This is a genomic window from Pedobacter sp. ASV28 (assembly GCF_016428855.1).
In the GTDB taxonomy this organism is placed as follows: domain Bacteria; phylum Bacteroidota; class Bacteroidia; order Sphingobacteriales; family Sphingobacteriaceae; genus Pedobacter.
In genome coordinates this window covers 1-103,816 of record NZ_JAELTN010000013.1, presented here as the reverse complement: position 1 = coordinate 103,816, position 103,816 = coordinate 1, and the positions used below count along the sequence as shown (strand labels likewise).

The window sequence follows — 103,816 nt, the reverse complement described above, 5'->3', positions numbered from 1 at the left end:
GTATTGATGTTTATACCATTTGAATTGATGATCTTACTCTCTGCAATAACACTGTCCTTATACAGATATTCCAGATCAACCTCGGAAGTTCCGGAAATATTTAATTTAACAAGTTTGAGTGGTTCTGGTGAAAGAAGTTTTGCTTTGCTGCATGATAAACTTAGCCCTATAACAGCAAGCATCACGAAATGGATATATTTTTTAAGTTTCATATTCATTAAAAGTTATAAGTAATAGATGTACTGTAGGTGCGACCAAATTTTTGCGAGAACAGCACCTGATCTCCTTCTTCGTAATTATTGGTAAAGCCAGGTTTCAAGCGGAATTTGTTACTGTAATCAGAACCTATGGTATATTCCGGGTTAGGCTCATAGCTACCCGTATTTCTAAAGATAACGGACGCTCTATTGAGTAGGTTACCCGCGTTTACCCTTACTTCCAATCTCTTTTTGTAAAATCTGTAACTAACCTGGGCATCGATCTGATCCCTTGGCTTCTCATATTCAATATTATTAAGTTCGGGTCCAACGAGCGTTGTTTTAAGTCCCGATTTATTATATGCCAGGTTAAAGCCCAATTGCTCACCTGTATATTGTAAACCGGCATTAATGAGATATGGAGATTGCCCGTACATGTTTCTTTTTGCTTTTGCGGCCACAACTATATCCTTTCCATCTACAGCGGTTTTATAGTTCCCTGCCACATCGGCTTTTTGTAAAGTAAGGTTGCCATAAACCGTGAAGCGTGTTAAAAAGTTGCTAGCGGCAATAAAACCGAAATTTTTTCTCATCTCTAATTCTAAACCGTAAACCTTAGCTTGATCTGAGTTTTTGATATAATAAAAACCGCCACCATTGGACGTGCTAAAAGTGATCTCAACAGGTTGATCAAACTGTTTGTAAAATGCACTTGCCGAGATGATCTCACCAAGGCCAGGGAACCACTCTATTTTAAAATCGTAGTTTTTAATCTGCGTACTGGCCAAACCTTCGTTGCCAAATTGTGCATCGAACATCGGGTCGTACCTAAAAAACTGACTGTTGTCCATCAGCTCCGGCCTTACTACTGCGTTTGAGAAGGCGGCCCTGATATTAATTTCTTTGGTTGGACTATAGGTAAGATTGGCCGATGGCAAAAATCTCCACTTCTTTTCTGGAGGAAGTGCGAAAGAACTCGTTCCCCTTACGTTAATGTCGTTCCGTATTTCGGTATATCTGTAATACTCTGCCCTTGCACCCCAAACCAGGCGTAATTTTTCGCCAAGCCGGCTATCCAACATCACATAGCCTGCCTGGGTAATACTTTTTCCTTTGTAGCCATTTAAAAAGTATGAATTGATATAATAGTTGTAACCGTTATTGCCAATTTTGGCGGGGTTTATCATTTCGCCAATCGGGATATACCGTAAACTATCAGCTATTAACGGATTATGCACCAGGGAGGCAATTTGCCAGTTGAGTGATCCTTCTTTTTGAATCCCAAAATAACCGGTTTTTATATTATTATTTAACAGCCCTGTTTTAAAAGGCATGCTCGCATCGGCACTCCATGAAAAATGATGCTCATTGTTGCTATAGTTATGGCGGGAGGTGGGTTTTATATATCCTTCTGTTTGTGAGCTTGATACATAAATGTATTCGTAGCCGTTACTGGTTTTTAGCAAACCTTGGGAAGCAATGCTTAGATCTTTCTCTTTACGGTCTATTGATGTCCTGGATAAATTCCATTCTAACTTTATCTTGTTAAACTGATGCTGACCATTTAATTTATTCTGTAAAAGATCTGTATAGGTGGGGTCGTCAGTCTCTATAATGCGGTTGGGTTTTACACCAGCAGCAAATAGAGTTGTCCCCTCATCTGAATCGTAACCAACGGCCCTAAAAAGGTCATTATTGTAAATATGGGTATAGGTGTTTCGGAAGCTGAACCTATTTTTCTCTAACTGCAAGCCTACGTTTAACATCGCAGCCAAAGTAGTATTGAACATGTATTTAGCACCAGAATTAGTGGTATTTGTGTTCCAGTCACTTCTGGTCTGTTGGTCAACTATATTAATATTTTGGTTGTTCCGGTAATTTAAAGCTGCAGTAAAGCCCAGTTTTTTATCGTTTGTCGGATCAATAGTGATTATTCTGCCCAATGTAAACTGATAGTTCTGCGATGGAGCAGTTTTATATTTGTACATCGTAAAATTATCATTGGTAAATTTTTGGCTTTGTGCAATGATCACTTGTTTATACTGTTCGTCTGTAAGGGTATTATTGGGTACAGTGGTACGGTCTGTATGCTGTAAACCAGTTGGGAATTTCCTTCGTCCATCGTCAAAACCTAAGTAATCATATTTACCACGTTTATGGCTCAAAAAATCCTTGCCAGTACTTTGGTCGTTAAAGGAAGTTCCAACGGTGAAGCCCATAAAATTTTCTGTAGGGATATCCTTAGTATTAATTTGTATCAATCCACCACCAAAGCTACTGTTCATGTCAGGGGTAACCGTTTTGCTGACCACAACGTTATCAACCAAGCTTGAAGGGATCAGATCGAAAGAGAAGTTACGGGTTTGGGCTTCAGTACTGGGCAGATTTATTCCGTCCAGTTGTGCGGTATTGTAACGTTCGCCTATACCACGTACCAAAACCATTTTATTGTCTATGGAGCTCACCCCGCTGATGCGCTTTAAGCTCTCGCCGATATTCTTGTCGGGCGTACTGGCAATCTGCTCGGCACTGATACCGTTACTGATCTCTGAAGCGTTCTTTTGTCTAGCCAGTAAGCCTTCGGTTGATGCCTTACGGTAACTGGCGGTTACCGTTACTTCTTTTAATGCAGCATTGGCTGGCTTTAAGGAAATATTAAGCGGGGTATTTTTATCTTCTGCCACTATAACACCCGTAATACGCTGGGTTTGATAGGACATATAACTGACTTCTATGGTATAGGTACCGGGTATTGCCGATAATACATAACTGCCATCCACTGTGGACTGAGTCCCGGCCCCGTTTTCTAATATCTTTATATTTGCACCCGGCAGGGATTCGCCTTTCTCGTCCACCACCTTACCGCTAATGCGGCCCGGTTTAGCGATCGGGGAGCGGGTAACAATAACTGTATTATCCGCTATAGAATATACCAAAGATTGTCCGGCAAAAACTTGCTGCAGCACTTCTTTAAATTCCATATCCTTGACATGGATGGTTACCATCTTTGTATCTGTCAGTGTTTTCCGGGTAAAAATAATATCGTAGCCACTTTGTGTGCTGATGGATTCGAGCACTTTTTCCATAGGCTGACCACGAAACGATAAGGTTACCTTTTGCGCTAAAGTATTGGCGCTTACCTGCATGATGCTCACGATCAGTAAAAAAGTTGTCAACTTCATGGTCAACAGTATCTTAGGGGTATGGTGTTTCCACCACACCAAATTTTGGTGTAAAAAATTGTACATTTGATTTGCTTGGAATATGCGTTTGCCGTAATGGGTCTCAAGCACTGCCGGGAACGCTATTGTAAATGAAAAATTAAATTATTTCGGCCAGGCATCCTGATCCCGGTTAGCGCCGGGATCTGTTTTAGGCCAAGTTATGTTCTATCTTACTTCGATACAGTAACCCTCCTTCCTTCTATTTTAAAATGCACATCCTGGGTTTTCTCCAATACATCAAGTACCTGGCTAATATTTTTATTTCGCGAGATGCGCCCATTAAACTCGGCTTCGGGTAAAACACCATCATATAAAACTTCAATATTGTACCAACGACCAAGTTTCCGCATGATGCTTTCTATCTTTTCGTTCCGAAAATTAAAACGTCCGGATCTCCAGTCTGCTTCTGCAAAAGCGTCTGTTTCGCTAACAGTAAGTCTGCCATTATGATTGATGGTCTGCTGCCCCGGAGCAAGTACTACTGCAGAATTATGATCATTGCTCACCCTCACCATGCCTTCCAGTAAGGTAGTGCGGATAAACTGCTCATCGGCATAACTGCTGATATTGAAATGAGTGCCCAGTACCCTTACCTTCTGTTCGCGGGTCTCAACAATAAAAGGTCTGGTTTTATCTTTCGCTACCTCAAAGTAGGCTTCCCCCTCAAGCTTTACATGCCTTTCTTTTTGTTGTGCAAAATTTGCCAGGTAGGTTACTGACGAATAGGCATTAAGCCAGATACTTGATCCATCGGGTAAATTCACCTGATAGGTTTCTCCTTTGGCAGTGCTCAGTGTGTTCAAGCCTGTATTTGCCCGGCTTTGCGTAGCGGTGTACACCAATTGGCCGGAAGCTGTTTTGGAAATGGTAACGCCGGCTTCTTTGGCAAAGGTGCCAGTGTTGGTTTCATTCAGGTTGATGCTGCGCCCATTGGCCAACCTAAGCGTAGCACCGTGTTTACCTGGTGCAATATCATGGTCTACATATGAAATTTGTTCTAGTGGTTCAGCAGGTTGGCGTTGCCTATAAAAAAGTGAACCCACCGTGCAAATTAAAATGACAGCAGCAGCTATAGCGGTATACCGAAACCATAAGAGACGCTGTGCTGCCGATCTACCTGTTTGCTTTTTAACTCGATGCAGCGCGCTATCAACATCATATGATCTTTGATTTTGCAAAGCGGATTCACAAAAGGCCGGATCTGCTATTTGATCTAATAGTAGTTTATTGTCTGCTGACGCATCAACCCATTTTTCCAATTCTGCCTTTTCATCTTGGGTGAGATGGCCCGCCATATAGGCTTGCAAAAGATATAGAAGTCGGGTTTCACTAAATGTATTGTCTTGTTGCATGCTGTTACTTTATACACCTAATACACCACGGTTAGGGAAAAGTACTCTGGAAAATGAAATTATTTTTATATCCCGGCAAGCACGATCGCCGAAACGGCAAGCCAGGCTTCTGAAGATATTTTGGTCTTCAAAATAGATAAGCCTTTGTGCTTATAGTTTTTAACCGTTTGTATAGTAAGATCCAGTTGGGCGGCTATTTCATCATTCTTGAAACCGTCGCGGTAACTCATGCTGATTACCTTGCCATAATGCGAAGGTAGCAGCTCTATCTCACGGTAAATGCTACCTATCAATTCGGAGCGCAACATATTATTGAGGTAACTTTCTTCGAAGTTATCCGACTGAAGTGAGTATGTACGCTCACGCTCCGCCCGGCGTACTGCCGACCGTATCCTGTTCATACTACTGTTAAAAGCTGACCGGTACAAATAGGCACGAAGGTGTTCCGCACTATTAAATACTTCTGCTTTATTCCAAAGTGTTACAAACAAGTTGGCCACTACTTCTTCGGCATCTTCTTTATATTTCAGGTAGCGCTCTGAAAAATCACACAATTGCGGATAATAAAACCTGAATATTTGATCAAACTCCATCGTATTCCCAAGGTTTACCGGAAAGTTCAAAAAATCTGTTGATGTGTATTCAGATGTAGGAGACATAATGCAATTGCAAATGTCCCTGATTCTTTGTTAACTTAATATTAAGTTACCACCGATGTTGTGTTAGTAACCACAGGTGTGTATTCTGGTAAATGTAGCCGCCCCATTCCGTTCCAAACTGACTATGTTCTCCGAGTCTGTTAAGGTCATTTTCGGTCTGAAAAAAGATGATTTAGGCAAATTTCCCAACTTAAGGGCCTTAATTTTCCGTTTCGAGAAATTGATGCAGAAATAGCTCACAATTCATCAATAAATTAGTTTTATTGGCTTTTGAAGCCCATTTCCCTGATAGTTGAAACTATAACAGATTAATAATCAATATTTTCAGAAGGTTCTATTCTGCTTGCCCCACCTCGAATATCGAACCATTTTCTTTAAAAAAACATTTTATAAAGAATAATACATTTAAAAGGATTATGAAACAAAAAGGCAGAAAATCATATGATTTTCTGCCTTTTGAAGTAGTCCATAGGGGAATCGAACCCCTGTTTCCAGAATGAAAATCTGGCGTCCTCACCCCTAGACGAATGGACCAAAATGTCATCAATCAAACGGCCTTTGTTAGAAAACTTAGGCATAAAAAAACACCAACCTGTAATGATTGATGTTTCAGTAGCCCGAACAGTACTAAAATCGAACCAAATCTTTGAGGATTTAGTGAGATTGGCATCCATAAATCAGGATCCATTGCTGAAAAATATACAAAGAGAATTAACGCCCCAAAACAATATTTCATTTAGGACAAAGAGTAAATCAAAGGGATTTAGGCTGTAGCCTTCGATTAAGCCATGTATCAAATTTGTTAAAGGCGAATCTCAGGATATTCATAGGATGCTTGATCAAAGAAATTAAATAATTGATTCCCAGTCCGAAAAGCACAACATTTTTTTTAATCAACTTGACGACAATCTTACGATTAGAATAAGTTTGTTCAATGGCGGTTTCGCATTTATATTCTGGATAGATAATCTTAAACTGCTAAAAAAGAATAACTACAACCGAATTTTGATGATTACAGAAACAGGGTGAATATTTTCGAGGGTACCAATCATTTTTTTGCCTCATTTCCTAGTGCGTAAAGTAAAAGTGAAAATCAATATCTTGTATATCTTATCGAAGAACAGAGACAGTTTGGTCAAACATTTATTGAAGAAAGTTTAGCTCCATCCATAAATTAAAATTGTTCGCCTGGACGAGAAGACTACTATTTTCAAACCTAAAGTTTTCCGTCATGTTCTTAAACACCTTTTCTGCAAACCCAGATAATATTTGTTTGTTTTCCCCGATTTCATATTCAGTTGAAAAGAAGGATTTAATTGTCGGATCTTCGGCTATAAAAACAAGTGAACAAAATCCTATGATTTTTCCATCATACTCTGCAACAGCCAGGGGTATCCCGAACCCCAGCCCTGCGCTCATGTTATCCCCATTATTAGAAGCCTGGTATATTTGGGCTATGCGACGCAAATCGTCAACATAAACATTCCTTTTAATAAATTTATTTATCTCCATTTCATTCACTTCATTTGCTCTGTTGTTCGCTTCCTCATTTCCCTGCGAATGCCGATGGTGTGAAGTATTATGGCGACAGTACAGCCGATAAAAATCGGCGGCTGTTCCAATAGCATGCCATAATACACATAGAAAGCATTTGCAACCAGAGCACACGTCCTCAAGTAGAGAATGCTCTTCATGGACATAGAGGCGAGATTCAGTATCAAAGCAGTATAGCCTATAAATTGTATCATATTATTCTTTTGCCAAACTGATCATCGTCGCGGTCATTTTTGCAATCAGTTTTTCTTCCGTGTAGTCGTATACATAGCCTTCACAGACTGTCAATTTTTTTCCGGCTTGTAGTACCTTGCCGATAGCAATCAGTTTTTCTGTATTTGCAGGTTTCATAAAATTAACCTTGAATTCGACGGTCAATACTTCTGTGTTCTCCGCCATCATTGTTAAGGCTGCATATCCACAGGCACTATCTACGATGCTGGTTGCAACGCCGGCATGAAAAAAGCCATGTTGCTGGGTTAAGCCCTCAGAAAATCCTACACAAATTTTGACGATGCCCATTTCCACTTCCAGAAGTGTAGCATTAAGGGTTTTCATCAATCCCTGCTTTTCAAAACTTCGTTTAATCCTATCGTACATGTACTTAGTTTTTTTATTTATAAATAATCTTGTCTGATCGGACTGAAGAAATCAACAACCTCACCAGCTTCTATAATCTCGATAGAATGTTCCACATCAGCGGAAATGGAATAGGTATCACCTGCCGAAAGCTCATATTCGTTTCCTTCGAATTTCAAAATGTACCTTCCGGAAATTACATATCCACTCTGTTCGTTAGAGTGCTGATGAAAAGGGACGTTATCGGTAATCTTATAAAGCATTTTTGTTACCATAGTATCTTTTCCAATAGAAAGTACCACGAAATCTACACCTAAGAACTGTCTTCCAACAGCATCCTCTTTTTTAACTATGTTTCTCATCTTTAAGCTTGTTTAGTAAGAGATAATTCCATTTGAATATTGGCTCGTTTATATGGAGTTGGACGCCCAGATAACTTCTTAAAGCCCATCTTGTAGTATAAGTTAATCGCTGGTTTGAGCAAAGTGTTACTTTCCAGATAGAGTTTCGAACCACCCAGTTCCCTTGCTGCCCTTATGATTTCCTGACCCAGCAAGAAACCTATGTTTTTCCCTTGGGCCTTTGGGGATACAGCCATCTTTGCCATTTCGTAATCATACTCTGGGTCGTCCATTTTGATTAGGGCACAGACTCCCACAGGTTGGTTTTTATAAATGGCTACAAATATTTTGCCTCCCTTATCTAATATGTACTCTTCCGGGTTTTCCAATGTTTTTCTGTCCGTATCCTCGATTTCAAAGTAGGTAGAGATCCACTCTTCATTCAACTCCTTAAAAGCAGCTTTATATTCTGGTTGATATTCTAATATTTCAACATCTTTGCTTTCACGGAGCTTCTTTTGCTCCTGTACACGTTTAAGTAGTGATTTTTGTTCTAAAAGGAATTCCCATTCGGCGATAGCTTCCCACAGATCATGCGTTGCTTCATCCATGATGCTATCTACTGCAGCCGCTACGTCAGCGTTCTGAACCTTCATCTTTTCTGCAAGTGTTTTTCCCTTTTCGCTAAGCCCCGCAACATTCCTTCGCTTGTCTTCAGATTTAAGATTATCCTGAACCAGCCCTGCTTTAGCCATCTCTTTGATAATCTTTGTAACTGAAGGTTGCGAGTGCCCGATCAGTTCCGCTATTTCGGTAATGGTTTTGTTTTCATCCCCAGCAAGGACGAAGAATACCGGAAACCATTTGGGTGAGAAGTCAGCATTGTATAGTTTATAGATTGCTGCCGCATCGTCTGTAACCTTTGCTGTTAAGAGACGCAATCTGCTACCTATAGCCATTTTACCTGTTCTATTAAATATTTCCATTTCTATTAAAATAATTAACTATATACCTAATTACATAATTGGTTATGCAAATGTAGGGATTATATTTTTACCTCCAAATTTTTACTAGATAAAAGAATATCGCCGAAAAAGGCTGCGGAAATTTTGTCGCAAAATAATGTACAGGTTAGTGAGGAGGAAGCTGCTGAAATATTGGATTTTCTGTATGTTATTGCCAAAACCTACAATAGGCAGGAGGGAAGTCAAAAGCGGTGTGATCGTTAAGAAGAAATTGAACTGAGTAAAAACGGCTCCTAAAGATATTTAGAGCATACTTTTAATCAAACGAACAGAATTACAATAGTTTTTTATTGGAGAAAATCGAACTAAAACAAAGCTGTGTTTAACTGTTTGTGCCGTAGATATTTATGGGTATAAAAAAAGGAAACAACTGTTATGTTGTTTCCTTAAGTAGCGTGTACGGGAGTTCATTTGAACACTTGATACAGTTTTTGAAGGTTTTAAAAGGGATTATTGATGATAATTATTCTTTAAAAACCATTCCTAATTCTGATAAAAACATTAAAAGGAATAGGTTAAAACTATAAGAACATATCAATCTGCTCAGATTATTGGCTGCCTGCGGACTTGAGAACTATTCTAAAAGCATACAAATGGCAGTTTTCTTATAGCCACTTTAGTCTCTCTATGCTTTATTCCATACCTATCTTTTTGAGATTCTAATACCATTTTGCTTTCTATCTCAAATCCGGAAGTGTTTGAAATAATCGCCTGGCCTCTCGCCAGCCCGCTTCCACGAACACCGCCAGGCAGTCGATGAGCTGATTCCTTTTTACCTGATCGGCGAAGATGTATCGGTAATCAGCCAAGTACAGTCCCACCAATTTGACAAAAAGCTCCGCACCCATACGCTCGTACTCGTATTTTGCCACACCGGATTTTCTAAGCATCGCCTCGCTGATCAACTCAAAGCAATAAACAGGATCAGCTTCTATAAACTTTTCCAATACCTGCAAACAGTCATGCACCGTTTTGGGTGAACCGAGAGTAGTCAGCTTAGAGATGATGGGGCCATACTCGGCAAGGAATACACGCTGTTCTTCCAGCGATAGCGATATGCCTTCTTTATATGCCGATGCAAAATATAGCTGTTTTCCGATTTGTGTAAAAAGCTTAAGTGCCGCTAGTTCTTCATCCGTTGGTTCTCGGTCATTTGGCCAGTTAGATATAAACGGCTCAAGCACACCAATCAGTTCCCAAAGGAATGACATCACGTTCTTCCGACCAAAAGACTCTTGCTCCCTTCCTCCAGCATACCCTGCTACAAAATATTCCCTAAGGCTAAACAATGTCTTCTGAATTTCGCTTTCATGGTCCTTAAAATTGGCAATCCATTGCTGAAAAATTTCCTTAGACGCTGAAAGTCCTTTTACTACTGCAAAATAAGCAATAGTAGCGGGAACTACATTATCCATACCGGCAGTAGATATCTTCTTACCCGTTAGTTTTACAAAAACTGGTTCGACTTTCTCTACGTCCACAGATTTCAGCCTTGCAAGCTCTCCAGCTGCATAGGCAAGTACGGCGCTGTTCTGTTCGGATCCTGCGACCTTATCTGCGATTTCCCAAATAGCGTCACGATCTACCTCCCACAGTCCCAACAAGCGGATAATAGCATTCATGCGCACCGCGGGATGAGGGTCGCTATGCAATAATTCTTGATATCGTTTGCCAATCTTTGGCCATAGGTGCGGAACTTCTATTAACTTCCCTATGGCCTCGGAAGCATCGACCCTTGCCGAGTTACCGGACCATACAGCGGCTCGTGCAAAATCAACTTCTGTCTTATCATCTGTGCGTGGAGTATTGTGCCTGCTTATCTCAAGAAGCTTAGCCACCGCACCATCAACTTCACTAACTGGAACCAATCCGGATTTGAGCGCCAGTCCAAGAGCCTTGGCAAGTGTTCCAGCAACTGCTGCATCATTCTCACCGCCACCTGCCGCCTGTTCGGCATCAATCAGGCCTAAGAGTTTGGTAACTTCAGGCCAAAGCTTTACTTTTAATGATTCATCTGATTTATCATTCATGATCGATCGGACAGACCTGCTGAGGCTGGCAACCGAGTCTTGCTCGATGGGAGTCGCTACGACCTTGGATTCCTCATCGCTAACAGAAGTAACCAATTGACCACTATCGGCCGGCTCAATCAGACTGGTTGCTGCCTCTTCTTCTCTGGCAGCTTTCAGAAAGTACCTAGCCTGTTCACTGGCAAGGTTGGACTCACCGATAGCATCAAAGACCGATCTGATTGTTAGTTTTGCATAATATTCAGGATTCCTGGTGTGCGAAAAATCATAGGCGAGTATCTGTTTTTCAGCGTTTTTCCGTTGCTCTTCGCTTGCAAGTGGATAAGTGGCTGCAATAAGTGCGATTGCGGCCTGCCTAGTATTTATAGAGCTGAGCACGACCGGATCGATTGCCGAATTCCATAGGATACTTCCAAGCACATCTGGGCGTTTTGCACCTGCTTCAAATATAGCTTTCCAGGCCAAGACCTTGCCCCCTTCAGATAAGATGATATCGGGTATTTCCTTCAAATCCTCTTCGCCGGCACCTACAGTCCAATCCTGAAAGATTCGATAGATATTTTCCTCACCGTCCCCTCCAAACTCACCGTCCCAGGCAGAAAATGCAAAACGGTCTTCTTTGAAAGGCATTTGACCATCCTTATAAGCCACCTGATGCTCGACGTCTGGCTCCGATTGCCATCGCCGCTCTTTGGCGTCAATAGCTGCACCAAGCGCCCTGGCTCCCGCTTTTGGAGAGTTGTTGATCAGCTCCAGGAAACTGGTGCTTAGTACATATTCGGACATGTGAAAATCCTGTGCAGCGTTTGACCTCAAGCTCATGATCCAACTCTGTGGCCCGAAACCGGTGGCATGTTCATTGCTGAATTCTCCGCCCGCGAACACCCTACGGAAAAGATCTGCCACTAATCCATCATCCTGAGCGCCTAGCGCGACCGCTTCATCGGCAAGTGCGGGTACTTCGAAATATCCAAATTTTTTGAAACGTTCGTCGGCAATTATTTGCTCAATGCGTTTTTTTGATTCCTCGGGATTTGAACCATAGGTTTTAGCCACAAACGGTATTATGTTTGAAGACAACCAATGGATCAGCCTATCGTCCTTGGATATTTCGTCGAACAGCATTCTGGAAACTTTGCCTACAGCTTCCATTGCTGTAGAAGATAAAGTGGTCTCCAGAAGCATATAGATGATAACCTTCAGGCTCTGAAACTGGTATGGCTCAGAGATACCGGTTATCCCGGAGATCATTTGGCTCCAAGCCTCTGAAGTTTCCGGGGAAATATCGTAAGTACTGAGGCTACCTGCAATCTGTAAAATGGCTTTATTATATTGGGGATCCGGTGAGGATAACACCTTTGCTAGGTCTGAGAGGTCTTCTCCTTCTGCAATGCTCTGTACAACAATCCTTGCCACCTCTACCCTGATTACCGGGTCAGTGTTTTCAGAGGATATCAATGCCGCTGTAAGCTTCCAGTATTCTAGGGCTGAAGAATTGAGTTTTAGATGCTCAAGCCAATATTCTAATGAAGGTGCAATCAATAGCCCAGCTCCCTCTGCCTTTGAAAGACGTGAAACTGCCTGCGCCGGATTTGGCTGTAGAATGAGTTTGGACACCGCAAAATCAAATAAGATATGATGTCGAAATGCTATCCTTCCAGTTTGTTCGGTCACCAATACGCCCCTGGCCTCTATCTTCTCAATGATGGTAGAGGCATCCTGTGGAATCTCAGTCTCCGGAATATCTACCGAACGTTCAGATAGTGTTAGTTCCACGAACTTCTTCATCGCAACAGTGCCAGACAGCCCAATGTCACCAAGCCGTTCGTTCCAATACCTCGAGAGAAGCTCCGAACGGCTACCGACCTGTACAAGTGATGCAGGATCTAGGCCACCGCTAATAAGCTCGCCAATAAGTGAAAGATTGAAAGGGTTTTTGGCAAGGGTAGCTATCTTGCTACCACCAGCAGCAAGGGCTATTTTTAAAGATGGTGATTTATCTTCTATTTCTTTGATCTCAACTTCGCCAAGTAGCGGAACGTGGACATGCCTCACGGTAGGGAACTGGCTGTCAGAAAAGGAAGAATCAGGTGCAGTTCCCCTGAACAGCTTTTTCCATTCTAATCCGAGTTTCAGATCAAAGCTCCGGACAGAAGCTACAACCTGCCAGTTGGGAATAGCAAAAACTTCCTGTATCAATTTTCTGTAGACCAGTTCTGACGGCCCTCCCCTGGTAGCATCCAGAGCGTCCAGAACCAAGTATCCCTTGGTTTCAATTGGTATATTTTTTAAGACTTCCAGTATGGGGTGCTCAAGTCCAATTTCTTTTTGTAGTGTGTCTAAGGTGGTTATGTTGCTCTCTACAGTCAAGGTAACAACAAAGGCTTCCTTTGATAGTTCTTCGGACAACTCGTGTATCACTCCTGATTTTCCTGTGCCTGGATCCCCTGTAATGGCAAGTGAACCGCCTTTTGCTCCTGCAAGTACCACAGTGCTAACCGGACGGGAAAACCTGATCTCCCCAGCATCTGTATTAATCTTTGTAAAACGTTCCAGTCTGGAAAGCACACTTTGGCTGTAAACTTTAAGCCTGTCCACATCCTTCTGGTAGCTCGGCGGCTCTTTCATAGAAATCTGGCCATGCAGGTAGCGCATGATCGCACCTTTATCACCACCTGTTCCGTTTTGAGAAGCTTCTACTCCCCATTTTGTCAACAAATTGAAAAGGTTCGACTCACTGCCCGGCACTTTCACCACTTCTTTAAGTGCGTCTGTTGCCATCACCTTGAGACTTGAATCAAGAACTGCAACTGAACATAGCTTTAGGATTTCCTGGGATTTCGCAGGCGTAATTGGACTACCCTCTTCGCATAGCCAGACATCAGCAATTAGCTTTTCGGACGCATTTAAAGCATTCTTCAATTTAGCGGGCAATGCTGTCGCTGCATCTGTTCTGTTTCTAGTCAGGGCCTCTCGCAAGTCGTTGCGAATGGTTGCTGGCGCATTTTCTCCAACGACAAGCACCAACCTATCCCTAGCGACATCCATTTCCCTGGTCTTGGCACCTTCTGGGACGCCTGAACGATATTGCCTGACAAATTGATCAAATACCGAACCAAGCTCACTGTCTGGATTATCAGATAGCGATAGACTGGTCTTAGCCTGGAGATTAATAAGTCCTATGTCGGTGACGACGTTGACATCATCAACCGCTGATGGGGATTCCATAAATATCTTCAGGGGTTTTCCCGGAAGGTTATCGCCGAAGCGACTTAAAGGGCGTTCTGTTAGTAGGAGAGCGGCTACAAAAGCACCGACTTCTGACTGGAAAAGAACGCCCGCTGATGTTGCTCTTCCACTCATATCACTAAGATACTCGAAACTACCCAATCTGGCAAGGTAAGCTGAAATCGACTTTTAAATTATGGCAGAATGTTACAAACTCGCCTAGCGTGCAATTGTTGTCCGATATAGCACAACGCCGGCTGGGCCATTTGGGATATTATTGAATGGAAGGTTTCTAGGAGATGCTCGGCACTACCTCTTAGGAAATCCTTATTTCGAAACCTTAATTCACATGTTTGTATATTGATAAAATAAATATACAAATATATGGAAACAGCTTATTTATATGTTCGGGTGAGCACGGACGAACAAAAAAGAAAGGGTTACTCCCTCGCCGAACAGGAAGAGCGCCTACTTCGACATTGTGAATTTAACAATATCAAGATCAAGGACATCGTTCGGGAGGACTATTCAGCAAAGGATTTCAACCGTCCGGAATGGAAAAGTCTAATCAATAAGATCAAAAGGAACAGGCACCGGCAGCCTGAGAATATACTGTTCCTCAAATGGGACCGCTTCAGCCGTAGTGTCCAATATGCGTACCAGATGTTGGGGATATTGAGAGGCCTTAACGTAGCGGCGATGGCCATAGACCAGCCAATTGATTTTGACGTACCGGAAAGTATTGTAATGCTCGCCGTCTATCTGTCCATCCCAGAGGCGGAGAACCACCGCCGGGGACTGAACACTTCCGATGGCATGATGAGGGCAAAGAAAATGGGGAGATGGCCCGGAAAGGCACCGATAGGATATGTCAACCTCACAGCTCTGGACGGCAAAAAGTTCATCGCACCCAAACAACCGGAAGCCAATCATATAAAATGGTCCTTCCAACAGCTGGCGAAGGGAAGGCTGACAATCAACCAGGTCTGGAAAATGGCCTGCGCCAATGGTTTCCGGTGTAGCAAAAGCAACTTTTGGAAACTGGTACGTAATCCTGTGTACTGTGGCATGGTTACCATTCCTGCATGTAAGGATGAAGGGCCGCGGTTCATCAAGGGCATCCATCAGCCCCTGATCACGGAAAGCCTCTTCCATGAAGTTCAGGAACTATTGAATAGTAGACGTAAGATAGTTTGCAAAAAAGAGGACCTGATCACCTCATTTCCGCTGAGGGGATTTTTAACCTGTCCCTTATGCCAGGGCAGAATTACAGGAAGTTTTTCCCAGGGCAAACGTTCAAAATTTGGCTACTACCATTGCACCAGGCCAAGGTGCCGAGGCAGGTTTAGGGTAGAGGCCCTGAACGAATCATATGAAAAGGAGCTAAAAAAGATGCGATTGATTCCCCAGGTATATGAACTATTCGGCCTCGTCCTTGAAGATGAAAATATCTATACTAACCGCAGGATACAGATAGATGATAGAAAGGCCGTTCTTGACCGGATTACAAAACAACAGGCCTTAATGTCAAGGGCGCGGAACTTCTATCTTAATGAGAAAATAGACTTCGAAGATTTTGGAAGACTAAAGGAGGAGCACAATGAGATATCCGGCTACCTGGACAGCCAGCTGAGGACAATTACTACGAAACTGTTGCGCGGCTACATGAATACCAATGCTTGGCCAGGGGGAAATCTAAACATCTTACAGGCTTATAAAAATATGGACATCGAAGAAAAGCGTAGGATCATAAGTCTGTTCAGCCCTTCGGGAATAGATCCTCATACCAAAACGCTTGCGCCCCTGAACTTCAGCAAGGCTCTATCGCTTATTGTCGACTATTGCGATGCGGAAGGCGGGTAGACGCCCCACCCCATCTCTTGGGCTCAACCAACCAACTAGAAGTTAAAGTTAAAACAAAGAAAAATGCAGCCATCCATATTCAGGAGGTCCAAGGACTTTTCGCACAAAAAGGTTTCAGTCGGTCAGGCGATCAAGGTATTGAAACGTAATGGCATTGAGACTAACGAAGATCAAGCGGCAATAATCCTTGATCTCCTTTACCTGCTTGCAAAGACTTTCAAGCATGCCAACAATCCAGATGAAACAGGTCCATGACCTAAAGGATAAATCGAACACATGTATCGCTGATTAAGATCGTTGGGATAACTGTTTTTTAGAAGGTCAGGACTTCGCTAAAATCCTGGACAAAATATCGAACACCTTTTTAAGATTTGATTCTGTATGTTAAAGGTTTTGTAGTCAGTATGTTGATTGCATAAAAAAAGGAAATGATCGATTAGGATCATTTCCTTAAGTAGCCCGTAGGGGAATCGAACCCCTGTTTCCAGAATGAAAATCTGGCGTCCTCACCCCTAGACGAACGGGCCAAAAAATAAGAAGTGTCGTTCCAACTTCTTTGGTAGCGGGGACCAGACTCGAACTGATGACCTTCGGGTTATGAGCCCGACGAGCTACCAACTGCTCCACCCCGCACTATATCTCAACTCTTTTATTTCGTTAAATCCTTAACTCTTCTTCCGAATTGGAATGCAAAGATATAATTCGTTTCTTTGTAGTGCAAATTTTTTTTAAAAAATATTTTTATGTCGCATAAAGCAGGCTTTGTAAGCATTATAGGCAAGCCCAACGTAGGGAAGTCTACCCTGATGAACGCCCTTATTGGTGAAAAACTTTCCATTATTACCCCAAAGGCCCAGACCACACGCCACCGTATATTGGGGATTGTGAACGAAGAAGATTTCCAGATTGTGTTTTCCGATACACCGGGAATCATCAAGCCTAAATATGGTCTGCAGGAATCGATGATGACCGCCGTGGGCGGTGCCCTGCAAGATGCCGATCTGATCTTGTTCGTTACCGACATTAACGAGCAGTTTGATGAAAATGACGTGCTCCAGAAAATTGCACATAACCAGATCCCCTTGGTGGTACTGATCAATAAGATTGATCATGCTACACAGGAGCAGGTGGCCGAGAAAACAGCCTACTGGCAGGAGAAGCTTAATCCTAAACATATATTTGCCATATCGGCATTGCACCAATACAACCTTGAAGGCCTGCTGCCCCTCATTTTGGATAGCCTGCCCGAGCATCCGGCCTATTATGATAAAGAAGACTTGACCGACCGTACCCAGCGTTTCTTTGTATCGGAGATCATCCGCGAAAAGATCTTCAACAACTATCAGAAAGAAATTCCCTACAGCACCGAGGTAATTGTTACTGCATTTAAAGAAGAGGAAAAGATAATCCGAATTAGCGCCGAAATTATCGTGGAAAGAGATTCGCAAAAGAACATCCTGATAGGAAAGGGCGGGGCAAGCTTAAAGAAGGTGGGTATGGAAGCCCGCAAGGACATAGAGAAATTCTTGGACAGCAAGGTGTTTCTGGAAACCTTCGTGAAGGTTATTCCCGATTGGCGAAGCAAAAAGAATTACCTAAAGAATTTTGGCTACGAAAGCTAATTTTTTATTCCCCCTGGTTTTAAAGATGAAATAAGTAAAAGAAAGGATTGAATTTTGTTCTTTCTTTCTGCTGTCATGTGCTTTCCACTTGGCTTCTTATTACATTTTTTTTATCATTGCATCTAAATGCTTTTTGGGCGATGGGGGCTTAGGTATTTTTGTGTTACGTAAGCACATCATTAAAGCACCATCATTAAGCGGCATACAAACGTAATCTTATAGTTAAATGGCGAGCAACTGTCAGAACTGTCAGCAAGTGATCACTGAAAATTTTTGTGGCAACTGTGGACAGAAAAAATACAAAAGAATTGATCGGAAGTACATTTGGGATGAAGTACAGTACTCGCTGCTCCATACCAATAAGGGATTTTTGTATTCGGTAAAGAACATTCTCAAAAATCCGGGGAAAACAGCAAGAGACTTTATTGATGGCAATAGGGTAAATCACTACAAGCCTATGTTGTTGGCCTTTGTATTGAGTGGGATCTCGGCCTTCATTTCCTTTAAGTTGATCGGAATGAACAACATCATGCGCCAAATCTACGCCAAGGAAAAATATTCGGGGCTCATGAACGATATGTTTTCTTATGTGGCGAGCTACAGTTCGTTTATTATGTTGCTGCTTATACCACTATTTGCCATATTTACTTTCCTGGTTTTTAGAAAATGGGGACAGAACTATTATGAGCATGTGGTCATGAATGCTTTTGGTCTTTCTTTTTATACCTTGACCAATATTATCATTTTTTATCCTATCATGTACTTGTTAAGGGATCGCATTGAGGTGTTTGCCTGGCTGACAATGGTGTCCATGGCATTTATACCTTTTATCTTAGCTTGGTTCTATCGTGGATTTTATTCGGAAAAAAAATTGGGTAGTATTATATTGAAGGTATTGCTCATTCTATTTTTGATCATGGTGGCCTATTTCCTATTGATCATGGTATTGGTTATTGCGTATTTGGTTTTCATGGGGCCAGGGGCAATCAAGCAATTTCAGCCCAAATAATTTTCTTTTGGACATTACGCTGTGTAGGGTACCATGACCTTAATGTAGTTTTCGCCCTTAATATTGGGAGGCGAGGGGTCTTATGGCAAGGCATGCCCAACATATTATACGCGAATGTTCAAAAAATAAGCGTACTTTTGCAAGTCAAAACCCAAGCCCCTAGGGGAAGGGGCTAATCAATCGGTGGATGATTGTGTTGTTACTTTAAACAGCTCAACCTCAAATCGTAAATCTAATCGTCAGTAAAAAATGAGTAATATAATCGCAATTGTTGGAAGACCAAACGTAGGCAAGTCTACCCTTTTTAACCGCTTAACCGAAAGTCGCAAAGCCATTGTAGACGATTTTAGTGGGGTAACCCGCGACAGGCACTATGGTGCTGCCGAGTGGACCGACAAGCAGTTTACGGTAATTGATACCGGAGGCTATGTGGCCAATTCGGAAGATGTGTTCGAGGCCGCCATTCGCGAGCAGGTGGTGATTGCCATTGAGGAAGCTACCGTACTGTTGTTCATGGTTGATGTAACTACGGGTATTACCGATTTGGATGATGAGATTGCCAGCCTTTTGCGCAGGAGCAAGAAGCCTGTTTACATTGTAGTGAACAAGGTAGATAATACAGCCCTGGAAAACGAAGCCTCTATTTTTTATAGTTTTGGTTTGGGCGAAATCTATACCATTTCTTCGATGACCGGCTCTGGAACGGGAGACCTCTTGGATGAGGTGATTACCCATTTTGAAGATTTGCCAGAAGAAGAGAACAGGCTACCCAAAATTACGGTGGTGGGCAGGCCAAATGTGGGCAAATCGTCGCTGATCAATGCCCTGATGGGTAAGGATAGGAATATTGTAACCCCAATTGCAGGGACGACCCGCGATTCGATACACATACACTACAACCAATATGGACATGAATTCATGTTCATTGATACCGCTGGTCTGCGCAAGAAGACCAAGGTAAAGGAAAACATAGAGTTCTATTCTGTGATGCGTACCATCAAGGCTTTGGAAGAGGCAGATGTGGTGATGCTGATGCTCGATGCACAGGAAGGTATAGAGGCACAGGATATTAATATTTTCCACTTGGCGGAAAAGAACAAAAAGGGAATTGTGATCTTGGTGAACAAATGGGACATGATCGATAAAAACGAAAAGACCATGAAGGCCTTTGAGGAGCAGATTAAACAAAAACTACAACCATTTACCGATGTGCCCGTGTTGTTCATTTCCGTATTGAACAAACAGCGTATATTCAAGGCCATAGAGACCGCATTGGAAGTCTATCAGAACCGCGGCAAGAAAGTGCCAACGTCGAAGCTGAACGATGTGATGCTGCCCATTATTGAGAACTATCCGCCACCAGCTAACAAAGGCAAGTTCATTAAGATCAAGTACATTACACAGATCAATGGTACTTCGCCCATGTTTGCCTTTTTCTGTAACCTGCCGCAATACATCAAAGACCCATATAAACGTTTTATAGAAAATAAGCTTCGCGAAAACTTTGATTTTTCGGGGGTGCCTATCCAAATTTATTTCAGACAGAAATAGGATTTCGCAGGTTTGGCCTTTAAAAGCTCAACGAAAATCGATATTATCAATAGCTTAATTGTAATCGTATGGAGAAAAATATTCGGGTGATCCATAGCATTTCTGCAGATATCGATACCATTTTTAAGTTTTATGACCTGGCTGTGGCGCACCAAAAAAAGGTGTTCAACAAACATTGGCAGGGCTTTAGCCGAGAACTGGTGCAACAGGAAATAGCAGCGGCCAGACAGTACCAGATTCTGGTAGGGGGGGAGGTGGCTGCCATATTTGCCATTACTTTTAACGATCCGCAGATCTGGGGAGAAAAAGACCATGAACCTGCCATTTATATCCATCGCATTGTGACGCATCCCGCCTTTAGGGGCTATGGTATGGTGAATATCATCATAGATTGGGCCAGAGCCTATGCCGCCAAAAATAAACAGATCCAGTATATCCGCATGGACACTTGGGCCGATAATGAAAAACTGCTAAAGTATTATACCAGCTGTGGATTTGAGCATGTGGGGGCTATTGAAGTTGCCAAGGATAGCGGGCTGCCCAAGCATTATGAGGGGATTGCGCTCAACCTCTTCGAGATCAAGGTTTGAAGCCTGTGCTCTGCCTGTAATTGATGATTTTCCTGCTTAGGGGTTTAGATAGGCCATGGCCTGTTTCACCATGTTGTCGCTCAAGTTATGGGCTTTGTAATAGCCCAGATCGCCTAGGTAATACTTGTAGAGCATTAGTTTTAGGTTTTTATAGATCAAAGGTTTAGAGGCGATCAACTGTTTGGTGTCGATAGGTATTTTCTTGCTTTCCACATATTTGAGAAAGTCTACATAATCATAGTCTGAAATATTGAATACCGTCAAGGCCTTGTTCAGGTAATCTGCCGTGTACCTGTCGGCAAGTACATCAAAAACAAAATCCACAAAAACCTTTTTCTCCTGTAGGGTAGCATAAAACCTATTGTAGCCAATGGTATCTAGTTTTACATAGATGTCGGGCTGTATACCCCCTCCGGCAAACACTTTTTTTCCGCCTTTGGTGATGTATGGCATGTTTCGCAATAGGCTATCTACCTTCGGAATTTCGGAGGTGAGCTCCCCGGCATTTAAGCGGTCTTCTATTTCATGCTGATAGGCCTTAAACCCTTTTTTATAGGATTTTTGGATACTCCTGCCCAGAGGGGTAAAGTAACGGGCTATGGTGAGGTTAAGGGCAGAGCCATCTTCAAAAGCAAACTGTTCCTGTACCAGTCCCTTGCCGAAAGAACGTCGGCCTATAATAAGGCCCCTGTCCAGGTCTTGTATGGCCCCTGCAAATATCTCGCTGGCCGAGGCCGAGTTTTCATTGATCAGTACAGCCAGCTTGCCTTGCTCAAACTCACCGCCACCAGTGGTATAGTAATCGGTTCTGGGCTCGTGCTTGCCTTCGGTATAGACAATAAGCTTGTTCTCTGGCAGAAACTGATTGGCCAATCCGGTAGCTGCGGTCAAATAACCACCTCCGTTGTCTCTCAGGTCCAGTACCATTTTTTTCATACCCTTGGCCTTTAGGCTTTTTATTGCGGTAATAAAATCGGTATCGGTATTGGCACCGAACTTTCCAATTCTGATATAGGCTGTTTCATTGTTGATCATATAGGCTGCGTCTATGCTGCTGACCTCAACCCTGCCACGTTTCACATTTAGCACTACCGGATTGGTATTGCCCGCATGTAAAATGGTCAGCTGTACGTTGGTGCCCTTTTTGCCCTTGATCTTGCCCATCATGGCAGAGCGGGGCAATGACCTACCGCTTACCACTACGCTATCTACCTTAATGATTTTGTCGCCCTGTCTAAGGCCACTGGAATAGGCCGGGCCATCCTTAAAAACATTGGTCACCAATAGGGTGTCGTTAAGGATGTAATATTCTACGCCTACGCCCTCAAAATTTCCTTCCAGCGCTTCAGAAAGTTCAAATGCTTCAGTAGGAGGTAGATATATGCTGTGCGGGTCAAGTTGATGCAATAAACTGTCGATGGGCAAGTGCTTAAGGCTATCGGCATTTACTTCGTCCACATATTTTTTTTTGATGATATGGATGATGTCATCTACCTTGGTGGTTTCGGTATTGGCATACCTCACATCTTTTTTAACCTGAAAACCCTGGTCCTTTAAAAATCTGTAGCCCAGATACATACCTCCAATGAGCGTTACGCAGTAGGCTAACGCAATCAGTAAATTGAGGCGGGTACTTTTTTTCATCGATTTAGGAAGCAACAAAGTTATGAAAATTAGTGTCTTATTTGAAATTAACGCATAAATAACATTTTAGTTTTTTAATATTTATTGTTGATATTTGTAAGCGATAAGCTTACGCCTGGGAATATCGAGTGTGAAATCGATATTTTTGGGGACCATACATTGCAAACGATATAAATGAAAAGAATAACCGAGCAGGAATCTAAATATAAAGACATTGACCAAATGTCTGTTATGGAAATTTTGAAAGGCATAAACAATGAGGATAAGTTAGTTCCTTTGGCAGTTGAAAGGGCATTGCCCCAAATAGAAAAATTAGCTACAGCGGTGGCCGAACGCATGAAAAAGGGTGGAAGACTCTTTTATATAGGTGCAGGAACAAGCGGAAGACTAGGCGTAGTGGATGCTTCAGAATGCCCCCCAACTTTTGGGGTTCCTTTTGATTGGGTGGTAGGTATTATTGCAGGTGGCGACACGGCCATACGCAAAGCCGTAGAGTTTGCCGAAGATGACGATAAACAAGCCTGGATCGATCTTCAGGAATACCACATCAACGAAAAAGATTGTTTGATAGGTTTGGCCGCCTCTGGTACTACGCCATACGTAATAGGCGGATTGAACACGGCCCGCCAACATGGGGTGCTAACCGGTTGTATCATTTGCAATGAAGGTGGTCCTGTAGTAGCCGAATCTGATTATCCGGTAGAAGTAGTGGCCGGCCCAGAATTCTTAACCGGTTCTACCCGCATGAAATCTGGTACAGCACAGAAATTGGTGCTGAATATGCTCAGTACAACGGTAATGATCAGGTTGGGGCGTGTAAAAGGAAATAAGATGGTAGATATGCAGCTGACCAATCATAAGCTGGTAGATCGGGGTACGCAGATGGTCATGGAAGAACTGAACATTGATCATGCCCATGCAGCCGAGTTGTTGACTAAATATGGTAGCGTGCGTAAAGCCGTTGAAGCCAGTAAGGCTTAGGTTGAAGTGGCGAGTTATGAGTTAAAGGTCGAATAATTCACCTGTCATCCGTATCTTTGGCGCGTTTAAAGGTATGCCCGTCACTTATAACACGTAACACTTAACTATAGTTTATGCACGAAATAGAGCCCTATTATCAATGGAGAGACGACTACATTGCCGCAGAAGATGAACGGTCGCCATTTTACAATACCGAATATTCAGAGTTTTATTTCGATAAGCAGCTGTATAATTTTCTTATTCACCCGCAATGGGATAATTTCGGTTCGAATACCCTTTATATTAAAGTGCTGTATGTTGATTATGAGCGGGGCTATGCCATTATCGAGCTGATGGGAGAGTGGAACGATGCCATTACCAACGACATCATGATCCTTAAGCGGGAAATCATTGAACTGATGATCGATGAAGGGATCAATAAATTCATCCTGGTGGGAGAAAATGTATTGAACTTTCATGCTTCGGATGATAGCTATTATGAAGAGTGGTTTCAGGAAGTGGAAGATGGATGGATTGCCGGAATTAACTTTAACCAGCATGTAATAAGGGAGTTTAGGGACCATAGCATCGACTATTATATCAATTTTGGCGGGGAATTGGACGAACTGCCCTGGAGAAAGCTCAAACCTTTACAGTTTTACAAAAAAGTTGAAGAACTATTGACAAAAAGATTAAACTAAAATCGTATTTTTAACCAGTAACCAATTTTAAATTAAAATGGAACAACAAAATTATCAATATCAGAACAACTCGGTTTTTGTACAGGAAAAATCAATTTCAAAGAAATTTTTTGCGAATGTATTCACTTGGATGTTTGTTGCACTAAGTCTTTCTACCGTTGCTGCTTATTTATTTAGCACAAACGAAGGTTTAATGCAGTACTTAATTACTTATAACCCTGCCACAGGTAAAGGTGGAATGTCTATTTTTGGATATATAGCCATGTTTGCACCGCTAGGTCTAGTACTTACCATGGGATTTGGACTAAGCAGATTATCTTACGGCGCCCTAGTTGGTATTTTTATTCTCTATTCGGTACTTACAGGTATTAGTTTAAGCTTTATTTTGCTGGCTTACACGTCTGGTTCAGTAGTGAGTTGTTTTGCAGCGGCAGCGGGTATCTTTGGCATTATGGCTTTTATGGGATATACCACCAATATCGACTTGAGTAAGTTCGGGCCAATTTTAATGGTAGGTGTTATAGGGTTAGTTATAGCCAGTGTAATTAATATGTTCATACAGAGCGAACAATTTAGCTTATTCATGGCATTTATTGGTATTGCAGTATTTACAGCGTTGACGGCATATGATGTGCAAAAAATAAAAAGAATTGGAGAAGGACTGGAAACCAATGGAGAACAAGCCTTACAGGTGGAAAGTAAAAAGATGGCCATTGTAGCAGCCTTATCTTTATATCTAGATTTCCTAAATATTTTCCTTTTCTTGTTACGTATCTTCGGAAGCAGAAAATAAGCGCAAACACAAAATATTATACCGAAGGCCAGGCAGTTTTGCTTGGCCTTTGTAATTTTATTTGGTTATCTCATTGATATTTTTGGAATTGATAAAGGGATGTTGCATTTTTGCAGTGCTTATAAAGAAAGGCGGAGGGATTAGACCCAACGATGTCTTAGCAACCTGTAACTTACAAGGTGCTACATTCTACCCAACTTAAGTCACAAGAGCTCGGGAAAAGATAAGTTTTTGGAAGGATAGTCTGTTCCGACTTCTGCGTAAGCTTTTAAGATTTGAGTATAGCGTTATGCGATAGGTGTTCATTCGCCAAAGGCCAACGCTGAACGTATTATGGATATTAGACAAGAATTAGAAAAACGTATTTTGATTATAGATGGTGCCATGGGTACCATGATTCAACGCTATACGCTTACAGAAGAAGACTTTAGGGGCGATCGCTTTGCTGCACATCCCTGCGATGTGAAGGGAAACAATGACCTGTTGAATATTACCCGTCCTGATATCATCAAGGCCATTCATACCGAATACCTACAGGCTGGCGCCGATATTATAGAAACCAATACCTTTAGTACACAGCGTATTTCCATGGCCGATTACGAAATGGAGGAGCTATCTTATGAGCTGAGCTACGAAGGGGCCAAGATTGCCAAGGAAGCCACTACCGAATTTATGGCCAAACATCCCGAAAGGAAATGTTTTGTAGCCGGTGCTATTGGGCCAACCAACCGTACGCTTTCGCTCTCTCCAGATGTAAACGACCCCGGCTTTAGGGCCATCTCCTACGATGAGCTTTATGAGGCCTATTACGAGCAGATTAGCGGACTGGTAGATGGCGGAGCCGATGTGCTGCTTATTGAAACCATTTTCGATACCCTAAATGCCAAAGTGGCCATTGCTGCCATCAAGCAATATGAAGAGGTGATAGGTAGGAAACTCGAAATCATGATTTCGGGTACCATTACCGATGCTTCTGGAAGAACTTTGTCGGGACAAACAGCCGAGGCTTTCTTAAATTCGGTTAGCCATGCCAAACCCTTAAGCATAGGATTTAACTGTGCTTTGGGTGCCAAGGAAATGCGCCCACACATTGAAGAACTGGCCGCAAAAGCCGAATGCTATGTGTCGGCCTATCCAAATGCCGGTTTACCCAACGAGTTTGGTGCCTATGATGAGTTGCCGCATGAAACGGCCCATCTGGTTGATGATTTTATTAGCGCTGGATTTGTAAATATTGTAGGGGGCTGCTGCGGCACTACGCCAGAGCATATAGGCTGCATTGCCAAAAAAGCAGCGCAGGCATCGCCAAGGAAAATTCCTGAAGTAGCTCCTTATCTACGATTAAGCGGTCTGGAGCCCGTTACCATTACACCGGAAAGCATCTTTGTGAATGTTGGGGAAAGAACCAATATTACAGGATCTCCAAAATTTTCTAAGCTTATTTTGGGCGGCGATTATGAAGCGGCATTGGCCGTTGCCCTGCAACAGGTAGAAGGGGGCGCGCAAATTATTGATGTGAACATGGACGAAGGCATGCTCGATTCGGAAGCGGCCATGACCAAATTCCTGAATTTGATTGCTTCCGAACCCGATATTTCTAAATTGCCTATCATGGTAGATTCGTCCAAATGGACGGTAATTGAAGCGGGCTTGAAATGCCTACAGGGAAAAGGTATTGTCAATTCCATTTCCCTAAAGGAGGGCGAAGAAAAATTTAGGGAAAGTGCACGTAAGATCATGCGCTATGGTGCTGCGGTTGTGGTAATGGCTTTTGACGAGCAGGGACAGGCCGACAATTATGAGCGTAGGATAGAAATATGTAAAAGAAGCTACGATATTCTGGTGAAGGAAATAGGATTTCCACCACAAGATATCATCTTCGATCCGAATATATTAACCGTAGCCACAGGGCTAGAAGAGCATAATAATTATGCGGTAGATTTTATCAATGCTACCCGATGGATCAAAGAAAACCTGCCCTATGCCAAAGTGAGCGGAGGTGTTTCTAATATCTCCTTCTCTTTTAGGGGAAATAATGTGGTCAGGGAAGCCATGCACTCGGCATTTTTATACCATGCCATCCACGCCGGATTGGATATGGGGATTGTGAACGCGGGGATGTTGGAAGTGTACCAGGAAATTGAACCAGAACTGCTTGAAAGGGTAGAAGATGTTTTATTGAACCGTCGTCCGGATGCGACAGAAAGATTGGTAGATTTTGCCGAAACCGTGAAGAACAAAGGCAAGGCCCTGGTTAAGGACGAGGCTTGGCGGCAAGCAACGGTAGAAGAAAGATTGTCGCACGCCTTGGTAAAAGGCATTGTGGAATTTTTAGATGATGATGTAGAGGAAGCCAGACAAAAGTACGATAGGCCTATACAGGTGATTGAAGGCCCTTTGATGGATGGGATGAACATTGTGGGCGATTTATTTGGTGCGGGAAAAATGTTTTTGCCACAGGTGGTAAAATCGGCCAGGGTAATGAAAAAGGCGGTGGCCTATCTGTTGCCGTTTATTGAAGAGGAAAAACTGGCCAATCCAGACCAGAACCAGAGTTCTTCTGCCGGAAAGATATTAATGGCTACCGTTAAAGGCGATGTGCATGATATAGGCAAGAATATAGTAGGTGTAGTGTTGGCCTGTAATAACTTCGAAATTGTAGATATGGGCGTAATGGTGCCTGCACAGGAGATCATTAAAAAAGCCAAAGAAATCAATGCCGATATTATTGGACTGAGCGGATTGATTACCCCCTCTTTAGATGAAATGGTACATTTTGCCAAGGAGATGGAGCGTGAAGGATTTACCATTCCGCTAATTGTGGGAGGGGCAACCACCTCCAGAATTCATGCTGCGGTAAAAATTGCCCCTAACTATTCGGGCCCTGCTATTCATGTACTGGACGCTTCTAGAAGTGTGACCGTTTGTAGTACACTCATGAACGGGGAATTAAGGGACACTTATATTAGCCAGATCAAGGCCGAATATGATAAGGCACGTGAGGCCCATTTAAATAAACGTTCGGACAAGCGTTTTAAAACATTGGACGAAGCGCGTGAACATCAATTCAAATTGGATTTGACACAAGTGGTGGCGGCACCAAGTTTTACGGGGACCAAGGTAATTGAAGATTATCCCCTGTCAGAATTGATCCCTTATATTGATTGGACACCATTTTTCCATACCTGGGAACTTCGGGGCAGCTATCCCAAAATTTTTGAAGACAAAAATGTAGGGACAGAGGCTAAAAAGTTGTTTGATGACGCCCAGGCATTGTTGCATAGAATTGTAGACGAAAAGCTGTTGGAGGCGAAGGCCGTTGTGGGTTTTTGGCCTGCAAATGCCGTTGGCGATGATATTGAACTGGAAGTGCAGAGCAGCACTTTAAAGGCTGATGATAAGCTGAAAAATGGCAAGGCTGAAAAGGTAAGGATACATACGTTGCGCCAACAGGCCGAAAAAACGGAAGGACAGTCTTATTATGCCCTATCTGATTTTATTGCACCTAAAGAAAGCGGTATACAGGATTATTTTGGAGGTTTTGCCCTTACCGCTGGTATTGGCTGTGATGAACTGGTGGCCGAGTTCGAAAAGAATTACGACGATTATAATAGTATTATGGCTAAAGCCCTGGCCGATAGGCTGGCAGAAGCCTTTGCCGAAAAGCTACATGAGATTGTACGTAAAGACTATTGGGGCTATGCCAAAGACGAACATTTAAACAACGAAGAGCTGATTAAGGAACAGTACGTAGGCATTCGTCCTGCACCAGGTTACCCGGCCTGTCCGGAGCATACCGAAAAAGGCACTTTGTTTGCCTTATTGGAAGCAGAGGAAAAAATAGGGCTGAAGATTACCGAAAGTTATGCCATGTATCCAACGGCTGCAGTTAGTGGTTTCTATTTCTCCCATCCGGAATCAAGATATTTTGGCCTGGGCAAAATTACCAAAGATCAAGTAGAAGAATATGCCCGTAGAAAAGATATGAGTATTGAAGAAGTAGAAAGATGGCTGGCTCCTAATTTGGCATATTAGTTTTTTGGGTGGTTTGTTTTTTTGTTGTTTGGAATAGCATAGTTTTAATATGGCATATCAAGAGTATACAGAATTGGAAGTTTGGAAAACAGCAAGAGCATTTGCAGCCCACATCTATAAACTTACGGCTGCATTTCCAAAGGAAGAAACATATGGCTTAACTTCTCAAATTAGACGATGTGCGGTTTCAGTACCATCCAACATTGCCGAAGGTTCAGGAAGACAACATCCAAAAGAAACCATTCAATTTCTAGCTATTGCTAGAGGTTCATTGTATGAATTAGAAACTCAGTTATATGTTTCTTTTGATATTGGTTTCATTTCAGAAATACAATTGAGCGAATGCCTTATGCAGATTGAAGCATTGGGCAAACTAATTAATGGCTATATCAGATATTTAAATAAAGAATAAAGGCAATGTAAAATAGAGTGTAGTTGTTTTGGAAGTTCAACTAAAAGTGTCAAAGAATGATTTCACTACAGTAGACTAAAAAACCAAACACCTAAATAACGAACCAGCTGAAACATGAAGATTACCGAACACATCAAAAATGCAAAGGGAAAAACCCTATTTTCTTTTGAACTTTTACCTCCCATTAAGGGACAGGGCATTGACTGGATATACAATGGTATCGAACCTTTATTGGAATTTAATCCGCCTTTTATTGATGTAACTTCCCTTCGTGAGGATTATATTTATAAAGAGCAGGAAAATGGGCTGTTGCAAAAGGTTTCTTATCGAAAACGCCCGGGAACCATAGCCATTTGTGCGGCCATTATCCATAAATATAAGATTGATGCAGTGCCACACTTAATCTGCGGTGGCTTTACCAAAGAAGAAACGGAGAACGCTTTGATCGACCTTCAGTTTTTGGGGATAGATAATGTGTTGGCCCTAAGGGGCGATGCCCGAAAGGCCGATAGTACTTTTGTGCCTACCCCAGGAGGCCATGCCTATGCTACAGATCTTATCCAGCACATTAAAAATCATAATGAAGGTAAATTTCTGCATGAAGATGTAGAAACTTTTAAAAGTGATTTTTGTATTGGCGTTGCGGGATATCCAGAAAAACATTTTGAGGCCCCTAATCTCAGTACCGACTTTAAATACCTGAAACAAAAGGTAGATCGGGGTGCAGAATTTATTGTGACCCAAATGTTTTTTGATAACCAGAAATACTTCGATTTTGTAAAGAAATGTAGGGAGAATGACATCAACGTACCAATTATTCCAGGGCTGAAACCTATTAGCACTTTATCGCAATTAACAGTATTGCCAAAAATTTTCCATATTGATCTGCCCGATGCATTGACCGACGCCCTATCACATGCCAAAAACAATGCCGAAGCAAAAGAAATAGGCACTGCGGCCATGATCAAACAGTGTAAGGAACTGATCGAATTTGGCGCGCCTGTGCTGCACTTTTATACGATGGGTAAACCGGAACAGACCAAACAAATTGCCAAGGCCGTATTTTAGATCCAAATGCTTTGCTATGAATAGGCATAGACTTTCCAAAGGCGTATTGGTCATGTAAAAAATACAAACTTTTACCCTTAGCGGATGGTTTCTTACATAAGTATAACCATTCGCTGGGGCTGATCGATTATATTTGCAATATGAAAAAACACCTGCTTAGAAACCTGATTATACTTGGCCTGCTTGTGGCATTGGGTATGATTCATGGTGCCCAAGTTGTGGTGAAGTATGCTAAGCAGACTGTTCAAATGGCCATAAATGACACAGAAGATAGCGGCACAGAAAGTAGCGAAGAGCCTTCTACAGAAATTTCCCATCAATTGTACCTACATGAACAACCTTGCTATGTACTGTATGGCTCGACATTGGTATTGGCCAAATTACCGATGCAGGCTAATGTTAAGCTTCCCATAGCTTATCTTCAGCTGAAAACGCCTCCTCCCGATCGTGTTTAGCTAACACCATCCAATCTATATCAAACAGAATTTTTATTAATAAATGTACTTAAAATGAAAAGAACACTTTTATTTACGGCTATTGCTGTATTTGGCTTAGCGGTAAAAAGCAACGCACAAACTGTTAAACAAACAGAAGTTACTTCCATTACCAACTCGTTAAACACGGTGTTAAAACTTACACCAGTCAATTTTAGCTATGAAAAGAATTGGGCGGAGAAATTGAAATTAAATACACAAAAACAAAATGGCTTTGCCGTTGAGGAAGTAGAGAAGGTAGCACCAGAGCTGCTTGTTAACCAACAAAAAAGCTACACCGCAGGGAAGAACAACACTAAAACAGCGATAGTGCCTACCGTAGATTATGAAGTTTTAATTCCGCTGCTGGTAGGAAGCATTAAAGAACAGCAAGCGCAGATTGAAGCCCTGAAAAAGGAGCTCAGCGTTTTAAAAAGCGAAAAATCTAAATAGCAGATAAGCCGACTTTTAAGTCGGCTTTTTATTTGTTGAGCTGTTTGGGTGTGGACATTCTGGCCAATAGCTCAGATACCCCAGTGAAATCGTTAGTCTTGTTGAAAAATCACCATCAAAATTACTGGTTGAAGAAAAGGGAACCATTTATATGCCTAAAATTTACATACCTTAGGCAAAATATTGGTGGAACAATTATGCGCAGGCCAAGTTCGATTACCCCATAGATACCAATGTCATCAAAAAATATTATAACTTTACCCTCTATCCTGATCACTGGTATGGTCATTTAAGTTTAACCCATAAGGCAAATAGGACCACTGATAAAATGGGGATGACACAAGTAAAGCCTATTTGCCGAAATGCCAGAAGACTGAAGGTAGAATAATTGTATGATCTTTATTTGTAATTAAGTAAAATTTAGAGTAGAATAATGAAAAACCAAGTAACAAATAGCCAGTCTAAGCCGAATTATGCTGTTCCGTTGGTCACCATAACGCTTTTGTTTTTCATGTGGGGCTTTATCACCTGTATGAACGATATTTTAATTCCATACTTAAAGGAACTTTTTCAATTAAGTTATGTGCGTTCGCTATTGGTGCAGTTCTGTTTTTTTGGAGCCTATTTTGTAGGTTCGCTGGTTTACTTTATGATTTCTTATACGAAGGGAGATCCGATTAACAAGGTGGGGTATAAGAAAGGAATTTTGTTCGGCATTATACTGGCGGCACTTGGCTGCATCTTGTTCTATCCTGCAGCTACCTACTCTATTTATGCCCTGTTCTTGGGTGCACTCTTTGTATTGGGTTTAGGCTTTACCGTGCTGCAAATTACGGCAAATGCCTATGTGTCATTGCTTGGCCCTGAAGATAGCGCCTCCAGTCGACTGAACCTTACACAGGCTTTTAATGCTTTTGGTACAACGATAGCCCCAATTTTGGGAGGACACTTGATCTTCGAATTGTTTTCTGAAGCGGATGGAACTTTTAGTGCTTCGGCAACCCGTATTCCATACCTGATATTTGGAGGGATTTTATTGCTGGTAGCCCTGCTTATTGCCTATGTTAAATTACCGTCTTTTAAAGCAGATGAAGATGAACAGGTAAAGGGCTTTGGTGTACTGAAGTTCACGCACCTAAAGCTGGGTGTATTGGCCATCTTTTGTTATGTGGGTGCCGAAGTGGCCATTGGCAGTTTTATCATTAGCCTGTTGAAGGAAATAAAAGGAATGGAAGAGATTGTAAGTAAAAACTATTTATCCCTGTACTGGGGAGGTGCCATGATCGGTCGTTTTGTTGGGGCCATTTCATTAAGCCATACCTTAAGCCAATCCAGAAAAATAATCTATATGCTGGGAACTGGAATCGTCGTGTTTCTGCTCATCTTTAGTATTGTGAACTTAACTTTTGCACAGATTAGCTTTTTTCTACTATTTATAGCGGCTAACTTTATTGCTTTCTTAATAGGAAGATCTGCACCAGCTAGAACTTTGGCCATCTTTTCGGCCGTAAACGTACTATTATTGATTTTGGCCATGCTTACTGTAGGGGATATAGCTATGTATAGTATACTGGGCATTGGAATTTTTAATTCTATCATGTTCTCTAATATTTACACCTTATCCATCGCAAAACTGGGGAGCTATACCAGCCAAGGTTCTTCCTTATTGGTCATGGCCATTTTGGGAGGTGCCATTATGCCGCTCATCCAAGCTGCCATAGCCGATCAGATTGGTGTTCACCATTCCTTTATTTTGCCATTGATCTGTTATCTGTATATCTTATATTTTGGGATCTACTGCGCCAAAAAACTCAAGAACATAGAGCAGACCAGTATGCGGTCTGGTCACTAAAACCTTAAAAAGCTGCACCATACATGGTGCAGCTTTTTTAATAAATGAGCTTTCGCTTTTCATCCTTCATAGAAAGAGCAGTACTTTTTGCGGTAAATTGAGGGTTTTTGATTTTTATTTTGCGGTTATTTGCGGTATTTAAGCTAAATTATTTCTATTATTGAAGTAAATTCATCTTTTATATCATGCTAAAAAAAATATTTTTCCTTACCTTATTTAGCTGTTCGTTTATATTATCGGTTAAATCACAGTTAAGCAACGAACCTAAAGCTAAACGCGAATTTAGGGCTGCCTGGGTAGCCAGTGTGGCGAACATCAATTGGCCCAGCAAACCGGGCCTGAGTACTCAGCAACAACAAGATGAAGCCATAGCTTTATTGGATATGTTGAAGAAAAATAACTTTAATGCGGTCATTTTTCAGATCAGGCCACAGGCGGATGCCTTTTATAAAAGCAGTTTAGAACCTTGGTCGTACTACCTTACGGGAGTGCAGGGACAGGCACCAAATCCTTATTACGATCCCTTGGAATTTTGGGTAAACGCAGCTCATGAGCGTGGACTAGAACTGCATGTATGGTTGAACCCATATAGGGCCCATCATACTGCTGGAGGTGAAGTGAGCGATTTTTCTGTCGTAAAAAAACATCCAGATTTAGTAGTAAAGCTGAAACAGGGCTACTGGTGGTTCGACCCTTCAAAAAAGGGGACGCAAGATTTGGCTGCCGCCGTTGTGAAAGATATTGTGAAGCGCTATGATATTGATGGCGTACATTTCGATGATTATTTCTACCCTTATGCAGAATATAATGGCGGAGCAGATTTTCCAGATGCCGAAAGCTATGCGGCCTATCAGAAAGGAGGAGGTAAACTTTCGCTGGGCGATTGGCGTAGAGATCATGTCAACAAATTTGTTAAACGGATCTACAAGGAGATTAAGGCCGAAAAGAAATATGTGAAATTCGGGATTAGCCCTTTCGGGATTTGGAGACCGGGATATCCGGAATCGATACGCGGAATGGACCAATATGAAAAACTATATGCCGATGCCAAACTGTGGTTAAATAAAGGATGGATAGACTATTTTATGCCACAATTGTATTGGCAGATCAATAATATTCCTTTGAGTTATCCTGTGCTTTTAGGTTGGTGGGCTTCGGAAAATACAAAACACAGGCACTTGTGGCCCGGGCTGAATAGTGGTATTGGCGGCGGGGAGAAAAATAGCGACGAGATCATCAACCAGATTATGATTTCACGGGGCATTACCCCTTTGTCGCCAGGAGTAGCCCATTGGAGCATTGGCGCCTTAACCAAGCACGAAAGCTTACGCAATGATCTACTTGCAGGACCTTATCAGGAAGAAGCACTGGTGCCAGTATCAACGTGGCTGGATAAAAAAGCCCCGTTAGCACCTGTGGCCAGTTATGAAAATAGAGGGACAGATCTTTATATCAAATGGATTGCTAAAGACGAAAAAGATGTTTTTAAGTATGTGGTTTATACGCAGTACGGTGACAAATGGACTTACAGGACCTTAAATGCCAAAAGTAGTTTTTTGCAGTTGCCGAAGGTGGCAGAAGTGAATCCTAAGACAAAAGCTACTGCAAATTTGAAAGCAATTAAGGTCACTGCGGTAGATCGTACAGGGAATGAGAGTGTGGGGGAGATCATTTTACTGTAGAAATTTGTTTATACCGTCATTTCGATGAGGTGGTACGATAAAGAGAAATCTTTCTGTTTGTTCAAAAATTACCCACTAGCGTTCGAAATGACGGTAATATTAGAGCTGTTTTAGCATTAGTTCTTAGTCAACCAATTCTTAAACCCTTCAAAATCTACGCCTAATTCATCGGCCTTCTTGGCTTTGCCTTCCAATTCCCTTACCGAAGCAGGGATTTCGATCTTTGCAGCTAATTCTGGAGGAAAAATATCTGGGAACTTACAAGCGTGAGCGGTAGATAAGAAGACTGATGCGCCATTATAGCCAGTTTCTTTTCTGTATTTTTCTACTGCCAAATAAGCAATGGCCGTATGCGGGCAGGCCACGTAATTAAATTTGTCGTCTATTTCTTTAATGCCAGCTAATGTCTCTTCATCGGTGAAACGATAAGCACTTACCAGTGCCTTCAGCGCAGCAGTATCTTGCTTAAATAAATCCATAATACGTACCCAGTTGCTCGGTGCACCTACATCCATTGCGTTGGCATAGGTCTGTACAGAGGGTCTGGTTTCATATACACCTGTTTCCAAGAAGCGTGGTACGGTATCATTTACGTTGGTTGCCGCAATAAATTGTTTTACCGGAAGCCCCATTTTATAGGCTAATAAGCCAGCACCTATGTTTCCAAAATTACCACTAGGAACAGAGAATACGATCTCTTTAAATCCTTTGCCCTTCAATTGTGCATAAGTATTGAAGTAATAAAATGTCTGTGGAATTAAGCGGGAGATGTTGATGGAGTTGGCAGAAGTTAAACGGAATTTTTTATTCAGTTCCTCATCGGCGAAGGCCTGTTTTACCAAAGCTTGGCAATCGTCAAAAGTGCCATCTATTTCAATGGCTCTAATATTTTGTCCCAAAGTGGTCAATTGCTGTTCTTGTATGGGGCTTACTTTTCCCTTTGGATATAGAATGGTAACCCTCGTGTTTGCCACCCCTAAAAACCCCAGTGCCACAGCTCCACCGGTATCGCCAGAAGTAGCCACCAGTACATCCAATAATTGCTCGCCATCTTTTAAGAAATAACCCATTACCCTGCTCATGAAACGGGCGCCAAAATCTTTAAAAGCTAAAGATGGTCCATGGAAGAGCTCTAACACAAAGGTATTACTGTTGAGGGAAACTGCTGGAGCATCGAAATTAGCGGCTTCTTCTACTAAAGCTTTCAAATCATCAGCAGGTATTTCATCCTTTAATAAAGCTGAGGCAACTTCATAAGCGATTTCTGTTAGGGAATATTTTTCGATGTGATTTAGGAAAGACTGAGGCAATTTTGGGATTAGCTCGGGCATGTAAAGTCCTTTGTCTAAAGGCATACTATTAAAAACGGCTTCTTTAAAGGAAACGCGTAGATCTTTATTGTTGGTTGAATAGAATTTCATTGGATTATGGTTATGGGTTATGGGTTATGGGTTACGAGTTTTAGACATCTAGCCCAATAACAGGTAATTCACAACCCAAAACAAAATTTACAACGTTCTAGGTCCTTCCGTATTTACTTCAGAAACGTAGGCTTGGCTTTTAATGTTAATTTGGTGTAAATGCATTTGCTGTGCTTTGGTAATTTTCTTGGCACTTTCTTCATCTTTGGTGAGCGCAAAAACAGATGGGCCAGAGCCAGAAATACCAAAGCCAACCGCACCGTTTTCCATTGCGAGTGTTCTTAGCACTTCGAAATCTGGAATCAGAATGGAACGTGTAGGTTCGACCAAAACGTCTTTCATGCTACGGCCCACCAAGTCCATGTCGTTTAGGAAGAGGCCGCTTACCAATCCCGCCACATTTCCCCATTGGGTAACGGCATCCTTCAATTGTATTTTGGAACGGATCATCTGCCTGGCATCTTTAGTAGGTACATCAACCTCTGGATAGACTATTGCGGCGTACATACCATCGGGGACCGGAAGAGAAATAACATCTAATGGCTCATAGCTGCGTACCAATACAAAACCGCCCATAATGGCTGGGGCAACATTATCGGCATGACCATAACCGCAGGCAATTTCTTCACCTTTCATGGCAAAAGGAACGAGCTCCTTGGCGCTTAACAAATTTCCCATCAATTGATTAATGGCATAAAGACCTGCTACCGTACTTGCAGAGCTGGAACCTAGTCCGCTGCCAATTGGCATTTTTTTGTGGAGTTCAATTTCTACACCTATATCTTCTCTGTCTATATGCTTCAGGTAATGTTTCACCGATGCACTCACTGTATTTTTATCACTGTTTAAGGGCAGTTTACCATCGTCGCCGGTAATTTTTAGTAGGCGAACACCAGGCTCCTCTACTAAACGCATTAGCACTTCGTCGCCAGGTGCATTGACCGCAAAACCAAGTACGTCGAAACCACAAACGACATTGGCCACTGTGGCCGGGGCGAAAACTCGGATGGAGGTTTCTATTTTTGGGGCATCTATGTCATCTACTATTTTATTCATATTTTATTACAGCTGTGCTGTTATTTTTTGGTTAGTGCTATTTTTAATCCGAGCAAGATAAAAACTACGCCCGAAGCTTTATTAATAAGGTTTTGGAACAGTTTGTTTTTGTTGAACGTGTTGGCTGCACTACTTCCGGCTAATGCCAGAAATGAACACCAAATTAACGTGATAACAAACATACACATCCCTAAAACCAGATAAGGAATGGCATTATTGCTTTCTTCCCTGCTTATGAACTGTGGTAAGAAAGCGAGAAAAAATAAGGCAATTTTTGGGTTTAATAGATCGCTCATTAGCGCTGTGAAAAACATTTTAGCAGGAGTAGCTTTTAATGTGGTGGAGCTAATCTCTAAATGTGCTTTACGATGAGATAACGATCTGTAACCAAGATAGATCAAATAAGCAGCCCCTAAGTACTTGATGGTGCTAAAGGCAATTGCTGATTTTGCCAATACCTGCGACAACCCAAATGTTGCTGCACAGGTATGCCCAATTAAGCCCAAGCTTACCCCTAAAGCAGAATATAAGCCAGCTTTTTGCCCATTAGAGATGCTTCTGGTTAATACCATTATGGTATCTACCCCAGGTGTAACCACAACAATAATTGCGGCGAAAATAAAAGTACCAAAGTTGTCTATGCCAAACATATTTTAAGCTTTACCTACATTAATAATATCTGCAAATACCCCTGCGGCAGTAACTTCGGCACCAGCACCCGGCCCTTTAACTACCATTGGGCGGAACTTGTATCTGTCGGTAACGAAGGAAATGATATTGTCGGCACCAGATAAAGCATAGAAAGGGTGGTCTTCTCCAACCATTTCCAAGCGGATTTCTACCTTGCCACCTTCCAATTTTCCAACATAACGAAGCACTTTTTTCTCGTTTGTTGCTGTATTTTTCAAGTTCTCGAAATAAGCAGCATTGTTCTTCAGCTCCTCATAAAATTCTTCAACACTTGCTGCATTTAGACAAGCTTCGGGTAAGATGTTGTCAATTTTTACATCTTCAGCTTCTAAAGGATAACCGGCATCCCTTGCTAAGATCAACATTTTGCGCATAAAGTCTTTGCCATTCAAATCATCACGAGGATCTGGCTCTGTATAGCCTAAATTTTGCGCTTCTTTTACGATGTCGTAAAATGCTACATCGCCTTTAAAGCTGTTAAAGATAAAAGATATTGTTCCCGAAAGTATTGCCTCAATTCTATCGATTCTATCGCCGCTCATCATCAGGTTTTTTAAGGTACCTATAATTGGTAAACCTGCTCCAACGTTAGTTTCGTAGTAGAAATCGACACCATATTTTTTAGCCGTATCTTTAAATAATTTGTACTGGGCAAACGCTGCCGAATTTCCTTTTTTGTTGCAGGCCACAATAGAAACGCTGCTTTCAAATATTTCTTTATAAAAAGGAATTGGGGCTTCACTGGCCGTATTATCCACAAAAACACTGTTAGCCAGGTTTAAAGATCGCATAGTGGCCACAAAATCTTTTAAATTGGCCTGTTCTCCCTGTTCTTCCAGGTTTTTCTCCCAAAGGTCTAGGTCAATTCCATTGGCGTCGAACAGCATTTTGCGTGTATTGGCAATCCCTACAACCTTAACCTGAAGATCATTTTTCTCGGCTAAGAATTGGCTTTGCTCTTTTATTTGCTTGAATAAGGTTTTACCAATATTTCCTGTGCCTAGGCAATAAACATTTAAAGTACGTTTTAAATCAGTGTAAAAAGCATCGTGTACCGCATTCAATGATTTTGATAGGTCATCTTTGTTGATGATGACCGAGATGTTGTATTCTGAAGAACCTTGTGCTATGGCCCTAACATTGATCCCATTTCTGCCCAATGCATTAAACAGCCTGCCGCTCATGCCTGGGGTTCTTTTCATGTTTTCACCTACAATGGCTAATACAGCTAAGTCGCCCTCAACCTCTGGATAAGCCAATTTTTCGGCTGCGAGTTCCAGTTCAAACTCTTTATTGATCAAGGTCACTGCCCTGGCAGCATCTATAGGGTTAACGGCAAAAGTAATGCTGTGCTCTGAAGAAGATTGCGTAATTAATATCACATTAATCTGTTCTCTTGATAGCAGAGAAAATAAACGGCCGCTAAAACCTGCCTTACCTACCATGCCGCTGCCACTTAAATTGATAATGCTGATTTGGTTAATGGACGATATGCCTTTGATGGGCAAAGGAGAGGGTTTAATGTTGCTACGGATGAAAGTACCAGGAAATGCTGGTTCAAAAGTGTTTTTGATGACCAAAGGTATTTTCTTGGAGAAGGCAGGCACCATGGTTGGTGGATAGATCACTTTTGCGCCAAAATAACTTAACTCCATCGCTTCGATATAACTCAATTCATCTAATGAAAAAGCTTTTTTAACGATACGTGGATCAGCAGTCATCATGCCATTTACATCTGTCCAGATCTCTATCTCTTCCGCGTTTAGGGCTGCACCCCAAATGGCTGCGGTGTAGTCAGATCCTCCACGGCCCAGTGTGGTCATCTTGTTGTCTTTTGTACTGGCAATAAAACCGGTTACAAATAAAATTTTATCGCTGTTCTGCTCATGAAATTCTTTGATCAGTGCATCTGTTAGTATAAAGTCTACACGAGCATTGCCAAAATTATGGTCTGTTTTAATAAGCTGAGAACCGTCAACATACAGGGCATTATCAAAATATTGCGAAGCAATGTGACTTACCATTACGTTAGAACATCTTTCTCCAAAGCTTACAATAAAATCTTTGGTGCGTAGACTCAGTTCCCTGAGGCTTGCTACGGCCTGTAGGGCATCTTCAAGTTCGTTAAAGTTGATTTTTAGCTTGGTTAAGATTGGATTTTGTGCAGCGGCGGGCAACAACGACTTTACCACATCAAAATGTCTTTTTTCAATGGTTTTTAATTGTTCCTGATAACTTTCGCCATTTTCGGCTAACTCTGCCATTTCTAACAGGAGATTGGTTACGCCGCTCATTGCCGATAATACAACTACCGGATTGGCATTTTTTCTTTCTTCTTTTACAAGGTTTAAAAGTGTTTTAATGTTTTCGGTCGTACCTACGGATGTACCACCAAATTTGAGGACTTTCATCTGCTTAATTTATTTTGTTTATATAGTCTTAAAAAAAAAGCGCCCCCGATATTTCGGGAGCGCTTTTTGTGTCTTTATGTTTTCTCAATTTTACACAAGGTTATTGCTCCCGATAGCTTTGCCGCCGGTAATAATAATTGTGGTAATAATTGAAGAGTTAAAAATCATTGCCTTACTTGTTGGTGTTGCTTATTATATTACAAAGAAGAATATTATTTTTTATAAAAGCAAACGTTTGTGTTTAAATTTTTCAATTTTTTATGGGATGCTTTGTAAAGTTGATTGAGGAATGGGTTTAATGTTGTAAATATTAAAAATGAATGCTTGTTCTTGAGGTTATAAAATTTTCTGAAAGCAGATGCTATTCTCTATTCCTACATATTGCCCATAATTGGAGATATGTTGATAATCATTTTTTCGATAAAGCGCTACGGCATCTTCTTGGCGCTTTCCAGTTTCCAGTAGGCATTTTTTATAGCCCAATTCTTTTGCCCATTTTTCCAATTCCTTTAACAGCCTACTGGCAATTCCTTTCCCCCTGTAAGCTAAATGGGTATACATTCTTTTGACCTCCATGGTGTCTAAAGCGTATTCTTTTATGGCTCCACAGGCAATGGCCAGCTCATTTTCATAAAGGAGTACAACGTGGTTAATTTTATCAATTTTGTTGTATTGTGAATAAAATCCGTGTTCTTCTCCGTCAATTTCGGCAAGTTCTATATCTAAAAGCCTAACCAGATCAATGAAATCTTTGTTTTGGGCGGTGGTACGTTTAATAGATAACATCATGATAAGGTCTTTGACAAGCAAATATACTTTTTACCTATGCTATCCTATAAAATATGATCCAAATATTAGCTTTTTCTTAGTACTTTTGGCCGTTAGATAAATAATGCCAATGGGCCGATGCAGACCTAACTTTCAGGTAGGTAAACGTGGCGATAAAAAGAGGGGAATGGAAAAGGCATAGCTACTATAAAAGAGATAATTATACATATGAAAAACACCGCTTTAACTGAAAAACATATATCGCTTGGGGCTAAGATGGTTCCTTTTGCTGGTTATAACATGCCTGTACAATATGAAGGTATTAATGCTGAACATGCTACGGTAAGAAATGCCGTGGGTGTTTTTGATGTAAGCCATATGGGCGAGTTTATCCTTAAGGGGGAAAATGCTTTAGACTTAATTCAACGCGTAACGAGCAACGATGCTGCTAAACTATATGATGGAAAAATTCAATACTCTTGTTTGCCCAATGAGGATGGTGGAATTGTAGATGATTTATTGGTTTACCGTATAGACGAGAAAACCTATATGTTGGTGGTAAATGCCTCTAATATTGAAAAGGATTGGAATTGGATACAGCAATTCAATACCAATAATGTAGAAATGCATAATATTTCCGATAAAACTTCCCTATTGGCTATTCAAGGCCCTAAAGCAGCAGATGCCTTACAAAGTTTAACAGGCATTGACCTAGCTTCTATGGAATATTATACCTTTAAGAAGGGAACGTTTGCTGGCGTAGATAACGTATTGGTTTCGGCTACCGGATATACGGGTGCAGGTGGCTTTGAAATTTATTTTGAAAACCAATATGCAGAACAGATTTGGAATGCCATTTTTGAGGCGGGAGCAGCCTACGGAATTAAACCTATAGGTTTGGGTGCGCGTGATACCCTACGTTTGGAAATGGGTTTTTGTTTATACGGAAATGATATTGATGATAGCACTTCTCCCATTGAAGCTGGTTTGGGCTGGATTACCAAATTTACCAAAGATTTTACCAACTCGGCAGCCTTGTTGGCACAGAAGGAAGCTGGTGTAGCCCGTAAATTGGTTGGTTTCGAAATGATCGACCGGGGGATTCCACGTCATGATTATGTCGTAGTGGATACCGATGGGAATAACATTGGCAGGGTAACTTCAGGAACACAATCGCCATCATTGCAAAAGGCAATTGGCATTGCTTACGTTGCCAAAGCCTTTGCTAAAGAAGGTACTGAGATATTTATCGATATCAGAAATAATAAAGTAAAAGCGAAAGTAGTTAAGTTTCCTTTTTATAAATAATAGGGTGCGTGTTAAGGGTTGTGAGGGGCTAAGCTTTATATCTCATAACCCAATCTTATAACCCATAACTCATTCCGATGCCAAAAATAGAAGTTTGCCTAACGCCTGCTTTGCTTGACTTATATGCTATTGAAAATAGTATTGTGGTCGTTATTGATGTCTTGAGAGCTACCTCATCTATTACCTATGGTATTGATAATGGGGCAGAGGCCATTATTCCAGTGATGGAGGTGGAAGATTGTTTGGCCTACGCCGACCAAGGTTATCTGCTGGCGGCAGAACGTAATGGCGAAGTGGTAACAGGATATGATTTTGGCAATTCCCCTTTTTCTTATACCAAAGATAAGGTATATGGAAAGACCATTGTGCTGACGACAACCAATGGTACAAAGGCCATGCATTTGGCACAGGAGCGGGCACATCAGGTTATTATTGGTTCTTTTCTTAATCTTGCTGCCATTTGCGATTACCTAAAAAGCCAAAATAGAAATGTGCTCTTGCTCTGTGCAGGCTGGAAAGATAATTTTAATTTAGAAGATACCTTATTTGCCGGGGCAGTGGTACATCATTTGCAAGGTGATTTTAAACTTGCAGATGATTCCTGTGTAGCTGCGGTAGATATGTATCGGTTGGCTAAAGATGACCTTAGGCAGTATTTGAGAAAATCTTCTCACAGCCATCGTCTGATCAAGCTAAATATTGAAGAAGATGTTCAATTCTGCCTTAAATTGGACCTGTGTAAAACTATTCCGGTTTTGGAAGGGGAGAGGCTGGTTGCTTTAAGGTAAATCGTTTAACGATTATAGGCAATGATTGTACATTCAATGAGATTGCCTAATAATATACCTCCCAACAGGTAAGATATTTTGTTGGCCAAGTTGTCTCTATATTCACGTGAACTTTCCCAATGAGGTGCTAAACCATAATATTCTGCGCTGAGTACTGGCTTTTTCTTACAGTTTGATAGGCTTTATCATCATTAAATAAAGCTTTGTAAAAAATGGGTTTATTGCTAAACAACCGTATGAAGTCCTTCTCTGTTGTGCTTTGATAAGCCAAGGCTTGTGTGGCTTTTACATCATTATGGTCCCGTTTATTTATGCTTTGATATAAAAAGAGCCAACAAGCTAAACTAAACGGATAAAGATGAAAAAAAGATGGTAAATAAACCACATCCTGTTAAGCAGGCAAGGATCCAAATAATTAATTGCCATTTTTCGATTATGGTTTTAATCGGTTTAGCGGTCCTCATGCTGTTTTTTCATCAGATCCTGAAAACTTTCGTTGCTTTTAATGGTTTTCAATGCTTCCTCATATGCCAGCCAATAAATAGTTTCCGCTTTTTTAGTGTCAAAGGTATTGATGTCGCCCATTCCTTTTGGCTCAATTAAGAGGTTACAGAATTTAGATTTTCTTTCCATGTCGTGGTTGATGGACATGATACCAGCCCTCTGCATCAATTTTGTGATCCCGGTAATTTTATCTACGGGGTTTAGGTGGTTACAGGTAGAACCGATAATATAATCACAATGCCCTATTAAAGGCTCTATGGGAAAGTTGTTGAGCACGCCACCGTCTACATACATCTTGTCATGGATCATGATGGGCTTAAAAACGCCTGGGATGCAGCATGAGGCATGAATGGTTTTGGTTAGGGGTCCTTTTTTAAAATAGGCTACGGTACCTTCGCTAAAATTAGTGGCACAAATAGTCAATGGCATAGCCAGTTGCTCAATACGATCGGGAAGGTGGCTGCTAAAAATATCGGCAGTTCTTTCGATGTTAATTAAGCCCAGTGAACCTAATGCAGGCCTTAAAAACTTGATGAGTTTTGTTCTCATAAAGATGTTGAAAGCTTCTTCAGGGTCAACGCCAGCAGCATAGAAGGCGCCAGCAATGGAGCCCGCACTGGTACCGGTAATGTGGCTAAACTCGATCCCTGTTTTTTTTAAGGCTTTTAATACGCCCAAATGAGCTATTCCTCTTACTCCGCCTCCGCTTAGAACAATGCCAACCTTCATGATTTTTAATTAATGATTGAATTTTGTTGAATAATTGGATACCTGAAATAGTAGACTACGTGATCCTTTAACTTCAGACACCCGACCGCTGATTTTTTAATTTTAACTGATTTAGTCTGCTTTAGGTTTGTATTTTGATTTCGACAGGATTTTTTGCGCATCCATATCAGCCATCAATTGCTGTAAGGTAACTTCAGGATTTTCCTTCATATATTTTCTTACAATCTGCCAACCTGTCCAAATCCCCAATTTTGGCGCAGAAGTGTTTTTTTCTCCCAGTCCGGGGGTAAATGGGCCATCGCTAAGGTAGACCTGTATTTTGGCGTAATCCGTTTCATAAATGAGGTTGCTTTCCAGATAAAACCCCCAAATGTCGCTTTCATAGGTTTTGCACCATTGCAGTTGTTTTTGTGTATAGCCAATTTTCACACTATCTGGCATGTTTTCGGGCAATACCTGATCCATAAAATATAAAATCTTGCCGTTGTAGATCATTTTTGCTAGAAAAGTACGGTCTTCGTCCTTATCCTTAAATAAGTTCTCTCTTACATAATATTCGGTAGCCCTAGGTAAAATATAAGTAGGGGTAAATCTTTTAGAAACATATAATGGTATGCTGTGCACTAAAGCGCCATAGAATTTGCTGTCTTTTCCTAAGAACATATCTAGTCCAATGCCCAGATAGTTGTCGCCAATAGGGGTTTGGTAGGCAAAGCCGGAAAGAAATCCAATAAAGCGAGGAATTGGTGCTTTGGGGTAATAATACTTAATGTATTTAAAGGTCTGGGTCAATGCAGCTTCTGTGGGCTTAAGGTTGGGGAAAACACTATCCACCTCATGGTTTAAGTCGCTATAGGCTTTATCTGCATATAGCCCTTCCAATACCTGCCTGCTGGTATAACTATCGTTACCCACCATTTTGAAAATGAAATCTTCATAAAAGGCACCGTACTTTTTGTGCAACAGGCTATCGGTCAACTCCACATTTTTGTTCTTGCCATTATATAAGTCATGATCAAAACGTTCAATTTTAAGGTCGAGATTTATATGACTTACGTCTGGTTTGTCGTTATGTGTACATGAAAAAAAAGCAAGGGTACACAGAAAAAATAGATAACTTTGGCGAAAGTTCAATTTGTACATCATTAGAAACAAATATATAAACAACTAGGATGGAAACCATCATGATTTGCAAAATCACAAAGCGGGATGAACAAATCTTGATACTTGCCTACACCAGGTTGGATTTTACCTCCATTTAAAATAATTATTCACACATGAGAAAAATAGTATTCGCATTCCTATTCGTATTATCAAGTTTTAATCTATATGCCCAAAAGGATTTTAAATTTAGGTTGGGGCTAACTGCCCATCCGAATTTTGGCTTTTTAAAAGTCGAAAATGGCAAGGATAATGGCCTAAGCCTAGGGTTTACCTATGGTTTGATCGGCGATTTTGAGTTTGCCGAAAACTACTGTTTTGCCACTGGTTTGACCGTAACAACTATTAATGGGAAGGGAACGGTACTAAATTTACAACCTTATCATGGTGTTTCTGCAGCCAATACCGAATATAATGTAAAGTACAAGATGCAGTATATAGAGGTGCCTTTATCTATTAAACTTAAGACGGAAGAAAATAACGGTACTAAATGGTTTGGCCAATTTGGCTTGACTAATGATTTTGCCATTCGGGCGAAGCAAGATGTTTCTACTGGAAAAACCATTTTGGCCGATGATGCCAAAGCAGATAAGCAGACCAGATTCTACAGGGCAGGGATGATCATTGGAGGTGGTGCAGAGTACCGTCTGAATGGCAAGACCAGCCTGGTTGGCGGTTTGACCTATAATAATGGCCTCACCAATATTGCCAAAGGAGGAAACACTATACGTAACCACTATGTAGCACTTAATATAGGTGTATTCTTTTAAAATAAGTTATCGTTCATGAAGATTGCACTTGCCCAACTGAACTACCATATTGGTAATTTTGAAAATAATACCAAAGAAATCATCAAGCATATTGAATTGGCCAAAACAAAAGGGGCAGATCTGGTCGTTTTTGCCGAACTGGCTATTTGTGGCTATCCACCACGTGATTTTTTAGAGTTTGAAGATTTTATATCACTTTGTGAAAAAGCGGCGCAAGAGATTGCAAGTCATTGTAAAGACATTGCCTGTATTGTTGGTCTGCCTATAAAAAACCCTGTTTTAGAAGGTAAAGATCTATTTAATGCAGCTTATTTTATAGCCGAGGGCAGTGTTAAAAATATAGTAAAAAAAGCGTTGTTGCCTACTTATGATGTTTTTGACGAATACCGTTATTTTGAGCCCAATACGCAATTTGACTGTGTAGTGTTTAAGGGCAAAAAGATTGCCCTGACCATTTGTGAAGATCTTTGGAACATTAACGATAATCCATTGTATGTTTCCTGTCCAATGGATGAGCTGATTAAGCAACAGCCCGACCTGATGATCAATATAGCGGCATCGCCATTTGATTACCGACACGATGAAGATCGCATCAAAGTGCTTGCAGATAATGCAAAGAAATACCAATTGCCACTTTTTTATGTCAATCAGGTAGGAGCACAAACCGAAATTATTTTTGATGGGGGATCGTTGGTTTTTGATGAAACGGGCACCTTGAAAGCAGAGATGAAATACTTTGAGCAGGATTTGCAGGTATTCGATTTGGAAGAAGTACAGCAGGTCAAAAATAAATATCCTACAGCCGAGCGTGCCAGCGATATTGAACAAATACACGATGCATTGATCTTGGGCATTAAGGATTACTTTGCAAAGTCTGGTTTTAAAAAAGCAGTACTGGGCCTTTCGGGCGGAATAGATTCTGCCGTAGTGTGCGCCTTGGCCTGTAAGGCTTTGGGTGCTGAAAATGTAATGGCGGTGCTCATGCCATCTAAGTATTCAACGGATCATTCAGTGCAAGATGCATTAGATTTGGTAAATAATATTGGCTGTAAGCACGAAATTATCCCTATCGCAGCAGCGGCCGATGCTTTCGATAGCATGTTGGCAAAACCTTTCGATGGCTTGCCTTTTAATTTAGCAGAAGAAAACATTCAGGCTCGTTGTCGTGGTGTTGTGGTGATGGCGATGTCAAACAAGTTTGGTTACATTCTGCTCAATACATCGAACAAAAGTGAGTGTGCGGTTGGTTACGGAACTTTGTATGGAGATATGTGCGGTGCCATCAGTGTGATTGGCGATGTGTACAAAACACAGGTATTTAAGTTGGCCAGGTTTCTTAACCAAAATGGCGAAATCATTCCTGAAAATACGATCATTAAGCCACCTTCGGCAGAATTGAGGCCTGATCAGAAGGATTCTGATTCCTTGCCGGAATATGATGAACTGGACCAAATTTTATATCAGCATATCGAACTTAAAAAAGGTTCAAAAGAGATTATTTCCCTTGGTTTCGACGAAGCTTTAGTAAAAAGAATTCTACGCATGGTAAATTTGGCAGAGTTTAAACGGTATCAAACGCCGCCTATTTTGAGGGTGTCGCCAAAAGCCTTTGGAATGGGCCGTCGTATGCCAATTGTGGGCAAGTATATGGATTAAGGTGATCTTATGCATGATAATCTCTTTTAAAATATTGTGAAACCATAACTGATTATTAGGAAAAGTTTTACTTGATCATCAAATGCCTTAGCGGCCATGCCGCTACCGTTTGAATTTATAGCCCGTTTATTTTTATTAAGGCCAATAATAGCTTAAACTTAATTAAAAACAGATTGTTATATGGTATATGTAAATCATATAATTATGAGAAATTTGATCTTTTTTTTGGGCATGGTAGTTGGTTTGACTTCATGCTCAACTTACGACTATTATGCCGTAAGCAACAAACCAATTAATGCTAGTCGTTACCAAACTTATGCTTGGTTACCAGAATCGCAATCTAAGACAACTTCTGTCTATAATAATGATATTGCTACGGATAAGATTGTTGAGGCGGCTGGGGCAGAGCTGGATAAACGAGGATTGAAACTAAATAACAATAACCCGGACCTATTGGTTAAATATACTGTAACGGTAGATAAAGAAATCAAGACTTATGAAGAACCCGTATACTATAACCCACCAGCAAGGCTGTTGCCAAGGGTAAGCTATTACCGTGGCAGGGCCATCTACTATTATTCTTATGCTGATCCTTTCCCTGTTTATGTAGGTAGCAGGGCCAGAAAAATGCAGGTGAAGGAAGGGAGTATCATGATCGATATCATAGAGCGTAAAAGTTCCAAGCTGATATGGAGAGGTTGGGCAGAGGGAGAGGTTAATGATGCCCAAAAAGCAATTAACGACATTCCAATGGTGGTGGCCAATATCTTTAAAAAACTACCTTAATTACTGGCCTGAAGGAACAATTGCTTTTTTGCTAAGTGAATAGATCAATAAAAGGGAAATGCCAATCATGATCGAGACATCTGCAAGATTGAAAATACCCGTCCTGAAAAGAACGAAATCCATGTGTAGAAAATCAGTGACAGAGCCGTATATGATGCGATCGTAGATGTTGCCTATGCCACCGCCAATGAGAAAGCAAATGCCAACTTGCATGAGTCTTGGAAGGTTTCTGTTAGTGTAGAGAAACCAAATGCCATATAATAGCACGGCAATGGGTAAAATGGTTAATAAACTGATTCTTAAAAATTCGGGCAAGTTGCTGCCTGCGCTTAAAAAAGCTCCGGTGTTTTCTACCTTGGTTAAGATAAACCTGTCCTTGATAATGGTAATCTGCTCGTAAGAGTCGAGACTTTTGCGGGCAATTACCTTAGATACTTGATCGCAGCCTAAGTTGATCGCTACGATCAACATGAGCAATATAAATTTAATGGAGTGATTTTTTTTTCTGATCATAGCGTCAAATACTTATTTTTTTATCCATTTTTTGAAAAGTATAAACAAGGCCAACAGGGAAGCAAGCAAAACGGCCACCTTGGCTATAACATCTCCATTTTTTACATAAAATGTAAGATGATCGTTTAGGTTTATATCTGCTTTTAAGGCAGTTCTGGCCCACCATTTTGATTGTTTGACCACATCACCTCTTTGGTTGATGAAGCCGGAAATGCCTGTGTTTGCAGCGCGTACTACGTAGCGTCTGGTTTCTATAGATCGTAATTTGGCATAAAGCAGGTGTTGATCTTTTCCTGAAGTGTTGCCCCACCAACCATCATTGGTAATAACGGCAATAAACTGTGCTCCGTTCTTGACCGATCCGGCCACCCAATCGCCCCAGATGGATTCATAACAAATGACAGGCGCTACCCCAATACCGCTATAGGCATAAAAAACACCTGGTTGGTCTTGCCAGCCCCAGCCAGAGACGCTGCCCCCTAATTTATCGAAAACTGGCGCGAGAAATGAAAACAGGGTAGGGAATGGTAACTTTTCTACACCGGGAACTAGTTTGGATTTATGATAGAAAGCCACATTTGCCGAGTTCTCGACCTGCATGGCGGCATTATAATTGTCATAGAAGCCTCCATTTGGATTCACTTTGGCCGATAGGGTCTTTTTATCCTGATAAAACTTTACACTTTCTATGCCGGTGATCAGGGTGCCATTTTTGTATTTGCTAAGAAAGTGCTGTGCAGCTAGATAATCCGCATTGCTGCGAATCCGGTCTTCATCTGCATAGTTGGGAATAGCTGTTTCGGGCCAAATAAAATATTCGGTATTGACCTGGCCAATCGAGTCGGAAAGATGGCTGAGAATATTCAATTGCTCATTGGCAGAAATTGATCCGTATTTTTCGTAGGGATCGATATTGGGCTGTACGGTGACCACATTCACGGGGACATTTTTCTCCGTGTAAGTAGTATAGCGATAGATGGAAAATCCCAAAGGGAGCACAATAAGTAGGACCCAAGCACCAACTAAACGGTATTGTTTATGATAGCGAATGCGCTGATAGGCCTCAAAGGCTATGATATTACTCAGTAAAATCCATAAGGAGCCACCATATACGCCAGTATATTCATACCATTGTACAATTTGGTGCATGCCAGAAAAACCATTGCCCAAGGTCATCCATGGAAAAGCAAGGTCCCAACTCTGGTGCAGGTATTCCATGCTGATGTAAAAAGCAATCAATCCGGCATAGGCAATGGTTTTAGAAACGTACTTACCTAAACGATAATATAACCAGAAGGCAAAAGTCATTAATAAAGCACCTAGTCCGTAAGGGATGAGAGAGACCAGCAAAGAAACGATCGTGCCTACAAAGCCTGTGTTTACGGCGTTAATAGAATTAAATACCCAATAGATGCAGGCCGTGTTCCATACCAAAAAGGTTAGGCCTGCTGTAAGAAATACCTTTTTGCCAGTTTTTTTATCTGGTGTAGCCATGATTTGCCTTAATGCTATGAATAATGGCACTAATCCTATAAAAAGTAAGGGGGCAAGCCAGTTGTGTGGTGGCCAGGCCAACCACATGATGAAGGCACTAATAAGTGCTAGTAGGGTATTTTTTTTTGTCATTTTTAGCTTTTCGTCATTGCGAGGCACTACCGCGAAGCAATTACCAAGTAAAACCACTCTTAAAGCGGGTAGCTTTACATTAGTCGTAGGATTGCTTCGTACCTGGCAATGACGATTGGAGGTTACATACTATCTAAAATTGCAGCTTTCTTGTGCTCGTATTCCTCGCGGGTAATTAACTGCTTGTCGTACAAAGTTTTTAACTTGATCAGTTTTTGTTCAATTTCGTCTTGTGCGTTACTTTCAATTGCTATAGTTTCCGGAATAACAATGGCTTCCTCAATTGGTAAATCAATTACCGGCGTAGCGGCAGGAATGTTGAAACTAGATGCCGAAGCCCTATTTTCTTCTAACTTCTGCTGTCTGAGCATTTCTTTGTATTGTTCTAATTGCTCATTGGCAGCTTGATGCAGCTTTCTTACCTGCACTTTAGGAATAAAATCGGTAACGATGTTTTCGCCCGATTGTGGCACACAAATAAATTTAGACCCTAAAAGTCCTTCCTTAAAAGATACTTCTTTGATATTTTTCCATGAAATATCCTTAAAATTCATGGTTAGGCCCAAATTGCCGGGCTCACAGTAAAAAATACGCTTATTGCTAATGGCAATGCTGTCAGGTAAGAGGTTTACCGCAGGTTTTTTCTGCACTGCTAAGTACAAAATTTCTTCACCACTAGTTAGCAGATCATTTAGTTTTCCTGCTACTTTTTCTACAGCCTTCGGATCTTGCTCGTCGGCTAAAAATCTATCTATGTTAATCATTATCTTCTTTTGTTGAATACTTGTCCTTGTTTTTTGTTTCTTTATCTTTTTTCTCCATTGCTCCGCCGACACAAATTACGAATTCTCCTTTTAAAATATTGTTTTCGAAATGTGATTTTACTTCTATAATTGTGCCGCGTACAGTTTCCTCGTAAATTTTGGTAAGTTCCCTACTGATGGAAATTTGTCTGTCCTCACCAAAAAAGTCGACAAACTCGGACAGTGTTTTGAGTAATCGATGTGGGCTTTCATAAAAAATCATGGTGCGTTCTTCCATCGACAATAGTTTTAAACGAGTTTGCCTTCCTTTTTTAACGGGTAAAAAACCTTCAAAAACAAATTGATCACTAGGTAGCCCAGAATTGACCAGGGCAGGTACAAATGCCGTAGCACCAGGTAAACAGTTTACATCAATGCCGTTTTTTAAAGCTTCCCTCACTAGAAAAAAACCTGGATCCGAAATGGCGGGAGTACCTGCATCAGAAATGAGGGCAATTTGTTGCCCTTCCTTTAAAAATCTAATGATCTCGGCGGTGGCTTTGTGTTCGTTATGTTGATGGTGCGCAAAAACCTTTTTGTCAATGCCAAAATGCTTAAGCATAGGCGCGCTTGTGCGTGTATCTTCTGCCAAGATCAGGTCAACTTCCTTCAAAACCCTTATGGCCCTGAAAGTCATGTCTTCTAAATTGCCAATCGGCGTAGGTACGAGATATAATTTTCCTTCCATGTAGCAGGTTATGGGTTACGGGCTATGGTTTGAGATTGCTTCATAAAAACATATAACTCATAACTAATAACACGTAACTCTTATTATCTTTGTGAAAAATTAAAATAATGCTGCAAGTTAACTATATCCGCGAAAATAGAGAGAAAGTTTTAGAGCGATTGAGCGTTCGTAATTTTAAATCGTTAGAATTGGTAGATCAGATCATCTCCATAGATGAGGAACGTCGCCAAACTCAAACTTCGTTGGATAGCCTTTCGGCAGAGGCCAATGCTGCGGCCAAGCAAATTGGCGAATTGATGAGGGCCGGAAAAAAGGAAGAAGCAGAGCAAATCAAGACCAATACGGCATCACATAAAGAAAATATAAAAAACCTGACCGAGAAGTTAACTGCCCTGGAGCAAAATCAATTTAACTTATTGGTTCAATTGCCAAATTTACCTTATGAATTGGTGAAACCGGGAACTACACCTGAAGAAAATGAGGTGGTGCTTGTACATGGTACACCTGCAAGCTTACCGGTTGATGCCAAACCCCATTGGGAATTGGCCGCAAAATATGATATTATCGACTTTGAGTTAGGGGTGAAGATTACGGGAGCAGGTTTTCCGGTCTATAAAGGAAAAGGTGCAAGATTACAACGGGCACTGATTAACTTTTTCTTAGATGAGGCAATTGCCGCAGGCTATAAAGAAGTACAGGTACCCCACTTGGTCAATGCGGCTTCTGGTTTTGGAACCGGACAATTGCCCGATAAGGAAGGGCAGATGTACCATTCTACCATTGACGATCTGTATCTCATCCCCACGGCAGAAGTTCCTGTAACTAATCTTTACAGAGATGTTATTCTTAAAGAAGAGGATTTGCCAATCAAAAATACCGCTTACACGCCATGCTTTCGCAGAGAAGCCGGTTCTTATGGTTCTCACGTTCGTGGACTAAACCGTTTGCACCAATTTGATAAGGTAGAGCTTGTGCAGGTTACACATCCCGACAAGTCTTACGAAACTTTGGAAGATATGAGCGAGTATGTGCAGTCTTTATTACAAAAGCTTGGCTTGCATTATCGTGTTTTACGTTTGTGTGGTGGAGATATGGGCTTTGGTTCGGCAATGACGTATGACATGGAAACTTGGAGTGCCTCACAGGAACGCTGGTTGGAAGTATCTTCTGTTTCTAATGTGGAAACTTTCCAAAGTAACCGATCTAAAATTCGTTTTAAAGGTGCAGCAGGTAAAACCCAATTGGTGCATACTTTAAATGGAAGTGCTTTGGCTTTGCCACGTATCGTAGCTTCCCTACTGGAAAACTATCAGACTAAAAATGGTATTCGTATACCAGAAGTGCTGGTCAAATATACTGGATTCGACATCATAGATTAATCTACCTTAAGGTAGAGAATAATTTCTATCACCAATAGGTCTTTTAATGAAATTAGCCCCATCATTTTTTTGAGGGGCTTAATTTTGTAATCTTTAAGGGAAAGCTGATGGGTGGTATTACACCTGTATATGTCTTTTGACTTGTTATAGCTAAAGTTTAGTGTATCCAAACGTTTTTCTCCTGCAATACTTAGACTCATGATGGCAAGGAGATTTTCATTATCTTCCGATATGGGTTTTATTTGATGTAATTCTATAGAGATATAAGGGTATGTTTTATAATTCATCATGTGCTGGTAATCTCTGTCCATTAGGCGATTGCCAGAATGAAATGCGGCAACATCCATAGTGATTACCGCATTTTTAAGGTAAATGATGTTTTTATGCTGTTCTATTTTAATGGTACTTGATAAAGGCTTTATTACTTGATCATAAGTGAATATGAATTTATTGACGTTCGAATTCCCCTTAATTAAAATGCTACTTTCTGGGATGATGGTGAGTTTATGGCTTTGTGCTGCACAAATAGCCGTTTGTATGAGAAATGCTAAAGATAATAGGATAGAAGAGGGATAACGCATCATGATTTATGGTATTAAAAGCCGCTTCTACAGTAGAGCAAAAGCGGCTAAGATTGTGGATTAGAAACCAACGCTGGCTTCTAGCATTACACCATGGAATTTTCCTCCGGATAGCAGGTTGTTGCTTGGGTAGTCTTTGTATTTTTGATTTACATATTCCCCTTTAAGTACCATGTTTTTGGTAATAAACCAACCTGCGCTTGCTTGGATACGTTCGGCTTTTACAGTTTGTGTAGCACTGCCAAATAACAGATCAGCTTTTACGGTATTGTAGCGTAATCCGACAAATAGGTCTTCATTTTTGGTAAAACGATAAATTCCTTCAATGGCAAGCTGATTTACATCTCTTTTGGTGGCCTCTGTAATGGCCCTGCCTTTGGCAAACTCGAGCGTGCCAAATAATTCAAGTCCCTGATATTTGAGAAAAGGGTTGATCATAAATGCGGTAACCTGTCTGCTAAACCCTGGACGTATATTGCCAGACCAAGCATTGGTAATTGAGGTTACCCCACTGGCAAGAGGTTCTAAGACCATGTAATATCTGGAGCCTCCTCTATCTCCTGTGTATAAGGTATTACTGGCAGCACCATTATTATGGTATACCGATCCGGTTAAGCGTACACGTAAATCGGTGTTTAATTGTTTGTCGTAGCCTAATTTTCCAATAAATGAAGGGTTTCTGGTTGGATTGTCTGAAATTTCCCCTTTAATTTCTCCATTGTGGATTGCAGCTACCGCTAAAAAACCATCTTTCTGGAAATCGATTTCGGCACCGATCTCGGTGGTAAAGCCATCTAAGATGTAGTTACCTATAAATGGATTATATAAAGCATGACCATTATCGGTTCTGCGGAAGTGGGCATCTCCATAGTTATCCTCATAATGACCGATTTTTACGGTCACATACTTGAATACCTCATTTAATAGATCTGAATTGACGGGAGAGGCATCTATTTGCACAAATCCGCCTTTAACCCAAGTTTCCTGATGGTGCCTTGCAGATAGGTAGGAGATCAGGTTTAAGCGAATTCCCCTGGCTAATTGTGCATCGATATTCAAATTGGCGGTAGCAAGGTTGAAGCCACTTCGCAAATTATATAACGGCGTAGTTGATGTAGAGTTGTTGGTGTGCTTTAAAGCTTGGAATTGTTGTGTAAAGCCAGCGCCAATTCTCACTTTTACTTCATCAAAGGGTACAACCGTATCGCTTTTTGGCGTTTCGAATACATTAATGCCAGATTTGTCATAGCCTCTCATATTGGCAATTTTACTTTGTTGCGCAAAGACAGTTCCGGCTACTGTAACAAAAACGGCAGCGAGTAAATACTTTTTCATAATATTTATTATTAAATAGTGGGATTTATTAATCATTTTTAAAGCTTGCATTGAATACGATGGTAACCTCATCACCCGTCTTTATAGTCCCTAATAGGGCTCTGGGAGGAGTTACACCAAAAGTGGTCATCTTAAAGGAAATAGAGCCTTTAAAGGTAATGCCAGTATTGGTGAGTATTGCGTTGACGGGGAAACTGATGGCTTGTTGGTTCCCTGCAATGGAGAGGTTGCCTTTTGCCGTGAAATCTGATTTTCCGGCAGTTGATTTCACCGATAGGAGCTCGGTAAGCACAAAGTTTATTTTAGGGAATTTTTCGGCATTTAGGGCTTTGTACATATTCTTGTCCATACCTGCCTCGTAATATTCACCATTTTCTTTAATGCTCTTCATTGATTTTACTACCAATTGTAGATTTAGGCTAGCGATATCTTTAAGAAGTAGTCCTGAAGATTGATAGGAGATATCTCCACTGATTTGTTCGGTCTTACAACGCCAATCATGTAGTGAAGAAGTGCCCTTCACCAGAATTGAACTCTCTTTTAAGACTAATTTTGCGTTTTGTGCGTGACCATTTATTGCGAAAAATGGAAGGAGGAGTAAGATCGTCCAGCATGTTTTTAAAGTCTTCATAGCATTTAAATTTTATACTATAAAGGTCTGCCTAAATGATGGGTGCCAGCGTGATGCTGCTCATTCCAAAAAATGATGGTGCTTATAAAAGCGAAGATAAGTTCATAAAAAAAGCCAGACGTAGTGCCTGGCTGTAAAATAGTTAGGTAAATTGTTGTTCCTATAAAATAAGAATCAATAATAGAATGATGATGATAATGGCTCCAACAGATAAATAAACACCACCGCCTATGGCCTTGGCTTTTTTCTTCATCTCTTTCAATTCCTTTCTTAAGGCTTTGCGCTCGTCTTTGCTAAGATTGGATTTGTCCATGGACTTAATTTCTTCTACTCTAGAAGTAATTCGGCTAAGTTCTGCACGCTGCTCTGCGGTCAGTTCTGTTTTGGGTTGATCATTTGCCGCATACGCGAAGTTAAAATTGAATGTTAGCGTTACCAGTAACATCAATGGATAGATAATTTTTTTCATGTGTTTAAAGTTGTTGTTAAAGGATATGAAGCTTTCTGGATTGATTTACGCCATCGTTTAAGATGGTGTTTCATATGATCTCGTTGCCAGCTCACTTCCTATAACAACTACATGAGGTAATTGTTCCCAGGAAAGTTAAAAACTACAGGATGAGAATCAATAACAGCAATATAATAATGATTGCACCTAGTGATAACGTTACATTTTGGCTTAAGAAGTCGGCACGTTTTTTAAGCTCCTTAACTTCCTTTTTTAAGGCTTTACGTTCGGTTTTGGTAAGAGCCGATTTGTCCATCGCCTTAATTTCTTCTACACGTTTGGTGATATGCTCTAATTCTGCTTTCTGTTCAATGGTAAGTTCTGTTTTGGAATCTTCGTTCATAACAGGGTTGGCATTAACAGTAGTAGAAAGTGTAAAAAATAAAATGAACGAGTAAAGTAATTTTTTCATGTGTACAAATTATTTCATGAGCTCGCAAGCTCGGTTTGTTTTTAATGGTGATGAAGCTATCAGATTTATTCATTCCATTATATGGCCTGAAAATCATGATGGCTTCATATGTATACTATTTATAAAATAAAAGAACCTATCAACAATACGTTGATAGGCTCACAAAATTATCAAAATAAATTATTTTATTTCAAAAACAGCGTTTACGGTGAAGCTCAATTTGATCTTTTTAAAGTCAATTTCTGGAGCAGCTTCCATTGTATCCATTGCCATGCTTTTCATGGCATAATTTCTGTAAACTGGTTGCACCATATTGTCGCCACCATCTTGAATGTCTATTACATTACCCAGCTTATCGCCCAAAGCCTCGACCATATAGGTTGCTTTTTCTTTTGCAGCCAATAAAGCTTTTATTTTAAGCTCTTTTTTCAGGCTTTCTATCTTGCTGTAATCATAACTTTCTATATTGGTGCTGGCAATTCCTTTGGCATCAATGGCATCAACAATCTGGTTAAACTTGTTCAGGTCGCTAACTTTTAGGCGATACTGTTTACTAGCTAAAAAATCAGGATTTTTCTTTTTTTCTGTGGCATAGCTCCAGCTGCTCAAGTTGTTGATGGTTAAATTTTCCTTGGCAATTCCGGCTTTCTGTATTGCAGTGTAAAGCTGGCTTTCCAATGTGGTAATATCTACTTTTTTCTTACTGTTACCATCTTTCAGGTATTCCTTTAAGGAAATACTGATGTAGATAATGTCTGGAGTGACTTCTGTTTCGGCCGTTCCATTCACGTTGATTTTCTTTCTCAAATCTACTTGTTGCGCAAAGGCATTTAAACTAAAAAGAGCTACAAGAGCTATTGCAAATAATCTTTTCATAATTTCAATTTTTTTTGTGTGTTCATAAATCAGATGTAAATATCGGGCTAAATCCATAAACAATTTTCCTGCTACAAGCTAAAATTGAGCCAAAGCTCAAATAATGAGCAAATTATTTTTTATTTTATTGTGAGGGGTAAGGATATTTTAAAAGCTTACACTGTGTGTTTTTTGAAAATGTTTTGTCTTTGGTTAAAGAATGATGAAGGTTGTTGTGGTAATAGCGGATAATAAAAATGACTTTTTTACTTACTTAACTTCTTGATCTTTTTGAGATCTATTTTCCTAAATTCCACTTCTGCACCTTCGGCTTGTAGGGCAATCTGTCCTTTGGAGGCCGTACAATTATAGCCGTCATTTGCCAAGATGCCATTAACCCAAACACGTACTTTGTCTTTAAAGCATTCTATAACCATACTATTCCATTCACCTAGGGGCTTTTCTGCCCCGTCTGTTAGGTTTTTTATGCGGCGTAGTTTTCCTGCACTTATGCCCCAATTTTCCTTGATACCTCGTCTTTCTTCCATGTTGGGTACCGCAATGTCTTCTTCAATGCACCAAAAATCGCCTGCATCCAAGTGCTGCATCTGCACCTCTAATGATTTCGGGAACATTTTATAAAGTGCCCTTGGTGTAGAGGCATGAACTAATACACCGCAATTGCCAGGTTTCCCGGAAAAGCGATATTCTACTTCTAGTCTATAGTCGGCATAAACAGAATCGGTAATCAGGTGTCCACGAGGATCGCCCATGCTGACCAATTTTCCATCTCTAACCATAAACGATGCTGCTGTGTCTGGGTTTTTATCCTTTCCGGGAACATCGGCATGCCAACCATCTAAATTTTTCCCATTAAATAAACTGATGCTTTTTTGGGCAGCAGTAGTATAACTTAAGCCAATTAAAAATAGGCAAATAAGGAGGTTTTGTTTATGGAACATACAAATTTGGTCTTTGATCAAATGTAAAGAATTAGCAGTGAATTTAAAGTTAAAGAAAGGAAATATTGGCGATAGCTTTAAGATTGCTTTCCCGAAGGAGACAGGTTGTGCCTCGGAATGACGAAGTAAGCCTAAAACTCATAGAATCCTAAGTGTAAGATCCTCTATTCTGCTGGTTTTCAGTCGAGATGATGGGCCGAATAAACAAAAAGCCTCGCAACAATCTGTTACGAGACTTTTTATAAGGTGATAGATTAAATCTAAAACCGTAAATCTAAAATCTCTTTAGTCTTCAACGCTTTCGTTGTTGATCCCAATTTCATCTTTAATTTCTTCCTTGAAGTAGGTTTTTTGGAAAATCAATATGGTAATTACACCAATTGAAATTGCCGCATCGGCAAGGTTAAAAACTGGTCTAAAGAACTCAAATGGTTCATTGCCCCAAACTGGGAACCAAGAAGGGAAGGTTCCTTTTACGATTGGAAAATAGAGCATATCAACTACGCGACCATGAAAAAGACTTTCATACTTGTAGATGACGCCATAAAATACCGAATCAATAATGTTACCAAGGGCGCCGGCAAAGATCAGAGCCACATTTAAGATCAAACCACGATGGTACTTTCGCTTGATCATGTAATGCAAGCCATAACCAATTCCACCAACGGCTATGATCCTAAATAAGGAAAGTGCCAATTTGCCAAATTCACCACCAAATTCGAGGCCAAAGGCCATCCCGTTATTTTCGGTAAAGTGAATAATAAACCATTCGCCTAAAATCTTATATTCCTGTCCAAGGTACATGTGGGTCTTGATCCAAGTTTTAGATGCCTGATCGGCCAATAGGACCAAGAAGATTAAAAGTAGTGGTTTTGTATAGCCTTTCATTAACCTTGTTTCAATTTAGCTTCCATGCTCAAAGTGGCATGAGGTACTGCCCTTAAACGCTCTTTTTGAATCAATTTACCTGTTTCCCTACAAATGCCATAGGTTTTGTTCTCTATCCTTACCAAAGCTGCTTCCAGATTGTCAATAAATTTTTTCTGACGTGCGGCCAATTGATTGATCTGCTCTTTTTCTAAAGTTGCCGAACCGTCTTCTAGTGTTTTATAAGCACCAGAAGTATCTTCCGTACCATTAGAATTTGGGTTGCTCAACGATGAGGTCAAGGATTGTAACTCTTCTCTTGAGCTTTTCAATTTCTCTAATATCAGCTCTTTAAATTCTTGTAATTCGCTATCAGAATAACGTGTTTTCTCAGTTTTTTCCATCTATTTAATAATTTATCTTCAATGGTAATGGAACTATATATAATTGGTGTTAATCAATCATGATGTTTCCATATAGTTATATTTTGGCGATCAAAATCTCTAGTTCAACATCTTCTATAATTATTTTGTTTCCTGCAATTGCCGATTTCACTAAAATAATATCATCTGCCAGTATTTCGTTGCAAATGTAAGTTTTGTTTTGTACTACTGCATCTGAAATTAGGTCGTCCTGTTGTAAACTTACGGTAATCCGGTCTGTAACTTCAAAATTAAGTTCTTTACGCAGGTTTTGGATACGGTTGACCAATTCCCTAGATAGTCCCTCTTGCTTCAATGCCGTGGTAATGTTCACATCAAGTGCCACTGTTAAGTTACCCATATTGGTTACTTGCCAACCTGGAATATCCTCCGCTATAATTTCAACATCTGATAAAACAATCGAATAGTTCGTGTCAGGTATTGAATAGGAGCCCTCTTTTTCAAATTTGGCCAGGTCTTCTTGAGACAACTTATTGATCACTTCTGTGACTAATTTCATATCCTTTCCTACCTTGGCACCTAAAGCCTTAAAGTTAGGTTTTACCTTTTTCTTGATAAACCCAGCAGTGTCGGTAATATAGGAAATTTCTTTAATATTCGTTTCCGATAGGATTAAATCCTTAACCAACTCTACCTTGGCTTTAAAGTGGTCGTCTAAAATAGGAATAAGTACCTTGGCCAATGGCTGACGAACATTAATGCCCATTTTCTTACGTAAGGACAATACCATTGAAGAAATATTCTGCGCCAGTTCCATGCGTTCATTCAGTTCATTGTCCACTAATGTTTTGTCAACTTCGTTCCAAATGGTCAAGTGTACAGAGGCCGCACTCTCTTGGGTAGGTGTTGCTTCGCTCAGGTTTTTATATAGCCAATCTGCAAAGAATGGAGCCACTGGCGACATAATTTGGGCAATGCTTGTTAAGCAGGTATATAGTGTTTCGTAAGCAGCCTTTTTATCTTCGGTCATTTCGCCTTTCCAGAAACGGCGGCGAGACAAACGGATGTACCAATTACTCAAGTGCTCATCAACAAAAGTTTGAATGGCCCTAGCGGCCTTGGTAGGCTCATAGGCATTATAGCTTTCGTCAACTTCTGCAATTAAGGTCTGCAATAAAGATAAAATCCAACGATCCAGTTCACTACGTTGCGCAACAGGTGTTTGATTATTCAAGTCGATTTCAAATTTATCAATATTTGCATACAGTGCAAAGAAGGAATAGGTGTTGTATAAAGTGCCAAAAAACTTACGGCGAACTTCATCCAATCCTTCTATGTTGAATTTCAAATTATCCCAAGGCGATGCATTGCTGATCATGTACCAACGAGTGGCGTCTGCACTATAGGTATCAATTGTACTAAATGGATCTACGGCATTGCCTAAACGTTTAGACATTTTATTGCCGTTTTTATCCAATACCAATCCGTTTGATACTACATTTCTAAAGGCAATGCCAGGGTTGTTTACCCGCTCGTTAATGGCTTTGATTTCGTCGCTGCTTTCACTTAGCATCACCGCAATGGCATGCAAGGTAAAGAACCAGCCACGCGTTTGGTCAACACCTTCTGCAATAAAATCTGCAGGGTAGGCGTTCTCAAATTCTGCTGCGTTTTCGAATGGGAAATGCCATTGTGCATAAGGCATGGCGCCGCTATCAAACCAAACATCGATCAAGTCGGTTTCGCGGGTCATTTTTTGCCCTTTAGCAGAAACTAAGAACACATCGTCAACATAAGGACGGTGCATGTCTTTCAACTCAAAACCAGTAGGCATAAATCCAGCATCTATCGCTTTAGCAATTTCACCGTTCAGCTCCTCAATAGAGCCAATGCATTTTTCTTCCAAACCATCGGCGGTACGCCAAATTGGAAGTGGTGTGCCCCAGTAACGTGAACGCGATAAGTTCCAGTCAACAAGGTTTTCCAACCAGTTGCCAAAACGACCAGTTCCGGTTGCTTCTGGTTTCCAATTTATAGCTTTGTTCAATTCCACCATCTTTTCTTTAACGGCAGTAGTTTTAATGAACCAGCTATCCAATGGATAATATAAAACAGGCTTGTCTGTACGCCAGCAATGAGGATAGCTGTGTACATATTTCTCTACCTTAAAGGCTTTGTTTTCTTCTTTTAAACGGATCGCAATCTCTACATCAACCGATTTTTCTGGTGCTTGACCATCGGTATAGTATTCGTTTTTAACATATTTTCCGCCAAATTCGCCCAATGACGCTACAAACTTGCCTTGTAGATCTACCAAAGGAACCGGATTTCCTTTATCATCTAAAATTAATAATGGCGGCACTTCTGGTATGGCTTGCTTAGCGACACGAGCATCGTCGGCACCGAAAGTAGGAGCGGTATGAACAATACCTGTACCATCTTCGGTCGTTACAAAGTCACCGCTGATTACACGGAAAGCATTTTCAGCATTTTGGTAAGGTAAAGCTAATGGTAAAAGTTGTTCGTATTTAATGCCTACCAGGTCGCTGCCCACAAATTCGGTGAGTACCTGATAAGGAATCTTTTTGTCTTCAGATTTGTAAGTGGCAAAAGCTTCTTGATCTTCCGCTTGGAAAAATTTGCCGGCAAATTGTTTGCCTACCAAGGGCTTTGCTAAAATGACGTTGATAGGCTCGAAAGTATATTGGTTAAAAGTTTTTACCAATACATAGTCGATTTTTGGACCAACGGTTAAGGCAGTGTTGCTGGGTAAGGTCCAAGGTGTGGTGGTCCAAGCTAAGATGTTGACTTCGCCATAACCTTGTAAAAACGAAGGTAGCGTTTCTGCAATTGTTTTAAATTGAGCTACGATTGTGGTATCGCTTACATCGCGGTAAGTACCCGGTTGGTTTAATTCGTGGGAACTTAATCCAGTGCCTGCCGCTGGAGAATAAGGTTGTATGGTGTAGCCTTTGTACAATAAGCCTTTGTTGTAAAGCTGTTGTAAAATCCACCATAAAGTTTCAATGTATTCATTATGGTAGGTTACATAAGGGTTTTGTAAATCGACCCAATAGCCCATTTTTTCGGTAAGGTCATTCCACACGTCGGTATAGCGCATAACCTCCTCACGGCATGCGGCGTTGTATTCGTCAACCGAAATTTTCTTTCCGATATCTTCTTTTGTAATCCCTAATTTTTTCTCAACTGCAAGTTCAATGGGTAGACCGTGAGTATCCCAGCCGCCTTTTCGTTTAACCTGGTATCCTTTTAATGTTTTATAGCGACAGAAGATATCTTTAATAGCACGAGCCATTACGTGGTGAATGCCTGGCATGCCATTAGCTGATGGCGGTCCCTCGTAAAATGTAAATGGTTTGCCTTTGGAGCGGGTACTTATACTTTTTTCAAAGATATTCTCCGATTTCCAAAAATCTAATATTTCTTTACCAATTTTAGCTAGCTCTAACTGTTTAAATTCCCTATACATCAATCAAGTATCTCAAAAATTAAAGGTTGCAAAGTTAATGTTTTAGAATGAATTATAGTAGCTTTGATGGGAATTTGTTTTATGCATAAATTAGTTAAAAGAGGGCTTTTCTGTATGTTGGCGGCTGTTCTGTTCATGCCTCTTGCCTTTGTGCTTAAAAATAGCCACCCAAATGCCACCTTGGTCGTGCTGTTTTTGTGTATGTTGTTAGAACTAATTGGATTGATCTTTGTTATATTTAGTATAATAAAACGAAGAAAAATTTAATTGGTGAGGTATGATAAAAGATTTGAAGCTTAAAAAGGCCATTATAGTCATTGTTTTGGGCATTGTTGCCTTGATCGTTGCCAAGATAATGGAGGAATACAGGCTGGCAGGCCATAATATTGTGCTAGCCATCTCGGGAGTTTTATTGATTGTAGGTGCCTTGATATCTATATATCCCATACTCTTTGCAAAGAAGGTAGATAAAGATGGCAAAAAAGTGGAATTGCAACCTGTAGCAAAAGAAGCAATTACCGAGGAGACTGCTTCTTGATCATTGCCCAGTTTTCGCGGGTCATCTCAAACTTTATCTCTGCTTTGCCGTGTAGTCCATTTTCTATCCAGCCAATGGTACTGTAAAATTTTTCAGCCCTGGTTTGTGGTGAAGTTCCAAGCCAAACATAAGTTTTATTCTGTTCGAAATACCAGTTTAGCATGATGTCATGTAGTTTTTTTTCAATGCCCTTCTTTTCAAATGTGGGATGGATGAATAATGCCCAGATATTGTTTTCTTGTAAGTCTGCAATGGCAAACCCAACGATTTGATCCTCGCTTTCACATACCCAACCTTTTCCTCTTGTAAAGAGAAACACTTCGCAATCTTTGTCGGTTACAAGACGTGGGGCTGATAATGTATTTTCTTTAACCGCATTTCTTATGATTTGAATTTGCGGAATATCTTCAATCTTAGCTTCTCTGAACGTCATTTGTGTAGGATTTAACTTGGTAAGCTAAAAGTATATGATAGGGATTTCCATCCAAACCTAATAATTTTGCGAAAGCTGGTTCGGTTTTATATCCGTTTTTCTTCAATTCGATAATCTTTAAGCGGAAATCTTCGCCTTCGCTTTGTAGGATTTGATGTTCTATTAGCATATGGCGATAGGCATTTTGGCTTTCGGAAGGAATGTTTTGCCCGAAAACTTCAATTTCAAAATGATTTATCCTGAAGTTGCAAACCACTGTTTCTTGACCTTTTATTAAAGTTTCCCGAATCTGAAAACACTGTGCCTTACTAAATGAACTGTTTAACGTGTCCATGAACTGTTGCTTGTTTTCCCAATAGCAAACAATGTCCAAATCACTGTTCTCGATGTTAATATTAATGGGGAAGGTACCGGTTAATATGGGGTCGAATGGTTGTAATTTATCAATGACCTGGTGGTCATTGAGTGTTTGGTAAGCTTGTTGCTGACTCTGGGTTCCAGTTTTCAGGTATTCGATGTTTTCAAAATTGATCATGAAATTAATGGTCAAAGTCTATTTCATTCTTGGCTATTTCCTCGGCAGGAATGATCTTGCGTTTTTTGTTTTTATCGAGCCATAGCATTAAGGCTGGTAAGAGGGTAAGGTTAAATACCAAGGCTACGATTAGGGTAATGGACAATAGAAAGCCTAAAATTACGGTACCCCCAAAGGTTGAAGCGGTAAAAATTCCAAAACCAAAAAACAGAATAAGGGCAATATGGGTCATGCTCACGCCGGTTTCGGTAATGGTATCAGTAATTACCTTACTAACACTATAGTTGGTGAGGTTTAGTTCCTGTTGGTACCTGGTTAGGAAATAAATGGTCTGGTCTGAAGCTAATCCAAAAGCAATGGTGAAAATCAGGATAGTGGATGGCTTTAGCGGGATGTTCAGAAAACCCATCAGTCCTGCGGTAATGATGAGCGGGACCACATTAGGTAATAGGGAAATAAACATGATGCCCAGGCTTTTGAATTGAGCCAGGCGTAATAGCGAAATTAATATGATGGCCAATCCAATACTCTCGAACAAATGTTCCAATAGATAATCTGTGCCCTTGGCAAAAATAATGCTTGAGCCCGTTAATGTAACGTTAAATCTTTTAGGAGAAAGGATCGAATCGATCTTCGGTTTTAGCTCGTCCAATAATTGATCTAAACGTTTAGAGCCAATATCGGCCATCTGAAAGCTAATGCGGGCAGTTTGTTTGTCTTTGTCAACAAAGTTGGTTAACATATTGCCATTGCCTTTACCAGAATTGGCCGCGTAGATTAGAATGAAATTCTTCTCAATGTCAGTGGGTATCCGATAAAAGGCTGTATCGCCATTATAAAATACTTGAGAAGCATATTTCAGTCCTGTATTTAGGGAAATGGAACGGGAAAACTCTGGGTAGGCGCCAATCATTTTTTCCATCCTGTCAATTTTATTGAGGGTGGAAACGCTGAGAATGCCATTTTTACGTTTGGTGTCTACGCTGATTTCTAAAGGAAGGATACCCTCGAAGTTTTTTTCAAAAAACTTGAGGTCTGTTAAGATCTTGGAGCTTTTCGGAAGGTCATCTACCACATAACCGTTTACATTAATGCGGTAAACACCTATCAACGAAACGATGGAAAGCAGAATGGTAGAGATGTAAATAGTAGCGCTTTTTTGTTGTACAAGAACATCGGTTTTGGCTAATAAACGATCAAGGAAATTAGGTTGATGTGTAGTGTTAATTTTATTTTTTGGAACGGGTAGGTAGCTAAAAATGGCGGGGATTAGGCATAAGCTCATGAGCCAGGTAAACATTACATTTAGTGCGGCTACACTGCCAAACTGCATGAGCAGCTCGCTGCCCGTAAAATAAAGTACGCCAAAGCCTATGGCGGCAGTAATGTTTGCAATTAAGGTGGTTACCGAAATTCTTTCTATGGTTATTTTCCAAGCTTTTTGCTTTTCGCCATGCTTTTTAAGTTCATTGTGGTATTTGTTCAGCAACAAAATGCTGTTGGGAATGCCAATGATAACAATTAATGGAGGAATTAAACCGGTTAATATGGTGATTTCATAACCAAATAAAACCAAGGTGCCTACGCTCCAAACTACTCCCATAATCACCACCAAAATAGGAAAGAACACTGCTGAAAAACTCCTGAAGAAGATAACTAAGATTAGTGCAGAAACTAAAATAGATAGGCCAAGGAAAAGGATGAATTCATTTGAGATCAATTTGCTGGTTGCTGTTCTAATGTAAGGTAGTCCTGATAGGTGTACTTCAATATTTTCGCTCTTGCCAAAAGCTTGAGCCTTTGCTTCGATCTCTTTAAGTATGGGATTTCTGGCAGCCGAATTAAGGATTTTTTGGTCGAAGGTGATGGCCATTAAAGTGGCATTGGTTTTCTTGTTGAGTAACAATCCGTCGTAAAAGGGCAGCAGGTCAATTTTGTTCTTCAGGGAATCCATGGCGGCATCCGATCCTATTGTTGCGCCAGGTAGGGATTTTACCGTAAATTTTTGATTAACGGTGTCTTTTTGTAGCTCAAATAGTTTTCCTATGGATAGTGCGCCCTTTACCCCATTCAACTTTTGTAGTTCATTAGACAATTGAGCCCATTTGTTATAGGTCTCTTTCTGGAATATTTTATCACTTTTTACACCTATTACCACAATGCTGCCATCTTCACCAAACTTCTGTTTAAAAGCATTGTATTTAACGAAAACAGAGTCCGTGAGAGGTAGTATCTTACTGCCCGCATAGGAAAGCTTAATGTTTTTGGCCTGCGATCCCATGAATAGGGTTATGGCAATAAAGAATAGGATAAGAAGAGTACGGTTTTTTAATATTGCATTAGAAAGTTTTGCCCACATAAGAATCCTTAAAAAAAAGTAAAGAAAGTATAAAATTGATGGAATACAAAATGAAATATGTTATTGAATGTTAATTACGCTTTTATATGCAACGGGGACGAATCTTTTGTTCCCGTAAATTTAATGTATTTTAGAAGGCAGAAGACTTTGGTTATGCATCGGTTTTTTAGAAGTTTTGGATTTGCCTTTAACGGCTTAAGGCATGCCGTCAAAACACAACTTAATTTTAGGTTGCACTTGTTGTCGGCTGCTGCTGTAGTTGCTTTAGGTGTTTATACTGGTCTTTCTAGCCTAGAATGGGTTTGTATTTCGTTATGCATTGGTTTGGTAATGGTTTTGGAATTGCTGAATACGGCACTGGAAATTATGGTAGATCTGGTTTCGCCAGATTATCATCCTAAGGCAGGATTGATAAAAGATATCGCGGCAGCGGCAGTTTTAATGGCTGCAATTGTGGCATTGGTAGTGGCATTGTTTATTTTTGTACCAAAATTCTGCAGCTAGATGTTACATAAAACCAGGGGAATTGTATTGAGGACTACTTTATATAGCGAAAGCAGTGTAGTTGCCCAAGTCTTCACGGAGAAGTTTGGTATTCAGTCTTATTTGATCAATGGCGTTAAAAAAGCAAAGGCGAAAATTCCGATGAATGTATTACAGCCCTTGCACCTGCTGGATATGGTAGTTTATCATAAGGTCAATACACAAATGCAGCGGGTGGTGGAAGCTCGGCCTTCGCCAGTCTTTAACAGCATCCCTTACCACCTGATCAAAAATACAATTATTCAGTTTTTGAACGAAGTTCTTTATAAGAGTATCAGGCAGCAGCATACAGACGAAAATCTTTTTGCTTTTCTATTTAGTGCGGTGAGCTGGTTTGATGAAACAGAGGATGCCAATGTGAACTATCATTTGGCATTTTTAATGAAACTTTCCAGGTTCTTGGGATTTGCACCGCAGGTGCAGTTGAGAAACGATCAGAAATATTTTGACCTACAGGAAGGAAATTTTACATCTGTGACCCCTATTCACCCTTATTTTATTGCCGATGTAGAAGCAAATACCTTGATTGAGCTTTTAGATGCCCCTTTTGAAAAAATAAATGAAATAAATTTAGATAACAGGTATAGGCGATTTTTGTTAGATAAAATATTGGTTTACTTCAGGTTGCATACTGCTTCTTTTGGTCAGATTAAATCACATCAAATACTGGAGGAAATACTTTCTTAAATTTTTTCACTTTTTTTTTGGAAAGATAATTTAACACTCTATATTTGCAATCCCAAAACGAGACAACGGATGGTTGAAAAGTAAAGGGAAATATTAAATTGAAATATTGGAAAATTAGCTCAGCTGGTTCAGAGCACCTCGTTTACACCGAGGGGGTCGGGGGTTCGAATCCCTCATTTTCCACTAAATCCCTGTTAGTTATTCTAGCAGGGATTTTTTGTTTTCAATCTTATTTCTGTGTTTTTACGGTTTCACAGTAGGTTTAATGAAATGCGCATTTACTTTTCTTTCCATCCCCAAGGTGCCGAAGGGGGGTATTGAGATCGAATTTTACGGTGAATAAACGATCTGTACTTATTCGACGTAAGTTGTAGGTGAAAAAATCTTTATCAATGGTGATCCACCAAACATTTCCGGCAGCGCTAGGCAGAAGATCAACGGTCTCTGGGGCTGCGGGAAATATTTGCAGGCCAATCTCCCCAGTGTTGGTTGTCCATGCGCCATACTGTGTAATCTTATCTGCTGATCCGTCTTTGTGCCTATGATCGTGCTTTAATAGTATGCTGTCGTTTTGTAGTTTCAGTACCCATATTCTAAACTTGTCTTCGCCTATAAAAAAGGGAATTTTGATAAGCATCTGTCATGTCCTAGGTAACTTGTCCTGTATATGCTTTTCCATAATGTAGCTGAAGTAGTTTCCAGAATTGCTGAACACCCGATTCTTGTTGTGCATGGCCGACAAGGCTAAAGAAAAGAAATATTGCAAATAAGAGGTTTTTCATATTTTATCTGCTAATCTGCTTTGCTAAAGATATTGTTTAATCCATGTATATTTGAAATTATATGAATAGGTATGGATCGTGCTGTTCTATAATATTGGTAAAAACGTCAATATAAAGTGTCGAAAATTCAATTATGCTTTTACTTTTCTTGTAGTGCTGATGTTAGGTAAAAATGCAGTAATTAATCCTATTAATGGAAGGTAAGCACAAACGGAAAACATGTAGCTGATACTGGTTTTGTCTGCTAAATTGCCTATAAGTGCCGAACCTATGCCGCCCATGCCAAATGCAAAACCAAAGAACAGGCCTGCCACCAATCCAACTTTTCCTGGAATTAGCTCTTGTGCGTAGACCAAGATGGCAGAAAAGGCAGAGGCTAAGATCATTCCAATGGGGACAATGAGTATCCCTGTCCAAAAAAGATTGGCATGTGGTAATAGTAGGGCAAATGGAGCGGCCCCAAGTATCGATACCCAGATTACATATTTTCGTCCTATTCTATCGCCTATAGGGCCTCCAAGTAAAGTTCCTGCCGCTACAGAGAACAAAAAAACAAATAGATAGATCTGGGAAGTTTGTATAGGTACATGGAATTTTTCGATGAGGTAGAAAGTAAAGTAGCTGGTTAGGCTGGCCATGTAAAAATACTTGGAAAAGATCAATATTAATAAGATGGCTATGGCCATGATAATCTTTGATTTGGGTAGGTGGTGTGCGGGATCTGTTAAATGTGTGTCTTTGGACGATTGACGGGACAAAACATAGTTTTTGTACCATCGGCCAACATAGCTCAATACCATAATGGCAATGAATGCTATTGCCGAAAACCAGATGACGCTGAATTGTCCTTTCGGAACAATGATCCATGCGGCCAGTAGTGGACCTATGGAGCTACCTGCGTTGCCGCCCAATTGGAAAACAGATTGTGCCAGTCCTCTTTTTCCGCCAGATGCGGCATGTGCCATTCTTGAGGCTTCGGGATGAAAGATGGAGGAGCCGGTGCCCACCAATGCTACGGAAAGCAAGATGAAGCCAAAGCTGTTAGAAAGCGAAAGCGTAATGAGTCCAATCAAAGTAAAACCCATTCCAATGGCCAGGGAATAAGGTTGTGGCTTTTTATCTGTATAAAGACCTACGAAGGGCTGAAACAAGGAAGCTGCCATTTGAAAAGTGAGGGTAATCAGCCCAATTTGTGAGAAACTAAGTTGATAGGATTTTTTCACTACTGGATAGATGGCCGGAATTAAAGATTGTATGGTGTCATTTAGTAAATGTGAAAAGCTTAGGGCAAATAAAATAGGGAAAACAGTTTGACTGGCTTTGTTGTCTATAGTAGGGGAAGTGTTCATTAAAAAAAATTAAGATAGGTAAAGTTAGTTTTTTAAGTGTTGAATTTTAGCTAAATAATGTCTTAAATAAAAGATTTTGTAAAAAATGGAATTACTATTTGAAAAGTAAATATTAAATGATAATTTTGTTATGCAAGCATAATAAATTAATGAAACAGAAGGAGACAGTAGATTATTTCTTGAAAATCGTTTGGCAAAATGTATCCAATACTTATAACCAAATTGCTTCTGGGTTTGGTATTACCCAGGCTATAGGGTATGTATTGATCAATATAGAGGCTGAGGGTACTGCGGTTTCTGCATTGGCGGCATTATTGGGTGTGAAAGCAACCAGTTTGTCGCGTATGTTGAGCAATATGGAGGAACTTGGCCTTATCTATAGAGAAACTTCTACTGGAGACAAGCGCTCTGTTAAGGTGTTTTTAACGCCTTTTGGTATCGAAAAAAGAAAGCTTGCCCGGAATGTGGTAGTTTCTTTTAATGAGTACTTAAACGAAAAGCTTAGTGTAAAAGAAAAAGAACAACTCATTTCTGCCTTGGAAAAAGTTAACCAGTTAACATTGGCTTATTCGCCTACAAAAAAAATATGATGAACAGAAGAATAAATAAAGTAGCGGTTTTGGGCTCTGGCATTATGGGTTCTCGTATTGCCTGTCATTTTGCAAATATAGGGGTGGAGGTATTGTTATTGGATATTGCCCCTAAAGAATTAAATGCAGATGAACAAGCCAAGGGACTAACCTTGGAACATCCTGCTGTAAAGAATAGGATTGTAAATGCGGCTTTGCAAACGGCTGTCAAGACTAATCCTTCGCCAATTTATTCGCAAAAGGTGCTTCGTAAAGTTACTACTGGCAATTTTACCGACGATATGCCAAAAATTGCTAATTACGATTGGGTTATAGAGGTGGTAGTGGAAAACTTGGATATCAAGAAACAGGTTTTCGATCAGGTAGAAAAATTCCGTAAGCCTGGTACGCTGATTACCTCAAATACTTCTGGTATTCCCATTCATCTAATGACTCAAGGTAGAAGTGAAGAGTTTAGGGCACATTTTTGTGGAACACACTTTTTTAATCCACCTCGCTATTTAAGGCTTTTGGAAATTATTCCAACCGCTGATACCAAGCGGGAAGTGATTGATTTTCTAATGCATTATGGGGATAAATTTCTGGGAAAAACAACGGTTTTATGTAAAGATACACCCGCATTTATAGCCAATCGTGTAGGGGTGTATTCAATTATGGCCTTGTTGCATTCGGTAGAGAAGCTGGATCTTACGGTAGAAGAGATAGACAAGTTTACCGGGCCTGCATTGGGCAGGCCAAAATCGGCAACGTTCCGTACTTCTGATGTAGTGGGTTTGGATACCATGATCAAGGTAGCCAAAGGTTTATATGATAACTGTCCGGATGATAAAGCACATGATTTGTTCAAGCTGCCTGTCTATGTAGAGAAAATGGCAGAGAACAATTGGCTGGGAGATAAGACAAAGCAAGGTTTTTATAAGAAAATAAAAAATGCTGAAGGGAAGAGCGAAATCTTGGCTTTAGACCTTAAGACATTGGAATATAAACCACAGCAAAAGGTGAAATCGGCTACCTTGGAAATGACCAAAAACATAGATAAGGTAGCAGATCGGATGAAAGTTTTTGCCGCAGGTAAAGACAAGGCTGGAGAATTGTTCCGCACTTCATTCTTTGGCCTTTTCGAATATGTATCTGATCGTATTCCGGAAATTTCTGATGAACTGTATCGCATTGATGATGCCATGAGGGCTGGGTTTGGATGGGATTTAGGACCTTTTGAAGTTTGGGATGCCGTTGGTATTGAAGAGGCGATAGCCGGAATGAAGAAATATGGCAATGAACCTGCAGCTTGGGTAAACGAAATGTTGGCAGCTGGACATACCTCTTTCTATAAGGTAGAAGACGGGGTAAAGAAATATTACGATATTCCATCAAAAAGCTACAAGGCTATTCCGGGTACGGCAGATTTTATCATCCTAGAAAATTTAAAAGAGAATAATAAGGTACTCTATAAAAATGCGGGCGCTTCCATTATCGATTTGGGAGATGGTATTTTGAATGTAGAGTTCCATTCTAAAATGAATACGATTGGAGGAGATACCCTAACTGCTATCAATAAAGCTATTGATATGGCAGAAAAGGATTATAGGGGAGTGGTGATTGGGAATGATGGTGCTAATTTCTCGGCTGGTGCAAATGTAGGAATGATTTTCATGATGGCCGTAGAACAAGAATGGGAGGAGCTTAACATGGCCATAAAAATGTTCCAGAATACCTCAATGCGTATCCGTTACTCTTCTATTCCAGTAGTAGTAGCACCGCATAACCTAACCCTGGGAGGAGGATGTGAGTTTAGTTTACACGCCGACTTTGTACAGTTAAGTGCCGAAACCTACATGGGATTAGTAGAGTTCGGGGTAGGTGTAATTCCTGGTGGCGGTGGAACGAAAGAATTTGCCTTAAGGGCCTCTGATGAATTTTCTGATGATCAGATCGTGCAAAATACATTAAAAAACCGCTTTTTGACCATTGGTATGGCCAAGGTGTCTACTTCTGCAGTTGAAGCTTATGAGTTAGGCTACTTGCAAGAGGATAAGTATGCCATCAGTATGAACAGGAGCCGTTTAATTGCCGATGCCAAGGCAAAGGCAATTGAACTGGCAGATGCGGGCTATACCAAACCTGTTCAGCGCAAAGATATTAAGGTGTTAGGTAGACAGGGATTGGGTATTGTATATGCCGGGGCCAATACCATGTACTCGGGCAATTATATTTCAGAGCATGATAAGAAAATTTCTGAAAAATTAGGTTGGGTAATGTGCGGCGGCGATTTATCCTCTCCAACAGAAGTAACAGAACAGTACCTATTGGATTTAGAGCGAGAAGCCTTTTTGTCGCTTTGTGGAGAACGAAAAACCTTAGAGCGTATACAGAGTATCGTCACCAAAGGGAAGCCGTTGAGAAATTAAGGTAGAGTAAGGAACAAAGATTTTTATGCACAATTTTAGGCAACTGCAAATTTGGAAAGAGGGAATGGAAATGGCCAAACAGGTTTATCTGCTTTTGGCTAAGTTTCCATCTTCAGAAAAATTTGGCATGATATCACAAATTTCTAGATGTGCAGTTTCTGTTCCTTCAAATATTGCTGAGGGTTATAAAGAATTTGCACATTTTCTATCGATTGCTTTAGGGTCCTTATTTGAACTGGAAACTCAACTTTTGCTCGCAATTGAACTAGAAATTATTAGTAAAAATGAAATAGAGCCGATTATCGAAAGCGTTATTCAGCTGGAGAAGAAAATATCGGCTTTTAAAAAGACATTAAAATAAAATTTATTGGCTAAGGTGTTTGGTCTTTATTCCTTGCTCCTTAATCTTTAATCCAAAATAACATGGAAGCATACATAATAGCAGGACTTAGAACGGCAGTTGGAAAAGCACCAAGAGGGGTTTTTCGTTTCATGAGGGCCGATGATTTGGCAGCCGATGTAATTAAACAATTGGTGGCTTCAGTGCCTAATCTGGATAGGGAGCAAATTGATGATGTGATTGTGGGGAATGCCACACCAGAGGCAGAACAAGGCTTAAATATTGGTCGCATGATCAGTTTAATGGGATTGGATACAGACAAGGTACCTGGTGTTACCGTGAATAGATATTGTGCTTCGGGCTTGGAGACGATTGCGACCGCTGTAGCCAAAATTAAATCGGGTATGGCCGATTGTATTATTGCAGGGGGGGTGGAAGTGATGTCGGGAATGCCGTTTGGAGGCTGGAAATTGGTGCCAAACCCAGAGGTAGCTAAAACCAATCCAGACTGGTATTGGGGAATGGGATTAACCGCAGAGGCCGTTGCAAAAGAGTATAAGGTAAGTAGGGAAGATCAGGATGAGTTTGCCTACCATTCGCATCTGAAAGCTATAGAAGCGATAAAGAATGGCCATTTAAAAGATGGTCTTTTGCCCATCACCGTTAATGAAATCTACTTGGACGATCAGTTGAAGAAAAAGACACGTTCCTATGTGGTTGATACCGACGAAGGCCCACGTGCCGATACTACCATCGAAAAATTGGCCAAATTAAAACCAGTCTTTGCAGCTAATGGTTGCATTACTGCTGGTAATTCTTCACAGACTTCAGATGGAGCAGCCTTTGTTCTGGTGGTGTCTGAAAAGAAAATGAAGGAGCTGGGCGCAGCACCTATTGCCCGTTTGGTAAGTTATGGTATAGCGGGTGTGCCCCCCAGAATTATGGGGATTGGTCCAATCGAAGCTATTCCAAAAGCGTTAAAAATGGCCAATATGAAACAGGAAGAAATTGGGCTGATTGAACTGAATGAGGCTTTTGCTTCGCAATCATTAGCTGTTATTAGAACTTTGGGATTAGATGCGAGCAAGATTAATGTGAATGGAGGTGCTATTGCCCTTGGGCATCCACTGGGATGTACGGGAGCCAAGCTTTCGGTTCAGTTATTCAATGAAGCTAAGCGTCGTAACGAAAAGTATGGCATGGTTACCATGTGCGTAGGGACTGGGCAAGGTGCAGCAGGGATTTTTGAAATCTTCTAAGATAAAGGAGCAGGGAACAAGGAATAAAGATTTCATGTGAAAAGAAAGAAATCGTCATGGTGAGTGATAGGCCAAGACGATAAAATAAGAAATAAAAAAATAATTTGTTGGTTAAGGCGCTTGGTTTTTATTCCTTGTTCCTTAATCCTTAATCTAAAATACAATGAGCAAGACAATTAAAGGAGGAGAGTTCCTGATTAAGGAGACTTCCTATCATGATGTATTTATTCCAGAAGAATTTGATGAAGAGCAGCAAATGATTGCGCAGACCTGTCGTGATTTTTTAGCAGCAGAAGTTTATCCTAACCTGGAGAAATTGGATAGCCATGTAGATCCAGAGCTAATGCCAACGTTATTGACAAAGGCAGGTGAACTGGGTATACTTGGGGTTTCGGTACCGGAAGAGTATGGCGGTTTCGGAAAGAATTTTAATACTTCTATGTTGGTGGCCGATGTGGTTGGCGCAGGACATTCGTTTGCAGTTGCCCTATCAGCGCATACTGGAATTGGTACGTTGCCGATTTTATATTATGGAAATGAAGCACAAAAGGCAAAGTATATCCCTAAGTTGGGTACAGGAGAGTGGAAAGCGGCCTATTGCTTAACGGAGCCAAATTCAGGATCAGATGCCAATTCTGGTAAGACAAAGGCGAAACTGAGCGATGATGGTAAACACTATATCATCAATGGACAGAAAATGTGGATTACCAATGGTGGTTTTGCAGATATTTTTATTGTCTTTGCTAAAATTGACGATGATGAAAATCTAACGGCCTTTATTGTAGAACGTGATTTTGGTGGCATAACCATGAACCCTGAAGAGCATAAGATGGGTATAAAGGGGTCATCTACACGGCAGATTTTCTTTAATGACTGTGCAGTTCCGGTTGAGAACATGTTAAGCGACCGTCAGAATGGATTTAAAATTGCGGTAAATATCCTGAACATTGGGCGCATCAAGTTGTCTGCTGCAGCCATTGGAGCTTCTAAAGCTACCATCAGCACGGCGGTAAATTATGCCAATGAACGCCTTCAGTTTGGTCGCCAAATTTCCAAATACGGGGCTATTCGTTTTAAATTGGCCGAGATGGCCGCAAAAGTTTATGCTGTAGATGCGGCAAACTATCGGGCTGGACAAAATATCGATGATACTTATGATGCCTTGATTGCCGAAGGCATGGATCCGGCAAAAGCTAAATTGAAGTCGGTTGAGCAATTTGCGGTAGAATGTGCTATTTTAAAGGTTTGGGGCTCGGAAGCATTAGATTACGTGGTGGATGAAGGCGTTCAGATTTATGGCGGTATGGGCTTTAGTGCCGATGCCCCTATGGATAGGGCCTATCGTGATGCCCGTATCAATAGGATCTTTGAAGGGACTAATGAAATCAATAGGTTGTTAACCGTGGACATGATGCTGAAACGTGCTATGAAAGGTGAATTAGACTTAATGACGCCTGCTACGGCAGTGGCGGCAGAGCTCATGTCTATTCCCGATTTTGGAGAAGAGGATCAGTCGCTATTTTCTTCGGAAAAGAAACTGCTTCAAAATTTAAAGAAAGCAACTTTGATGGTGGCCGGTGCAGCAGTTCAAAAACTGATGATGAGTCTGAGCAAGGAACAGGAAATTTTGATGAACATAGCCGATATGGCCAGTTATGTTTATGTAGCGGAATCAGCTATGTTGAGAACAGAGAAGTTGGTAAGTCTAAGAGGAGAAGAAGCCTGCAAAGGCCAGTTGGATTTGATGCGTATTTATTTTGTAGAAGCGGTAGATTGTGTAGCTAAGGCAGGTAAAGAAGCGCTTTGGGCTTTTGGAGAGGGAGATGAATTACGTATGATGTTGGTAGGTTTACGCAGGTTTACCAAAATGGAGCCATTTAATGTGAAACAAGCCCGCCAAAATGTGGCCGTACAGGTCATTGAGGCCAATAAATATCCTTACTAAAAGGAAAAGTACTATATCATTAGCAAGAGGATGTCCAAAAAGTAATTTTCGGACATCCTCTTTTGCATATTGTACTAATTGAAATACGTTTGAAGATAGGTATTTAATGCATTGGCAATTTTGCCCGCATAGGTTGGCCTGGTGCTATCGGTTAGTCTTACCCCTTGATTGAACTCGATCTGGATTCCGGAAATCGTTCCATCAAATTTTGAACCGTGACGGGATGTATTGTATCCCCCATTGAAATAGTTCCCATCTGTAAAAATAGTGGCATCACCAGGCATGGGATAAGTTGAGCTGGGGGTCACCATATAGCCCAGCTGGGTGTTAAGTAAAGTGCCAAGGGCATTGGTACCCTTGATCAAGCTGGTGTGGGTAACGCCAGGTACTACCATTGCTTTGATGCTTGAGGAACTGGTTAGGCTTCCTAAAGAACTGGTATAAGTGGTGAGTTGCGTTTTGGTAAGTAAATAACCAACTTCGGTTCTCTCTGGAGTATGGGCTTGGCCATGAACATCTATAAAAAGTCCCGAAGGATGATTGGCATTGATGGTGGCCTTTGCTGCATCGATGTATTCGTGAAATTTGTCCCAAGCTGGACCAGCGTAAATACCTCCTTGTGTAGCTACCTCACGTCGTCGGTTGGCATCTAGTTTGGAGCGATGAAGATGATTGATGATCAAGTGTGGCCTTTTACCGGTTTTAATGCGTATGGAGTCTGCTATTGAAATGGCTAATTCTCTTGTTTTACTATCGGCAATGTCAGAAAAGCTCGTGTCTGTACTATATTGATCGTAGGGGAGTGTTCCATAATCATAGGTATCTGTCCTTGTTTTCATGAATGAGGGTTGTGTCAATCCACCGTGGGGTGCTGCGATGATCAGTCTAGAAGATTCGTCTCCGGCAATATACTCAATAGCAAGGAAGCTAGAAGCGTCTTTGGTTACATAGTATTTGTAGCTGGTGCCGGGAATGTAGGTAGTGGTTGTGCTGAGGCCCGCCATGGTACCGTTTGCCTTTAACGAATTTGCGGCAGTAGCATTTGACGGATCAGAAACTTCCTGTTTAGCACATGAGTAGAGCGTAATGGCCAAAACGGACATCACGGCTAACATTTTTAAATTTCTTTTCATTGTTTTTAAGTTTTAGTTCTTATATAAGACTGATTGAAAGTTTGATAAGACCAGAAAAGATGTTAAAAAATGGAGGCTGTCCATGATCTTAAGTGTAAATTGAGGCATAGGAAGGAAGTGGCAAATACTATTTCCCCATTGTTCAATTGTATATACCTAATTTTTCGAGTCTTTTTAATATTGCATTCTAATGTGTTAAAATTGGTTAAAAATTGTAGCATCGGGTTTAAAAGCTTATTTTTGCTTGATGAAGTTAAAAGCTGGGTTTTTATTATGGAGCTGTGCCATGGTTTTTTTGGTAAGCTCTTGTAATAAAGATAAGTATGATGTAGAAAAACAGGCGGCAAAAGACGATTTGCTCATCACTGAATTTATCACACAAAATAAGATTATTGCTACAAAGCACAGTTCTGGCCTCTATTATCAAATTCTTACCGAAGGAACTGGAAGTACGGTTACCGCCGCTTCAACAGTGAGCGTGAATTATGAAGGTAAGCTTTTGGATGGTAGTATTTTTGATAAATCAAAGGCTGCTGTTACTTTTCCCTTAACTGGAGTTATCCAGGGTTGGACTATTGGTGTACCTTTGGTAAAAGTAGGCGGGCGTATTAGATTGATCATACCTTCTACTTTGGCTTATGGCAACGCTTCACCAGGAGCTGGCATTCCTAAAAATGCTGTTTTAGATTTTACTATAGATTTACTCAATGCTCAATAACATTTTAATGCGTAAAACAACCTTATATCTTGCGACATTTTTTGGTGTCCTAATCTTATTTAGCTCTTGCAAAAAAGAGTACGAAAGTATTGAAAGTATAGATGAGGCCAAGATCAAAGCCTATATCGCCCAAAATAATCTCGATGGCATCATGAAGAGGGATGATTCTGGGTTCTATTACCAAATTGTAAGTGAAGGAACAGGCGATCTATTGAAAAATACGGATTCAGTATTGTATGACTTCGATATCAAATCGTTATCAGGTACAGTTTACCAAGCTATTAATACCAATACCAATAATGCTACTTATGTAGGCTATGTAACCAGTCCTGCTGCTTTTAGACCGGTAATGCTTAAAGTAAAACGTGGTGCTAAGGTTAAGGTTATCTTGCCATCTTATTTAGCTTTTGGAAAGAATGGAAATGGCAATATTCCCTCTAATGAGGTTATATTGTCTGATTTGAATATTTATACTGAAAAGTCACAACAACAATTGGATGATAACAGGATACAAGCTTTTTTAACGGCCAAAGGAATAACGGCTACTAAGCACCCTTCAGGGGTTTATTACCAGGTGATTACCCCAGGTACAGGTACCGATGTAATAGATCAACATTCTACGGTAGTTTATAAATATACAGGTAGAACATTAGATGGAACTCAATTTGACAGTAATGATTCCTTCTCTACAACACTTTTAAGTGTAATACCAGGTTGGGAAAAGGTGCTACCATTGTTTACCGCTGGAGCGAAAGTCAGACTTTTTATTCCTTCTAATTTAGGCTATGGCGTTTTGGGAAGTGGTTCTATACCTCCAAATGCAGTTCTAGACTTTACCATAGAGATAACGAGCGTTACGAACTAAAAGAAATAAGATGAGAGCCAGCAGTTTAGCTGGCTTTTTCATTTAATGCAGTTTTGTAGACCTTAAGCGCCCTTTCCCTTGCAAAATTATGATCTACAATGGGCATTGGTGCTATCGCTAATTGATATTGAGGCGCCCATTTGAATACGTATTCCATTTTAGGATCAAATTTCTTTAGCTGTAACTCGGGATTAAAAACCCTAAAATACGGGGCGGCATCATTGCCCGAGCCACAAGCCCATTGCCAACCACCTACATTACTTGCTTGTTCATAGTCTAGTAGCTTGTCTGCAAAATAGGCTTCGCCCCAACGCCAATCAATTAAAAGATGTTTACATAGAAAACTGGCTACTACCATGCGTACGCGATTATGCATGAAGCCTGTTTTGTTCAGTTGCCTCATGCCTGCATCAACGAGGGGATAGCCAGTTTCACCTTCACACCAGGACTTAAATTCTTTTTCATTATTTCGCCATTGGATCTTGTCGTAATCAGGTTTGAAGGCTTGGGTTACGGTGTGGGGAAAATGCCATAAGATCATCATGTAAAATTCTCTCCAAACCAGTTCTGAAAGCCATTTCTCTACATTTTTTTCGAGGGCAATGGCCACAACCTCACGTATGCTTACCGTTCCGAATCTGAGGTGTAGGCCCAAATGTGTCGTAGCATCTTTAGCAGGGTAATCCCTTAGCTCATCATAGTGGTCAATTTTCTCTTGGTAGTTAATTGCCGGAAATATAGCTTCATTTGGCATAAAACCAAAATCTTGTAGCTCTGGGAAAGCAAAAGGCATTGTTTGATATAGATGCCCAAAATAGGTTTGAGTTGGGTAGGCTTTTACATAAAACGAATTCAGCTTTTTAAGCCATTGCTTGTAATAGGGGGTAAAAACACTATAGGGCTTCCCATCGGCTTTTGTTAGTTCGTCTTTTTCAAAAATCACTTGGTCCTTATAGGTATGGAAAGAAATGCCATGCTGTCCAAGCAGCTCGGCAATGGCTTCATCTCTTTGTTGGGCGTACGGCTCATAATCATGATTGGTATATACCGCTTTAACCTCAAAATCTTTTAAGATTTCTAGCCATGCATTTTTTGGTGTGGCAAATTTGATAAAAAGGGAGGAGCCTAAATCGACTAGCTCTTTATTTAATTTATCCAAAACTTGATAAATGAAAGAGACCCTGGCATCTGTTTTAGCATTTAATTTCTCCAGAATATTTTTGTCAAAAATAAAAACAACCAATACAGGTATGCCACTTTTTAGGGCATGATAGAGTGCTGCATGGTCATTTAGCCTTAAGTCTCTACGTAACCAGCAAACACTAATTTTTGGTCTCATGCTTTTTATATGTCTTATAATAGATGAATTGAATTCTCAATCGTCTATCGTTTTAATTACGATAGATGGCGCTTAAGGCTTCTTCTAGGTTAAGGTATTTAAATGAATAGCCTGTATCCAATATTTTTTGTGCTGAAGCATTTGTGCTCATCAAAGGTAGGATATACTGCTCTCCTAAAAGAATTTTTAACACAGATTTAGGTACTGAAAATGGCCAAACAGGTCGGTGCAATACTTTAGCTAAGGTTTGGGTTAAGGTTTTGTTGGTTACAATAGAGGGGGCTACAGCATGATAAGCACCTGCCATTTCCGTATCTTCAACAGCTTTCCTGAAAATGCCGGCAATGTCATCAAGATGTATCCATGGTATCCATTGCTTGCCTGAACCCAAAGGAGCGCCTACAAAATATTTGATGGGCTTTTCTATAGCCGCTAATGCGCCTCCTTCCTTACTTAAGACAATACCTATCCTTATTTTAACTACCCTTATGCCGAGGGTTAGGCCCTTATCTGCAGCATTTTCCCATTTAATGCAGCAATCTGCTAAAAAACCTTGGCCGGGCGCACTCTCTTCCTCTAGGATTTCGTCTCCTCTATCTCCGTAAAGGCCAACAGCTGATGCAGAAATATAGGTTCGTACCTTGGCATTGGTTTCGGCAACGGCCTTATAAAGCAGTTCAGCAGATTTTATCCTGCTGTCTATAATTTTTTGTTTACGTTCTGCTGTCCATTTCTCGTCGGCAATGCCTTCTCCGGTAAGATTAATTATGGTGTCGATATGTTCAAGGGCATTCTGGTCTATGGTTTGTCGATCAATATCCCAAAGAAAGACCTTAACATGTTGAATGTGTACAGGTCGGCGGGATAAGATAGCGACCTGATGGCCATGACTCTTTAGCTCTGCTATCAATCTATTTCCAACTAAGCCAGTTGCGCCTGCAATGAGAATATTTTTTGTCATATTAACTAAACCCTAAATTAGGAATTTGGTTTGTAATGACCGCTTCATTAAATTTTTTAGTTTTTAATCAATAATTGAAGCCTTATTTTTTAGCGTGGCTTTTGAAAAAATTGACAATAGGTTCGTTTGCGTTTTTGGGGTATTGATGCCCGCCTGAATGGATGAAAATAATGACATCATTACCGTCTTTTCCTTTGTATAATGTCATATTGCTATCTAACTTTAGGCCTTCCTGACTACAGCCATTCATTTTTAAGACCGCATTGTAGGTAAGCTTCTGTAGCCATGGTTTTACCAGTGGATCGGTTTCTCCCATTAAATGAAATGCCGGTTTTGGTTTCATTTTATTGACGAGTTTCATAGCCGCGGTGGCTGTAGGAGCAAATGCTGCAAATTCGTCACCTCTGGTGGCCCAAAGTAGGTAGGTAAACCCACCTCCATTAGAATGACCGGTAACATATATCCTGCTGTTATCGATTTTGTAATCGGCTCGCAAAGTTTTTAGCATTGCGTCAAAAAAAAGCAAATCTCTGTTGTTGTTGCTTTGATCAGTCATCACCCATCCAGCTTTGTTACCTTCGGGATCGGTGAGTATACCAGGCGTGTTCAATCCCTGCGGACAAATGAAAATGGCTTCGGGCCAAATTTTATCAAAGCTCCTGGTCTTAAACATGTTTTCCATAGTACCACCGTGTCCATGATAGGCGAATATAATAGGTGTTGCTTTTGTCTTTGCCGATGAAGGAATATATACCAAAGCCTTTCGGATATCCCCATTAATAGACCACTCCATTGTTTTTGGGGCAACATTCTGACCAAAAGCTTGATGAAAAAAAAGAATAACAAGTATCAATAATTTGAATTTCATAAAATGAGATTTAGTCTATATGTTCTAATAGATTGGAAAAATAGACTAAAGTTTAAAGAAGTATAAATAAATGACAACATATAGTACTTCCCCAAAATGTGAAAGCTTCAATTAAACAATAAAGTGTTAAAAAGCGTTACATTTATAAGCACAAATAAATATGGATAGAGTTTTAGTAACGCGTAAAATAAGCGAAAATGCATTGACATTAATACGTGATCAGGATTGTGAGGTTACCGTTTATACTGAGCAAAGGGACTTAAGTCAGCATGAGTTGATATCCTTATGTCAGAATCACGTAGCCTTACTCAGTGTTGGCCCAAATAAAATTGATGAGCAATTTTTGTCTGCTTGTTCACATCTAAAGGGGATTGCTTTAATGAGTGTTGGTTATGATAGGGTAGATATTGGAGCCGCTAATCGGTATAAAATTCCGATTAGCAATACACCTGATGTATTGAGTGAGGCAGCTGCCGATGTAGCGTTTTTATTGATGTTATCGGTAGCGAGAAAAGCATTTTATATGCACAAAACAATTGAACGTGGAGAATGGGGCTTTTTTGAGCCCACCAAGAATTTGGGACAAGAGCTATATGGTAAAACGTTGGGTATATTAGGTCTAGGTAGGATAGGTATGGAAATGGCCAAAAAGGCAAAAGCAGCATACGGAATGTCTATCATCTATCATAACAGAAGCAGAAACACAAAAGCGGAAGCGGATTTAGGCGCAGCTTACGTAACTTTCGATGAACTGTTGATGAAAAGTGATGTACTGTCTGTTCATGTAAACCTAACCGATGAAACCCGAGGCTTGTTTAATGAGGAGGCATTTAAAAGAATGAAACCGAATGCGATCTTTATCAATACGGCTCGTGGTGCCATACATAATGAAGCACATTTATTAACCGCTTTACAAAACCGTACGATATGGGGTGCGGGCCTAGATGTGACCAATCCGGAGCCTATGGCTAAGGACAACCCTTTACTACAAATGGAAAATGTATGCATATTGCCTCATATTGGATCGGCCACAGAAGAAACAAGAGAGAAAATGGCATTGATGGCCGCACGAAATATAGTCAAGGCCTTAAAGGGGGAGCATATGCCTCAGGTAATTAACCCTGAAGTTTACCATGCTCTTAAATCCGAAATTAAAAGCTATTCATAGTATAGGGGTTAAGGGAAAAACAAATCAATTGTTTTTCCCTTAACCCCTTGATTATTTAACCACCATAAATTTGATCGTCCTGTCAATGGTTTTTAGGTAATAGACTCCATTGGGGTATCCGGTGACGTCGAGCACATGGTCATTCCCGTCAATAATTTCTTTTTTCGTCATTAATGCTCCAATACTATTGTATACCTTAAGTAATTTAGTGGCATTTTTGATGTATAATTTTGTAGCTACCGGATTAGGATAAATAGAAATAGCTGTCATAGCAGATCTTGAAATGGATACCATATCTGAAAAGGTAACCTCTCCATCCTTATCAATTATTTTCAATTGGTAATATAACTCATTGGGTCCTGCCTTGTCATCTACCAAAGCATAGTGGTTAATAGTAGTTGGATGATTAACTGCCCTTATTTTTCCAATACTTGTAAAGCCGTTTTCTTTCTCACGTCTTAGGATTTCTATGGACGATGTGTTTATTTCGTTGGTGGAGGTCCATTTTAAATCAACGGCATTTAGGATTCTCTTGGCACTAAAACTTAGTATTTTCAATGGTAAGGCCGTAACATCTGAAGCAATCATGGCCACTGCAGATTTCCCTTTATACACTCCGTCGGGTAAGCTAATGTTCATCTGTTTGGGACTATTTAAGGATGGCCATTTTATATTTACGGTTATGGTCGACAATGTTTTTGTAGGATCTGAAATGTTGAGCTTTATCTTGCCATTGGCCAATGGCTGAACCATAAGCAAGCAGGGCTGATCTGTACTTACAGAAATGGTGTCATTGGCAAAAGTTTGGTTTTGTGCATGAAAAACAAAGCTGTGCAGATTCGAGGTTTTATGCCTTACTGCCTGGATTAGATGGGTGTTCTGTAAAATCTGAATGTTGTTTTGTGCGGTATAATTCTGCATTTGTATGGTGGTACTGATATTTGGAACGACTATGTAGGCATAATTGCCATTGTTCGGATTTATGCCGTGCTTCACCCAAAGGGTAAATACATCCTTGGTAACATTTGCTGTTGAACCATCGCCATTAATACTACGCCATGTACCAGTTCTAGGTTGCGCAGTAAGTCCAATATTACCACCATTTGGCAATACATAACCAACATTGCCCTGTATGGCCCATTCTAAATTATCGGTATAGTTTAAAGTTGTACTATTGCCGTTGTAGGTATTGACTACACCGTCGGTAGTAGAAGTAGTCACCTCACTTTGTAATAAACATTGGTTAAGGGTTGTATTCACTTCCTGTGTGCCTGTAGCCTTAATACCTGCACCTAGGCAAACTACTTCATCATCAAAAAAGAACCAAGCTTTTTTAGCTTGTGTGCTATTGTTGTTAAGATCGTAAACGCTAACTCCACGGGTGGTGTCGGAAACACCGCCTACAAAAGTGGTGGTGCCAGCCGTACCCCATTGTGCAGGAGTTACCATCGTTCCGTTACGGGCTGTTGTACCTGGTATCATAGACCAGTTCCACGTAGGATAAATGTTAACATATTCCGTTCCTGTTATGGCAATTGATGTTGCACCATCAGCCAGAAAATAGCCTTTTATATTTTCCCCATTACCATTTTCATTTCTTAAAGTTCGAGTAGATACAGAACGGAGCTCGAAAGTATATTTGGGTTTGGTAAGTAAAGTATAGTCGCTACTGTAAAAATGGGTATGTGCTACCTCAATGCCATAACTGGCAGGTTGGTTATTGGTTAGCCTTTCAATGGCCATATCGTATGTGGTCGCGAAAGTAGGGTCTACCACTTTCATTCTGTTAAGTAGTGTGGAAAAGCCAGACTGGTTAGCACCATTTTCTCTGCTAATGCCCCTGCCAAAAGCATTGAACATAAAGTTTTGCCCCCTGATCGCCCTTAGGTAGGCCTGACGTACAAAACCACTTAAATAATCCAACTTCTCGTTAGCTAATGAGTATGGAGTACCCACGGTGTAAAGCGCAACGCCTGTCATGCCGTTTACAATATCCCAACCATAGCCTCCAATGTATAGCTGTAGGCCATGCTGCAGGTACGAGTAGTCATGCTGCAAACCTTCGCCATTGGTTAAAAATAAAGGGTAAAAGGCTTGTTCTACCCCCTTATCCAATACGTTTTTATCTTCGGCCAAGCAAGCTCTGTAGATCCAATGCATGGCAATGTTCATCTTGTTGGCACCTGTACCCTGCGAGCCTCCTTGATCTGGTGCACCACCATTACTTTTCATTCTCGAAAGTGTATTAAGTTCGAGCATTATAGGTGTTTTTTGTGCGCCATTACGCATTAAAATTAAGATCTGGCCAATTCTTTGTGGGTAAGCGATTTGATCATAAAACCAATTGCTGTGATCGGGGTTTTGGTTATACCAATATTGCAATCCATTTACGATGGCGCTGTATAATGTAACATCGGCATATAAAGAACTCTGATTATTGGTATAGGCTAGAACCATGGTTTTTAGCCTGTCTAAATGATTTGTTGGGACATCTCCTGTGTAGGTTAGATCGCTCCATGATCCATTCGGGTTAATGCTGTTGAGGTGGCCTTGAGCCTGCGATGAAATAGCATTATAATTGCTTACCTCATCATATAGTACCTTACTGATATTGTCCATGATCTTGGTATATACGGTTGGTTCTGTATCAGAAGGGAGGGTAAAAGGGATATCCGAATCTTGGTAAATGATAATACGCGGAACGTAGGCCAAATTACCATTTTCACGGGTATGGAAGGTAGCACCCATATTTGCTGCCACGGCTGTAGAAGAAAGAGTTAAGGATAGCAATTGTCCAGAATCGTTGAGATAATCCTTTCTTAGGGCATCGGTAATGTTCCAAGTCACCTGACTATTGGCTACTATGGCCCAATTGGTGGCGTTTACCTGTGTGTATGGAATGGTATTGCCCAATATCCTATCTGTTTCGGCAGCAGATTGGGCATAACCCGCATAATTGTTCCATGTAACAGCGGTTTCATTCCAAGAGTCTTCTTTTGAATAGGAAATGATGTAGGGGGTATCATCAAAATTCTGTCTTTTTGTAGCCGAATTCATGGCATCGGTAGATTTAATAAAGAGCTGAAGTTCGGCTTTTACAATTCTACCCTTACTCTGGTCTATGTCTTGTAAATTAAATTTAAGCAATGAAATGCGATTATAGGTATTGCTGGTCGAATTGGTATATTTTACGGTCATCTGGTTGTTGCTGCCATTGTTGTTGCTGCCGTTTGGCCCATCTAAATAAGTGTCAGCGATTACCGGAATGATCGTTTGGGTCTGTACTGCTGATTTTGAGTGGGCTCGTAAAATGTTATTGGCATTAAATTGGGATATAATAGGCCTACTAATAGATAAGCTTTTTTGCTTGGAAGCGAATGCCAGTATGATGCCCAATAAGAACAGTACTGATAAAAAGGTCAGTTTCAAGATTTTCATGGTTGATTTGTAGGTAGTGTTGGTTAATTATTTTCTGTCTGTGCAGGTTGGAGTTGCCATTCGCAACTGTCCTTTATTATTTTTCCATTGACTTTTGTTTTTGCTATGATGATATTTCTGCCTTGGGTAAGCTTCACATTGTCCCATTTTACGATATTGATGTCGTTTTTGGCTTTTTTTTCCTGTTTAATGCCATTTACCCAAAGCTCTACTTCTTTTGTGTTGGCATATACCTTTATGCTGGTTGTAGCATTATGACGTACATTGTTTCTACGCTCGGCAATATAGATCATGGGCTCGGGATTCCAATTGGCCTTGTAGAAGTAGAAGGCATCCTTTTTGGTACTCCTGTCATAGGTAACCAGTCCTTTATCGTTAATGCCATTCTGATCACCTTCGGTACGGATAGAAGAACCAAAATCAGCCAATACCCAGATAAATTTCCCCCATAAAAAGCTTCTTTCTTTTAATAGCTTCCAATGTGCTTCGTGGAATGCAGTTTGCCATTCTTCTGGATGGAACTTCCCGCTAGGTATAGGTTGTTTTAGTTCTTCTGTATGTTTAAAAGGACTTGCTCCTGCACCATATTCACTGATGGATATAGGCTTATTAGGCAAATTACGATGGGTTTTGTCTGCCCAGTCAGCTACTTCGGAAAAACGATTTCCATACCAGCCAAAGTATTGATTCCAGCCCATTAGATCGGTTAACGTGGTAAATTTATCATCGCCAAGATTCGATGCCAAAGTAGTCAATCTATTGGGGTCTTCCTTTTTGGCCAGGTTGTGCAGTTCCTTTAAAAAAGGTTCGGGGTCGTCGTAATTAAGTTTTAGTTCATTAAAAATCCCCCAAAAAAAGATAGCCGGATGGTTATAGTTTTGTCTGATTAGTTCGATGAGGTTTTCCCTGGCTTGATTCTTTAGATTTTCATTGTTAACAAACCCGGTACCTGTATAACCGCCTGGCCCCACAAATGGAATTTCAGACCAAAGTACAATCCCTTTCTGATCTGCCAGGTCATAAAAGTAACTGTTCTGTGGGTAATGGGTTAAACGTGCGGCAGTCGCTCCAATTTCTTGAATGAGGTTCATGTCCCTTTCATGGTCGGTATGTTGCAATGCAGAACCTTTTCCGGCCACATCTTCATGACGACCTACTCCGTATAGATTCAGGTACCTTCCATTTAAAAAAAAACCATTTTCTGGATCTACATGAAAATATCTTAAGCCTAATGGTTGGCTAACTTTATCTATTGGGACACCATTTTCCAATAAGCTTACCTCAACAGTATATAGATAAGGATTGGATTTGCCATTCCATAAAATGGGATTGTTTATGGAATATTTTTGGGTCAGTGCTGTTGGTTTATCGTTAATTTCATCGATCGTACTTACAATTTCTCTTTTGTCTTTATCAAAGATGGAGGTTCTTAGCTTTAATTTTGTAGCGTTTTGAATGGACAATTTGGTTAATACTTCTATTTGAGCCTGTTTTTCATTCACATTTTGTGTTAAATAAACACCTGAAGAAGCATAGTCTAATGGACTGATGCAGTTTTGTTCGGTTACAATTAGGGAAACCGGGCGATGTATACCTCCGTAAATGTTAAAATCGCCATGTAGAGGTAATACATCCAATCTATAGGCATTACTTACCTGTACGGTCAGGTTGTTCTTTCCGGGCTTAACATAGTTGGTCACTTCCATGCTAAAGGCAGTATAACCGCCCTTGTGTTCTGACACAAATTTATTGTTTACAAATATTGAAGCTACACTGTTTACGCCTTCAAAAAAAAGAAATAACCTTTTCCCTTGCCAATATGCAGGTATATCAAGGGACCGTTCATAAATGGCGGCTGTTCTGTTATATGCTGCAATTCCCTTTAAGGTTTCTTGTGCATTCCAGGTATGGGGTACGCTTATACTTTCTTTTTGTATGTTCTTTTCAAAGTTATAAGCGAAATAAAAGCTCCAGTTGTCATTCAGGGGAATTGTTTTCCTTCCCACATTGGCAATAGCATGATTAATGTTCAACCATAGGTAAAAAGTTAAACTAAGTATGCATACAATTTTTTTTTGCATCTTATTCGATAGGTATTTTTAATATTCTTAATAGGTTAAAAGGGTATTTGCTTCGATCTATTTTTGTAGGAGTATTTTCCTTACCTACATTTAGGCGTTTGTCTGCCCCATTAAAGTTTCCTGTAAACCCGTTGTTATTCCAAGTAATTGCGGCATATTGTTTCGAAGATTTGGTGAAGACTGCCATTGCTGCGTTTTTATAAATGAACCTATTGTCCTCAAATAAGATGTTTTTGGGAATAGCATGTTCTATATCTACCAGCTCAATATTTATGGGTTTTTCTGAACTGTTGTAAAACAGGTTTCCGTAAATATGGGTACTGTCTGTCATGAGTGCGAAATTGAAGAGCCTTTTCCGGTTATTGCCATCGTTAACGCTAAGGTTGTTTCTAATGATATTATTTTTGGTCATTATGCTTTTGGCATTAATGGCATCGGAAATAATCAACATAAAACCACCTTCATTATCATGGCTGTAATTATGCTGTATAATGGTATGGTTGCAATTGCCGTCTATGTCAAATGACTGACCATCGTTAGACCAGTCCTGGTTTTTGGTATAGGCCACTTCATTATATTGGATAATAGTGTTATCACTACTATGTGGCCAGATACCTACAGCATTATCCCTTGCCCTGGTCCTGATATGGAACAGTTTGTTGTATTCTACCAAGGCACCGTCAAACGCTTTTACCACAATGCCATCCCCACCTATATCTTCTAATGTACAGCCCCTAATGACCAGGTTTTTATTGGGGAACCACAGGTCTCGAAATGAAAATGTTCCATTCCCCCTTATTCCATTTCTATCCACACGTACTACTTTACAGTTTTCAATAAGAAGGTTTTCTATGTTGCTGGGCTTAGGCCCTTGGCAATCCCAGAAAATGCCGTGGCCTTCCTTGCTACCTTTCTTGTTATCTCCATTAATGTCATGAACGTATAGATTCCTGATGGTAATATTGGCGATTGTACCGATGTCTTCTGCTAAAATTCTTATCCCGGTTGGCCCATTTTTTTGCTCTTTAAGCGTTGGATCTAGATTTGATACATCTAAGTTCTCTAAAATGATATTGCTTAGGTTTTTAAGCAATATGGCATCTTTAAATTTTCCGTTGGCGGCAATTTTTGGTAGTAACCCTTTGCCGTAGGCTCCGTAGGTTATCTTTAATTTATCATTGCCCGAGCCCTGTGGCACAAGCTGCCCTTCCCATTCACCTCCTCTAATGAAAAAAATCTGATCTCCCGGCTTAAACCTGGTTTGATTTACTTTCGACAAGCTTTTCCACGCCCTAGATTTTGAAGTGCCGGTGTATTGATCATTTCCATTATGGCTATCTATATAATATTTTTCATAACTCGCCGAAAAGGAATTTTCTGCACTAATAATCAAAGAAAATAAAAGTATAAGTATAGAAATCTGCCTGAGTTTGATCATTGCCATTATCATTTAATTAAATAAGAAACCGTTCTGGTATAAGCTGGTTGTACAAAGTATATTATAAAGCGATTAAAATCATAATATAAATGTTAATCATTGAACCAATGCTTATACCGAACGGTTCTTTAAAGGCCAACTTATTTGATGGTCTTTTTGCTTATTGTTGTTTCTGGGGTGTTTACGGTTGCAATTAGTAGGCCTTTATAGGTACCTGTAGGTACGGTTGTTTTGTTGTAACCATCGGTAATTACCGTTTCTCTTTCTGCTATTTTTTGCCCATTTAAATTGGTCAAAGTAATTTTGGCGGTAGTTGCCTTAGGAGAAAAAATATTTAGGATAACTCCTTCTGAAGAGGTTCCTTCAACAGTTACCTCTAATGCTGAAGTGGCAATTTTAGCAGAAACAACCTCTGATTTTTGGATTTTTCCATCAAAGTCTTCTTCTAGCAATTGATAGTAGTTGGTTCCTTTTGCAGGAGAGAAATCGGTGTAAGTATAATTGTTGGCTTTTCCGGCAGCTTTCACCTCTCCAATTTTCCCAAATGTTTTGCCATCTGAAGATCTGGTTACATTGAAATGCGAAGCATTGAGCTCATTGGCAGTTGACCAATTGAGGTTAACTGAGCTGGCATTGGTCTTAGCTTTGAACTGGGTAAGTTCTACGGGAAGTACTTTTCCACTTCCATCAGTAGGGATATATCCTATGGCCAGATTGTCTAACGTTAAGAAACCAGTCCATGTGCCGGCAGTTCGAATGCGAAAATCGGTCATGGTCGGTGTTCCCGAATTTGAGGGAGCAGGAGCAGCTATATTAATTTTGGTACTCCCAACCCATACATGATAATCTCCATTGCCATTCAGGGTCTGTGAAGAATTGTCTAAACCAGTATAATTTACTGCATTTCCAGTACGGTTTATTATCCAGGTAATTCTTTGTTTGCCTTGAAATGTAATGCTGTTGTTGCCATTTATCCTGATGTTAAAATCTGAATTTGGCGTTACGTTACCAGCTGTTGGAAAGAAAATGGCCAAAGATTGGTAAAGTATGGTATTCTGGTCAGAGTTGTTGTTCGAAGTATAGCCTTGGCCAAAGTAAAAAAATATGGGCGTACCACTTGATATGGCACTAGATATGGATGTATTGATGTCAAATTGGGCAAACACCACATCGGTACCATAGTTTAATCCCTTAATTTGTGCGGTAGCCTGCGACACTGAACCAGTAGATTTTGTGATTTTTAGCCCATCGCCATCCACTGAATACGTGGTATTTACAGGCAGGTTGCCATAAAATTGTCCAAAGCTATCAAAGCGGGCACTGTTATTATCTATTATCGGGCCTCCGCTAGTCCCACCAGCAGTGGTATTCGAAGATAATATATAATCCTTTAGCGTGGTAGATGCACTAAAAGGCTGATAAAAGACTACGGTTTGATTTTGGGCATTTGCCAAAAAAGGGATGGCCAATAAAATAGTGAGTAAAAGTTTTTTCATGTGATTGATTGGTTGATGTTTATAATGTTATTTTTCTGTTGATAAAAATGGCATATACCAGATAAATCAAGGGGTGGTTTTTTGGTTGATATGGGATGAAAATCTGATTTTTTGATATTTTTAAGTATCAATAGCATTTTTTATAGGCTTTAATGTTAATTTTAAAGCACCAACAAACAACTACTTATTCTTAATCACCTACCTGCTGATCGAAACATGAGACCCTACCTTCTGCTTATTTCATGGCTATGTTGGAGTAGCTTTTGCATGGGACAAGATCTTGTCTTTAATCACCTGATGACAGAAAATGGACTATCACAGAATTCTATTTTTGCTATTGCACAGGATAGCAAGGGGTTCATGTGGTATGGTTCAAGATTTGGGCTAAATAGATATGATGGCTATCAATTTGATCTATATAAAAGCAAGAAAGATGATACAGCAACATTAACAGATGACTACATTACTGCATTATTTAGTGATAGAGAGGGGGTACTTTGGGTAGGGACAGTTAACGGATTAAATAAGTTTGATCCGAAGTCCAATTCCTTTATTCGAATCTCTTTACAGAAATCTTCGAAAGTAAATAGTTATATCAGACAAATTTATCAAGATAAAAAGGGAAACTTGTGGCTGGCCACTAATCATGGCCTATACAGAAAATCTGCCTTGACAAGGGAGTTTACCACGGTGGATAACTTGCTTTTGCCCAATTATGTGAAAAATGGAGAGATTCTGTGCATCAATCAGGATAGTAATGCTAATTTTTGGATTGGTACAAACCAAGGGCTGATCAGTTTTACTTTAGCAACAGCTAAGATCGAAGCATTGAAGACCTATCGCACTTCGTCGAACATCAACAGTTTAAGCGATAACGTAATTACAGGTATTATAGAAGATAACCACCATCAAATTTGGGTGAGTACTGAAAATGCAGGACTTAATCTTCTGAATTCAAAGACCGAAACTTTTACAAGATATCTTTATGGAGAAGATAATAGTAAGGGCTTGTCTCATTATGCCATTAGAAAAATGGTGAAAAAAAATAATGGTGAAATTTGGATAGGCACACAAGAGGGATTGACTATTCTTCGACCATCAAACAAAACATTTAGGTCATTTAAACACGATACAGCTAATGAAAAGAGCTTAAATCAAAATTCTATTTATAGCATTTATGAAGATCGTAGTGGATCCATGTGGATCGGCACTTATTATGGGGGAGTAAATGTCGTTTATGCTTACCCAACTTATTTTAAAACATGGACTTATCGTGGCATTAAGGATGGTATAGGACATAATGTGGTCAGTTCAATTCTACAGGACAAGAAAAACAATCTATGGATTGGTACCGAAGGTGGAGGGTTGAGCTATGTTGATAGCAAGGGGCAAAAAATTGCCAGATATACCTATGCTGCCAATGATCAGAATAGTCTTGGCTCAGATCTGGTAAAAATTGTTTATAAGGACAAAGAAAGCAATATATGGGTAGGTACGCATGGAGGGGGATTAAACCTGCTGGATATAGAAAGTGGAAAATTTAAGCGCTTTTGGATAGAAACTGCTCAGGTTAGTGCTACACGCTCAGAAATCGTAACATTATTAGAAGACCAAGAAGGAATGTTTTGGGTAGGCAGCCAAACAGGTCTTGCCGTTTTTAACAAAAAAGGGAAATACATTTCACCCGCACAACTGCCCAAAAAATTGGATGTGCTTAAAAATAAGAACATTAAAGTGCTGTACCAAGATAGCCAGTCTCAGATTTGGATAGCTACAACAACGGCACTTTATCTATATAGTAAGATTCCCGAAAAGCTGCAGAAATTCACTCCCCCTCGAGCAAGTAATAGCGTGAGTGAAAATGCCAATTACTTTAATTGTATACAGGAAGATGGAAATGGTAATGTTTGGATAGGCTTATATTATGGCGGCATGGCTGGTTATAGCCTAAAAAACAAAGATTTTTTTGTAACCTATACCACACAAGATGGGCTTCCCAACAATAATGTAGTGGGAATTATCCTTGACCTTAACAAAAACCTATGGATTAGTACTTCAAATGGTCTTTCGAAATATGACCCTATTAGCAAGCAGTTCCAAAATTATACACATGCCGATGGCCTGGCAGCAGATGAGTTCAATTACAATTCAGCTTTTATCAACAAAAAAGGAGAGGTGTTTTTTGGCGGTTACAAAGGCCTTACCTATTTTTTGCCCAGTGAAATAGAGAAAAACAACCAGCATAGCCCAATTACATTTACTAAACTATTGCTTTTTAATACGCCTGTGCAAATTGGAGGTAAAGATGGTATCCTCCGTGAGGATATGCCGTATACGGATAAATTAATATTTACCAATGGCCAGAATCTTTTTACCATACAATTTGCATTATTAAATTATATCAAGTCGGATAAGAATAAGTACGCCTATAGGTTAGAGGGAATTAATAACGATTGGATCATGACCACTACTCCTCAGGCATCTTACACCAATTTGCCTGCAGGCGACTATAAGTTATTGGTAAAAGGAGCTAATAATGATGGCGTGTGGAGCAATACGATTTCAATACATATTACCATATTACCACCGTTTTATAAAACGTGGTGGGCATTTTGTATTTATGCGGTCATTATCTTCTTTATCATATTTCTGATTACGAGATTTTTCTATCTCAGGACATTATTGGTCAAAGATGAAGAGCTACATCAAAAGAAGTTAAATTTCTTTACCAATGTATCACATGAAATAAGAACGCATATTACACTGGTCATGATACCTATTGAGCGATTGATTGAAAGCAGTAGGGATAATTTTGTGGTGCATAAGCAACTCAACGATATTAAAGGATATGCTACCAGGTTGCTGAATCTGGTAAGTGAGCTCATGGACTTCAGGAAAGCCGAAACGGATCACTTAAAATTACATATTCAAAAATATGACATGGTTGAGTTTGTGATGGAAATAGTGGAAACTTTTGAGGCATTGGCTGGCAAGAATGGCATTGATTTCAAATTTTGGCATGATACGGAACATATCCATGTTTACTTTGATAAATTACAGTTAGAGAAAGTATTGTTTAACTTAATCAGCAACGCTTTTAAGTTTACCCCTACCGGCGGAAAGATAAAGGTAAGTATTAGGGAAAAAGAAGATCAGGTAGAAATTACCGTTGAAGATACGGGCAGGGGCATTTCACCTGAACATATCGATCAGCTTTTTAATAACTTTTTTCAAGTTGATGACTATAATATTCAGAATACAGGATATGGTATAGGTTTGGCATTGTCCAAACGTATAGTAGAGTTGCACAAAGGATTTATTACCGTGAAAAGCTTGCCGAAAGAAGGGCAACAAATGGGGCTAACCGTGTTCAGTGTAAGGTTGCCATTAGGTAAGGCACACCTGTCGAATGATATGATCATGGAAAAAGATCCATTGACTCAACAGGATCAGTTAAAGACTTACCAATATAACGAACCCCATCATACAGAACACGAGATAGCAAGGCTCTCGTATGATTTGGAAGAACGTAATGCGCACTGTAAGGTTTTATTGATTGAAGATAATGAAACCCTCAGAAACATTGTAGAAGAGATGCTTCAAGAAAGGTATGCTGTACTTACTGCGGTAAATGGTAAAATGGGCCTTGAACTTGCTTTTGATCAAATACCTGATTTGATTATAAGCGATATTATGATGCCTGAAATAAATGGTTTGGATTTATGCAGCGCCTTGAAAAGAGATGAACGTACTCGCCATATTCCAGTGATATTGCTGACGGCCAAGAGTACCGAAGAGGATCATATCAAAGGTCTGGTATATGGAGCTGATGCTTATGTGACCAAACCCTTCAGCGAAAAAATACTGTTGCTTAATGTACAAAATCTGCTTCATGCCCAAGCGGCGATGCGGGAAAAGTTTAGTAAGAAATTTCTTTTAGAACCGAATGAGATGCTGTTGGAGTCGAAGGATGAGCAGTTTTTGTCTAAACTCATCGCCATGATAGAAAAAAATATGGGAGGTGAAATTTTTGGCGTGGAAGTACTTGCAGAAAATATGGATATGAGTTATTCGGTGCTTAACAAGAAACTAAAAAGTCTCACCAATATGTCCGTTAATGATTTCTCTAAATCCATTCGTCTAAAAAGAGCCGCACAGTTGCTTAAGCAAAAAAAATATACGGTTTATGAAGTAGCCTATCAGGTAGGTTTTGTAGATAGAAAATATTTTAGCAGAGAGTTCAAAAAAGAATTTGGGCAAACCCCAAGCGAATATGCGGGATCATAACGTTATTTTTAGAGATCCCATGATGTACTAAAACTAGGTTTGCGCTGCAAGAGCACTGCATAGGAGAAAACTTATCGTCTAATTGTTATAAGTTGTTAATTTTTTAAAATTTTATGCCTAAAGTTTTATTTTTATTTCGTGAATGCTATGGCATTAAATGATTATTTTGATCATTGGTATTCGTACGATCTCAAATCATAAAAAATAAATAGATGAATGTTTCTATAAAGAATGAGCACCTCGTTATTGACTTTTCTACTAAAGGTGCCGAGCTACAAAGCATTAAAGGTACGGACAGCAATATCAATTATATGTGGAGGGGAGATAGTGCTTTTTGGGGTAAGTTTAGTCCGATATTATTTCCAATAGTAGGTGCGCTTAAAGAAAACATTTATTATTATAAGGATAAAAAATTTAGTATGTCTAGACATGGCTTTGCCCGGGATCTAGCATTCGAACATCATTATTTAAGCGATACAGAAATAATGTTCAAATTGGTGCATAATAAAGAAACACTAGGTATTTATCCTTTTGAGTTCGAATTGATCATTAGATATGAATTAAAGGGAGCAAGTTTAAGTTGTACTTATGAGGTGCATAATCCTGCAACGGAAGTCTTGTTGTTTTCAATTGGAGGACATCCTGCATTTGCGGCACCCTTACACAACGAAGGGATATATACCGATTATTATCTTCAATTTAATGCAGATGAAGAACTTACCTATAACCATATTATAGATAACCTGATATCAGATCAAACGGCTACCATTAGTTTGACAAATAAAGAACTGCCATTAAATCATGAGCTTTTTTATAATGATGCCTTGGTCTTTAAAAAACTGAAAAGTAATAACATCAGATTATTGAATAAAAAGAATTACAATGGCATAGAGTTTAGCTTTGATGGTTTTCCTTATTTTGGTATATGGGCAGCCAAAGATGCTGATTTTGTTTGCCTGGAACCTTGGTGTGGCATTGCCGATGGCATTCATCATAATCAGCAATTCTCAGCTAAGGAAGGTGTTGTGCATTTGGATGGGGGTTCTACTTGGAAGAGAAGCTGGAAAGTATGCTGTTTCTAAGGTCTGTATAAAAAACTAGTTGCAATGTTGGCTAAAGTGATTTAAGAAACTAACTTTATTACCACATTATACACTATGAATACAAGAAGAGATTTTATCAAAAAGGCAAGCTTGCTTTCCGGGGCCATGGCCTTGCCCAACATTCTGCCCGCATCAATTCAGCGGGCAATGGCCATTAGTCCAAATCCAGGGACTACATTTTATGATGCAGAACATGTTGTTTTTCTGATGCAGGAAAATCGCTCTTTTGATCATATGTTCGGTAAACTGAAAGGCGTTAGGGGGTATAATGACCCTCATCCACATATTTTGCCCAATCAAAATAAGGTATGGCTACAAACCGATAATAAAGGGAATACCTACGCACCTTTCCATATCGATCTCCATAAAACCAAGGTGACGTGGCAGGGAGGCTTGGCACATTCCTGGCCAGATCAGATTGCGGCAAGAAACGAGGGGAAGTATAACAAATGGGTTCCTGTAAAATCTGTAATGTCTTTAGCCCACTATCAACGAGAAGATATTCCTTTCTATTATGCCTTGGCAGATGCCTTTACCGTTTGTGACCATCATTTTTGTTCGTCATTAACAGGCACCACGCCAAATCGGTTGTTTTATTGGACAGGTAACGTAAGGCCACACCCGAATGATGCCAGTCAAAAGGCAGTGATTAGTAACTCGCAGGCCGAATCACATAACAATGTTTTTGTAGACTGGCCCACTTTCCCAGAATTATTGGAAGATCATAATATTGATTGGAGGATTTACCAAAATGAAATTTGGAGCGCCAAGCTTAAAGGTGAAACAGATGATTGGTTGGGTAACTATGGAGATAATGCTTTGGAATATGTAAAACGGCATCGGGTAAAACTTTCGGCATATTTTAGAAAAAATGGAGATCAAACGGTTACCCCTGCGCTAAGTGCAGCTGAAGTAACCGAAAAATACAACCAATTAAGTCAAAGAGAGAAAAATCTAATTGACAAAGCCTTTACAACGAACATTGAAGCACCAGATTATTTAGATCTGCAACCTTATGTTTATAAAGACGAGGAAGGAAAAGAGCAGACCATCCGTATCCCAAAAGGGGATATTTTTTACCAGTTCAGAAAAGATGTAGATGAAGGTAAATTACCAACGGTATCTTGGTTGGTGGCTCCCCAACGTTTTTCAGATCATACCAGCTCCCCATTATATGGTACGTGGTATGTTTCGGAGGCCTTAGATATTTTGACCAAAAATCCAGAGGTATGGAAAAAAACGATTTTTATTATCAACTATGATGAAAATGATGGCTATTATGATCATATTCCACCTTTTGTAGCACCAAAGCCTAACACGTTAGCTAGAGGGAAAGTTTCCGTGGGTGTTGATACAGCTTCTGATTACGAAGCTAATGAGGGAAGTCCCATTGGTTTGGGTTATCGTGTGCCTATGGTTGTCGCTTCGCCTTGGAGTAGGGGAGGTTACGTCAATTCGCAGATTTTTGATCATACCAGTACATTGATGTTCCTGGAAAAATTATTGAACAAAAAAACGGGCAAGCAATTACATAGCGAACAGATCAGTACTTGGAGAAGGGCAGTTTGTGGAGATTTGACTTCTGTTTTTAGACCTTATCATGGAGAAAAATTAAATGTGCCGAAATCTCTGATAAAAGAGCAAGTCATTAATCATATTCAACAGGCTAAGACCAAACCTCGCCAAAATAATCCTGCTCCTTTAACCGCTGTAGATATTGAAAAAATAAACCAGTATCATCCATTTGAGAAGGAAGCCTCGATTTTTATGGCAAAACAGGAAAAAGGAGTTAAGCCAGCATGTTCACTGCCCTATCAATTGGCGGTAGATGCAGAGTTGAATAGCGCCAAAACGAGCGTTGTTTTGCATTTTGCTACAGATAAACATAGTGTTGGTGCGCCATTTAATGTAGTTGCATTAAATAAATATAGTGGAGAGGAAGGAAGAAATTGGAATTATGCCGTTAAAGCAGATGATCGTATTTCCGACAAATGGGAATTAGCTTCTTTTAATGAAGGAAGATATGATTTGTCTGTACATGGGCCCAATGGTTTTTACCGGAGGTTTACTGGAAATGTAAATGATCCACTATTGGAGTTAGCTTGTGTCAATGAAAAAAGTGGCCTAGCGAAAAGAAATACAGGGAATATACAGTTGTTGTTAGAGAATAGTGATCACAAAGCGCTAGAAATAAACATTGTTGATGAAGCTTACGGGATCAACCATAAAACGATAATAGTCGCCGCGAAAAGTAAAAAAATAATAGTTTTAAATTTACAAAAAAGTAGCTGCTGGTATAATTTTTCCATTAAGGTAAAAGGCTGTCCAGTATATAAAAAATATTATTCTGGGCACGTAGAGACCTATAAAGAGACTACTACAGACCCTTTTATGGGGGGAATAATGAAATAATATTTTTTGCATTTTTTTTGGTTTAAGTTTTTGCTGATTAAGGTGTTGTGGTTTTTTTTTGAAAAAAATATAAAAATGGCATAGGGGTAGGTTTATTTTTCGTTGTCTCATTTTAAAATAAGACGAAAAATGAAATATATTTACTACGGCAAAAATTTGTATAGGTTAAAAAAAATCACAACACTTTGCTTCTTTTTACTTAGTCTAATAGCGGCCAATGCCCAAGAAATAAAAACCTTAAGGGCCAACTTTGGGGTGACTTACCCTTTAAGTACGAATGGTGTACATGCACCACTTGATACCAATAATTTATCAATCCATTTGCTGGTGAGTGTGTCTTCTGTAGAAAAAGGGAGCTCATTTGCTGGTTTGTCTAATGTAGTACGTAATGAAGCGGTTGGAGCACAATTTGCTGGTTTTTCCAATCATATAGGCAAAGAGTCAAATGGGGGCTTGTTTGCTGGTTTTGCAAACACCTATCGTTCTGCACAAGGCGCTCAGTTCGCCGGTTTTGCTAATCTTGCACAAGATAAGGTAAAGGGAGCTCAGTTTGCCGGATTTCTAAATACGGCTTCAGATGTAGATGGAGTACAATTTGCTGGTTTTTCCAATATAGCTAAAGATATTTCTGCTTCGCAGTTCGCTGGTTTCATCAATATAGCTAAAGAGGTGAAGGGCTCACAGTTTGCAGGCTTTATTAATATTGCTAAAAAAGTAAGGGGTACGCAAGTGGCAGGTTTTATCAACATTGCCGAAAGTAGCGACTGTCCAATTGGGATCATCAATATCATTAAGAAGGGGGAGAAAAGTGTTGGTGCAACCATTGATGAAAGCCAAACGTCTATGTTAACATTCAGGTCTGGAGGAAGATCGCTTTACGGGATTATAGGTGCGGGCTACAACTTTAAAAATAAGGATGAAGTTTATGCTTTCGAAGCGGGGTTTGGGGCACACTTTTTTTCATCTAGATATTTTAGATTGAACCTTGAACTGACCCAAAGTATGCTAGAGAATTTTGAAGATGGAGAATATTTTAAAAGTACCTTAAGGTTGTTACCCGCCCTGAAAATTACAAAGACACTTGAATTTTTTGTTGGTCCATCCATGAGTTTTGTAACTACAAATACAGTTGAAGGCTTGGCATTACATTCAAAAGACGATAAAAATGTGATCCACACTTGGCAAAACCGCTCGTCCGATTTTAGGCAGAGTTTATTGATAGGCTATCAAGGTGGTGTACAATTTATTTTCTGAAGGACTTTCTGTTCGAGAAAAATATTCACACAAATAAGAAAGATGATGAACAAATTGATGGTTTTAGGATTGGTTTTTATTGTTTTTTTAGGCTTTTCGGCCTGTAAGAAAGCGCATCTTACCGCAAATGGCAATGTAGTTTCTGAAATTAGGGATGTTGGGCAGTTTACTGGGCTAAGTTCGAGCGGTTCAACACCGGTGTATGTGAATTATGGAAGCGAATATCGAGTGGTGGTAAAAGGATCAAGCAACATTGTGCCTTATTTTACTACACGGGTAGTAGATAGAAAGTTGCAGCTCATTTTTGAGCAGGTGAGTGTACATCGTGATGATATACAAGTAATGATTACTATGCCAACCATTAAGGACATTGCTTTAAGCGGAAGCGGGAAAGTTGAAATTAGAGGAGGCTTCCCACTACTTCCAACCTTAAATGTTTCTGTAAGCGGTTCTGGAGATGTTGAAATGCAAAGTGAGGCGGAGGCAGATGAGGTAGGTATTGATCTTTCAGGGTCTGGAAAAGTCGACCTTGAAAAATTACTAATTAAACATGCCAAAGTAGATATATCGGGGAGTGGGAATACTAGGCTACAAGTTCAAGATCGATTAAAGGCCAGTATTAGTGGAAGTGGCAAAGTATACTATAGAGGTAACCCAATTGTTCAGCAAGATATTAGCGGTTCTGGTAGGATCATTAAATTTTAAACTCAAAATATCATGACCAGCCAATATAATTGGCAGTTTTTCAGCTCTTTTTTTGGTGCGGAAAAACTTGCCCTGGAAGAAGTATATCTCATGCAAAACAATACGCCAAATCTTATTTTTTACGCATTGCCCATTGTTTTGGTTTTCACGGTGCTGGAATTTGTGTTGGGCAAAATCTTTAAACACGAGGATGATCATTATAGCGAGCTTAAAGGTTCATTGCTTATAGGTCTTGGGAATTTATTGGTCAACTTGCTGTTGAAGTCGGTTTTGGTTTTTTTGGCGGTTTGGCTGTATAATCTGTTGCCTTGGCGTATGTATTTCAGCTGGCTAAGCTTGCCATTGTGTTTTTTGGTCTACGATTTTTGTAGTTATTGGTCGCATCGAATTTCACATTTTAACCGGTTTTTTTGGGCATCGCATGTGGTACATCATTCTGCTGAACATTATAATTTAACGGTGGCCTTCAGGCAGAGCTGGGTGCAGCATGTTAAAGTGGTGTTTTTTATACCTGTGGCCTTATGTGGCTTCCATCCCATTGTTTTTTTAGTTGCCAGCCAATTGAGTACTTTATATCAGTTTTGGGTACATACCGAAACGATAGGTAAGCTTCATCCTTTTTTGGAAAAATATTTTGGAACACCTTCTAATCATCGTGTCCATCACGGAAGCCAGGAAAAATATATCATGCAAGTACAGATTATAGGTAATATCATTTCTGCTCTGATAAAGATCTTTTTTATCTTTATTTCTGCAAAGCTGGTCTATTTTATCTACGCCTACTCCTTTGACATCCTGCTCATT

General features: G+C 40.2%; 83 protein-coding genes, 4 tRNA genes and 1 riboswitch. Of the genes, 39 read left to right on the top strand and 48 right to left on the bottom strand.

Annotated elements, in window-relative coordinates:
• The 10 genes from JHD79_RS22735 to JHD79_RS06810 form a co-directional block, all read right to left on the bottom strand.
• Positions 1-212, bottom strand: a 212-nt coding sequence (locus JHD79_RS22735) for a hypothetical protein (RefSeq protein ID WP_233164600.1), incomplete at its 3' end; no start/stop codon positions are given.
• A 5-nt stretch (positions 213-217) separates the two neighbouring features.
• Complete coding sequence (locus JHD79_RS06850; protein ID WP_199118470.1) at positions 218-3,445, bottom strand: TonB-dependent receptor; 3,228 nt, start codon at positions 3,443-3,445, stop codon at positions 218-220.
• A 146-nt stretch (positions 3,446-3,591) separates the two neighbouring features.
• Complete coding sequence (locus JHD79_RS06845) at positions 3,592-4,773, bottom strand: FecR family protein (protein ID WP_199118469.1); 1,182 nt, start codon at positions 4,771-4,773, stop codon at positions 3,592-3,594.
• A gap of 65 nt (positions 4,774-4,838) precedes the next feature.
• Entirely contained in the window at positions 4,839-5,432 is a 594-nt protein-coding gene (locus JHD79_RS06840; RefSeq protein WP_199118468.1) for an RNA polymerase sigma factor, read from the bottom strand.
• 462 nt (positions 5,433-5,894) lie between these two features.
• Positions 5,895-5,966, bottom strand: a tRNA-Glu gene (locus tag JHD79_RS06835).
• Positions 5,967-6,575: 609 nt separating this feature from the next.
• Entirely contained in the window at positions 6,576-6,944 is a 369-nt protein-coding gene (locus JHD79_RS06830; protein WP_199118467.1) for a hypothetical protein, read from the bottom strand.
• Positions 6,945-7,181: 237 nt separating this feature from the next.
• Complete coding sequence (locus tag JHD79_RS06825) at positions 7,182-7,586, bottom strand: PaaI family thioesterase (protein ID WP_233164599.1); 405 nt, start codon at positions 7,584-7,586, stop codon at positions 7,182-7,184.
• Between the two features lie 17 nt (positions 7,587-7,603).
• Complete coding sequence (locus tag JHD79_RS06820) at positions 7,604-7,927, bottom strand: cupin domain-containing protein (RefSeq protein WP_199118465.1); 324 nt, start codon at positions 7,925-7,927, stop codon at positions 7,604-7,606.
• A gap of 2 nt (positions 7,928-7,929) precedes the next feature.
• On the bottom strand, positions 7,930-8,892 hold the full coding sequence (locus JHD79_RS06815) for a GNAT family N-acetyltransferase (RefSeq protein ID WP_199118464.1): 963 nt from the start codon (positions 8,890-8,892) through the stop codon (positions 7,930-7,932).
• Positions 8,893-9,608: 716 nt separating this feature from the next.
• Positions 9,609-14,324, bottom strand: coding sequence for a hypothetical protein (locus JHD79_RS06810; protein WP_199118463.1), 4,716 nt, complete (start codon positions 14,322-14,324; stop codon positions 9,609-9,611).
• Positions 14,325-14,573: 249 nt separating this feature from the next.
• On the opposite strand from JHD79_RS06810, the gene JHD79_RS06805 reads away from it, so the two are divergent.
• Positions 14,574-16,052: a recombinase family protein gene (locus tag JHD79_RS06805; RefSeq protein WP_199118462.1), complete on the top strand. Its 1,479-nt coding sequence runs from the start codon at positions 14,574-14,576 to the stop codon at positions 16,050-16,052.
• Between the two features lie 455 nt (positions 16,053-16,507).
• On the opposite strand, the gene JHD79_RS06800 is transcribed toward JHD79_RS06805, so the two are convergent.
• Positions 16,508-16,579: transfer RNA gene (locus JHD79_RS06800), tRNA-Glu, on the bottom strand.
• 30 nt (positions 16,580-16,609) lie between these two features.
• Positions 16,610-16,685, bottom strand: a tRNA-Met gene (locus tag JHD79_RS06795).
• Positions 16,686-16,795: 110 nt separating this feature from the next.
• Between JHD79_RS06795 and era the strand changes: the two genes are divergently transcribed.
• The 4 genes from era (at position 16,796) to JHD79_RS06775 (ending at position 20,824) form a co-directional block, all read left to right on the top strand.
• Positions 16,796-17,674 (top strand): GTPase Era, encoded by an 879-nt coding sequence (gene era / locus JHD79_RS06790; protein ID WP_199118461.1) that lies wholly within the window; start codon positions 16,796-16,798, stop codon positions 17,672-17,674.
• A 226-nt stretch (positions 17,675-17,900) separates the two neighbouring features.
• A complete protein-coding gene (locus JHD79_RS06785) occupies positions 17,901-18,683 on the top strand; it encodes a DUF3667 domain-containing protein (RefSeq protein ID WP_199118460.1) in 783 nt (260 codons plus the stop codon).
• Positions 18,684-18,932: 249 nt separating this feature from the next.
• Positions 18,933-20,234 carry a ribosome biogenesis GTPase Der gene (gene der, locus JHD79_RS06780; protein ID WP_199118459.1) on the top strand — a complete coding sequence of 434 codons (1,302 nt, stop codon included), beginning with the start codon at positions 18,933-18,935 and terminating at the stop codon, positions 20,232-20,234.
• A gap of 68 nt (positions 20,235-20,302) precedes the next feature.
• Complete coding sequence (locus tag JHD79_RS06775; RefSeq protein ID WP_199118458.1) at positions 20,303-20,824, top strand: N-acetyltransferase; 522 nt, start codon at positions 20,303-20,305, stop codon at positions 20,822-20,824.
• A gap of 36 nt (positions 20,825-20,860) precedes the next feature.
• Here JHD79_RS06775 and JHD79_RS06770 read toward each other — a convergent pair whose 3' ends face one another.
• A complete protein-coding gene (locus tag JHD79_RS06770) occupies positions 20,861-22,468 on the bottom strand; it encodes a S41 family peptidase (protein WP_199118457.1) in 1,608 nt (535 codons plus the stop codon).
• 174 nt (positions 22,469-22,642) lie between these two features.
• Between JHD79_RS06770 and murQ the strand changes: the two genes are divergently transcribed.
• The 10 genes from murQ (at position 22,643) to JHD79_RS06720 (ending at position 34,897) form a co-directional block, all read left to right on the top strand.
• Entirely contained in the window at positions 22,643-23,449 is an 807-nt protein-coding gene (gene murQ / locus JHD79_RS06765) for an N-acetylmuramic acid 6-phosphate etherase (protein WP_199118456.1), read from the top strand.
• Between the two features lie 113 nt (positions 23,450-23,562).
• The gene (locus tag JHD79_RS06760) at positions 23,563-24,129 is read left to right on the top strand and encodes a hypothetical protein (RefSeq protein ID WP_199118455.1); all 567 of its coding nucleotides are present in this window, start codon (positions 23,563-23,565) and stop codon (positions 24,127-24,129) included.
• A gap of 37 nt (positions 24,130-24,166) precedes the next feature.
• Positions 24,167-24,922, top strand: coding sequence for a Bax inhibitor-1/YccA family protein (locus JHD79_RS06755; protein WP_199118454.1), 756 nt, complete (start codon positions 24,167-24,169; stop codon positions 24,920-24,922).
• Between the two features lie 116 nt (positions 24,923-25,038).
• A riboswitch (SAM riboswitch) is annotated at positions 25,039-25,152 on the top strand.
• Between the two features lie 103 nt (positions 25,153-25,255).
• Positions 25,256-28,957, top strand: coding sequence for a methionine synthase (metH, locus tag JHD79_RS06750; protein ID WP_199118453.1), 3,702 nt, complete (start codon positions 25,256-25,258; stop codon positions 28,955-28,957).
• 49 nt (positions 28,958-29,006) lie between these two features.
• Positions 29,007-29,369, top strand: coding sequence for a four helix bundle protein (locus JHD79_RS06745; protein WP_199118452.1), 363 nt, complete (start codon positions 29,007-29,009; stop codon positions 29,367-29,369).
• Between the two features lie 114 nt (positions 29,370-29,483).
• A complete protein-coding gene (locus JHD79_RS06740) occupies positions 29,484-30,437 on the top strand; it encodes a methylenetetrahydrofolate reductase (RefSeq protein ID WP_199118451.1) in 954 nt (317 codons plus the stop codon).
• Between the two features lie 140 nt (positions 30,438-30,577).
• A complete protein-coding gene (locus tag JHD79_RS06735) occupies positions 30,578-30,892 on the top strand; it encodes a hypothetical protein (protein WP_199118450.1) in 315 nt (104 codons plus the stop codon).
• Between the two features lie 54 nt (positions 30,893-30,946).
• Positions 30,947-31,363 carry a tail fiber domain-containing protein gene (locus JHD79_RS06730; RefSeq protein WP_199118449.1) on the top strand — a complete coding sequence of 139 codons (417 nt, stop codon included), beginning with the start codon at positions 30,947-30,949 and terminating at the stop codon, positions 31,361-31,363.
• A 433-nt stretch (positions 31,364-31,796) separates the two neighbouring features.
• The gene (locus tag JHD79_RS06725) at positions 31,797-33,215 is read left to right on the top strand and encodes a sugar MFS transporter (protein ID WP_199118448.1); all 1,419 of its coding nucleotides are present in this window, start codon (positions 31,797-31,799) and stop codon (positions 33,213-33,215) included.
• Between the two features lie 185 nt (positions 33,216-33,400).
• Positions 33,401-34,897 (top strand): glycoside hydrolase family 10 protein, encoded by a 1,497-nt coding sequence (locus tag JHD79_RS06720; RefSeq protein ID WP_199118447.1) that lies wholly within the window; start codon positions 33,401-33,403, stop codon positions 34,895-34,897.
• Between the two features lie 116 nt (positions 34,898-35,013).
• On the opposite strand, the gene thrC is transcribed toward JHD79_RS06720, so the two are convergent.
• From thrC to JHD79_RS06695, 5 genes are all read right to left on the bottom strand, one after another.
• Complete coding sequence (thrC, locus tag JHD79_RS06715; RefSeq protein WP_199118446.1) at positions 35,014-36,318, bottom strand: threonine synthase; 1,305 nt, start codon at positions 36,316-36,318, stop codon at positions 35,014-35,016.
• 87 nt (positions 36,319-36,405) lie between these two features.
• Complete coding sequence (locus JHD79_RS06710) at positions 36,406-37,374, bottom strand: homoserine kinase (protein WP_199118445.1); 969 nt, start codon at positions 37,372-37,374, stop codon at positions 36,406-36,408.
• Positions 37,375-37,394: 20 nt separating this feature from the next.
• A complete protein-coding gene (locus tag JHD79_RS06705) occupies positions 37,395-38,024 on the bottom strand; it encodes a LysE family translocator (RefSeq protein WP_199118444.1) in 630 nt (209 codons plus the stop codon).
• 3 nt (positions 38,025-38,027) lie between these two features.
• Positions 38,028-40,475: a bifunctional aspartate kinase/homoserine dehydrogenase I gene (thrA, locus tag JHD79_RS06700; RefSeq protein ID WP_199118443.1), complete on the bottom strand. Its 2,448-nt coding sequence runs from the start codon at positions 40,473-40,475 to the stop codon at positions 38,028-38,030.
• A gap of 336 nt (positions 40,476-40,811) precedes the next feature.
• Positions 40,812-41,264 carry a GNAT family N-acetyltransferase gene (locus JHD79_RS06695; protein WP_199118442.1) on the bottom strand — a complete coding sequence of 151 codons (453 nt, stop codon included), beginning with the start codon at positions 41,262-41,264 and terminating at the stop codon, positions 40,812-40,814.
• Between the two features lie 207 nt (positions 41,265-41,471).
• On the opposite strand from JHD79_RS06695, the gene gcvT reads away from it, so the two are divergent.
• Together gcvT and JHD79_RS06685 are read left to right on the top strand one after the other, a co-directional pair.
• On the top strand, positions 41,472-42,551 hold the full coding sequence (gcvT, locus tag JHD79_RS06690; RefSeq protein WP_199118441.1) for a glycine cleavage system aminomethyltransferase GcvT: 1,080 nt from the start codon (positions 41,472-41,474) through the stop codon (positions 42,549-42,551).
• A gap of 77 nt (positions 42,552-42,628) precedes the next feature.
• Positions 42,629-43,339 (top strand): 2-phosphosulfolactate phosphatase, encoded by a 711-nt coding sequence (locus JHD79_RS06685; RefSeq protein ID WP_199118440.1) that lies wholly within the window; start codon positions 42,629-42,631, stop codon positions 43,337-43,339.
• Positions 43,340-43,789: 450 nt separating this feature from the next.
• On the opposite strand, the gene JHD79_RS06680 is transcribed toward JHD79_RS06685, so the two are convergent.
• Positions 43,790-44,572, bottom strand: coding sequence for a patatin-like phospholipase family protein (locus tag JHD79_RS06680; RefSeq protein ID WP_199118439.1), 783 nt, complete (start codon positions 44,570-44,572; stop codon positions 43,790-43,792).
• Positions 44,573-44,683: 111 nt separating this feature from the next.
• Entirely contained in the window at positions 44,684-45,718 is a 1,035-nt protein-coding gene (gene gldB, locus JHD79_RS06675; RefSeq protein ID WP_199118438.1) for a gliding motility lipoprotein GldB, read from the bottom strand.
• A 131-nt stretch (positions 45,719-45,849) separates the two neighbouring features.
• On the opposite strand from gldB, the gene JHD79_RS06670 reads away from it, so the two are divergent.
• The 3 genes from JHD79_RS06670 to JHD79_RS06660 all read left to right on the top strand — a co-directional run bounded on the left by JHD79_RS06670 (position 45,850) and on the right by JHD79_RS06660 (position 48,945).
• Positions 45,850-46,503, top strand: coding sequence for a porin family protein (locus JHD79_RS06670; RefSeq protein WP_199118437.1), 654 nt, complete (start codon positions 45,850-45,852; stop codon positions 46,501-46,503).
• Between the two features lie 15 nt (positions 46,504-46,518).
• Positions 46,519-48,159 (top strand): NAD+ synthase, encoded by a 1,641-nt coding sequence (locus JHD79_RS06665; protein WP_199118436.1) that lies wholly within the window; start codon positions 46,519-46,521, stop codon positions 48,157-48,159.
• Positions 48,160-48,363: 204 nt separating this feature from the next.
• Positions 48,364-48,945: a DUF4136 domain-containing protein gene (locus JHD79_RS06660; RefSeq protein ID WP_199118435.1), complete on the top strand. Its 582-nt coding sequence runs from the start codon at positions 48,364-48,366 to the stop codon at positions 48,943-48,945.
• Here JHD79_RS06660 and lspA read toward each other — a convergent pair whose 3' ends face one another.
• From lspA to rsmI, 4 genes are all read right to left on the bottom strand, one after another.
• Positions 48,946-49,458, bottom strand: coding sequence for a signal peptidase II (gene lspA, locus JHD79_RS06655; RefSeq protein WP_199118434.1), 513 nt, complete (start codon positions 49,456-49,458; stop codon positions 48,946-48,948). It abuts the gene before it with no gap.
• Between the two features lie 12 nt (positions 49,459-49,470).
• On the bottom strand, positions 49,471-51,084 hold the full coding sequence (gene lnt, locus JHD79_RS06650) for an apolipoprotein N-acyltransferase (protein WP_199118433.1): 1,614 nt from the start codon (positions 51,082-51,084) through the stop codon (positions 49,471-49,473).
• A 122-nt stretch (positions 51,085-51,206) separates the two neighbouring features.
• Positions 51,207-51,848 carry a PH domain-containing protein gene (locus JHD79_RS06645; RefSeq protein ID WP_199118432.1) on the bottom strand — a complete coding sequence of 214 codons (642 nt, stop codon included), beginning with the start codon at positions 51,846-51,848 and terminating at the stop codon, positions 51,207-51,209.
• Positions 51,841-52,575 (bottom strand): 16S rRNA (cytidine(1402)-2'-O)-methyltransferase, encoded by a 735-nt coding sequence (rsmI, locus tag JHD79_RS06640; protein ID WP_199118431.1) that lies wholly within the window; start codon positions 52,573-52,575, stop codon positions 51,841-51,843. The genes JHD79_RS06645 and rsmI overlap by 8 nt, the downstream gene beginning before the upstream one ends.
• 107 nt (positions 52,576-52,682) lie before the next feature.
• Here rsmI and serS point away from each other — a divergent pair, with 107 nt between their 5' ends.
• Positions 52,683-53,954 (top strand): serine--tRNA ligase, encoded by a 1,272-nt coding sequence (gene serS / locus JHD79_RS06635; RefSeq protein ID WP_199118430.1) that lies wholly within the window; start codon positions 52,683-52,685, stop codon positions 53,952-53,954.
• Here the strand turns inward: serS and JHD79_RS06630 are convergent.
• The 10 genes from JHD79_RS06630 to ileS form a co-directional block, all read right to left on the bottom strand.
• Positions 53,951-54,538 carry a hypothetical protein gene (locus JHD79_RS06630; RefSeq protein WP_199118429.1) on the bottom strand — a complete coding sequence of 196 codons (588 nt, stop codon included), beginning with the start codon at positions 54,536-54,538 and terminating at the stop codon, positions 53,951-53,953. The two genes, serS and JHD79_RS06630, sit on opposite strands and share 4 nt — an antisense overlap.
• A gap of 57 nt (positions 54,539-54,595) precedes the next feature.
• Positions 54,596-55,870 carry a hypothetical protein gene (locus tag JHD79_RS06625; protein ID WP_199118428.1) on the bottom strand — a complete coding sequence of 425 codons (1,275 nt, stop codon included), beginning with the start codon at positions 55,868-55,870 and terminating at the stop codon, positions 54,596-54,598.
• A 28-nt stretch (positions 55,871-55,898) separates the two neighbouring features.
• Entirely contained in the window at positions 55,899-56,501 is a 603-nt protein-coding gene (locus JHD79_RS06620; protein WP_199118427.1) for a YceI family protein, read from the bottom strand.
• Between the two features lie 160 nt (positions 56,502-56,661).
• A complete protein-coding gene (locus JHD79_RS06615; protein WP_199118426.1) occupies positions 56,662-56,970 on the bottom strand; it encodes a hypothetical protein in 309 nt (102 codons plus the stop codon).
• A gap of 142 nt (positions 56,971-57,112) precedes the next feature.
• Positions 57,113-57,421: a hypothetical protein gene (locus JHD79_RS06610; protein WP_199118425.1), complete on the bottom strand. Its 309-nt coding sequence runs from the start codon at positions 57,419-57,421 to the stop codon at positions 57,113-57,115.
• Between the two features lie 180 nt (positions 57,422-57,601).
• The gene (locus JHD79_RS06605) at positions 57,602-58,297 is read right to left on the bottom strand and encodes an SIMPL domain-containing protein (RefSeq protein WP_199118424.1); all 696 of its coding nucleotides are present in this window, start codon (positions 58,295-58,297) and stop codon (positions 57,602-57,604) included.
• Positions 58,298-58,542: 245 nt separating this feature from the next.
• A complete protein-coding gene (locus JHD79_RS06600) occupies positions 58,543-59,238 on the bottom strand; it encodes a DUF1080 domain-containing protein (protein WP_199118423.1) in 696 nt (231 codons plus the stop codon).
• Positions 59,239-59,523: 285 nt separating this feature from the next.
• Positions 59,524-60,126, bottom strand: a complete 603-nt coding sequence (locus JHD79_RS06595) for a lipoprotein signal peptidase (protein ID WP_199118422.1) — start codon at positions 60,124-60,126, stop codon at positions 59,524-59,526.
• Positions 60,126-60,509, bottom strand: coding sequence for a TraR/DksA C4-type zinc finger protein (locus tag JHD79_RS06590; protein WP_199118421.1), 384 nt, complete (start codon positions 60,507-60,509; stop codon positions 60,126-60,128). Before JHD79_RS06590 ends, JHD79_RS06595 begins: the two co-directional genes overlap by 1 nt.
• Positions 60,510-60,585: 76 nt before the next feature.
• Positions 60,586-63,978: an isoleucine--tRNA ligase gene (gene ileS / locus JHD79_RS06585; RefSeq protein WP_199118420.1), complete on the bottom strand. Its 3,393-nt coding sequence runs from the start codon at positions 63,976-63,978 to the stop codon at positions 60,586-60,588.
• A 277-nt stretch (positions 63,979-64,255) separates the two neighbouring features.
• On the opposite strand from ileS, the gene JHD79_RS06580 reads away from it, so the two are divergent.
• Positions 64,256-64,516 (top strand): isoleucyl-tRNA synthetase, encoded by a 261-nt coding sequence (locus tag JHD79_RS06580; RefSeq protein ID WP_199118419.1) that lies wholly within the window; start codon positions 64,256-64,258, stop codon positions 64,514-64,516.
• On the opposite strand, the gene JHD79_RS06575 is transcribed toward JHD79_RS06580, so the two are convergent.
• From JHD79_RS06575 to JHD79_RS06565, 3 genes are read right to left on the bottom strand one after another with little or no spacing between them, the layout of a single operon-like run.
• Positions 64,494-64,949: a GNAT family N-acetyltransferase gene (locus JHD79_RS06575; protein WP_199118418.1), complete on the bottom strand. Its 456-nt coding sequence runs from the start codon at positions 64,947-64,949 to the stop codon at positions 64,494-64,496. The genes JHD79_RS06580 and JHD79_RS06575 overlap by 23 nt on opposite strands.
• Entirely contained in the window at positions 64,930-65,484 is a 555-nt protein-coding gene (locus tag JHD79_RS06570) for a DUF4269 domain-containing protein (protein ID WP_199118417.1), read from the bottom strand. The genes JHD79_RS06575 and JHD79_RS06570 overlap by 20 nt, the downstream gene beginning before the upstream one ends.
• 4 nt (positions 65,485-65,488) lie before the next feature.
• The gene (locus JHD79_RS06565; protein WP_233164598.1) at positions 65,489-67,843 is read right to left on the bottom strand and encodes an RND family transporter; all 2,355 of its coding nucleotides are present in this window, start codon (positions 67,841-67,843) and stop codon (positions 65,489-65,491) included.
• Between the two features lie 123 nt (positions 67,844-67,966).
• Between JHD79_RS06565 and JHD79_RS06560 the strand changes: the two genes are divergently transcribed.
• The 3 genes from JHD79_RS06560 (at position 67,967) to JHD79_RS06550 (ending at position 69,256) form a co-directional block, all read left to right on the top strand.
• On the top strand, positions 67,967-68,347 hold the full coding sequence (locus tag JHD79_RS06560) for a diacylglycerol kinase family protein (protein WP_233164597.1): 381 nt from the start codon (positions 67,967-67,969) through the stop codon (positions 68,345-68,347).
• Entirely contained in the window at positions 68,348-69,073 is a 726-nt protein-coding gene (gene recO / locus JHD79_RS06555) for a DNA repair protein RecO (protein WP_199118416.1), read from the top strand. It abuts the gene before it with no gap.
• A 108-nt stretch (positions 69,074-69,181) separates the two neighbouring features.
• Positions 69,182-69,256 (top strand) — tRNA-Val (locus JHD79_RS06550).
• A gap of 79 nt (positions 69,257-69,335) precedes the next feature.
• On the opposite strand, the gene JHD79_RS06545 is transcribed toward JHD79_RS06550, so the two are convergent.
• The 3 genes from JHD79_RS06545 to JHD79_RS06540 all read right to left on the bottom strand — a co-directional run bounded on the left by JHD79_RS06545 (position 69,336) and on the right by JHD79_RS06540 (position 71,204).
• Positions 69,336-69,710: a hypothetical protein gene (locus JHD79_RS06545; RefSeq protein ID WP_199118415.1), complete on the bottom strand. Its 375-nt coding sequence runs from the start codon at positions 69,708-69,710 to the stop codon at positions 69,336-69,338.
• Positions 69,711-69,720: 10 nt separating this feature from the next.
• The gene (locus JHD79_RS22940) at positions 69,721-69,855 is read right to left on the bottom strand and encodes a hypothetical protein (RefSeq protein WP_255533770.1); all 135 of its coding nucleotides are present in this window, start codon (positions 69,853-69,855) and stop codon (positions 69,721-69,723) included.
• Positions 69,856-69,986: 131 nt separating this feature from the next.
• Complete coding sequence (locus JHD79_RS06540; RefSeq protein WP_199118414.1) at positions 69,987-71,204, bottom strand: MFS transporter; 1,218 nt, start codon at positions 71,202-71,204, stop codon at positions 69,987-69,989.
• Between the two features lie 149 nt (positions 71,205-71,353).
• Between JHD79_RS06540 and JHD79_RS06535 the strand changes: the two genes are divergently transcribed.
• The 5 genes from JHD79_RS06535 (at position 71,354) to JHD79_RS06515 (ending at position 77,746) form a co-directional block, all read left to right on the top strand.
• Positions 71,354-71,794: a MarR family winged helix-turn-helix transcriptional regulator gene (locus JHD79_RS06535; RefSeq protein ID WP_199118413.1), complete on the top strand. Its 441-nt coding sequence runs from the start codon at positions 71,354-71,356 to the stop codon at positions 71,792-71,794.
• Positions 71,794-74,202: a 3-hydroxyacyl-CoA dehydrogenase/enoyl-CoA hydratase family protein gene (locus JHD79_RS06530; RefSeq protein ID WP_199118471.1), complete on the top strand. Its 2,409-nt coding sequence runs from the start codon at positions 71,794-71,796 to the stop codon at positions 74,200-74,202. The genes JHD79_RS06535 and JHD79_RS06530 overlap by 1 nt, the downstream gene beginning before the upstream one ends.
• 25 nt (positions 74,203-74,227) lie before the next feature.
• Positions 74,228-74,563, top strand: coding sequence for a four helix bundle protein (locus JHD79_RS06525; RefSeq protein ID WP_199118412.1), 336 nt, complete (start codon positions 74,228-74,230; stop codon positions 74,561-74,563).
• A gap of 62 nt (positions 74,564-74,625) precedes the next feature.
• Complete coding sequence (locus JHD79_RS06520) at positions 74,626-75,801, top strand: acetyl-CoA C-acyltransferase (protein WP_199118411.1); 1,176 nt, start codon at positions 74,626-74,628, stop codon at positions 75,799-75,801.
• 163 nt (positions 75,802-75,964) lie between these two features.
• Positions 75,965-77,746: an acyl-CoA dehydrogenase family protein gene (locus tag JHD79_RS06515; protein ID WP_199118410.1), complete on the top strand. Its 1,782-nt coding sequence runs from the start codon at positions 75,965-75,967 to the stop codon at positions 77,744-77,746.
• Positions 77,747-77,820: 74 nt separating this feature from the next.
• Here JHD79_RS06515 and JHD79_RS06510 read toward each other — a convergent pair whose 3' ends face one another.
• Positions 77,821-78,879 carry a hypothetical protein gene (locus JHD79_RS06510; protein ID WP_199118409.1) on the bottom strand — a complete coding sequence of 353 codons (1,059 nt, stop codon included), beginning with the start codon at positions 78,877-78,879 and terminating at the stop codon, positions 77,821-77,823.
• A gap of 247 nt (positions 78,880-79,126) precedes the next feature.
• Between JHD79_RS06510 and JHD79_RS06505 the strand changes: the two genes are divergently transcribed.
• Together JHD79_RS06505 and JHD79_RS06500 are read left to right on the top strand one after the other, a co-directional pair.
• Positions 79,127-79,597 carry an FKBP-type peptidyl-prolyl cis-trans isomerase gene (locus tag JHD79_RS06505; protein WP_233164601.1) on the top strand — a complete coding sequence of 157 codons (471 nt, stop codon included), beginning with the start codon at positions 79,127-79,129 and terminating at the stop codon, positions 79,595-79,597.
• Positions 79,598-79,604: 7 nt separating this feature from the next.
• Positions 79,605-80,462, top strand: coding sequence for an FKBP-type peptidyl-prolyl cis-trans isomerase (locus JHD79_RS06500; protein ID WP_199118407.1), 858 nt, complete (start codon positions 79,605-79,607; stop codon positions 80,460-80,462).
• 25 nt (positions 80,463-80,487) lie between these two features.
• Here JHD79_RS06500 and JHD79_RS06495 read toward each other — a convergent pair whose 3' ends face one another.
• From JHD79_RS06495 to JHD79_RS06485, 3 genes are all read right to left on the bottom strand, one after another.
• Positions 80,488-81,801 (bottom strand): deoxyribodipyrimidine photo-lyase, encoded by a 1,314-nt coding sequence (locus JHD79_RS06495; protein WP_199118406.1) that lies wholly within the window; start codon positions 81,799-81,801, stop codon positions 80,488-80,490.
• A gap of 52 nt (positions 81,802-81,853) precedes the next feature.
• Entirely contained in the window at positions 81,854-82,762 is a 909-nt protein-coding gene (locus tag JHD79_RS06490; protein WP_199118405.1) for a TIGR01777 family oxidoreductase, read from the bottom strand.
• Between the two features lie 82 nt (positions 82,763-82,844).
• Positions 82,845-83,630 carry a PHB depolymerase family esterase gene (locus JHD79_RS06485; protein WP_199118404.1) on the bottom strand — a complete coding sequence of 262 codons (786 nt, stop codon included), beginning with the start codon at positions 83,628-83,630 and terminating at the stop codon, positions 82,845-82,847.
• A gap of 160 nt (positions 83,631-83,790) precedes the next feature.
• Here JHD79_RS06485 and JHD79_RS06480 point away from each other — a divergent pair, with 160 nt between their 5' ends.
• The gene (locus JHD79_RS06480; protein ID WP_199118403.1) at positions 83,791-84,798 is read left to right on the top strand and encodes a D-glycerate dehydrogenase; all 1,008 of its coding nucleotides are present in this window, start codon (positions 83,791-83,793) and stop codon (positions 84,796-84,798) included.
• A gap of 51 nt (positions 84,799-84,849) precedes the next feature.
• Here the strand turns inward: JHD79_RS06480 and JHD79_RS06475 are convergent, their stop codons facing one another.
• The 4 genes from JHD79_RS06475 to JHD79_RS06460 form a co-directional block, all read right to left on the bottom strand.
• On the bottom strand, positions 84,850-88,236 hold the full coding sequence (locus JHD79_RS06475) for a polysaccharide lyase family 8 super-sandwich domain-containing protein (protein ID WP_199118402.1): 3,387 nt from the start codon (positions 88,234-88,236) through the stop codon (positions 84,850-84,852).
• Positions 88,237-88,259: 23 nt separating this feature from the next.
• Positions 88,260-90,317 (bottom strand): glycoside hydrolase family 2 TIM barrel-domain containing protein, encoded by a 2,058-nt coding sequence (locus JHD79_RS06470; protein ID WP_199118401.1) that lies wholly within the window; start codon positions 90,315-90,317, stop codon positions 88,260-88,262.
• Position 90,318: 1 nt separating this feature from the next.
• Positions 90,319-91,755 carry a right-handed parallel beta-helix repeat-containing protein gene (locus JHD79_RS06465; RefSeq protein ID WP_199118400.1) on the bottom strand — a complete coding sequence of 479 codons (1,437 nt, stop codon included), beginning with the start codon at positions 91,753-91,755 and terminating at the stop codon, positions 90,319-90,321.
• 140 nt (positions 91,756-91,895) lie between these two features.
• Positions 91,896-93,251, bottom strand: a complete 1,356-nt coding sequence (locus tag JHD79_RS06460) for a T9SS type A sorting domain-containing protein (RefSeq protein ID WP_199118399.1) — start codon at positions 93,249-93,251, stop codon at positions 91,896-91,898.
• 267 nt (positions 93,252-93,518) lie between these two features.
• Here JHD79_RS06460 and JHD79_RS06455 point away from each other — a divergent pair, with 267 nt between their 5' ends.
• From JHD79_RS06455 to JHD79_RS06430, 6 genes are all read left to right on the top strand, one after another.
• On the top strand, positions 93,519-97,538 hold the full coding sequence (locus JHD79_RS06455) for a two-component regulator propeller domain-containing protein (protein WP_199118398.1): 4,020 nt from the start codon (positions 93,519-93,521) through the stop codon (positions 97,536-97,538).
• Between the two features lie 212 nt (positions 97,539-97,750).
• Positions 97,751-98,620, top strand: coding sequence for an aldose 1-epimerase family protein (locus tag JHD79_RS06450; RefSeq protein ID WP_199118397.1), 870 nt, complete (start codon positions 97,751-97,753; stop codon positions 98,618-98,620).
• 75 nt (positions 98,621-98,695) lie between these two features.
• Entirely contained in the window at positions 98,696-101,053 is a 2,358-nt protein-coding gene (locus JHD79_RS06445; protein ID WP_199118396.1) for a phosphocholine-specific phospholipase C, read from the top strand.
• 129 nt (positions 101,054-101,182) lie between these two features.
• Complete coding sequence (locus tag JHD79_RS06440; protein ID WP_199118395.1) at positions 101,183-102,307, top strand: hypothetical protein; 1,125 nt, start codon at positions 101,183-101,185, stop codon at positions 102,305-102,307.
• 42 nt (positions 102,308-102,349) lie between these two features.
• A complete protein-coding gene (locus JHD79_RS06435) occupies positions 102,350-103,012 on the top strand; it encodes a head GIN domain-containing protein (protein ID WP_199118394.1) in 663 nt (220 codons plus the stop codon).
• 12 nt (positions 103,013-103,024) lie between these two features.
• A partial coding sequence (locus tag JHD79_RS06430) for a sterol desaturase family protein (protein WP_199118393.1) occupies positions 103,025-103,816 on the top strand: 792 nt, incomplete at its 3' end.

What these genes read in the sequence shown, in the direction of transcription:
- JHD79_RS06525 (WP_199118412.1), top strand. Translation starts at nt 74,228, where the DNA reads ATGCACAATTTTAGGCAACTGCAAATTTGGAAAGAGGGAATGGAAATG.
- gcvT (WP_199118441.1), top strand. Translation starts at nt 41,472, where the DNA reads ATGAAAAACACCGCTTTAACTGAAAAACATATATCGCTTGGGGCTAAG.
- recO (WP_199118416.1), top strand. Translation starts at nt 68,348, where the DNA reads ATGTTACATAAAACCAGGGGAATTGTATTGAGGACTACTTTATATAGC.
- JHD79_RS06490 (WP_199118405.1), bottom strand. Translation starts at nt 82,762, where the DNA reads ATGACAAAAAATATTCTCATTGCAGGCGCAACTGGCTTAGTTGGAAAT.
- lnt (WP_199118433.1), bottom strand. Translation starts at nt 51,084, where the DNA reads ATGACAAAAAAAAATACCCTACTAGCACTTATTAGTGCCTTCATCATG.
- JHD79_RS06465 (WP_199118400.1), bottom strand. Translation starts at nt 91,755, where the DNA reads ATGATCAAACTCAGGCAGATTTCTATACTTATACTTTTATTTTCTTTG.
- JHD79_RS06605 (WP_199118424.1), bottom strand. Translation starts at nt 58,297, where the DNA reads ATGAAAAGATTATTTGCAATAGCTCTTGTAGCTCTTTTTAGTTTAAAT.
- JHD79_RS06435 (WP_199118394.1), top strand. Translation starts at nt 102,350, where the DNA reads ATGATGAACAAATTGATGGTTTTAGGATTGGTTTTTATTGTTTTTTTA.
- JHD79_RS06540 (WP_199118414.1), bottom strand. Translation starts at nt 71,204, where the DNA reads ATGAACACTTCCCCTACTATAGACAACAAAGCCAGTCAAACTGTTTTC.
- JHD79_RS06480 (WP_199118403.1), top strand. Translation starts at nt 83,791, where the DNA reads ATGGATAGAGTTTTAGTAACGCGTAAAATAAGCGAAAATGCATTGACA.
- JHD79_RS06840 (WP_199118468.1), bottom strand. Translation starts at nt 5,432, where the DNA reads ATGTCTCCTACATCTGAATACACATCAACAGATTTTTTGAACTTTCCG.
- JHD79_RS06495 (WP_199118406.1), bottom strand. Translation starts at nt 81,801, where the DNA reads ATGAGACCAAAAATTAGTGTTTGCTGGTTACGTAGAGACTTAAGGCTA.
- JHD79_RS06740 (WP_199118451.1), top strand. Translation starts at nt 29,484, where the DNA reads ATGAAGATTACCGAACACATCAAAAATGCAAAGGGAAAAACCCTATTT.
- JHD79_RS06830 (WP_199118467.1), bottom strand. Translation starts at nt 6,944, where the DNA reads ATGGAGATAAATAAATTTATTAAAAGGAATGTTTATGTTGACGATTTG.
- JHD79_RS06660 (WP_199118435.1), top strand. Translation starts at nt 48,364, where the DNA reads ATGAGAAATTTGATCTTTTTTTTGGGCATGGTAGTTGGTTTGACTTCA.
- JHD79_RS06565 (WP_233164598.1), bottom strand. Translation starts at nt 67,843, where the DNA reads ATGTGGGCAAAACTTTCTAATGCAATATTAAAAAACCGTACTCTTCTT.
- JHD79_RS06735 (WP_199118450.1), top strand. Translation starts at nt 30,578, where the DNA reads ATGAAAAAACACCTGCTTAGAAACCTGATTATACTTGGCCTGCTTGTG.
- JHD79_RS06695 (WP_199118442.1), bottom strand. Translation starts at nt 41,264, where the DNA reads ATGATGTTATCTATTAAACGTACCACCGCCCAAAACAAAGATTTCATT.
- thrA (WP_199118443.1), bottom strand. Translation starts at nt 40,475, where the DNA reads ATGAAAGTCCTCAAATTTGGTGGTACATCCGTAGGTACGACCGAAAAC.
- JHD79_RS06815 (WP_199118464.1), bottom strand. Translation starts at nt 8,892, where the DNA reads ATGGAAATATTTAATAGAACAGGTAAAATGGCTATAGGTAGCAGATTG.
- gldB (WP_199118438.1), bottom strand. Translation starts at nt 45,718, where the DNA reads ATGATGTACAAATTGAACTTTCGCCAAAGTTATCTATTTTTTCTGTGT.
- JHD79_RS06530 (WP_199118471.1), top strand. Translation starts at nt 71,794, where the DNA reads ATGAACAGAAGAATAAATAAAGTAGCGGTTTTGGGCTCTGGCATTATG.
- JHD79_RS06455 (WP_199118398.1), top strand. Translation starts at nt 93,519, where the DNA reads ATGGGACAAGATCTTGTCTTTAATCACCTGATGACAGAAAATGGACTA.
- der (WP_199118459.1), top strand. Translation starts at nt 18,933, where the DNA reads ATGAGTAATATAATCGCAATTGTTGGAAGACCAAACGTAGGCAAGTCT.
- JHD79_RS06730 (WP_199118449.1), top strand. Translation starts at nt 30,947, where the DNA reads ATGAAAAGAACACTTTTATTTACGGCTATTGCTGTATTTGGCTTAGCG.
- JHD79_RS06845 (WP_199118469.1), bottom strand. Translation starts at nt 4,773, where the DNA reads ATGCAACAAGACAATACATTTAGTGAAACCCGACTTCTATATCTTTTG.
- JHD79_RS06850 (WP_199118470.1), bottom strand. Translation starts at nt 3,445, where the DNA reads ATGTACAATTTTTTACACCAAAATTTGGTGTGGTGGAAACACCATACC.
- JHD79_RS06575 (WP_199118418.1), bottom strand. Translation starts at nt 64,949, where the DNA reads ATGACGTTCAGAGAAGCTAAGATTGAAGATATTCCGCAAATTCAAATC.
- JHD79_RS06570 (WP_199118417.1), bottom strand. Translation starts at nt 65,484, where the DNA reads ATGATCAATTTTGAAAACATCGAATACCTGAAAACTGGAACCCAGAGT.
- JHD79_RS06520 (WP_199118411.1), top strand. Translation starts at nt 74,626, where the DNA reads ATGGAAGCATACATAATAGCAGGACTTAGAACGGCAGTTGGAAAAGCA.
- thrC (WP_199118446.1), bottom strand. Translation starts at nt 36,318, where the DNA reads ATGAAATTCTATTCAACCAACAATAAAGATCTACGCGTTTCCTTTAAA.
- JHD79_RS06510 (WP_199118409.1), bottom strand. Translation starts at nt 78,879, where the DNA reads ATGAAAAGAAATTTAAAAATGTTAGCCGTGATGTCCGTTTTGGCCATT.
- JHD79_RS06515 (WP_199118410.1), top strand. Translation starts at nt 75,965, where the DNA reads ATGAGCAAGACAATTAAAGGAGGAGAGTTCCTGATTAAGGAGACTTCC.
- JHD79_RS06545 (WP_199118415.1), bottom strand. Translation starts at nt 69,710, where the DNA reads ATGCTTATCAAAATTCCCTTTTTTATAGGCGAAGACAAGTTTAGAATA.
- JHD79_RS06760 (WP_199118455.1), top strand. Translation starts at nt 23,563, where the DNA reads ATGCACGAAATAGAGCCCTATTATCAATGGAGAGACGACTACATTGCC.
- JHD79_RS06475 (WP_199118402.1), bottom strand. Translation starts at nt 88,236, where the DNA reads ATGAAAATCTTGAAACTGACCTTTTTATCAGTACTGTTCTTATTGGGC.
- JHD79_RS06805 (WP_199118462.1), top strand. Translation starts at nt 14,574, where the DNA reads ATGGAAACAGCTTATTTATATGTTCGGGTGAGCACGGACGAACAAAAA.
- JHD79_RS06620 (WP_199118427.1), bottom strand. Translation starts at nt 56,501, where the DNA reads ATGAAGACTTTAAAAACATGCTGGACGATCTTACTCCTCCTTCCATTT.
- JHD79_RS06445 (WP_199118396.1), top strand. Translation starts at nt 98,696, where the DNA reads ATGAATACAAGAAGAGATTTTATCAAAAAGGCAAGCTTGCTTTCCGGG.
- JHD79_RS06630 (WP_199118429.1), bottom strand. Translation starts at nt 54,538, where the DNA reads ATGATGCGTTATCCCTCTTCTATCCTATTATCTTTAGCATTTCTCATA.
- JHD79_RS06725 (WP_199118448.1), top strand. Translation starts at nt 31,797, where the DNA reads ATGAAAAACCAAGTAACAAATAGCCAGTCTAAGCCGAATTATGCTGTT.
- JHD79_RS06820 (WP_199118465.1), bottom strand. Translation starts at nt 7,927, where the DNA reads ATGAGAAACATAGTTAAAAAAGAGGATGCTGTTGGAAGACAGTTCTTA.
- JHD79_RS06610 (WP_199118425.1), bottom strand. Translation starts at nt 57,421, where the DNA reads ATGAAAAAATTACTTTACTCGTTCATTTTATTTTTTACACTTTCTACT.
- JHD79_RS06770 (WP_199118457.1), bottom strand. Translation starts at nt 22,468, where the DNA reads ATGAAAAAAAGTACCCGCCTCAATTTACTGATTGCGTTAGCCTACTGC.
- JHD79_RS06590 (WP_199118421.1), bottom strand. Translation starts at nt 60,509, where the DNA reads ATGGAAAAAACTGAGAAAACACGTTATTCTGATAGCGAATTACAAGAA.
- JHD79_RS06485 (WP_199118404.1), bottom strand. Translation starts at nt 83,630, where the DNA reads ATGAAATTCAAATTATTGATACTTGTTATTCTTTTTTTTCATCAAGCT.
- JHD79_RS06470 (WP_199118401.1), bottom strand. Translation starts at nt 90,317, where the DNA reads ATGCAAAAAAAAATTGTATGCATACTTAGTTTAACTTTTTACCTATGG.
- era (WP_199118461.1), top strand. Translation starts at nt 16,796, where the DNA reads ATGTCGCATAAAGCAGGCTTTGTAAGCATTATAGGCAAGCCCAACGTA.
- JHD79_RS06685 (WP_199118440.1), top strand. Translation starts at nt 42,629, where the DNA reads ATGCCAAAAATAGAAGTTTGCCTAACGCCTGCTTTGCTTGACTTATAT.
- JHD79_RS06500 (WP_199118407.1), top strand. Translation starts at nt 79,605, where the DNA reads ATGCGTAAAACAACCTTATATCTTGCGACATTTTTTGGTGTCCTAATC.
- JHD79_RS06775 (WP_199118458.1), top strand. Translation starts at nt 20,303, where the DNA reads ATGGAGAAAAATATTCGGGTGATCCATAGCATTTCTGCAGATATCGAT.
- JHD79_RS06745 (WP_199118452.1), top strand. Translation starts at nt 29,007, where the DNA reads ATGGCATATCAAGAGTATACAGAATTGGAAGTTTGGAAAACAGCAAGA.
- JHD79_RS06680 (WP_199118439.1), bottom strand. Translation starts at nt 44,572, where the DNA reads ATGAAGGTTGGCATTGTTCTAAGCGGAGGCGGAGTAAGAGGAATAGCT.
- JHD79_RS06705 (WP_199118444.1), bottom strand. Translation starts at nt 38,024, where the DNA reads ATGTTTGGCATAGACAACTTTGGTACTTTTATTTTCGCCGCAATTATT.
- JHD79_RS06825 (WP_233164599.1), bottom strand. Translation starts at nt 7,586, where the DNA reads ATGTACGATAGGATTAAACGAAGTTTTGAAAAGCAGGGATTGATGAAA.
- JHD79_RS06720 (WP_199118447.1), top strand. Translation starts at nt 33,401, where the DNA reads ATGCTAAAAAAAATATTTTTCCTTACCTTATTTAGCTGTTCGTTTATA.
- murQ (WP_199118456.1), top strand. Translation starts at nt 22,643, where the DNA reads ATGAAAAGAATAACCGAGCAGGAATCTAAATATAAAGACATTGACCAA.
- JHD79_RS06785 (WP_199118460.1), top strand. Translation starts at nt 17,901, where the DNA reads ATGGCGAGCAACTGTCAGAACTGTCAGCAAGTGATCACTGAAAATTTT.
- ileS (WP_199118420.1), bottom strand. Translation starts at nt 63,978, where the DNA reads ATGTATAGGGAATTTAAACAGTTAGAGCTAGCTAAAATTGGTAAAGAA.
- JHD79_RS06710 (WP_199118445.1), bottom strand. Translation starts at nt 37,374, where the DNA reads ATGAATAAAATAGTAGATGACATAGATGCCCCAAAAATAGAAACCTCC.
- metH (WP_199118453.1), top strand. Translation starts at nt 25,256, where the DNA reads ATGGATATTAGACAAGAATTAGAAAAACGTATTTTGATTATAGATGGT.
- JHD79_RS06670 (WP_199118437.1), top strand. Translation starts at nt 45,850, where the DNA reads ATGAGAAAAATAGTATTCGCATTCCTATTCGTATTATCAAGTTTTAAT.
- JHD79_RS06505 (WP_233164601.1), top strand. Translation starts at nt 79,127, where the DNA reads ATGAAGTTAAAAGCTGGGTTTTTATTATGGAGCTGTGCCATGGTTTTT.
- JHD79_RS06595 (WP_199118422.1), bottom strand. Translation starts at nt 60,126, where the DNA reads ATGAAAGGCTATACAAAACCACTACTTTTAATCTTCTTGGTCCTATTG.
- JHD79_RS06625 (WP_199118428.1), bottom strand. Translation starts at nt 55,870, where the DNA reads ATGAAAAAGTATTTACTCGCTGCCGTTTTTGTTACAGTAGCCGGAACT.
- JHD79_RS06665 (WP_199118436.1), top strand. Translation starts at nt 46,519, where the DNA reads ATGAAGATTGCACTTGCCCAACTGAACTACCATATTGGTAATTTTGAA.
- JHD79_RS06440 (WP_199118395.1), top strand. Translation starts at nt 101,183, where the DNA reads ATGAAATATATTTACTACGGCAAAAATTTGTATAGGTTAAAAAAAATC.
- JHD79_RS06560 (WP_233164597.1), top strand. Translation starts at nt 67,967, where the DNA reads ATGTATTTTAGAAGGCAGAAGACTTTGGTTATGCATCGGTTTTTTAGA.
- JHD79_RS06450 (WP_199118397.1), top strand. Translation starts at nt 97,751, where the DNA reads ATGAATGTTTCTATAAAGAATGAGCACCTCGTTATTGACTTTTCTACT.
- JHD79_RS06535 (WP_199118413.1), top strand. Translation starts at nt 71,354, where the DNA reads ATGAAACAGAAGGAGACAGTAGATTATTTCTTGAAAATCGTTTGGCAA.
- JHD79_RS22940 (WP_255533770.1), bottom strand. Translation starts at nt 69,855, where the DNA reads ATGAAAAACCTCTTATTTGCAATATTTCTTTTCTTTAGCCTTGTCGGC.
- rsmI (WP_199118431.1), bottom strand. Translation starts at nt 52,575, where the DNA reads ATGGAAGGAAAATTATATCTCGTACCTACGCCGATTGGCAATTTAGAA.
- JHD79_RS06645 (WP_199118432.1), bottom strand. Translation starts at nt 51,848, where the DNA reads ATGATTAACATAGATAGATTTTTAGCCGACGAGCAAGATCCGAAGGCT.
- JHD79_RS06600 (WP_199118423.1), bottom strand. Translation starts at nt 59,238, where the DNA reads ATGTTCCATAAACAAAACCTCCTTATTTGCCTATTTTTAATTGGCTTA.
- JHD79_RS06615 (WP_199118426.1), bottom strand. Translation starts at nt 56,970, where the DNA reads ATGAAAAAAATTATCTATCCATTGATGTTACTGGTAACGCTAACATTC.
- lspA (WP_199118434.1), bottom strand. Translation starts at nt 49,458, where the DNA reads ATGATCAGAAAAAAAAATCACTCCATTAAATTTATATTGCTCATGTTG.
- JHD79_RS06810 (WP_199118463.1), bottom strand. Translation starts at nt 14,324, where the DNA reads ATGAGTGGAAGAGCAACATCAGCGGGCGTTCTTTTCCAGTCAGAAGTC.
- serS (WP_199118430.1), top strand. Translation starts at nt 52,683, where the DNA reads ATGCTGCAAGTTAACTATATCCGCGAAAATAGAGAGAAAGTTTTAGAG.
- JHD79_RS06755 (WP_199118454.1), top strand. Translation starts at nt 24,167, where the DNA reads ATGGAACAACAAAATTATCAATATCAGAACAACTCGGTTTTTGTACAG.
- JHD79_RS06580 (WP_199118419.1), top strand. Translation starts at nt 64,256, where the DNA reads ATGATAAAAGATTTGAAGCTTAAAAAGGCCATTATAGTCATTGTTTTG.
- JHD79_RS06460 (WP_199118399.1), bottom strand. Translation starts at nt 93,251, where the DNA reads ATGAAAAAACTTTTACTCACTATTTTATTGGCCATCCCTTTTTTGGCA.